Source organism: Pseudomonas sp. VS40 (assembly GCF_018587885.1).
Lineage (GTDB): Bacteria > Pseudomonadota > Gammaproteobacteria > Pseudomonadales > Pseudomonadaceae > Aquipseudomonas > Aquipseudomonas pergaminensis.
Genome location: NZ_JAGYWD010000006.1, coordinates 399,442 through 512,505 on the forward strand (window position 1 = coordinate 399,442; position 113,064 = coordinate 512,505).

Sequence of the window (113,064 nt, forward strand, 5' to 3'; positions counted from 1 at the left end):
TACCTGTTCCTATTCTGTCTCCAACCTATCCAGAAAGCTGTGCTGCGTCGATTGAGCCAGCGAGCGGCACGCTGATGCCACGCGTTTCGCTATCAGATAACCGGTATTTACAGCGCCACAGCAGGACCTATGCTTGGACATGCATGACCAGTCAAAGGCGCCGATACAGATGGATACCCTGAGTAAATCCCAAATCGAATCTGCTCTGGCAGCCCGCCTGCCAAGCTATAAGGTGACCTGCACCCTGCACGCCGACGGGACCCTTTCAGCCGTACTCAGCGGCCCGGAAACCGACCACTTCGCAATTACGGGAATCGTGCGCGCGCATTATCGCGGGCCGGAAGCCATTGCTCGGCTGGCCAATGAGATCCTCAGGGAAATGGTGATGTCACGCCAGGGCATGCGCAATGATCGAATGCAGCCCACCACCCCAGCCAACGCCGAACAAGGCCGAGACCGATAAGGAACTCGGCCTTCTTGTATCAGCCCGCTCGGTTCTGCACGCACAACAAGCCTTGCGCGTCGCGCTGTACGTTGAGGTGTGCGTACCCGGCAATCGTAGGATGCTCGGTCTCCATCGGCGTGTGATGCGTCGACGTCACCACCATTACGTCCGCCCCGGCTGCCTCCCCCGCACGAATACCCACCGCCGCATCTTCAAACACCAGGCACTCCTGCACCGGCACGCCCAGGCGTTGCGCGCCCAGCACGTAACACGCGGGGTTCGGCTTGCCGATGGCAACGTCTTCTGCCGTCACCAGCACCCCCGGCGGCGCAATGCCCGCCGCTTGCAGTCGACGCAACGCCAGTTCCCTGGGTGCCGACGTGACCAGCGCCCATTGGTCGCCCGGCAGGCTGTTCAGAAAATCGACGGCACCGGGAATCGCGACAACACCCTCGACATCATTGAGCTCAGCCTCGGTAATCCATTGCGCCTCCACCTCGGGATCGACGCCGGGCAATGCCTGGCGCGTGATGGTATCGATCGCGCGGGCACCGTGAATGGTCTTCAAGAACGCCGCCACATTCAGGCCGTGGCGTTCGGCCCAAATGCTCCATACCCGCTCGGCGGCGGCGATGGAGTTGAGCAACGTCCCATCCATATCAAACAGAAAGGCACGGTAATGGCGCTTGAATACGGCTGAACCTCGGATGGACACTGCGTGGCTTCCTCGTGGGCTGTAATAAATAATCGGCCCGATGCAATCTACGGATCACCTCGCTGCTTGTAAACGCTACCGACAGCGATTGCATTACAGGTTTGTAATCAAGCTGTAAGTCTTGCCGGCACCCTCACTTCATACAGTGGAGTCGTCAGTCACCCACATCGGATGACGCTACTTCCTACTGATGAAAAGGGTCCCCCATGAAAGCTGCAAGTAAACTCTGCCTGATCGCCGCCAGCCTGTTGATGCTGGGTACCGGCACCGCCATGGCGAGCACCGTCACGCCGGTCAAAGCCAATAACGTGGTGCTGGTGCACGGTTCCTGGGCTGACGGTTCAAGCTGGTCCGAGGTGATCACCCGTCTCCAGGCCGCTGGCCTGCACGTCACGGCCGTGCAGAACCCCCTGACCTCGGTGGCCGACGATGTCGCCGCCACCAACCGTGTGCTTGACCAACAAGATGGCCCCACGGTGCTGGTCGGCCATTCCTATGCCGGCACCGTGGTCAGCGACGCCGGGGTCAACCCCAAGGTCAGCGCCCTGGTGTACGTCGCCGCGCGTGCACCGGATGCCAACGAAGACTTCGTCGCGCTCTCGGCCAAGTACCCGACCATGCCGGTGCGCGCCGGTGTCGAAGACCACGGCGGCTACCTCACCCTGAGCCAGGACGCCTTCCTCAAGTACTTTGCCGCCGATGTGCCACGCGCCAAGGCCCTCGAGCTCTACGCCGTGCAGCAACCCATCACCAAGACCCTGTTCAGCGGCCGCACCGTCAATGCCGCGTGGCACACCAAGCCGTCCTGGTACGCGGTGTCGGCAAATGACCAGACCATCAACCCGGACCTGGAGCGCTTCCTCGCCAAGCGCATGAACGCCACCACCATCGAGCTGCCTTCGAGCCACTTGTCGCTGGTGTCCCACGCCAAGGAAATCACCGACCTGATCCTCGAAGCCTCTGGCCGTCAGCCCTGAGTCCTGCATTACACATTTGTCATCATCCTGTTGGTTGGCTGTTCGGGGAGCCTGGTTACTGTGAACTCACTGCCACGACCTGGCAGCCAACCCTTTAAGAGAGATACCACCATGAAACTGTTTATCCTCGGCTTTGCCGCTTTGCTCGCGACCGGTTCCGTGCTTGCTGCTGAACCTGTGATCCACGACAAGACCGGCTTTTTCGTACACCTGGATGTGGCCAAAGTGCTGTCGAGCACCGACACCTACGGTCAATGCGGCATCGTCCCGGCACGACTCGACTACCTGGACAGCCAGGGCCGCGAACACGTGCTGGACTACCAGGTCCAGGGCATTGGTTGCGCCAGTGACAATTGATCGGGCTACACTTGCGCCACGCATTGAAACAGGGCACTTCCCATGAACATTCTCGTAGTCGAAGACGAACCCAAGGCAGGCAATTACCTGCTCAATGGCCTGCAGGAATTGGGCTACTCCGTCAGCCTCGCCCGCGACGGCGTGGACGGCTTGCACCAAGCCCTGGAAACGCCGTTCGACGTGATCGTGCTGGACGTGATGATGCCCAAAATGGACGGCTGGGAAGTGCTGCGCCGCCTGCGCAAGGAAGCCGATACGCCGGTGCTTTTCCTGACGGCCCGCGACGACATTGCCGACCGCATCAAGGGCCTGGAACTGGGGGCCGATGATTACCTGATCAAGCCGTTTTCCTTCGCCGAACTGGTGGCACGCTTGCGTACCCTGACCCGTCGCGGCCCGAGCCGGGACGAGGAACAACTGCAAATCGCCGACCTGCAAATCGATGTACTGAAGCGCCGTGTCACCCGCGCCGGCACCCGCATCACCCTGACCAACAAAGAGTTCGCCCTGTTGCATCTGTTCGCGACTCATCAGGACCAGGTGCTCTCCCGCTCGCTGATCGCGTCGCGAGTGTGGGACATGAACTTCGACAGCGACACTAACGTGGTAGACGTAGCCGTGCGGCGACTGCGCTTGAAAATCGACGATCCTTTCCAGCTCAAACTGATCCACAGCGTGCGCGGCATCGGCTACCGCTTCGATACCCAGCCATGAGCAAACCTCGCCATTACTCCCTGACCCTGCGCCTGGCGTTGATCTTCGCCCTGCTCGCCTTCGCCTTGCTGGCGACCCTCGGTGTGGCACTGTATCGCGAGCTGGAGCGGGAATTGATCATGCGTGACGACGCGGCGTTGATCTACCGCATCGATCAGTTGCGCAACTTGCTCAATGACAGCAACACCCTGGACCTGATCAAGACCAAACCGGAACTGTTCCAGAACATGCTGGGCAACCGCGAATCGGTGCTGAGCATCGCCGCGCCAGGGCAGAAGCCATTGCTGACGGTCAACCCCGGCAATATCGAGCTGCCTGCCGTGCCGCCGGTCCCCAAACACCATGAACTGACGTTCGCCGACGTGCACCATTTTCCCGGCATCAATGGCGTACCTCTCGCCACCGTGGCCGCGTCCATCGACTCCGGTGACCTGGGCAGCCTGCAAGTGACTACGGGGCGCCTGATGACCGAGCGCACCGCCGTGCTCGCCAGCTATCGCTTGAGCGTTTATATCCTGGCGAGCATTGCCGCCATCATCCTGGCCGTGGTGGGTTACTTGTTCGTCCATCGTGGGCTGTTACCGCTTCGCCGCCTGGCACGGCATGCCCAGGGCATTGGTGTCGGCAACCTTGCCGAACGCCTCGACAGCCACGGCGCGCCGAAAGAGCTGCTGCCGATGATTGATTCGTTCAACACCATGCTTGAGCGGCTGGCCAAGGGCTTTGTGCAACTGGGCCAGGTGTCCACCGACATGGCCCATGAGCTGCGTACGCCCATCAATAACCTGCTGGGGGAAACCCAGGTCGCCCTGCAACAGAACCGCAGCATCGAGAGCTATCAGCAACTGCTGGCGTCCAACGTTGAAGAACTTGAGCGCCTGGCGCGGATGCTCGACAACATGCTGTTCCTGGCCCGAACCGACCCGGCCAGCGCCCTGCGCCAGCGCCAGGAACTCTGCGCAGCGGACGAGGTGGAACGCATCGCCGAGTACTTCGAGGGTTTGGCGGGTGATGTGGACATCAGCATTCAGGCCGAAGGTGACGGCATGATCTGGGCGGAACCGATGCTGCTGCGCAGGGCGCTGGCGAACCTGTGCGCCAACGCCGTCAAATATGGTGCGCCGGGGACAACACTGGAGATCCGGGCGATTCCAAGTGCCGAAGGCATTCACCTGAGAGTCAGCAATCGAGGCGAAACCATCGCCGCCGAGCACCTGCCGCGACTGTTCGAACGGTTTTACCGGGTGGATGAGTCACGGGAACGTTCGGCGCAGTCCAATGGGTTGGGCTTGTCGATCGTGGCGACCATCATGCAACTGCATAACGGCCGTTACAGCGTGAGCAGTGATGCGGGGGTGACGTGTTTTGAGCTGTACTTTCCGAAACGCGAAAACTGAACGGCGAACGCCCAGTGTTATTTTGCAAAGGTTTGTCGCTTACGGTTGGACTGAAGCCACACTATTCTCATTTCCAAGGGGCTCAAGGCAGAGCCGGCAACCGTCGACAAATGGAGATTCGGAAATGGAAATACGTTTAGGTTTACTGGAAAAGGGGCTGGCTGAAATGAATGAGAAGCTGATCACCGTTTCGAGCAAGGCAGACGCCATGGATAAGCACTTCGCGTCCAAGGCAGACCTCGCAACCACTGAACTGAACCTTATCAAGTGGTACGTGGCCACTGCCTTCGCAATGACAGGCCTGGCCTGCGCCATCACCTTCGGGCTCACTCGACTGTTTGCAATTTGAGAAGCGTCGGGCCGGTCAGCTGACTTGCCCGCCCGCTTCTTTCGTGTCCACCGGTGTATGCCACGCCGTCAGTACAGCCGTCTGCAATCCCGCGACCATCGTATCCAGCGCCATCGAGGGCCGCTGTGCTCCCGCCACCTGTTCCGGCAAAAGCGGTACGTGGATAAACCCACTGCGTATCCCAGACCCTACGAGCGCATGCTGCAACAGATAAAAAATCTGATTACACACGAACGTCCCTGCCGTCTGCGATACCGAGGCCGCGATTCCCGCTTCGCGCACGGCCTTGACCATCGCCTTGATCGGAAGCGTCGTGAAATACGCCGCCGGGCCGTCAGCCACCACTGCCGTATCGATTGGCTGCTCGCCGAGGTTATCGGGGATGCGTGCATCGTTGATATTGATCGCCACCCGTTCGACTGAGATATCGCTACGCCCTGGCCCCAGGCCAGTGGCGATCACCATCGCTGGGCGCAGCTCGTCGATCAACTGACTCAGGCGCTCGCCAGCGGTGGCAAATGCACAAGGCAGGCGGCGCGCAACAATCTGCGCATCGACGCCCAGTGGCACGCCGTCCAGTTGGCGCACCGCTTCCCAGGACGGGTTCACCGGGTCTTGATCAAAGGGTTCAAACCCCGTCAGCAGTATGATTTGCATCCTGGCCTCACATCAGCAGGTAAAGCAGCACAATATTGACCACCAGCATCATCAACGCAGTTGGCAGCTGAGCCTTGATCACTGCGTTCTTGTCCGGCAGCTCGAGCAACGCCGCCGGCACGATATTGAAGTTGGCGGCCATCGGGGTCATCAGGGTACCGCAGTAGCCGGAGAACATGCCGATCGCCGCCATCACCGCCGGATTACCGCCGTAGATACCGACCAGCACCGGCACCCCGACGCCGCCGGTCATCACCGGGAACGCCGCGAAGCCATTCCCCATGATCACCGTAAACAACGCCATGCCCAGCACGTAGACCATCACTGCCACCAACTTGTAATCCAGGTTGATATAAGTGGTGGTGACATGCGCGACAGCCGTGCCGACCCCGGCTTCGTTAAACAGCAAACCCAGCATTGCCAGCATCTGCGGAAGCACCATGGCCCAGCCAAGCGCTTCAGTCAGGCGACGGGACTCGCGCAAGGCCTGTACCGGCGTATCACGGGTCAGCCAGCAAGCCAGGCCCAGGGCGATCAGGCAGCCGATGCCCAGGGACACAAAGGTGGTGTTTTTCGGGTCCAGCAGCGGGACGCCGCCGATCTCGGTGTGCTTGAGCAATACCGAGCCGATCACGGTGGTCAGGGGAATGGCCAGCGCCGGGATAAACAGCTTATGACCCAGGCGGCCGGCACTGGCACGGGATGCCTTGTCATGCAGTTCGGCATGTTTGCCACGGCCAACACCGCCCATGCCGGCGATCAACGCCATCACCACGACACCAGCGCCGATGGCCACTGAGGGCAGACGCTCGCCGATCAGGAATGGAATGGCGAACAACAGCCAGAACAGTGCCGTGGACCAGCGCTTGGGATGGGTCCGGTCCATCACGATCATGCCTGCCGTGATCAGCAGCAGAACCCCGGCCAGCCAGTAAAGGTATTGAATGGAAATAATCATTGCGCGGCCTCCACGGGGGTGGCGGCAGTCGTCATCTCACGGGTGAGCCTTCGGTCGAACCGATGCAGGCGGATGGCGTGGATGATGAAGGCGCAGATCGCTGTCGGAATCCCCCACACCGCAATGTGCAGTGGCTCCACATCAATGCCCGAACCGAGCAGGAAGGTGTGCATCAGCGCGATCGCGCCAAAGGCGACAAAAATGTCTTCACCAAAAAACAGCCCGACGTTGTCCGTCGCGGCGCACATGGCCAACACCTTGTGACGCAACTTGTCTGGCAGCTTGCCGTAGCGTTTCTCCGCCGCGCCTTCGGCCATAGGTGCCAGCAGTGGACGCACCATCTGCGGGTGCCCACCCAGGCTGGTCAAGCCCATGGCGGCCGTGGATTCGCGCACAAACAGATAGATGATCAACAAACGCCCCACCGTGGCGCGCTCGAACCGCGCAATCCAGTTCTGCGCATGCAGGCGCAGCCCGTGACGCTCCAGCAGGCCGATGACCGCCAGGGGCAATAGTAGAATCAATTGCAGGGCACGGGTTTGAAGGAAGCCATCGCCCATGGTGGCGAGGATTTTTTCCAGCGGGAAATGAGCGGCAAACCCGGTGGCTATAGCGGCGGCGGTCACCACCAGCAAAGGGTTGAAGCGCAAGACAAAGCCAACCACGATCACAAGTACGCCGATCAACGGCCATAAGTTCACAACAGTTTGCATGGCGGTGAGGTCCTTAAGTGCGCGCTGCGGCGCCATTACAGCAGGATGTGAACAAAGGGTTCACAGCAAGAAGTGGCGTGCAGTCGGCTCGGTTTTTTATTGTTGACCCGAAAGGTCGAGCGTCAGTGGCGGCAACTTTGCTGCCTGGAAGCGGGAGGTGTCCAACAAGAAAAATTGTTGCTGCGAACCAATAAATTTTGTCGGTGATGCCACACCGCGCATGTAACGAGATGTGGACAGACCGGCAGGGATTCGCGCATCTTAGCGCCGCCTGTTTATCAGGCACGCGCCTCAAATCATTACACCCCTCCCGATTACTGTTGCGGATATGGAAATTCAATGAAAACCCAAAAGGTCCTGATCGCCCTCTCCTGCGCTGCTGCGTTGTCCATGCTGGGCGGTTGCGCCGCCAAGGTAAAAAGTGGCGGCAGCGCCGCACTGGCGATCCCGGAATCCGCGAAACATAACCTCGTGGTCAGCATCAAGGGCGAAGGACAGGTCGAGCAAAACCCGGACTGGAACCTGCTCAAGCGTGACTGGAACAACGCGCTGCAGGTCGAAGCTCGGCAGGCCGGCTTCAGTGTCACCGAAAGCCCCGCAGTGGCGCCGAGTGGTGAAGACGGCGTCGGCATTAACATTAATGTGAGCAAGTTCCGCTACATCGAGCCGGGTTCACGCTATGTCGCCGGTGCATTGGTCGGCAACGCCTGGGTGTTCTCCCGCGCCGACTATTCCGACCTGAAATCCGGCGCACCGATTGGCTCGCGCACCTACGACACGTCATCCTCCGCCTGGGAAGGCATTGCCTCGGCCATGACTCAGAAGCAGGTGCAGGCGATTGCCAAGCAGATGATCAGCGATATCAAGAGTGCAAAGGCCAAGTAAACCGCCGCTGTGAGCGAACTCCTCGAATGTATCTGGAAGCTCATCGGCGTCGTGCTCAAGCTGCTTGAGTTCGCGGGCGACTACACACCACCGCGGCGAAAACGCGTGTTCTCATTGGGGTTCGTGATGTTTTTGCTGCTGGTGGCGGTCGTTGAACTGGCGCTGCTGCAGTTTTTTCTTGGCGGTAGCGGCTAAGGCTGCCGCCCGGTATCTTCAGGCCGAAGCGACCTTCATTGAACAAGGGCCTGCACCGGTGACTTCTTCCACAACACCCGACACCGACCTCAGCGTAAAAACCCGCTTGATTGCCCTGGTGGTCGCCGTGACCTTCTTCATGGAAAACCTCGATGCGACGGTGATCGCCACCGCCCTGCCGACCATGGCATCGGCCTTCGGGGTGACGCCGGTCGACATGAACATCGGCATCACCGCCTACATTCTCGCCGTGGCGATCTTCATCCCACTGTCCAGTTGGGTCGCTGACCGATTTGGAGCGCGCCGGGTATTTGCCGGCGCGATCATCGTCTTTACCCTCGCCTCATTACTGTGTGGCCTGAGCCAGAGCCTTGAGATGTTCGTGTTCGCCCGCGTCCTGCAGGGCATCGGCGGCGCCCTGATGGTGCCGGTGGGGCGCTTGGCAGTGCTGCGCAATACCGACAAAAAAGACTTGGTGAAAATGATCGCGATCATCACCTGGCCAGGGTTGGTGGCGCCGATCCTGGGGCCATTGGCCGGTGGGTTGATCGTGACCCATGCTTCGTGGCCATGGATCTTCTACGTGAACCTGCCGCTGGGCGCCTTGGCACTGGCCGCCGCACTGTGGCTGGTACCGGAAGGCTGCGAGGCCAGCGTGCGCAAGTTCGATGCGAAGGGCTTTGTGTTGCTCGCGGGCGCCTGCGTGGCATTGCTGGGTGGGCTGGAATGGCTGGGTAGCCAGTCCGGCGAAATGCTCATCCCCGGCGCCGGATTGGTGGCGGCGGGCCTACTGCTGTCGGTCTGGGCCGTGCACCATTGCCGGCATTACTCCGACTCGTTGCTGCCGCTGGAAACGCTGTCCATCAACACCTTCCGCGTCAGCATCTATGGCGGCTCACTGTTCCGCCTGGCCATCAGCGCACTACCCTTCCTGTTGCCGCTGCTGTTCCAGGTTGCCTTCGGCTTGTCCCCGGTGGATGCCGGCTTGTTGGTGCTGGCGGTCTTCGCCGGCAACCTGGCGATGAAGCCATTCACCACAGCCATCATGCAGCGCTTCGGGTTTTGCAAGGTGCTCATGGTCAATGGCATGATCGGCGTGGCGTCAATCGCGGCCTGCGCCTTGTTTACGGCGCAGACACCGTTTGCAGTGATTGCAGCGGTGTTGTTCGTGGGCGGGCTGTCACGCTCGATGCAGTTCACTTGCTACAACTCGATTGGCTTTGCCGACGTGCCCAAAGCACGCATGAGCGAGGCGTCGGCATTGTTCAGCATGTCGTTCCAGCTGGCCATGGGCATGGGTGTGACGGTGGCCGCGTTGTTGTTGCGCGCATCCATGACGGTGCAAGGGCATGAGGTTCAGGCCCAGGTTGTGGATTTCCGGGTGGCGTTTGTGGGGGTGGCGTTGCTGGGGGCGTTGGCGTTGGTGGATGTGTATCGGTTGCCGGCGCAGGCGGGGGAAAGTGTATTGACGCGAAGCTGAGTGAGCCATTCCGGTTGGAGCGTCGTTCGACGATTACTTATCGTGCTCGACATTGACGAACACCCTGCCGGAGAGCCCGCCCAAGATTGAAGGTGGGCGCCGAACTGGCGTTCTGAGGTGGGGGTTTTGCAAAAATTTTGCAAATCGCAGACAACAAAAAAGGGCCCACCTTTCGGTGAGCCCTTCTAGACCGCCCAGCAGAGCGGATTTTGTTTGGTAGGCGCGATTGGACTCGAACCAACGACCCCCACCATGTCAAGGTGGTGCTCTAACCAACTGAGCTACGTGCCTGCTGTGAGGCGGCATTCTACGGAATTCCGGAGGGGTGTCAACATCTTTTTTGCAGCTAACCCTATGAATATGCGAATTTTTTATTTGCGTGGGGCACACCCGTGGATTTCGGGTGGCTGGCAGGCAATTTTCAACTCAGGTAGGATCGGCGCACTCGTAAAAAATATAAAACAGAGGTTCCAGGATGGCGAACACCCCCTACCCCCAGTCGTATTACGCCGCTTCCGCGAATGCCGTTCCTCCCCGTCCCGTGCTGCAAGGCGAGGTCGAAACCGATGTGTGCGTGATCGGCGCTGGCTACACCGGCCTCTCCAGCGCGCTGTTCCTGCTGGAGAACGGTTTTCGCGTGACGGTGCTGGAAGCCGCCAAGGTGGGGTTTGGCGCCTCGGGTCGCAACGGCGGGCAGATCGTCAACAGTTACAGCCGTGATATCGATGTGATCGAGCGCAGTGTCGGGCCCAAGCAGGCGCAATTGCTGGGAGAGATGGCGTTTGAAGGCGGCAGGATCATTCGCGAGCGGGTGGCCAAGTATCAGATCCAGTGCGACTTGAAGGATGGCGGCGTGTTCGCCGCGCTCAACAGCAAGCACATGGGCCACCTGGAATCGCAGAAGCGCCTGTGGGAGCGCTACGGCCATACTCAGCTGGAGCTGCTGGACGAGCGCCGCATTCGTGACGTGGTGGCCTGTGACAACTATGTGGGTGGCCTGCTGGACATGAGCGGCGGGCACATCCATCCGCTTAACCTCGCACTCGGCGAAGCGGCTGCCGTGGAATCCCTGGGCGGTACGATCTACGAACAATCGGCTGCGGTGCGTATCGAGCGCGGTGCCAACCCGGTGGTGCACACCGCCGAGGGCAAGGTCAGGGCCAAGTTCATCATCGTCGCTGGCAATGCCTACTTGGGCAACCTCGTGCCAGAGCTGGCGGCCAAGTCGATGCCGTGCGGCACACAAGTGATCACCACGGCCCCCCTGGGCGACGAACTGGCGAAGACGCTACTGCCGCAGGATTACTGCGTAGAAGACTGCAATTACCTGCTCGACTACTACCGCCTCACCAGCGATAAGCGCCTGATCTTCGGCGGCGGCGTGGTGTACGGCGCGCGCGATCCGGCGAATATCGAGGCGATCATTCGTCCGAAGATGCTCAAGGCATTCCCGCAGCTCAAGGATGTGAAGATCGACTACGCCTGGACCGGCAATTTCCTACTCACCCTGTCGCGCTTGCCGCAGGTGGGGCGCCTGGGCGACAACATCTATTACTCGCAGGGCTGCAGCGGCCACGGCGTGACGTACACGCATTTGGCCGGCAAGGTACTGGCGGAAGCCCTCAGAGGCCAGGCAGAGCGCTTTGATGCATTTGCCGACCTGCCGCACTACCCGTTCCCAGGCGGGCAATTGTTGCGTACACCGTTCGCGGCAATGGGCGCCTGGTATTACGGCCTACGCGACAAACTGGGGTTCTGATCCGAAACTCGTAGGAGCCCGCACGCGGGCTCATACGGGTCGCACTTATCAAATCGCAGACACAAAAAACCCCAGTCTTTCGACCAGGGTCTTTGCTATCGGATCAAAGTAGCCAGAGGCTTTCTTTGCGCTTCAAGGCGTTCAGTGGGCCTTGATGCAGATATGGCGCAGCGGACGGGACTCGAACCCGCGACCCCCGGCGTGACAGGCCGGTATTCTAACCGACTGAACTACCGCTGCGTATCGCTTGACCGGCTGAGCGTAAGGCCTCAACCGTCCTTGAACATCTGATCGATCAGCCTTGGCTGTTCAATCTCAAGCCCGACAAATCAGACTTGGAAAATATGGCGCAGCGGACGGGACTCGAACCCGCGACCCCCGGCGTGACAGGCCGGTATTCTAACCGACTGAACTACCGCTGCGCGTCGGTGCAACCTTTAGCGTTGCGTCTTGCCCTGGGGCAAAACTCTCAAGAAGTGGTGGGTGATGACGGGATCGAACCGCCGACCCTCTGCTTGTAAGGCAGATGCTCTCCCAGCTGAGCTAATCACCCTTTGCTTCGTTGAGGCCGCGAAATTTACGCAGGTAGCGGACCTAAGTCAATAGCCCGCTTGAAGTTTTTCTGAAAAAGACAAAATGACTTCAAGACGGCAACCCGCCCTACTCGCTGTAAATCATCTTCTTGCTCATGCCACCGTCCACGACAAACTCTTGCCCGGTGACAAACCCCGCCTGGCGCGACAGCAGCCATGCCACCATCGCCGCTACGTCTTCTACAGTGCCCACCCTGCCCGCCGGATGCTGGGCGTGATCGGTGTCGCTCAACGGTTCGGCACGACGTGCTGCAGGATCACGCGCATCGATCCAGCCAGGACTGACCGCATTGACCCTTACTTCCGGGCCCAGGCTCATCGCCAGGGCATGCGTGAGGGCCAGCAGGCCGCCTTTGCTTGCGGCATAAGCCTCGGTGTCCGGCTCCGACTGGCGAGCCCGTGTCGACGCCAGATTGACGATGGCGCCACCGTGGGCGCGCAGGTAAGGCGCGCAGTGCTTGGCCAATAACATCGGCCCACCGAGGTTCACGGCCAGCACCCGATTCCAGTAAGCCAGGTCCAGGCTTTCCAGGGTGATATTGCGCGGGTCGGCCACTGCCGCGTTGCAGACCAACGCGTCCAGGCGCCCAAACTGCCCCAGCACTTCGGCGACACCCTGGGCCACTTGCTTCTCGTCGGCCACGTCCATGCTGATAAACCAGGCGTTCTCGCCCAGCACCTTGGACACCTTGGAACCGCGCTCGCGGTCCAGGTCGGTCAACACCACCTGCCAGCCTTCGCTGATCAGCCACGCGGCAATCCCGAGACCAATGCCCCGCGCCGCACCGGTGACCAGTGCGACACGCCCGTTACTGGCGGCTGCGGCTTCCATGGACCACTCGATCACAAGGCTGCCAGCCCGCGAGCCAGGTCAGCCTGCAAGTCAGCCACGTCTTCCAGGCCAACCGCGATGCGGATCAGGCTGTCACGGATACCCGCTGCCTCACGCTCCTGCGGCGCCAGGCGCCCGTGGGAAGTGGTACTCGGGTGGGTAATGGTGGTCTTGCTGTCACCCAGGTTGGCGGTGATGGAGATCAGGCGCGTCGCATCGATAAAACGCCAGGCGCCCTCTTTGCCGCCCTTGACTTCGAAGCTCACCACGGCACCAAAACCGCGCTGCTGGCGCTGGGCCAACGCGTGCTGCGGGTGGCTCTTGAGGCCGGCGTAATGCACCTTCTCGATACCGTCTTGCTGCTCCAGCCACTCGGCCAGCGCCTGGGCGTTGGCGCAATGGGCCTTCATGCGCAGGTTGAGGGTTTCCAAGCCCTTGAGGAAGATCCAGGCGTTGAATGGGCTCAAGCTTGGGCCAGCGGTGCGCAGGAAGCCCACGACCTCTTTCATCTGCTCACTGCGACCCGCAACCACACCGCCCATGCAACGACCCTGGCCGTCGATGAACTTGGTCGCCGAGTGCACGACGATGTCCGCGCCCAGCTTCAACGGCTGCTGCAGCGCCGGGGTGCAGAAGCAGTTGTCGACCACCAGCAGGGTGCCCTTGGCATGCGCCACTTCGGACAATGCAGCGATATCCACCAGTTCGGCCAATGGGTTGGACGGCGACTCGACGAACAGCAACTTGGTGTTGGCCTTGATCGCTGCCTCCCAGCCAGACAAGTCCGCCAAGGGCACGTAGTCCACTTCGATACCGAAACGCTTGAAGTACTTTTCGAACAGGCTGATGGTCGAACCGAACACACTGCGCGACACCAGCACATGGTCGCCGGCACTGCACAGGCTCATGACCACCGCCAGGATCGCCGCCATGCCGGTGGCCGTGGCCACAGCTTGCTCAGCGCCTTCCAACGCCGCGATACGCTCTTCGAACGCGCGCACGGTCGGGTTGGTATAGCGCGAATACACGTTGCCCGGCACTTCGCCAGCAAAGCGCGCAGCGGCATCGGCGGCGGTGCGGAACACATAGCTGGAAGTGAAGAACATCGGGTCGCCGTGCTCACCTTCCGGGGTGCGGTGCTGGCCGGCGCGCACAGCCAGGGTATCGAAAGCTACGCCATCGAGGTCGCTGTCCAACCGACCGGCATCCCATTCCTGACTCATGCTGCGACTCCTTACTCAATTCTTTATTTAAGATACAAAACCGGCCCCTCAGGGCCGGTTGTCACTCAGTTGTTGTACAGGTCGATGATCGCGCTGACCGCCTGGGTCTTGATCTTCGACGAGTCGTTACGCGCCTGCTCGATCTTGTCCAGGTACGCCTCGTCGACGTCACCGGTCACGTACTTGCCGTCAAACACGGCGCAATCGAACTGGTCGATCTTGATTTTGCCACCACCGACCGCTTCGATCAGGTCCGGCAAGTCCTGGTAGATCAGCCAATCGGCACCGATCAGGTCGGCCACGTCCTGGGTCGAACGGTTGTGAGCGATCAGTTCGTGGGCGCTCGGCATGTCGATACCGTATACGTTCGGGTAACGCACGGCAGGTGCTGCGGAACAGAAATACACGTTCTTCGCACCGGCTTCGCGGGCCATCTGGATGATCTGCTTGCAGGTGGTGCCACGCACGATGGAATCATCCACCAGCATCACGTTCTTGCCGCGGAATTCCAGCTCGATGGCGTTGAGCTTCTGGCGTACCGACTTCTTGCGCGCTGCCTGGCCCGGCATGATGAAGGTCCGGCCAATGTAGCGGTTCTTCACGAAGCCTTCGCGGAACTTGACGCCCAGGTGGTTGGCCAGCTCCAGCGCAGCGGTACGGCTGGTGTCCGGGATCGGGATCACCACGTCGATGTCATGCTCAGGACGCTCGCGCAGGATTTTCTCGGCCAGCTTCTCGCCCATGCGCAGACGCGCCTTGTACACCGAAACGCCGTCGATGATCGAATCCGGACGCGCCAGGTAGACGTGCTCGAAGATGCACGGGGTGAGTTTCGGTGCCACGGCGCACTGGCGGGTATGCAGCTTGCCGTCTTCGGTGATGTACACCGCTTCGCCTGGCGCAAGGTCGCGGATCAGGGTGAAACCCAACACGTCCAGGGACACGCTTTCGGAGGCGATCATGTACTCGACGCCTTCGTCGGTGTGACGCTGGCCGAACACGATCGGGCGAATGCCGTGCGGGTCACGGAAGCCGACGATGCCATAACCGGTGACCATGGCCACTACGGCATAACCGCCGACGCAACGGTTGTGCACGTCGGTGACGGCAGCGAACACGTCTTCTTCGGTCGGCTGCAGCTTGCCGCGCTGGGCCAGCTCGTGGGCGAACACGTTGAGCAGCACTTCCGAGTCGGAACTGGTGTTGACGTGGCGCAGGTCAGATTCGTAAATCTCCTTGGCCAACTGTTCAACGTTGGTCAGGTTACCGTTGTGCGCCAGGGTGATGCCGTAAGGCGAGTTGACGTAAAACGGTTGAGCTTCGGCCGACGTCGAGCTACCGGCAGTTGGGTAACGCACATGGCCAATGCCCATATGCCCGACCAGGCGCTGCATGTGACGCTGGTGAAACACGTCACGTACCAGGCCATTGTCCTTGCGCAGGAATAACCGGCCGTCGTGGCTGGTCACAATACCGGCAGCGTCCTGGCCGCGGTGCTGGAGGACGGTTAGCGCGTCATACAGCGCCTGATTGACGTTCGACTTACCGACGATACCGACGATGCCACACATGCGACGCAACCCCTACTTAATGAATCTTGACTGAACACAGCTTACTGAGGCGTTTTGGCCGGTAAGAGGTGTTCCTTGAACGGAAGATCAGCGGGTACGCTGATTCCGCTGGCCAGCCACTGACTGCTCCACCCCAGAATGAGGTTTTTGGACCAATCTGCAACCAATAGAAATTTTGGCACGAGTACCGACTCCTGCCACCACGAATCCTGCTGTACCGGCCCCAGGCTCAACAGCCCGACCGCCACGACCACCAGCAACGCGCCACGCGCGGCGCCGAAGGCCATGCCGAGAAATCGATCGGTCCCGGAGAGGCCGGTGACACGTATCAACTCGCCAATAAGATAATTGACCATTGCCCCCACCAGCAGCGTGGCGATGAACATGATGGCGCAGCCCGCGATGACGCGAGCCGAAGGTGTCTCGATGTATCCGGCCAGGTAGACCGACAATGAACCGCCGAACATCCAGGCTACGACTCCTGCGATGATCCAGGTCAGCAACGACAGTGCTTCTTTTACGAAGCCGCGGCTTAGACTGATCAAAGCGGAGATGGCGACGATTGCAACGATCGCCCAATCAACCCAGGTAAATGGCACGTTTGAGCCTACGGACAGATAAGGCGGCGCATTTTAGCAGAGCGTCGGGCTATCGGTAAGCTGTGATTACGGCAGCTTTGCAAATCAATGGGTTGTACCCCTGAATGTAGGAGCCCGACTTGCCGGCGATAGCGATCTTATCGACGCCATCGCCGGCAAGCCGGGCTCCTAAAGGTATGCCGCATCTCAAGCAGGGATCAAATCAGCCGCGTTCAGGCTGGAAACGAGTGACGAATCCTTTAAGGTTCTGCTGGCGATCCAGCAGGTCCCGCAGGCGATCCGCCTCGGCACGCTCGATCAGCGGGCCGATAAACACCCGATTCTTGCCGTCGGCGCTTCGAATATAGGCGTTGTAGCCCTGGCTACGCAGCTTCTTCTGCAAGGCGTCGGCGCCTTCGCGATTGCCCAGGCTGGCGACCTGGATCGACCAACTGATCGGCAAGCCATTCGGGTCGATACGGCTCTGCCCCACATCCGGCTTGCCCGGGGCGGCAGGTTGCGGCGCTACCGGCTTGGGTGCAGGTGCGGGCGCAGCGGGCTTGGTGGCGACAACCGGCGCCGCGGGTGCTGGCTTGACCACTGGCACGCTGGGTTGCACCGGCATCGACGGTGCCTGCTGCGCAGCCACTTCATCGTCAGTCGGTACAGGCTCTTCTTCAGGCAATGCCTGGGGCTCAGGTACCACCACCGGTTCAACCTGCACCTGGGGCACTGCGGGCGCCTGGGGCGCAGCCGGGGCTTCGACGACAACCTGACGCTCTTCGTCCTGGCGGGAAAACAGCATCGGCAGGAAAATCACCGCCAATGCCACCAGCACCAAGGCTCCGACCATTCGCTGCTTGTATGCGCTATCCAGTAATGCCATGTGCAGCTTCCTCCGTGGAGCGCCGGGCCAACCACTCAAGCGCCTCGGCAACACAATAAAATGACCCGAACAACAGAATCTCATCGTCGGGCGTGGCAATGGCGCACTGTGCTTCAAGGGCATCGGTCACGCTTGCATACGACGTCACCGGCGCACCAAGGTTCTGCAAGGCCACTTCCAGTTCGGTCGCCGGACGGCTGCGCGAGGTATCCAGCGGCGCCACGGCCCAAGCCTGGACATTGCCCAGCAAGGGCGCGACCACGCCCTCCAGGTCCTTATCGGCGAGCAAACCGAATACTGCAAGGCGACGGCCGACCGGTGGCCTGCGCGACAGGCGTTGCGCCAGGTACTCGGCCGCATGGGGGTTGTGGCCCACATCCAGCAGCAGGTTCAGGCGCCTGCCCTGCCATTGGAACTCACGTCGATCCAGACGCCCGACCACGCGCGTCGCCAACAAGGTGGCGGCGATCTGCTCGGCATTCCACGGCAGATCCAACAGCAGATAAGCCTGCAGCGCGAGCGCGGCGTTTTCCATCGGCAGGTTCAGCAGCGGCAGATCGCGCAGCTCCACAGCCTGGCCTTGTGCATCGCGCCCACGCCATTGCCAGTGCTGCTCACCGATCTCAAGGTTGAATTCGCGACCGCGCAGGAAAAGCGGGCAATCCAGCTCGCGCACCTTGTCCAGCAAGGTGTGTGGCGGATCCAGGTCACCACACAGCGCTGGCTTGCCCTGCCGGAAGATCCCGGCCTTTTCGTAGGCCACGGATTCGCGGGTATTGCCCAGGTAGTCGGCGTGGTCCACACCAATACTGGTGACCAGCGCCAGATCGGCATCCACCACATTGACCGTGTCCAGGCGTCCGCCCAGGCCGACTTCCAGCACCACCACATCCAGTTGCGCACGCTCGAACAGCCAGAACGCCGCCAGGGTGCCCATCTCGAAGTAAGTCAGGGATGTCTCACCCCGGCCGGCATCGAGTGCGGCGAAGGCTTCGCAGAGTTGCTCATCGGTGGCTTCGACGCCATTGAGCTGCACCCGCTCGTTGTAACGCAGCAGGTGCGGGGAATTGTAGACGCCGACTTTCAGCCCTTGGGCCTGCAGCAGCGCCGCGACAAAGGCACAGGTAGAGCCTTTGCCGTTGGTGCCGGTCACCGTGATCACTCGCGGCGCCGGCCGGCCCAACCCAAGGCGGGCCGCTACCTGTTGCGAGCGCTCCAGGCCCATGTCGATGGCGGACGGATGCAACTGCTCAAGGTAGGCGAGCCATTCGCCCAGGGTACGTTGGGTCATAGGTTTGCAGGCACCGGCGGCACAACAATCGGCTCGACCTTAGGCGCGATGTAGACAGGCGTCGGCAGGCCCATCATTTGTGCCAGCAGGTTGCCCAGGCGCGGACGCAACTCGCCGCGCGGGATGATCAGGTCGATCGCGCCGTGCTCCAGCAGGAACTCGCTGCGCTGGAAGCCTTCCGGCAGTTTTTCACGCACGGTCTGCTCGATCACGCGCGGGCCGGCAAAGCCGATCAGGGCCTTTGGCTCGCCAACGATCACGTCACCCAGCATAGCCAGGCTGGCGGATACGCCGCCGTAGACAGGGTCAGTCAGCACGGAGATGAACGGGATGCCTTCTTCGCGCAGACGCGCCAGTACCGCGGAGGTCTTGGCCATTTGCATCAGGGAAATCAGGGCTTCCTGCATACGCGCACCACCGGAGGCGGCGAAGCAGATCATCGGGCAACGGTTTTCCAGGGCGTAGTTGGCCGCGCGGACAAAGCGCTCGCCGACGATGGCACCCATGGAGCCGCCCATGAAGGAGAACTCGAACGCCGACACCACGACAGGCATGCCCAGCAGCTTGCCGCTGACGGAAATCAGCGCGTCTTTCTCGCCGGTCTGCTTTTGGGCAGCGGTCAGGCGGTCCTTGTACTTCTTGCCGTCACGGAACTTGAGACGGTCAACTGGTTCCAGGTCGGCGCCCAGCTCGTTACGGCCTTCGGCGTCGAGGAAGATGTCGATGCGGGCGCGGGCGCCGATACGCATGTGGTGGTTGCACTTGGGGCAAACGTCCAGGGTCTTTTCCAGCTCCGGGCGGTACAGCACCGCGTCGCAGGATGGGCACTTGTGCCACAGACCTTCAGGAACCGAGCTTTTCTTCACCTCGGAACGCATGATCGAAGGGATCAGTTTGTCTACTAACCAGTTGCTCATGCTTTCTTTCTCCAGTACCGGTGGCTTGAACACAGCCCCGCGTATGCCCTTGAGCTAAATTCATATGTGGCGATGACACATGCTGGACGGGGTCAGACGTTCGACCGGCCTTTTCCCGCATGTATCCTCAGCCTTCCAGACAACCTGCCAGCGCAGGGTTGCCACTTCATTTCCGAGCCACCCACAGGCGGCGCCGGGCTGTTTTACACAGTGGTAGTTATGGACGGCGGCAGACTGCCAGCCGTCACATCCCACCGCTGCTGTTGCGCACGGCCTGCATGAATGCGCGAATCTTGCTGTGATCCTTGATGCCCTTGCCCTGCTCTACCCCACCGCTGACATCCACGGCATACGGGCGAACCTGCTCGATCGCCGCCCCGACATTCGCAGGGTTGAGCCCGCCGGCCAGGATAATCGGCTTGCTCAGCCCTGCGGGAATCAGCGACCAATCGAACGCTTCACCGGTTCCACCGGGCACGCCTTCGACGTAGGTGTCGAGCAGAATCCCGCGAGCGCCACCATAGGCGGCACAGGCGGCCGCAATGTCATCCCCGGCCTTGACGCGCAATGCCTTGATGTAGGGGCGCTGGTAGCTTTCACATTCGTCGGGCGTCTCGTCGCCGTGAAACTGCAGCATATCCAGCGGTACGGCATCCAGGGTTTCGTTGAGTTCGCAACGGCTCGCGTTGACGAACAACCCCACGGTAGTCACGAACGGCGGCAAGGCGGCGATGATCGCCCGCGCCTGCAACACATTCACCGCCCGTGGGCTCTTGGCGTAAAACACGAAACCAATGGCATCCGCCCCCGCCTCGACTGCCGCCAGCGCGTCTTCTATGCGGGTAATCCCGCAAATCTTGCTGCGAACGGCTGACATGTCGTGGAAACCTCAGGGGTTGGACCGAGAAAGTCCCGGATGGTAACAAAAGCTTTTCCGGGCGTCAGCCGCCAAGTTCGCTGAAACCTGTGAGGAAGTGTGGCCCGATGAAACGATCCGGCAGTTCGAACTCGTCGCGGTACTCCACATCCACCAGGTATAGGCCGAACGGATGCGCCGTGACCCCGCCGGTACGGCGGACGCGGCTTTCCAGCACTTCCTTGGCCCACTCCACCGGGCGCTCGCCGGTGCCGATGGTCATCAGCACCCCGGCAATGTTTCGAACCATGTGATGCAGGAAGGCCCCGGCGCGGATATCCAGCACGATCATTTTGCCGTGGCGGGTCACGCGCAGGTGATGGACCTCCTTGATCGGCGACTTGGCCTGGCACTGGCCGGCACGGAAGGCGCTGAAATCATGCACGCCCACCAGGTGCTGCGCGGCTTCGGCCATGCGCTCGGCGTCGAGCGGGCGATGGTTCCAGGTGATTTCTTCGTTGAGGTGCGCCGGGCGGATCTGGTCGTTGTAGATCACATAGCGATAACGCCGGGCGATCGCCTTGAAGCGCGCATGGAAATGCGCGGGCATGACCTTGGCCCAGCTGACACTGACGTCATGGGGCAGATTGATATTAGCGCCCATCACCCAGGCCTTCATGGAGCGTTCTGCCTGGGTGTCGAAATGCACCACCTGGCCGCAAGCATGCACGCCCGCATCGGTGCGCCCGGCGCACATCAGCGACACTGGCGAATCAGCAACTTTGGACAGGGCATTTTCCAGGGTTTCCTGCACCGTCAGCACGCCAGACGCCTGACGCTGCCAGCCGCGATAGCGCGAACCTTTGTATTCCACGCCCAGGGCGATGCGGTAAAAGCCTGCGGCTGCCATTTCGGCAGCCGGATTATCTATATTTGCCAAGAACTGAGAGCCTGATGAGTTGCGCAAAGGCGGCCATTATAAAGACCGTAAAGCGTGATGGGCACTTTTGTAACGGATTGGCCCCTAGCAAAATGTGGGAGCGGGCTTGCTCGCGAAGGGGGTGGATCAGTCACAACATCATTGACTGACGCGCCGTCTTCGCGAGCAAGCCCGCTCCCACACTGGATAGGCGTCGCCCGTTAAATGCGACCGAGCATTTCCTTGGCCTCGCCGCGCTGAGTCTCGTCGCCCTCAGTGAGCACTTCGGTGAGGATGTCTCGCGCACCGTCCGCATCGCCCATGTCGATATACGCCTGGGCCAGGTCGAGCTTGGTGGCAACTTCGTCGGTGCCGGAGAGGAAGTCGAATTCCGGCTCATCATCGCCCAACGCCGCATCTTGCGCAGTGAAGGACGGTTCGATGGACGGATGCTCCAGGCTCTGGGACAGGCGGTCCAGCTCGGCGTTGACATCATCCAGCTCCGACGCAAATGCATCAGGCTTGGCCGGCGCTTCCGGCTCATCGGCCAGGGACAGGTCGAAATCTTCCGGCAGGTCGAAGTCGTCCAGTGCCGCAGGTGTGAGGGTCGGTGGCTCGACGGCCGGCACGTCCTTCATCTGGTCTTCGAGGCCCGATAGAAAGTCGTCATCGGATTGCGCCGAAGCCGGGGCGTCCAACTGCAGGTCCAGATCGAAGTCCGACAGGTCGTCCGGGCTGGCCTTGGCTTCAGTCTGCTGCTTTAGAAGCGACTCAAAGGCTTGCTGATCGTCCTTGACCTCGGCCGGGGAAGCTTCTTCGAGATCGTCCAGGCTCAGGTCAAAATCGGTATCAAAGGCCTCCGGCTGCGCAGGCGCTGGTTTGTCTTCGAGCAAATCCTTGACGTATTGAGCGTCCAGGGCAGCAGCGGCCACCGCCGCGCTGACGCCTGCCGCCAGCACGGCCATGGCCGGGAAGCGACTCTTGAGCTGCTCGACCTGGGCATGGTTTTCACCATTGGCCACCAGCTGACGCTCCTGTGTCACAAAGCCGTCCTTGTCGTTTTGCAGGCCGTAGACTTCCATCAGCTTCAAACGCAGGTCGCTGCGCTTGGGCTCATGCCTGATCGCCTGTTGCAGCACGTCGGCGGCCTGGTTGAGGTGGCCACGGTCGATATGGGATTGAGCCTGGGCCAACGCATCGCTTGAGTTCACCGGAGCCACGGCAACGGCCAGCGGCGCGAGCACGGAAGCAACGGTCGGCACCGCAACAGCCGGCGCGACCACCGGGGCCGGTGCTGGCGCCGCGGCCAGCTTGACGTTTGGCGGCGGCACTTCCAGGCCTTCGAAGCTGTCCGGCGGCAGGTCGTGATCGATGTTCGAGGTGAACTCTGGCTCTTCCGCCAGGGCCCGCGCCATGCGCAGGTGCTTTTCTTCTTCGCGGCGCGCATTGCGATGGCGCGCCCACAACAGCAGGAGCAACAGCACCAGCAAGATAGCGGCGCCGCCAAGTACGCCGAGCACGACCGGGTTGGTCAGCAGGTCGTTGAATTTGCCCTCGGTGGTGGCCGGCGCTGCATCCGCCTTGACCGGCTCAGGTGCTGGCGCTGGTGCGGTGGGTGCAGGGGCAGCAGTGGACGTGGCGGTATCGGGCGCTACCGGGGCAGCCGCCGGTTCGCCTGCCAACTGCGCGGGCATCGCCGCCGTGGCCGCGGTAGCCGGGACACCCTTTTCCGCCTGCAAACGCGCCAGTTGATCGTTCTTCAGTTGAATCAGCTTTTGCAGCTTGTCCAATTGGCTTTGCAAGTCGGCCGCGCGGCTTTTCAGTTCTTCGTTGTCACGGCGGGTGGTGTCCAGTTGCTCCTGGGTCATCGCCAGCTTGTCGCTGAGTGCCGCGCTATCGCCGACCTTGCCTTTGGCCCCCTTCTTGGCCGCCTCGGCCGACACCAGGCTCAAGTTGTCCTTGGCGTTGGTGCTGGCTGGGGCGTTGCCGGCCTGGGTGCGCTTGGTGGCGTCCAGTTGCTGCTTGCCCGCTGCGGGATTGGTCGCGGCACGCCGACCCTGGCGCCAGGCGGCGTTCTGCGCGCTCACCTCGGCAATCGCCTGGGGTTGCGGTAATGCGGTGCTTTGTACGGTGTCCGGCAGGCGCAGGACCTGGCCGGTTTTCAGGCGGTTGATATTGCCGTCCACAAAGGCATCGGGGTTCAGCGCCTGGATCGCCAGCATGGTCTGCTGCACCGAGCCGCCATTGCGGTTCTTCGCGGCAATTTCCCACAGGGTGTCACGGGAGGTGGTGGTGTGCTGCGCCGTTTTGCTCGCGGCCGGCGCGGTGCTGGCCGGTGCAGCCGAGCGCGGTGCCGGCGCGGCGGTCGTCGGTGCCGGCTGGTCGAACTTGGCCGGGTCGAGCAACACGCTGTAGTCACGCATCAGACGGCCATTAGGCCATTGCACCTGCAACAGGAAACGGACGTAGGAATCAGGCAGCGGCTTGCTGGAGGTGACGCGCACCACACTGCGGCCGTTTGGATTGACCACCGGGGTAAACGTCAGGTCATCGAGAAATGCCTGGCGATCAACGCCCGCGTCCACAAACGCCTGGGACGAAGCCAGGCTCGGCGTGATCTCGGACGCCGTGAGGCCGCCGACATCGAGCAATTCGATTTCCACCGCCAACGGCTGGTTCAACTTCGACTTGAGGGTCATCTCCCCCAGCTGCAGCGCCTGCGCCATACCGGAGGACAGCGCCGAGGCGGCCGCTATTGCTAACACCAGTTTGCGAACTTGAACCATAGCCTCATCCTTTGTTTGAACACTCCCCGGCCTGCGAGAAGGTTGGTAACCGCTGCCATAAGGCATGGCGAGCCGATAGGTCACCGACGCGCAACTTTTCCTGCCTGGGGCCAAGCATAGCGCTTGGCTAGAATCAATCTACAAATTGCCGCCAAGTATCTTTTACGCAAGGCCTTTTATCAACAACTGCGCCAGCTGCACGGCATTCAACGCGGCGCCTTTGCGTACGTTATCTGACGTCAGCCACAGATTTAGTTCCGCCAGGTCATCCACGCCCGCCCTGACACGACCGACATAGACCACATCCTGGCCCACTGCGTCACCTACGGCTGTAGGAAAATCCCCTTCATCCACGAGCTCGATCCCCGGCGCAGCGTCAAGTGCCCGGTTCACCGCAGCGAGGTCGACCGCCGCGCCCAGTTGCAGGGACACAGTCAGGCTATCGCCAAAAAACACCGGGGCTTGAACGCAGGTTGCGGAAATCTTCAGCAAAGGTGATTCCAGCACCGCACGCAGCTCATGGACGAGGCGCTTCTCCAGAGCGGTATGACCTTGGGCGTCCGGCGTGCCGACTTGTGCAAGCAGGTTGAAGGCTACCTGGCGATCGAAGAATTTCGGCTCCAGTGGGCGCATGTTCAACAGCTCGGCGGTTTGCCGGGCCAGCTCGCTGACGGCCTCACGCCCCTGGGCTGACATCGCCAGGCTGGCGGTGACACTCACTCGCTGGATATCCAGCAGGCCACGCAAGGGCGCAAGGACGACCGCCAGGTTGGTCGCCGATGGGCTTGGGCTGCCGAGCTGGAACGGTTTTTCCAGGCCATCCAGCACATGGGCATTGGCTTCCGGCACGACTTGAGGCGCCTGCTCGGCCGGCAAGGCGCCGGACAAGTCGATCACCGAGCAACCCGCTGCCGTGGCACGCGGCGCAAAACTCAGGGTGGCCGCCGGCCCCGCCGCAAAGAACGCCAGCTGTACTTTGCTGAAGTCGAACTCATCGACCTCCCTCACCCGCAGGTTCTTGCCGCGAAACGGCACCGAGGCACCGGCAGAGTTGTTGCCGGCCAGCAGGTGCAGGGTGCCCACCGGGAAGTCCAGCTCTTCGAGGATCTGCACCAGGGTTTCGCCGACGGTACCGGTGGCGCCGATCACGGCGATATCAAAGGTCTGGGTCATGGGGGCTGCCTCGGGCATTGCGGGGGGAGCGGCACTTTACCGGGTGGTGCTGGGTGAGGCAATTAACCCGGCTTTTGTGGTGTGGCTGATGGCCTCTTCGCGAGCAAGCCCGCTCCCACATTCAACCGAGTTTATTCAGTTGAAATGCAATCAAATGTGGGAGCGGGCTTACTCGCGAAGAGGCACCAAAGGCCAATAAAAAAACCCGCACCTGTCACCAGAGCGCGGGTTTCCAATATTGCCTCAAGCGATCAACGCTCCAGCAGAATCCGCAGCATGCGACGCAGCGGTTCGGCGGCGCCCCACAGCAGCTGGTCGCCAACGGTGAACGCGCCGAGGAACTGGCTGCCCATGTTCAGCTTGCGCAAACGGCCCACCGGTACATTCAGGGTGCCGGTGACCTTGGTCGGGCTCAGCTCCTGCATGCTGATGTCGCGGTTGTTCGGCACCAGCTTGACCCATGGGTTGTGCTGGCTGATCAACGCTTCGATATCGGCGATCGGCACATCTTTGTTCAACTTGATGGTCAGCGCCTGGCTGTGGCAGCGCATGGCGCCGATGCGCACGCAGATGCCGTCCACCGGGATCGGGTTCTTGAAGCGGCCGAGGATCTTGTTGGTTTCGGCCTGGGCCTTCCACTCTTCGCGGCTCTGGCCGTTCGGCAGCTCTTTGTCGATCCACGGGATCAGGCTGCCGGCCAGTGGCACGCCGAAGTTCTCGGTCGGGTAGGCGTCACTGCGCATGGCTTCGGCCACACGACGGTCGATGTCGAGGATCGCGCTGGCCGGGTCGGCCAGTTGATCGGCAACGGCGGCGTGAGTCGCGCCCATCTGCTTGATCAGTTCACGCATGTTCTGCGCGCCGGCACCGGAGGCCGCCTGATAGGTCATGGCGCTCATCCACTCGACTAGGCCAGCCTCGAACAGGCCACCCAGGCCCATCAGCATCAAGCTGACGGTGCAGTTGCCACCGACGTAGTTCTTGGTGCCGGCGTCCAGTTGCTGGTCAATGACCTTGCGGTTCACCGGGTCAAGGATGATCACCGCATCATCCTGCATGCGCAGGCTCGAGGCAGCGTCGATCCAGTAACCCTGCCAGCCGGCTTCGCGCAGCTTGGGGAAGACTTCGCTGGTGTAGTCGCCACCCTGACAGGTCAGAATCACGTCGAGGGTTTTCAGCTCTTCAATGCTGTAGGCGTCCTTGAGTGGAGCAATATCCTTGCCCACAGACGGCCCTTGGCCACCCACATTCGAAGTGGTGAAAAACACCGGCTCAATAAGATCGAAATCCTGCTCTTCCAGCATCCGCTGCATGAGCACGGAACCGACCATACCGCGCCAACCGATCAGACCTACACGTTTCATCGCAACTACACCTTGTTAAAAAGTGGGCCGCCTTGCAGCAACAACTGCAAGCGGGCCCGAGAGATTACAGATTCCGCAGCGCGGCGACTACTGCGTCGCCCATTTCTTGCGTACCGACCTTGGTGCAACCCTGCGACCAGATGTCGCCAGTGCGCAGGCCTTGGTCCAACACCAGGCTCACGGCCTTCTCGATGGCATCCGCCGCTTCGCTCAGGTTGAAGCTGTAACGCAGCATCATCGACACCGACAAAATGGTCGCCAGCGGGTTGGCAATGCCTTGGCCCGCGATGTCCGGCGCCGAACCGTGGCAAGGCTCGTACATGCCCTTGTTGTTGGTATCCAGGGACGCCGACGGCAGCATGCCGATGGAACCGGTGAGCATCGAGGCCTGGTCGGACAGGATGTCGCCGAACAGGTTATCGGTGACGATCACGTCGAACTGCTTGGGTGCACGCACCAGTTGCATGGCGGCGTTATCGACGTACATGTGGCTCAGTTCGACGTCCGGGTAGTCCTTGGCCACTTCTTCAACGATTTCGCGCCACAGTTGGCTGGAAGCCAACACGTTGGCTTTATCCACCGAGCAGACCTTCTTGCCACGCACACGGGCCATGTCGAAACCCACGCGGGCGATACGGCGGATTTCGCTCTCGCTGTACGGCAGGGTGTCGTAGGCCTGGCGCTCGCCATTTTCCAGCTCACGCACACCGCGCGGCGAGCCGAAGTAGATACCGCCGGTCAGCTCGCGCACGATGAGGATATCCAGGCCCGCGACCACTTCCGGCTTGAGGCTCGACGCGTCGGCCAGTTGCGGGTAGAGGATCGCCGGGCGCAGGTTGCCGAACAGGCCCAGTTGCGCGCGGATCTTCAGCAGGCCGCGCTCAGGGCGGATATCGCGTTCGATCTTGTCCCATTTCGGGCCGCCGACGGCGCCGAGCAGTACAGCGTCGGCCGCACGCGCACGGTCCAGGGTCTCGTCGGCCAGCGGTACGCCGTGCTTATCGATGGCAGCGCCGCCGATCACGTCGTGGCTCAGTTCGAAGCCCAGGCTGTACTTGCTGTTGGCGAGTTCCAGGACCTTGACCGCTTCGGCCATGATTTCCGGACCAATACCGTCGCCAGGGAGAATCAGAATCTGCTTGCTCATGCGTTCCTCATTTCATCAAGCGACCCGCCCGTGGGCAGGTCGGGAAAAATCAATCAGCGTTCGGCAAAGACCACCAGCACGTCGGTGCTGAAGGTGCCGTCGGCCTGAATTTCGTAATAATCGCGCACTTCCTGGCCCATCGCCTGTTGCAGCTCAAGTATCGCTGCGCGCAATACCTCTGGCGTGCGCATGCGCTCGACCCATGAGGTGTATTCCAGGCGCAAGCGTTGGCGGCTGCTGTTGCGCACATGCAGGCCGGACTCGCTGAGCTGCTGCATCCACTCGGCGGCAGCGTAATCGCGCACGTGGCTGGTGTCGCGCAGCACTTCGACGGTTTGCAGGTAAGTGTCCAACAGCGGGCTGCCCGGTGACAAGACGTCGACGAACGCCGCTACGCCGCCCGGTTTGAGCACGCGGCGCACTTCGCGCAGGGCCAGGCCGAGGTCGCTCCAGTGATGGGCCGAATAACGGCTGAACACGAAGTCGAACTCCCCATCGGCGAACGGCAGGCGCTCGGCAGCGCCGTGCACAGTACGGATATTGCCCAGGCCACCGTCCACCGCAGCGGCGGCGACCACGTCAAGCATCTGCTGGGACAGGTCGTAGGCCACCACTTCTTTAACCAATGGCGCCACGTGGAAGCTGACATGACCGGCACCGCACCCCAGGTCCAGCAAGCGCGCGCTGCCCTGCCCGGCCAGTTCGGCCTGCAGCAGCGCGAATTCGGTGCCTTGGGCGTGCACGGCACTGCTCAGGTAGGCTGAGGCTTGCTCGCCGAATTGTTTTTGCACGATTTGGGTGTGGGCGGTGCTGGTCATGGTGCTTTCCTTGGGTTTTGGGGTGGCTGTACGGGCGCTATCGCAGGCAAGCCAGCTCCCACAGTTGGAATGCATTCCAATGTGGGAGTCGGGCTTGCCCGCGATAGCGCCCGCACGGTTACCGCAAATCAGGCATCGCGAAACAACCAGGGCTGGCTTGCCCGGTGCTTGGCTTCAAACGCCGCTATCGCATCGCCGTCCTGCAAGGTCAGGCCGATATCGTCCAAGCCGTTGATCAGGCAGTGCTTACGGAACGCATCCACTTCAAAGTGATACACCTTGCCATCCGGACGGGTCACGGTTTGCGCGGCCAGGTCGACGGTCAGTTGGTAGCCTTCTTCAGCTTCCACCTGCTTGAACAGCTCGTCGACTTCCGCGTCGGTCAAGATGATCGGCAGCAGGCCATTCTTGAAGCTGTTGTTGAAGAAGATGTCGGCGTAGCTCGGCGCGATGATGCTGCGAAAGCCATATTCTTCCAGGGCCCACGGCGCGTGTTCACGGCTGGAACCGCAACCGAAGTTCTCACGGGCCAGCAGTACGCTGGCGCCTTGGTAACGCTCGGCGTTGAGCACGAAGTCCTTGTTCAGCGGGCGCTTGGAGTTGTCCTGGTAGGCGTAGCCCACGTCCAGGTAGCGCCACTCGTCGAACAGGTTCGGGCCAAAACCGGTGCGCTTGATCGACTTCAAGAACTGCTTGGGGATGATCTGGTCGGTGTCGACGTTGGCGCGATCCAAAGGGGCGACAAGGCCGGTGTGTTGAGTAAAAGCACGCATCAGGTATTCCTCAGATCAATTCGCGAACGTCGATGAAACGACCGTTGACGGCCGCCGCAGCGGCCATGGCCGGGCTGACCAGGTGGGTACGCCCGCCGGCACCCTGACGCCCTTCGAAGTTTCGGTTGGAGGTGGACGCGCAATGCTCGCCCGATTCCAAACGGTCCGGGTTCATCGCCAGGCACATCGAGCAGCCCGGCTCACGCCATTCAAAACCGGCTTCAAGGAAGATCTTGTCCAGGCCTTCGGCTTCGGCTTGCGCTTTGACCAGGCCCGAACCCGGCACCACGATGGCTTGCTTGATGGTCGACGCCACTTTGCGGCCCTTGGCGATCACCGCCGCTGCGCGCAGGTCTTCAATCCGCGAGTTGGTGCAGGAACCGATGAACACGCGATCCAACTGGATATCGGTGATCGCCTGGTTGGCCTGCAAACCCATGTACTTCAAGGCGCGCTCGATGGAACCACGCTTGACCAGGTCGGCCTCTTTGGCCGGGTCCGGCACGTTCTGGTCGACGGCCAGGACCATTTCCGGCGAAGTGCCCCAGCTGACTTGTGGCTTGATCTGGGCAGCGTCGAGTTCGACCACGGTGTCGAACACCGCGTCGGCGTCGGAGACCAGGTCTTTCCAGGCTTCGACGGCGGCGTCCCAATCCGCGCCTTGCGGGGCGAATGGACGGCCTTTTACGTATTCGACGGTCTTTTCGTCCGCCGCCACCATGCCCACGCGGGCACCGGCTTCGATGGACATGTTGCAAATGGTCATGCGGCCTTCGATGGACAGGTCGCGAATCGCGCTGCCGGCGAACTCGATGGCATGGCCGTTACCGCCGGCGGTGCCGATCTTGCCGATCACGGCGAGTACGATGTCTTTGGCGGTCACGCCAAATGGCAACTGGCCTTCGACCTTAACCAACATATTCTTCATTTTCTTGGCGACCAGGCACTGGGTGGCGAACACATGTTCCACCTCGGAGGTGCCGATGCCGTGGGCCAGGGCGCCAAAGGCACCGTGAGTCGACGTATGGGAGTCACCGCAGACCACGGTCATGCCCGGCAAAGTGGCGCCCTGCTCCGGGCCGATCACGTGAACGATGCCTTGACGCACGTCATTCATCTTGAATTCGGTAATGCCATATTCGTCGCAGTAGTCGTCGAGGGTCTGCACCTGCAAACGCGACACCTGGTCGGCAATGGCTTCGATGCCGCCTTTGCGCTCTGGCGTGGTGGGCACGTTATGGTCTGGCGTGGCAATGATGGAGTCGACGCGCCAAGGCTTGCGCCCGGCCAGTCGCAGGCCTTCGAACGCTTGGGGCGAGGTCACTTCATGGATGATGTGACGGTCGATATAGATCAGCGACGAGCCATCGTCGCGCCGTTTCACTTCATGGGAATCCCAAAGCTTGTCGTAAAGCGTTTTGCCGGCCATCAGTCGGTCCTCATCAGCGGTGTTTCTTTATGCCGGGCTTTTCAATAACCCTTTGGCTTGTGAGGCTGATGGTATGGCGCTACATTAAATAACTCAAATTCATATTTTTTATGCTTTGGATTACCAACTGGAATACCACCATGGACCTGGCCAACCTCAATGCCTTTATAGCCATCGCCGAGACCGGCAGCTTCTCCGGCGCCGGCGAGCGTCTGCACCTGACCCAACCGGCCATCAGCAAACGCATCGCCGGCCTGGAGCAACAATTAAAGGTGCGTTTGTTCGACCGCCTGGGCCGTGAAGTCGGCTTGACCGAAGCCGGCCGGGCCTTGCTGCCGCGCGCTTATCAGATCCTCAACGTGCTGGACGATACGCGCCGCGCCCTTACCAACCTGACCGGCGAGGTCAGCGGGCGCCTCACTTTAGCCACCAGTCACCATATCGGCCTGCACCGCCTGCCGCCGATCCTGCGTACCTTTACACGGGAATACCCGAATGTGGCGCTGGATATTCAGTTCCTCGATTCAGAAGTGGCCTACGAAGAAATCCTCCATGGCCGCGCCGAAGTGGCGGTGATCACCCTGGCGCCCGATCCCCACCACCTGGTGCGGGCCACCCCGGTGTGGGACGACCCGCTGGATTTCGTGGTGGCGCCGGAGCATAGCCTGACCAGCAACGGCAAGGTCAGCTTGGCGGACATTGCCGGCCACCCGGCGGTTTTCCCCGGCGGCAACACCTTTACCCACCATATTGTCAGCCGGCTGTTCGAGGCCCAGGGCCTTACGCCAAACATCGCGATGAGCACTAACTATTTGGAAACTATCAAGATGATGGTGTCTATCGGCCTGGCCTGGAGCGTGTTGCCGCGCACGATGCTGGATGAACAGGTGGCAAGTATCGCTTTGCCGGGCATACAGCTCAGTCGCCAGCTAGGCTATATCGTGCACACCGAAAGGACGCTGTCGAATGCTGCGCGGGCTTTCATGAGCCTATTGGATGCACAAGTCGATCTGCCAGGGATTCCGGCATGAACCTGTGCGGCCTCAAGGTCTGAACTGAACCGCGCCTTACGCCCATCGAGCCAAGGCCCTGTGATAATGCGCAACCCCGTCGACTCCTTGCCACCCCTGCCCCGTATTTACGCCCTTGACCCTCAAGAGGCGGAACAAAGCTGGGACAGCGCCCCGCAATTGCTGGCAGCGCTCAATGCTGCCCGGCTGGGCGCGTGGTGCTGGGAAATCGACACCGGCAGAATCAGTTGGTCACGCGGCACCCAGGCGCTGTTTGGCTTTGATCCGCGCCAGCCACTGCCCAAGGACCTGGACTACCTCGACCTGCTCGCGCCACAGGATCGCGCCCGCGTGGTGCGGGCCTTTCACGCGGTTCTGGCCGGCGAGCCGTTCGAGCAGGCCATGCATCACCATATCCAGTGGCCGGACGGCACCCACCACTGGCTGGAAATCAATGGCAGCCTGGCACCTGACAAAGCCGGACGACGGCGCATGATCGGGGTGATCCGCGAGACCACCCGCCAACGCGAGCGGGAGCGCGCCCTCAGCCACTCGGAAAAACGCTTCGCCACGCTGTTTCACCTGTGCCCCAATATGGTCTTGCTGACGCGCCAGTCCGACGGCCTGATCAGTGAAGCCAACCAGTACTTCGAGATGCTCTTCGGCTGGCCGGTGGCCGACGCCATCGGCCGCACCACCCTGGACCTGGGCCTGTGGCGCCACCCCGAGCAACGCGCGCAGCTGGTCAAGGCCACCCAGCGCAAGGGCGAGCCCATCACCATGGAGGTGCAATTTTGCGCCAGTAACGGCCAGATCCACGACGGCACGCTCAGCGCACAAAAAGTCGAGCTGGAGGGTGAGGCCTACCTGATCAGTACGTTTCTCGACACCACTGAGCGCAAAAACGCCGAGCAGGCCCTCAAGGACAGCCAGGAGCGCCTCGACCTGGCCCTGGACTCGGCGCAACTAGGCACCTGGGACTGGCACATTCCCACCGGCATACTCTACGGCTCGGCGCGCGCCGCCCAACTGCACGGCCTGCCACCGGAGCCATTCCATGAGTCCTTCGACGCCTTCTTCGAGGGCATGCCCGATGAAGAGCGCGATAGCATGCGCAACGCCTACCGCACCCTGCGCGAAGGCCCGGCCGGCAACTATCAACTGACCTACCGCGTGCCGATGGAAGACGGCAGCTCGCGCTACCTCGAAAGCCGCGCGCGCCTGTACCGCGATGAACACGGTGCGCCGCTGCGCATGGCCGGCACGTTGCTGGATATCACCGACCAGGTGGAGCGTGAACAACGCCTGACGGCCTCCGAAGAAAAATTCGCCAGCCTGTTCCAGGCCAGCCCTGACCCGATCTGCGTCACTTGCCTGGACAGCGGCGCGTTTATCGAAATCAACCCGGCCTTCACCCAGACCTTTGGCTGGACGGCGGCCGAGGTCATCGACAAAAGCGCCGAAGAGATCGGGCTGTGGGACGAGTCGAGCAAGCGCCTGCAGCGTATCGAGCGGGTGATCCGCGAGCAGGCGCTGAGCAATGTGGCCATCGTGGTGCATCACAAGGGTGGCCAGAGCCTGACCTGCATGATTTCCAGCCGCTTGATCAAGGTCGGCGACCAGCCCTGCATCGTCACCACGCTGCGCGATATCACCCAGCAGCAACGCTCGGAGGCGGCACTGAAGGCCAGCGAAGAGAAATTCGCCAAGGCTTTCCATTCCAGCCCCGACGCGATTTCCATCACCGAGCGCGATACCGGCCGCTACGTGGAGGTCAACGACGGCTTTTGCCGCCTGACCGGCTACCGTGCCGATGAAGCCATCGGTCTGACCCTCTACCAGATCGGCATTTGGGCCGATGAAAACCAGCGCGCGGCGCTGCTGGCGGAATTGCAGATCAAAGGCCGTATCCACCATCTGGAGATGCTCTGGCACAACAAACGCGGCGAAGTGCTGGCAGTGGAAGTTTCGGTGGAGCCCATCACCCTGAATGAAACGCCCTGCCTGCTGCTGACCGCCCGGGACGTGAGCCTGCTGAAAAACGCCCAGGCGCAGATCCGCCACCTGGCCTACCACGACCCGCTGACCAACCTGCCCAACCGCGCCCTGCTGATGGACCGCCTGAGCCAGCAGATCGCCTTGCTCAAGCGGCATAGCCTGCGCGGCGCATTGCTGTTCCTCGACCTTGACCATTTCAAGCACATCAACGATTCACTCGGCCACCCGGTGGGCGACACGGTGCTGAAGATCGTCACCGCCCGCCTGGAAGCCAGCGTGCGCATGGAGGACACCGTGGCGCGCCTGGGTGGCGATGAGTTCGTGGTACTGCTCAGCGGCCTTGACGGCACGCGCACGGAAGTCAGCGGCCAGGTGCAGGAGCTGGCCGATACTCTGCGCGAATTGCTCTCGGAGCCGATGTTCCTGGACGGGCATCGCTTGCAGGTCACGCCGAGCATTGGCGTGGCGCTGATTCCCGATCACGGTTCAACGCCTGCGGACTTGCTCAAACGGGCCGACATTGCCCTGTACCGCGCCAAGGACTCAGGGCGCAACACCACGCAGATGTTCCACAACAGCATGCAGAAAACCGCCAGCGAACGCCTGCGCATGGAGACCGACCTGCGCCTGGCCCTGTCGCGCGGCGAGTTCAGCGTGCATTACCAGCCCCAGGTCGATGCGCGTGGCAATCGGATAGTCGGTGCCGAGGCCCTGGTGCGCTGGCAGCATCCACAGCTTGGGGCGCAGTCACCGTCTGAATTTATCAAAGTGCTCGAAGACAGTGGCCTGATCCTGGAAGTCGGCACCTGGATCCTGGACGAAGCCTGCGCGGCCTTTCAACAGTTGATCGCGGAAGGCTTGGTGGACCCGCTGAATTTCAGCCTGTGCGTGAACATCAGCCCCCGGCAGTTTCGCCAGAACGACTTCGTTGAGCGGGTGGAACGCAGCCTCAAGCAGCACCAACTGCCGTTCAGCCTGCTGAAACTGGAAATCACCGAAGGCATCGTGATCCAGAACCTGGACGACACCATCAGCAAAATGCGCCGCCTGAAAAAGCTCGGCGTGAGCTTTGCGATGGATGACTTCGGCACCGGTTACTCGTCGCTCACCTACCTCAAGCGCTTGCCCGTGGATGCGTTGAAAATCGACCAGTCCTTCGTGCGTGACGCCACCCATGACCCCAACGACGCCGAAATCATACGCGCCATCGTGGCCATGGCCCGCAGCTTGAACCTGGAAGTGATTGCCGAAGGCGTGGAAACCCAGGAGCAACTGGCCTTCCTGCAGGGCCTGGGTTGCCATCTGTACCAAGGGTATCTGCACAGCCGGCCACTGCCCATGATCGGTTTCAGGGAACGCTTGATCGCGGGGGATGGCCGGGGTTAAACCAATTTCAGTGCGACGCCGTCGGCTTGATTCCAGTGCGAGCTATTCAAGTCGCGCTTGGCGCCATACTCATCGAATTTACCCTCTATCACGACAACCGAATGCCCAAAGTTCGCCAGGGTGCCAGGTACGCCTGATGCCAATTCATCCACGCTACTGGTGCGCGTAAAGGCGTACAAGCCGAGGCGGCGTAATGCATCGCCAGGAACCTCGCCGTCGTTCAGCGTTTGCAGGGCGACGTCAAAACTGACGCCGGCGCGAAACTCGTGATTCTCCAACTGTGCCCGCTTGGCGCTCGCTGCATAAAGGAACACGGCATTGCCAATAAGGCCAGCATTCGGACCACGAAAGTGGGCGGCTGCCCGGGCCCTTTCCAGCTCGGCGAAGGTGAGCCGCACCGTGCAGTTATCGCGCATGGTGATGGAGTAGCCTCCCGGCGTTTCGGTGACACGCTTGAAAATACCCAAAGGGTTTTGCCCGTACTTCATCATCGCCGCTTTGATGGCGGACACCGTGACACAGTTACCCTCCATGCCCTGATAGAAACCACTCCAGATATCGTCGGGCTCGACGCCAATGGGCGCAGCCGGGAATCGCGCAGGTTGACCATCTTGCTCGTGGGGTAGGTCTGCGGCGAGCTGGTAGCCGTAGTCTTTACCGACCGCATCTTTCTTGCCGTGGCTATGTTTAACACCCTCCACCACCAACGCCCCCGAAAAACTGGAGGTCTCGGTGACGCCAATACTGTGGGGTTCTTGAAGCTTGGCGGGAGGCACAATCCGCAAAAAGCCGATCAAGCCCATCCCCGTCAAGACCCTGTAGATGCTCTCACCCCGCAGCGTAACGGACAGCGCTGCATCAAACTGCACGTTGCGGATGAGCTGCTTGCGCTTTGCGTAGGCGGCCAGGATCAGGTTGGCGTCGTTGCGCATTTGCGTGTCAGGGCCTGTAAACCGCGTCGCCTCGGCGGTGCGCTGCAGCTCCTGCGTCGACAACGTCAGCTCAAAACCATCTTTCAGGGTGATGCTGTACCCATTGCCCGTGGCGTTGATCCTTTCGAAGACATCGGACGGCGACCGGCCAAACCTGAGCATCATCATCTTGATGACGGCTGCGTGGCTGCTGAGGTCGAACACCTCACCGAAATGACCCGAGGGGGCAATGAACCCTTGCAACACCTCTGCGACCTGGGGACGGATACCCTTGGCCTGGTCAACCTGGGGCGTGATCCTCACCACAGGCATGGGTACGACAGGGACAGGGGCGGTAGGAGGCTTCGGCGCGCTATGGCTCTGCAGCGTATACATGTAGCTTTGATCGGGTGAACGCCCCCTGCCCGCGCGGTGCGCCTTGCCGGCGTATATCAACGATGAACCCAGGTTATGACTGTGGGCCACCCCCCACCGCCCTTCGCCGACAACCGTGGCAGTAGGCTCGTACTTGAGATGGCCGGATAAGCCCATGCCTTTGAACATGTTTAAGGTTGTCTCACCCTGCAAAGAAGCGGTCAGGACTGACGTAAAACTTGGCAAATCAGCGGCATTGCCACTTCCCAGCTGTTTGCGCTTGATGAATACCGCCAGTGCGAAATGGGCGCTGCCCAGTACTTCGTTGTCGCTGCCGGTAAAACGTGATGCCGCCCCTGCTTGTTGCAGCTCCTGCCGGGAAAGGTGCAGCCTGTAGCCATCTTTCATCGTGACGTCATACCCCCCGCGATTACTGCGCACACTGCTGAACATAGCCTCAGGCTGCTTGCCAAAGGTGTGCATCATCAGTTTGATGACTGCGCTGTGTGAGCTGGCATCGTAATGCTCGCCGAAAGCGCGTTCAGGGGACTCAAAAGCGTGGAAGAGAGACGTTTCTTTCTCCGAGATAGTGGAAAACTGCGACGCCGTGGAAGTCGAGCGCGCAGAGGATCCAATCGCAAACGTATTCATAGCAATCACTCTTAAAAGCAGTAGTCAGGCGCGCCGTCGATTGAACATACTTAAACCCGTGCAAACAGGCGCCTCTACGTTGCAAAAAAGGCTCCCCCACTGCGCTAGCAATCAGAGAGCCTTAGTTATCACTCAGCGAGTGAAGATAACGGACCGTCGGCCGTTATAGCGCGCGCTGGGAGGCGCCGGGACCACGAGGGGCAGGACCTTCAGCACCGGATGCCAGAGGTGTCAGAGGTGTCATACCGTTGGAAAGCTTGGGCTTGTCAGCGGCTTTGGTCTCAATCTTCGGCTCAACAACAGCCACAACGCTTTCATCCGTCTTGCCACCAGCCTTCAGCTCAACGAGGGGTGCAGCAGCAGTCTTCACTTCTGCATTTGCCTCATTACTGGGTGTCGCGTCAGCGCTTAGTTTGGTATCGGTTTTGTTTGCGATAGTGGCCGCCGTATTGGGTCGAACCTCCACTTTTGCTACATCAGTATTCAACTGCGGATTGCGCAACGGACGAGGGCCAGACAAGTCCTCCGAACTCACCCTGACTTGGATACCGGCAGCCAGATTGATATTGAACTGCCTGCCGTTATCAGGCGTCAGGCTCACCTGCGTGCTGCCATCTGGCAGGACCGTGACCTTGGCATCACCCTCGGACCCGATGCTGACTTGGGAAGCGGTTCCGGCACTCGGCTGCGCCGAAACAGTGACGTTGTCTTTCCCGCCAGCCTGCACGCTGACGTTGGCGTCGAGGCTAGTCTGGTTATCTTTCCCAGTATTTGGCTGCGCCGAATCAGTGGCTGTGCCTTTCCCAGCAGCTTGCGCGCTAGCACTGGCACCGAGGTTAGTCTGCGTACCTTTCCCAGTATTTGGCTGCGCCGAATCAGTGACGTTGTCTTTACCGCCAGCCTGCACGCTCGCACTGGCACCGAGGTTAGTCTGCGTATCTTTCTCAGTCTTTGGCTGCGCCGAATCAGCGATTTTGTCTTTCCCGCCAGCCTGCACGCTGACGTTGGCGTCGAGGCTAGTCTGCGTATTTTTCCCAGTATTTGGCTGCGCCGAATCAGTGATTTTGTCTTTCCCGCCAGCCTGCACGCTGACGTTGGCGTCGAGGCTAGTCTGCGTATTTTTCCCAGTATTTGGCTGCGCCGAATCAGTGACTTTGTCTTTCCCGCCAGCCTGCACGCTAGCACTGGCACCGAGGTTAGTCTGCGTATCTTTCTCAGTCTTTGGTTGCGCCGAATCAGTGATTTTGTCTTTCCCGCCAGCCTGCACGCTGACATTGGCGTCGATATTAGTCTGCGTATCTTTCCCAGCGCTTGTTTGCGCCGAATCAGCGCGCTTGTCTGTCCTGAAGCCCTGCACTCTCAGGCCTGCGCCGAGGTCAGCCTGCGTACCTTTGCCTGCCGTCGGTAGCGTCGCCTCAGTGCCTTTGCCATTCACACTTACCTGAATGCTACCGTCGGTGCCAAGTTTCACCTGCGTACCTTTATCAGCACTCGGCGCCGACTCAGTGCCTTTGCCATTCACACCTAGCTGAATGCTACCGTCGGTGCCAAGTTTTACATGTGTACCTTTATCAGCATTTGGCGCCGACTCAGTGCCTTTGCCATTCACACCCAGCTGAATGCTACCGTCAGTGCCAAGTTTTACATGTGTACCATTATCAGCATTCGGCGCCGACTCTGTGCCTTTTGCTTTCGCGGCTATATGCACGCTACCGCCAGTGCTAGCCCTCACCTGCGTATCGCTAGCTGGGAGCACCGTGGTCGTATCGGCTGGTAACTTTGCGTTAAACCCCCTGCCTGATAACAAACTGCGCATTGCCTTGAAGACGAGCTCAAACATCTCAAATAACTTTTCCAACGCATCGGAGTTAACCGTCACTTCCTTCCCAATCACTTGGGTGGTGTCGTTGCGCGGTAACGTGCTGTTTTTCGAACCCGGCTCTGCGCGAGAGGTATTGTTTTTTTCTATATCCTTCAACGTTTCAGTCGCGGATTGGTCTGCCGCGTGAAGTTCTGGCTTAAAACCTTGGAAATTGTTCGCCGATATATTGGACATGTACTTTTCTCACTCTTTGTGTGGTGCCACCCGTCAACAACCCATTAAACCTGGCAGCGATAAATTAGAACTGGAAATAATCATCATCACTTCGCAGTCCCACGATTGGTGGGGCGCGGCGCTATCGAGTTCCAAAAATCCTTATTCATATAAGGAAACCAAAATGAAAAATCAGACTTTACCCCATGACTACTTACGAAACTCTACAGCCCGCACCCATTAACCAACCCCACCACAGAGACATAAGGTAATAAGGCGCCCGACCGTATAAATAATGCAATCATTAAATCAAACCAGTCACGCCAACTTATGCTAGTCCGCCCCCCCACGCACACACAGATAACAAAACAACCTGCAAAACAAACAAACCCAATGTGGCAATAAAATAAAAACATACACCTCACACTGTTACCCGCCCTAAAAACAACAATAAACACCCACCTTCTAGCACCCCACGCTCAAGAAGATCACGCTTAAACGCGCCCAAAAAAAAGGGCGCCAATGGCGCCCCTTTCAAGCTGCTTGTAACGTTTATAAATGCGAACTTAATCTTTCAGAACAGGCGCCATCCCGAGCAGCAACGCCACCTTGTCCAGTTCGGTCTCGCGGCGCATCGCATTGAACAACTCCACCGCCTCCGGGTAGTTACGCGTCAACATAGCCAGCCATTGCTTCAAACGCCCCGGCGCTTGACGCTCGGTCAACTGCGCCACCGACTGGGTCCAGAAGTCCTGGAGCATGGGCTGCATCTGCGCCCAGGTCATCTCGACCACTTCTTCACCGGCCCGCGCCGCTGCGATCTGCCGCGCCAGGTCCGGGCGGGCAACCAGGCCACGGCCGAGCATGATGTCTTCGGCACCACTGACTTCGCGGCAACGCTTCCAGTCTTCAACACTCCAGATATCACCGTTGGCGAACACGGGCACCTTGACCACGTCTTGTACCCGCGGGATCCACTCCCAATGGGCTGGCGGCTTGTAACCATCGGTTTTGGTACGCGCATGCACCACGATATGGGCTGCGCCGCCTTCAGCCAGCGCCGTGGCGCAGACCAGTGCGCCGTCCGGGCTGTCGAAACCCAAGCGCATCTTGGCAGTGACCGGGATGTGGGCCGGTACGGCGCGGCGAACGTGCTCGACAATTTGATTGAGCAGCTCCGGCTCCTTGAGCAACACCGCGCCGCCACGGGACTTGTTGACGGTCTTGGCCGGGCAGCCGAAGTTGAGGTCGATGACTTGCGAACCCAGCTCACACGCCAGGGCGGCGTTTTCCGCCAGGCACACTGGGTCGGAGCCGAGCAATTGCACGCGCAGCGGCACGCCGGCAGCAGTGTGGGCACCGTGCAGCAGTTCCGGGGCGAGCTTGTGGAAATACGCCGGGGTGAGCAGGCGGTCGTTGACGCGGATGAACTCGGTCACGCACCAGTCAATACCGCCAACACGGGTCAGCACGTCCCGCAGGATGTTGTCGACCAACCCCTCCATGGGCGCCAAAGCAATTTGCATGGAAAACACTCAACAAAAATCGTGGCGCAGTTTACTGGGTTTCCCACAGCAACCGTTAACCCCCTGTCAGGGCGGGGCCATAACCGTCGAGGAATTCGGCAGGCATGCGCTTGGGCTTGCCGGTGGACAGTTCAATGCAGACAAACGTGGTTTGGGCACGCAGCAAGGTGACACCGTCGCGGGGCCGGACCAGTTGAAAGCGCCGGGTCATCTTCAGGCGTTGGTCCCAGTCGACGATCCAGGTGGCCAGTTGCAGCTCGTCGCCCTCATAGCCTGCGGCCAGGTAGTCGATCTCATGGCGCACCACGGCCATGGCGCGGTCCAGGCGGCGATATTCGGTCAGGTCCAGCCCGAGGCGCTGGGAGTGGCGCCAGGCGCAGCGCTCCAGCCAGGACACGTATACCGCGTTGTTGGCGTGCCCCAGGCCGTCGATGTCTTCAGGGGCGACCTGCAGATCGATGATAAACGGCGTTGCCAAATCCCAGCCCATGCCTTGCTCCCAGTCGATTAATGTCGGCGGGGAGAGTGTATCAGGCGGTTTGCCGCACCTGTAAACGAGCGCCAGCCAGCAACGCCAGCACACCGTCGATCAGGCGCGGATCGGCCAGTACTTTCTGGTGCCCGCCCTGCTCCAGCCGCAACAGGCGGCTGTCGAACCAGGCTTCGTGAATGGCTTGAGACGCCTTGACCGGGACGAAGGTATCGTCTTCGGCGTGCACGATCAGGCCGGGGATATTCATCTGGTAGTGGGCCACATCCAAGTGCTTGAGCGGCATGCCGAAGGTCAGCTCGACCTCCTGGATAAACGCCGAACGCGCCCGCGCTGGCAAACCCACCATCCGGGTGAAGCCGCGCAGCACATCCAGGAATCGCGACGGAGCGGCGATACTCACCAACGCCTCGGTACGCAGCCCCAACTGCACCGCCAGCATCGCACTGGCGCCACCCATGGAGTGGCCGATTACGGCGTGCAGCGGCGGCAACTCGGCGGCGGCTTCAAGCATGGCGCGGGCAAACAGCAGCACGTGGGCCTCACGCCCCGGCGAGCGGCCGTGGGCAGGACCGTCCAGGGCAATCACCGAGTAACCGTTGTCGACCAACGCCGTGATCAGGCTGGCAAACTGTGTGGGCCGACCTTCCCAACCGTGCATCAACAACACCGCCGGCCCCTGGCCCCAACGCAGCGCAGACAAACCGAAGCGCAAGGTGATGCGCTCCGATTGCGCCAGCAGCGGCAGCTCCCAATCACGTGGCGGCAGGTCGCGTGGCGTCATGAAGGCGCGACGCATGCGGTTGGCGACCGTTTGCGGTGCCAGGTGCCCCAGCGTGCCGTTGAACCGACGAATCCAGGTTAGCGTGCCCATCATGCAGCCCTCTTCTAGCGTACAGCCGACTTGGCGGCGCGCAGCACACGGTCAGACAACTCACCTGGTCCCAAGGCGCGGGCCAGGGCCAGGCCACCGATCATCAGCGCCATGTCAGCCAAGGCTTTATCGGTGTCCTCGGGGCTGGCAGCCAACTGGGCGGCCATCAGCTCACAGTGCTCGTTCAACGCCTGGCGGAACTCATCTGGCAGGCGGCTCATTTCGCCTACGGTCGCCGGGATCGGGCAGGCCTGGGCGGTGGAGTCACGGTGCTTGCGCGACAAGTAGAACGCCGCCACCAGGGCCCTGCGCTCTTCTCCGGTCAAGGTTGAGTCCATGTCGTCAATCGACGCACGACGCTTGGCCAGCAGCTGGGTGAAGGCCTCCAGCATCAGCGCGTCCTTGCTTTCAAAGTGCGCGTAGAAACCACCGACGGTCAGCCCCGCCGCGCCCATGACTTCACCCACACTCGGTTCGGCCGGGCCACGCTGGATCAACGCGGCGCTGGCAGCCTGCAAAATGCGTTCGCGGGTTTGCGCTTTTTTATCGCTCATCATTGCCTCCGATGTTCATGGGTTGAATATTATTACCATAATAATATTTGGCAAGCGACAGGCATGACCGCTGGTCAGAAGAAAAACGAGGGAGGGAAAAGAATTGGCCAAACGCCAGACAAACAAAAGGGCCATTCAATAATTGAATGACCCTTAAAAATCCCGCAGAGCGGGTAATCGTGGCGTCCCCTAGGGGACTCGAACCCCTGTTACCGCCGTGAAAGGGCGGTGTCCTAGGCCACTAGACGAAGGGGACACAAACCTTCTATACACTGATCAGCGCTGAGGACTGATCGATTCAAGGACGGTGTGGCCAGACCTTGAACCTGTAAATTGGTGGAGCTAAACGGGATCGAACCGTTGACCTCTTGCATGCCATGCAAGCGCTCTCCCAGCTGAGCTATAGCCCCGGATTTTTCGTCTCGCGACGCAGCAGACCTTTCGAGCTGCTTGTTGAAACTGGCGTCCCCTAGGGGACTCGAACCCCTGTTACCGCCGTGAAAGGGCGGTGTCCTAGGCCACTAGACGAAGGGGACAAAACCTTCTGTACAACTGATCAGGGCTGAGACCTGATCGATTCAAGGACGGTGTGGCCAGACCTTGAACCTGTAAATTGGTGGAGCTAAACGGGATCGAACCGTTGACCTCTTGCATGCCATGCAAGCGCTCTCCCAGCTGAGCTATAGCCCCTCATCGGTGAGGACGGGGCGAATCTTAATGGCGGTTTGGAAGTGTGTCAAATTTATTTTCAACAATTTCCAAAATTTTTTGCCGGGATAACAATCACTTACCGGCGAAACCCCGGAAAACCGGGGTTTCGTCGTTTCAACCGCGTGCTTAGGCGATGGCGCCCAGCAGCTTTTCCCACTCTTTGTTTTCTTTCTTCGACACACCACCAAGCAAATCAAGGGCTTGGCGCAGACGGAAACGCGTAAGGTCCGGGCCGAGAATTTCCATCGCATCGAGCACCGACACCGAACTGGCCTGCCCGGTGATCGCGGCAAACATCAGTGGCATGGCATCGCGCAGTTTCAATTCCAGAGACTCCACCACTGCCTGGATCGTCGCGGTGATCGCATCCTTCTCCCACTGGCGCAGGCTTTCCAGCTTCCACAGGATCAACTGCATCAACTGGCGAACCTGGTCACCCGAGAGCTTCTTGGATTCGAACAGCTTGGGATCCGGGTTAACGCCCCCGGCAAAGAAGAAACTGGCCAGCGGCGCGACCTGGCTGAACGTCTCCACCCTGCCCTGCACCAGCGGCGCGATCTTCATCATGTACTCAGGGTTCAGCGCCCACTGCTGCACGCGGCTGGCGAACTCTTCCACCGGCAGGTCACGCAGCCACTGGCCGTTGAGCCACGACAGCTTCTCGATGTCAAAGATCGGCCCGCCCAGGGACACGCGGGACAGGTCGAAGTTGTCGACCATTTCCTGCAGCGAGAACTTCTCGCGCTCGTCCGGCATCGACCAGCCCATGCGGCCCAGGTAATTGAGCATCGCCTCAGGCATGAAGCCCATGCGCTCGTAGAACGTCACCGAAGTCGGGTTCTTGCGCTTGGACAGCTTGCTCTTGTCCGGGTTACGCAGCAGCGGCATGTAGCACAGCTGCGGTTGTTCCCAGCCGAAGTACTCGTAGAGCAGGATCAACTTCGGCGCCGACGGCAGCCATTCTTCGCCGCGCAGCACGTGGGTGATGCCCATCAGGTGGTCGTCGACAACGTTGGCCAGGAAGTACGTCGGCAGGCCATCGGTCTTCATCAGCACCTGCATGTCCATGCGGTCCCACGGGATCTCGACGTCACCGCGCAGCATGTCCGGCACCACGCACACGCCTTCGCTTGGCACTTTCATGCGGATCACATGCGGCTCGCCAGCGGCCAGGCGACGGGCGACTTCTTCTTTCGACAGCAGCAACGCGCGGCCATCGTAGCGCGGGGTTTCGCCACGGGCCTGTTGCTCGGCGCGCATCTGGTCCAGCTCTTCTGCGGTGCAGAAACAAGGGAACGCGTGGCCCATGTCGACCAGCTGCTGGGTGTACTGCTTGTAGATGTCGCTGCGCTCGCTCTGGCGATACGGGCCGTGCGGGCCGCCGACGTCCGGGCCTTCCGCCCAGGTAATGCCCAGCCAGCGCAGGGCATCGAAAATCTGCTGTTCCGACTCACGGGTGGAGCGCAGTTGGTCGGTGTCTTCGATCCGCAGGATGAATTCACCGCCGTGCTGCTTGGCAAAGCAGTAGTTGAACAAGGCGATGTAAGCAGTGCCGACGTGGGGATCCCCAGTAGGCGATGGCGCGATGCGCGTGCGGACGGTGGTCATGGCAGGTCTCGAATGGGCGATATAACTGAAAATTGAAACAAGGGGCGAATGGTAACACCAGCTTGGGTGATTCTGGCAGACCGAGGTGCCTGCATTCGCGAGCAAGCCCGCTCCCACCCTTGACCGATTTCCGACATGAGAATGCGGTCAACAGTGGGAGCGGGCTTGCTCGCGAAGAGGCCATCACCGCCCCTGCAAGATCAAACAGCCAGCAACCGCTCACGCAACTTGCCAATCTCATCCCGCGTCTGCGCCGCAGCCTCAAACTCCAGGTCTCGCGCCAACTGGTACATCTTCTCTTCCAGCTGGCGGATACGCTTGGTGATCTCACTCGGCGAGCGCAGTTCGTTTTCGTACTTGGCGCTTTCCTCGGCGGCCTTGGCCATGCCCTTGCGCTTCTTGCTGCGCGAGCCCGGCACGGTGGCGCCTTCCATGATGTCGGCGACATCCTTGAACACACCTTTCGGGGTGATGCCATTTTCCAGGTTGAACGCGATCTGCTTGTCGCGACGGCGCTGGGTCTCGCCAATCGCACGCTCCATGGAGCCGGTGATGCGGTCTGCGTAAAGAATCGCCCGGCCATTGAGGTTCCGCGCAGCACGGCCAATGGTCTGGATCAGCGAACGCTCGGAGCGCAGGAAGCCCTCCTTGTCCGCATCGAGGATCGCCACCAGCGACACTTCCGGCATGTCCAGGCCTTCGCGCAGCAGGTTGATCCCCACCAGCACATCAAAGGTGCCCAGGCGCAGGTCGCGGATGATCTCCACACGCTCCACAGTGTCGATGTCCGAGTGCAGGTAGCGCACGCGCACGCCGTGGTCGGCCAGGTAGTCGGTCAAGTCTTCGGACATGCGCTTGGTCAGCGTGGTCACCAGCACACGCTCTTCCAGGGCCACGCGCTTGGTGATCTCCGAAAGCAGGTCGTCGACCTGGGTCAGCGCCGGGCGGATTTCGATTTCCGGGTCGACCAGGCCAGTCGGGCGCACCAGTTGCTCGATCACGCGACCGGCATGCTCGGCCTCATAGTTGCCCGGCGTGGCGGACACAAAGATGGTCTGCGGGCTGATGGCTTCCCACTCATCAAAGCGCATCGGCCGGTTATCCAGCGCCGACGGCAGGCGGAAGCCGTATTCCACCAGGGTTTCCTTACGCGAACGGTCACCCTTATACATCGCGCCCACTTGCGGCACGCTGACGTGGGATTCGTCGATCACCAGCAACGCGTCGGGCGGCAGGTAATCGTAGAGGGTCGGCGGCGGCGCGCCGGACTCACGGCCCGACAGGTAGCGCGAGTAGTTTTCGATACCGTTGCAGTACCCCAGCTCCAGGATCATCTCCAAGTCAAAGCGGGTGCGCTGCTCCAGACGCTGGGCTTCCACCAGCTTGTTATTGGAACGCAGGTACTCCAGGCGCTCGGCCAACTCGGTCTTGATGCCCTCGATGGCGCCCATCAGGGTTTCACGCGGGGTCACGTAGTGGCTTTTCGGATAGAAGGTGAAGCGCGGCAGTTTGCGGATCACCTCGCCGGTCAGCGGGTCGAAGGCCGACAGGCTCTCGACTTCATCGTCGAACAGCTCGATGCGGATCGCTTCCAGGTCCGATTCCGCCGGGTAAATGTCGATGACATCGCCCCGCACGCGGAAGGTGGCGCGGGCAAAGTCCATGTCGTTGCGGGTGTACTGCAGGCTGGTCAGCCGGCGCAGCAGCTCGCGCTGGTCGAGTTTGTCGCCGCGGTCGACGTGCAGCACCATCTTCAGATAGGTTTCCGGGCTGCCCAGGCCGTAGATGCACGACACCGTGGTGACGATGATCGCGTCCTTGCGCTCCAGCAGCGCCTTGGTCGCCGACAGCCGCATCTGCTCGATATGGTCGTTGATCGACGCATCCTTCTCGATAAAGGTATCGGAGGACGGCACGTAGGCTTCGGGCTGGTAGTAGTCGTAGTAGGAAACGAAGTACTCCACCGCATTGTTCGGGAAGAACGCCTTGAACTCGCCATAGAGCTGCGCGGCCAGGGTCTTGTTCGGCGCCAGCACCAGGGTAGGACGATTGATCTGCGCGATCACGTTGGCGATGCTGAAGGTCTTGCCTGAACCGGTCACCCCAAGCAGCGTCTGGTGGGCCAGGCCGGCTTCGATGCCCTCGACCATCTGGCGAATCGCTTCTGGCTGATCGCCAGCGGGTTCAAAGCGGGTGACGAGTTGGAAATCCGACATAACGTACCTCGTGTAGTCACCCCCAGACTGTAAACCCGTCGAGGACGAAATAGACCACCACCCGCGAAGATTCAAAGCGGGCCGTAGGAAAAAACCATGATAGCCATAGAAGTGGTGGCGAATGTGACGGGTTTCAAGGCAATCGTCCTACCTGCCGTCGCGGACCAATGTTGCAATAAGACTAACGGTCGGCAAATAAACCGAAAAACTTGGCCGAAAAGCCATTTCGGCTGTCGCCCTTGACGGTGATGGCCTCTATACTAGCTCCCCGTTTGTGCACCGCTCTAGTGCATTCGGCTGGAGCGCGACACGTCCCTCCATTCCCCCATAGAGCTGCCGCAAAAATGAGCCTGTTCTCCGCTGTCGAAATGGCACCACGCGATCCTATCCTGGGCCTCAACGAAGCATTCAACGCCGACACACGAACCACCAAGGTCAACCTTGGCGTGGGCGTTTACTGCAACGAGGAGGGGAAGATTCCACTCTTGCGTGCCGTTGCCGAAGCGGAAGCCATTCGCGTGGCGCAACACGCCGCCCGTGGCTACTTGCCGATCGACGGCATCGCAGCCTACGACAAGGCTGTGCAGACGCTGCTGTTCGGTGAGACCTCGCCCCTGCTGGCAGCCGGCCGTGTCGTCACCGTGCAAGCGGTGGGCGGCACCGGCGCCCTGAAGCTGGGCGCAGACTTCCTCAAGCAACTGCTGCCAAATGCCGTCGTTGCCATCAGCGACCCGAGCTGGGAAAACCACCGCGCCCTGTTCGAAACCGCCGGCTTCCCGGTGCAGAACTACCGCTACTACGACGCCGCCACCCACGACGTTAACCGTGCCGGCCTGCTCGAAGACCTCAACGCCCTGCCGCCACAGTCCATCGTGGTGCTGCACGCCTGCTGCCACAACCCGACCGGTGTCGACCTGAGCCCGGCCGACTGGCAGAACGTGCTGGACGTGGTCAAGGCCAAGAACCTGGTGCCGTTCCTCGACATGGCCTACCAGGGCTTTGGCGACGGCATCCACGAAGACGCCGCCGCAGTGCGCCTGTTCGCTGAGTCGGGCCTGACCTTCTTTGTGTCCAGCTCGTTCTCCAAGTCGTTCTCCCTGTACGGCGAGCGTGTGGGCGCACTGTCCATCGTCGGCGAGTCCAAGGAAGAAAGCGCGCGCATCCTGTCCCAGGTCAAGCGCGTGATCCGCACCAACTATTCCAACCCGCCGACCCACGGCGCGGCCATCGTTGCTGCCGTACTGAACAACCCTGAGCTGCGTGCCCAGTGGGAAGCCGAACTGGCTGAAATGCGCCTGCGCATCCGTGGCATGCGCGAGCAGATGGTGGCCGAACTGGCCAAGGCTGCTCCGGGCCACGACTTCAGCTTCGTCGGTCGCCAGCGCGGGATGTTCTCCTACTCCGGCCTGACCGTTGAGCAAGTCACCCGCTTGCGCAGCGAGTTTGGCATCTACGCGCTGGATACCGGGCGTATCTGCGTGGCGGCGTTGAACCAGTCGAACATTGGTGCGGTGACCAAGGCGATTGTTCAGGTGCTGTAAGCCTTGAGCAGGTGACGAGGGGGGAAGCCATTCATGGGCTTCCCCTTTTTTGTTAGGGAACACTGAACCTGTGGTGAGCGAGCTTGCAAAAAATTCACTGGGCGTAACGCGCAACCCCTAGACTGAACCCTGACTGCCCCTTTGCTGTGAGAGCCTTATGAGAAACGACGACCTGGACCTGCGTGCCGACCGCGACGAGCTGGACCACTTCACCCCACGCGCACCGCAAGCCAAGCGCCAGAAGAGCCTGGTGCTGCAAGTCGCCCTGGGCGTGTTTCTGGGCGGCCTGGCCTTGTGGCTGGTGCAACTGGGCGCGACGGCAATCATGGCAAAATTGGCCATGGGTACCCTGCAATTCGGCGGCTGACACCCCCGCTTACTGGCTGACACTCCCTACAGTGGGGGGACGCGCTCCTCCAGCAATGTCACAAAGCTGTTCAAGCTCTGCGACACCGTCCCCCGCCGCCAGATCAGCCAGGTGTTCAATATCCGGAAGTTGTCCGCCAGCGGCCACACACTCACCGCCGCGAACCCAGGCATGTTCTCCAGCATGCTGCGCGGCATCAGCGCCAGCCCCGCCCCGGCGCTGACACAGGCGAGCATGCCGTGGTAGGACTCTATCTCGAAGATCTTGCCCGGTGCCGCGCCGTCCTGTGAGAACCAGCGCTCAAAGTGATGCCGGTACGAACAGTTGGAGCGAAAGGTGTAGATATTTTCGCCATTCACGTCCTGGCCGCGTTTGATCGGCGCGTGGTGCAGCGGCGCAATCACCACCATCTCCTCTTCAAACACCGCCACGCCTTCCAGGGTGGAATGCAGCACCGGCCCGTCGACAAACGCCGCCGTCAGCCGCCCCGACAGCACGCCTTCAATCATGGTGCCCGAGGGGCCGGTGCTCAGGTCCAACTCAACCTTGGTGTGCTTCTGGTTGTACGCCGCCAGCAGCGCCGGGATGCGCACTGCTGCGGTACTTTCCAGCGAGCCAAGGGCAAACGCGCCCTGGGGCTCCTCCCCCGCCACGGTCGCGCGTGCTTCCTGCACTAGGTCGAGGATGCGCCGCGCATAACCGAGGAAATTCCACCCCGCCGGTGACAGGCGCAAGCGGCTTTTCTCGCGGATGAACAATTCCACGCCCAGGTCCTGCTCCAGTTGCTTGATACGCGTGGTCAGGTTCGACGGCACGCGATGAATCAACTGCGCGGCGGCGCTGATGCTGCCTTGCTCGGCAACGGCCTTGAAAATTTCCAGCTGCACCAGATCCAAGTCATTCTCCAATCGTGAATGTATTGCTTAATATTATTCAGTTTCCAGAAAAGAGCCAGCCCCGTACGCTGAACCCAACTTAATCATTCAGCAGGACGGTGCCATGAACGCGACCACCCACGCTCTCTCGATCAACCCCGCCAACGGCGAAACGGTCGGCAGCTATCCCTACGAAACCGAGCAGCAACTGGACGCCGCCCTCGACCGTGCCACTCGCGCCTTCCGCACCTGGCGCCGCCAGCCGGTGAGCCAGCGCGCCGAGTTGCTGCTGAGCCTGGCCAGTGCCCTGCGTGAGCAAGCCGAAGACATGGCGCAGATGATCACCCTGGAAATGGGCAAACCCATCGCCCAGGCCCGTGCCGAAATCGAAAAATGCGCACAGCTCAGCGAATGGTACGCCGCCCACGGCCCGGCCATGCTCGCCCCGGAACCGACGCTGGTGGACAACGGCAGCGCCCAGATCGAGTACCGCCCGCTGGGCCCGATCTTCGCGGTGATGCCGTGGAATTTCCCGGTGTGGCAAGTACTGCGCGGCGCCGTGCCGACCATGCTGGCCGGCAACACCTATGTGCTCAAACACGCACCGAACGTCATGGGCAGCGCGTACCTGATCCAGCAGGCCTTCCACAAAGCCGGGTTCGCCGAAGGCCTGTTTGAAGTGGTCAACGTCACCAACGACGGCGTATCCAAAGCCATCGCCGACCCACGCATCGCCGCCGTCACCCTCACCGGCAGCGTACGTGCCGGTATCGCCATCGGCTCCCAGGCCGGCGCCGCGCTGAAAAAATGCGTGCTGGAACTGGGCGGCTCCGATCCCTTCATCGTGCTCAACGACGCCGACCTCGACGCCGCCGTGCAAGCCGCGCTGATCGGCCGCTTCCAGAACAGCGGCCAGGTCTGCGCCGCCGCCAAACGCCTGATCATCGAAGCGGGTGTGGTCGAAGCCTTCACCGCCAAATTCCTGGAGGCCAGCCGTGCGATGGTGATGGGCGACCCGACGTCAGCCGCCACCTACATCGGCCCGATGGCCCGCTTCGACCTGCGCGACGAGCTGCACGGCCAGGTCCAGGCCACCCTGGAAGAAGGTGCTACCCTGCTGCTCGGCGGCAACAAAGTACCCGGCGCCGGCAACTACTATGCGCCGACCGTGTTGGCCAACGTCACCGACCAGATGACCTCGTTCAAACAGGAACTGTTCGGGCCCGTCGCCTCGATCATCACCGCCCGCGACGCCGACCATGCCGTGGCCCTGGCGAATGACAGCGAGTTCGGCCTCACCGCCAGCATTTTCACCACCGACCCGGCAAAGGCGCGCGATATCGCCAACCAGCTGGAAACCGGCGGCATCTTCGTCAATGCCTTCAGCGTCTCCGACCCTCGGGTGGCGTTTGGCGGGATCAAGAAGAGCGGTTTCGGGCGTGAGTTGTCGCACTTCGGCGTGCGGGAGTTCTGCAACGCACAGACGGTGTGGCTGGATCGCAAGTAAGACGCTTCGGCGGCGCGGGCACGGATCGTGGCTATCAACCACTCAGCCCCGCCGCCAAGGCTTCCAGTACCACACTGACCTTGGGCAACGCCTGGCGATTCTTGACCCAGGCCAGCCTGATCGCAGCCCCTTCAGTGGCCAACTGCGGCAACACCTCAACCAGCTTGCCTTCCTCCAGCGATGGCCGGACCACCCACGACGGCAGTTGCACGATCCCACAACCGGCCAACGCAGCCTGCATCAAGCCATCGCCATTGCCGATCACCAGGTGCGGCGTCATCTGCCAACGCCGCGGAGTGCCCGGTTCACAGGCAAAGTCCCAGGGGCTGATGCGTCCGTCCACCCAGCCGTAGGCGATGCACTGATGCTGCTCAAGTGCCTGTTCGGATGTCGGCACGCCATGATTCGCCAAATAGGCCGGCGAGGCGCACAGGGTGTGCCATTCACGCGCAAGCACACGCTGCTCCACCGTTTCCGGCCAGACATCCGCACCACCGATGCGCACCACCACATCCACGCCCTCTTTAAATGGATCCACTAACCCGTCACTGAAGGAAATGTGCGGCACCAAGGACGGAAATGCCTGCAGCAAAGGCAGCAGCATCGGCAACACGCGGACGCGCCCGAACACACTGGGCAGGTCAATGCGCACACGTCCGCGCGGTTCACTTTGCTCGGCGCGCAGCGACAGCTCGGCGTCCTCCAGGTCAGCCAGCACGCCCGTGCAGGTACGGTAAAACGCCACGCCGGCCTCGGTGAGGGACAAGCGCCGTGTCGTGCGCAGGAACAGCCGAGCGCCCAGGCGTTTTTCCAGCCGCGCGATGCTTTTACTGATGGCCGACGCCGTCAGGTTCATCTTCTCGGCAGCGGCGGTAAAGCTGCCGTAGTCCGCGACACACACAAACACATCGATACCTTTCAAGCGTTCGGAAGAAAACATGGACGTCCTGTATTCGTGAATTCAATTCAGGTAACTCGGTAAAAATCATCCTAAATCAGAATTCAACTCAACAGTAAGCTATGCCTGACAAACGCTGACACTGAGGCCCGGATGCTGACCACGCTGAAAAACTACCCCCTGACCGTCAACCTGCTGCTGGGTGCGTCACTGGTGTTGACGCTCGCCAGGGCGATCACCTTGCCCTACCTGGTGATCTACCTGTCGGGCGAGTTCGGCTTGGGCGTGGCCGACATCGGCCTGGTGATCGGCAGCTCGCTGATCATCGGCTCCGTGATGAGCCTGTATGGCGGTTACCTGGTGGACAGCCTGCCCGGTTATCGTTTGCTCCTGGGCTGTTGCGCAGTTTTCACCCTGGGCTTTCTGGGCGCGTTCATCGCGCGAGAACTGTGGGTGTTCTTCACCTGCCTGGTCGCGATCAACCTGGCGTATGCCGTGATCGACATTGCGGTCAAATCCGGATTTGGCCGGCTACTGCCCGTTGATGCGCGCAGCGAAGCGTTTTCGATCAAATACACCCTGACCAATGTCGGCTATGCCGTCGGCCCCTTTCTCGGTGCAGGGCTGGCTACGCTCGCTATCAGCCTGCCCTTCCTGGCGTCGGCGGTACTTGGGGCCGGGTTCTTTACGGTGTATTGCGTGTGGGGCGACAGGCACTGGGTGCCGACCCCTGCCAACCAGCATGGCGCGCCGTTCCTGGCGGTCGGCAAACGACTGCTGCGGGACTACCGCTTGGTGTGCTTTACCGTGGGAGGGATGCTCAGCGCAGTGGTGTTTGGCCAGTTCACCGCCTACCTCTCGCAATACCTGGTCGTCACCACCACGGCCGAGGCGGCGTACCGGATCATCAGCAGCGTGGTGGCCACCAACGCGCTGATGGTGATCAGCCTGCAATACATGATCGGCAAGCGCATCACCCATCAACACCTGCACCTGTGGCTTGCTGGTGGGCTGGGCATGTTTATCGCCGGGCTGGCGGGGTTCGGCTTGTCCACCTCACTGATGTGCTGGGTGCTGTCCATGGCGATCTTCACCTTGGGAGAGATCATCGTGTTCCCTGCCGAGTACATGTTCATCGACATCATCGCGCCCGAGCCTCTGCGGGGCATGTACTACGGCGCGCAAAACCTCGGCAACGTCGGCGCAGCCCTAGGGCCGGTGCTGTGCGGGATGGTGCTGGCGACACAGCCCGCCCACGCCATGTTCTACATGCTGGCGCTGTTTGTGGTCGCGGGCGGGTTGCTCTACAGCCTGGGCGCGTGCCTGGCAGGCAGGGTTAAAGCTGCCACCTGAACATCAGCAGCGCACATGCCGACGCACACACTGCACCAGCCCGTCCAGCGCCTGCGACTTCACCGGCGCCAGCACGCAGACCGTGTGCTCGCGCTGATCCTCCTTCACCGTCAGGGTGTAATGCACCTGGCCCGGATTACCGGTGGCAGGTGCATTGCTTTGCGGCAATTGAAAGAAGTCGCAGGCCTCGACAAGCCGCCGCAACTCCTGCTGGTCCTGCTCCGGCAGCGCGTCCAGTTCCACCGTCTGTGGCTTGGCCAGGCCCGGAAAGAACCCAGGCCCGCCATTTTCCTTGATTGAAATTTGCATGGTTGTTCCTCGCGTCAGACAGCAATGCCGACCGCCTTCCAACCGTCCTTGACCGCTTTCTGTTCATCCTTGTTTGCGCCGTAGAGTCGGCCCGCAACATCGTAAGTGATACGCGCAAAGCGCAGGAAGCCGGAGTTGGGCCGCAGCCGCGCATCGCGCAGCGCGTCATACCAGATGCGCCCGGCGCGCTCCCAGGCAAACCCGCCCAGCGCTGTCGCCACCTGGTAGAACGCATGGTTGGGAATGCCGGAATTGATATGCACCCCGCCGTTATCCTCGTAGGTTTGCACAAAATCATCCATGTGCCCGGGCTGCGGGTCCTTGCCCAGCAGTTTGTCGTCAAACGCGGTGCCGGGGGCTTTCATCGAACGTAGGGCGGTGCCTTTGATCTTCTTGGTGAACAGCCCTTTGCCGATCAGCCAATCGGCGTCTTCCGCGCTTTGCTTCAACGCGTATTGCTTGATCAGCGAACCGAACACGTCCGACAGCGACTCGTTCAACGCCCCGGACTGGTTGAAATACATCAGCTTGGCCTCGTCTTCGGTGACGCCATGGGCCAACTCATGGCCAATCACGTCGAGGGCCACCGTGAAGCGGTTGAACAACTGCGCGTCTCCATCCCCGAACACCATCTGGGTCGAGTTCCAGAACGCGTTGTTGTAGTTCTGGCCAAAATGCACGGTGGCGTCCAATGCCATGCCGGCATCGTCGATGGAGTTGCGGTCAAAGACCTCGTCGAAAAAATCGAAGGTGGCGCCCAAGCCATCATAGGCCTCGTCCACCGCCGCATCACCGCTGGCAGGCTGCCCTTCGCCACGGATCAGCGTGCCGGGCAGGCTATCGGTACCTGCGGCGCTGTAGATCGAGCGACGCTTGCCGGCGCCCATGGCCAGGGCCATGCGCGCCGGGCCTTGGGCCGGTACGGCGACCATGCGCAACGAGCGGAACGTGCTGTCCTTGGCGCGGGTGCGCAGCGCGACCTCCCGTTGCGCCTTGTCGCCGTTGCGCGCGATCTGGTCGAGCATATAGGGCGGGATGAGGCAGAAAATCGGATTGCGATGCTGCTGACGAACACACATTGGCTGGCTCCATTTGGCATGTGACAACGTCCGAGTAATCGATTCAGGATAGACCCAGGGGGCTAACGCGCATCATCAATTGTCATTAACGTATGTTGCAGTCGTGTTTATCCAAGGAGGACTTACCGATGCCCGCACGTAAAACCAAAATCGACCTTTCGTACCGTCCCCGGCTCGCCGACCTGCGCCCATTGATCGCACCGAGCCCCACGTTACTGGCGGCGCGAGCGGCGACACCCCGCGTCACACCGGCCAAAGACTTGAAGGACCGGCGCGGTTACGCTGACGACTTTCTCGGCAGCTTCGCGGTGCCCTGGCCCACGGTCGAGGAGGCCTTGGCGGCTGATACACAGAAGCGCCTGGACTACACGCACTTCTCAATCACGATGTCACGCGCGAAGCGCCTCGCACTGTACGTGGGCGTCAACATCGACGGCGGCCAGCACGTAGACATCATCCGCAGCAACGACACCTGGGCCTATGACGGCCGCTTGCCCACGGACGCACAGGTGGGCGAAGCGCTCTATGCCAGCAATGGCCTGGACCGCGGCCACCTGGTCCGCCGCCAAGACCCCAACTGGGGCGACACGGCGCAAACCGCCAACCTCGACACCTTCCATTTCACCAACTGTTCGCCGCAGATGAGCGGGTTCAACCAGAAGACCTGGCTGGAGCTCGAAGACTACATCCTCGACAACACCCAACGCTGGAAAGCCCGGGCCACCGTGTTCAGCGGCCCGGTGTTCGCCGACGACGACCGTGTGTACCGAGGCGTGCAGATCCCCAAGGCATTCTGGAAAGTCGTCGCCTACCTCAGCGATGACGGCAAGCCTTCGGCCAGTGCCTACATGATCGATCAGAGCCGCGAACTGGGCCAACTCGACCTGGTGTTCGGCCAACTCAGGACCTACCAGCGCAGCGTCATCCAGATAGAACGCCTGACCGGCATCCGCTTCGCCAACCTGGCCGACTACGACGGTTTCAGCAACGAAGAACGCGCCACCGGCACGCGCATTGAAGCGCTGATACAAGGTCCAGAGGACATACGTCTCTGACCGAGGCTTCACATGTTGAACGGCGTCACACCCAACACCAACCACGATGCGAAGCAAGCCGCTCGTGGTCTTGATCTTGATCTTGATCTTGATCTTGATCTTGATCTTGATCTTGATCTTGATCTTGATCTTGATCTTGATCTTGATCTTGATACTGCTTTTGATCTCAGGCGCCCCGTCAAACACGCTGGCCGGAATTCGACAGGGATTTGGGGGGTAAACCGGCAGGGATGCCGGTTTAGCCGCCCCGCGCCATGGATGGCGCGTGGCGGCGCCCCCCCAAATACCTGTCGGATTACGGGCACACCGAGCCTAGGCGAGGTGCCGAGTGTTGGGGCAAGAGCCCTTTGGTTACTTTGGGGCTCTTTTCCAAAGTGACCCGCCGTAAGGGCGGAACCAATAGAAGCCTTTACCTAAATAACGGATATGTACCCGATCAGATCCAACACCCAGGTCGGCTGTCAGGCCGCCTTCGCAGGCAAGCCAGCTCCCACATTTGGATCGTGGGGTGGCAGTTAGAGCGTGGTCGGCTGTTAGGCCGTCTTCGCAGGCAAGCCAGCTCCCACATTTGGGGCGTGGGGTGGCAGTTAGAGAGTGGTCGGCTGTCAGGCCGCTTTCGCAGGCAAGCCAGCTCCCACATTTTTGGATCGCGGGGCGACAGTTAGTTTGTGGTCGGCTGTCAGGCCGCTTTCGCAGGCAAGCCAGCTCCCACATTTGGATCGTGGGGTGGCAGTTAGAGTGTGGTCGGCTGTCAGGCCGCTTTCGCAGGCAAGCCAGCTCTCACATTTAGATCGCGGGGCAACAGTAAAAGAGTGGTCGGCAGTTAGGCCGCCTTCGCGAGCAAGTCAGCGCCCACACTCTGGATCGCGGCGGTTAACAGTAAGGTTGCGCCCGGCCGTCAAGCCGCCAGCGCCGTACCCAGCGTGGTGTAGATACCTGCGCCCGTTGGCCGACCCTCATTGCGCATTGATGTAATGAAACTGCGCCTGGGTCTTCTCAACCGCCGTACGCACTTTGTCCTTCTGCGCATCGGTGCCCGAGTAATAAATCTGCATGCCCTTCAAATCCTGCCCTTCAACCGCCTTGCCAATCACGGCAACATCAACCGGCGTACTGGCACCGATAATCAAAAAGAACCCATCGCCCAAGCGCTTGGCATTGAGCAGCTCTCCCCGCAGTTGCGCAGCGTTCTGCTCACCGGCCATGGAAATCGCCAGGGTATCGCCGAACATACCGCTCTTGGGGATGCTCGTCGTGTGCAAACGGAGCTGTTCCGACCCGGCTGGCATCGATTTGACATAAGCGGTGGTGGCCTCGTCAAAAATCTGCTTTTCAGATTTACCCTGGGTGGCACAACCGGCGAGCGTGGCGACGAGTACGAGCGCGATGAAAGATTTCACTGTGTATTCCTTGTGATAAAGCGATCCATTGGCTGCGCATCATAGGTGCCCCACCTTCAAAGAGCTACCACTGGCTTTTCGGCCTCCCGTTCAACCTCGCGATCGACTACCATACCGCGCCGGTTCCCAAACGGGACTAATAGGGAATCCGAAGCGCGGTACCTGCGCGCCAATCGGAACTGCCCCCGCAACTGTAGGTGCTGAGCCTGCTCCTCGATGCCACTGGACCTTGTCCGGGAAGGCCGGAGCGTGGCGACGACGCATCAGTCAGGAGACCTGCCGGCTCATGCTCAATCACTAACCGGCGGGGTGTCCGGGAAGGACATTCTTGCCTGTCTCTACCACAGCGCTCGAGGGTGTGTTTCCGAACCGTACCTCCCCAGTTCCACGTACGGTTCATTCGGAGATAGCCCCATGCTGCCACGCGTTACCGCCCTGCTCACCGGCATTGGCTGCTGTGCCCTGGCCCACGCCGCGCCCACCCACTACCCGCTGACCGTGGAAAACTGCGGCAGCAGCCTCAGCTTCCAACAAGCCCCCGCCCGTAGTGTGACCATCGGCCAGGCCGCCACCGAGATGCTGTATGCCTTGGGCGTGGGCGACAAAGTGGTCGGCACCTCGCTGTGGTTCAACAGTGTGTTGCCGCAATACAAAACACAGAACGACCGCATCGAGCGCCTGGCCAACAACGAGCCGAGCTTCGAAGCCGTGATCGCCAAGCGCCCGCAACTGGTGGCCGCCGAGCTGGAATGGGTAGTCGGGCCGCAAGGCGTGGTCGGCACCCGCGAGCAATTCCATGAACTGAAGATCCCCACCTACCTGCTGCCCTCCGACTGTGAAGGCAAGGACAACCTGGTGGGCGCCGACGGCACGCGGCTGGAGCCGTTCCGTATCGAGACTATCTATAAGAGCATTAGCCAACTGGCGCAGATTTTCGACGTTCAGGATCGCGGCCAGCAGTTGAACGATGAGCTCAAGGCACGCCTGGCCAAGTCCGTCGCCACCGTGCAAGGCAAAGGCCTCAAGCAGGCCAGCGCGCTGGTGTGGTTCTCCAGTTCGGAGATGGCCAGCGACCCGTATGTGGCCGGGCATAAAGGCATTCCCGAATTCATGCTGCAAACCCTCGGCCTGTCCAACGTGGTGCAGTCCGATGAAGAGTGGCCCGCCGTCGGCTGGGAAACCATTGCCAAGGCCAACCCGACCTTCCTGGTGATCGCGCGCATGGACCGCCGCCGCTACCCCGCCGACGACCATGAAAAGAAACTGGCGTTTTTGCGCAGCGACCCGGTGACCCGCAACATGGATGCGGTGAAAAACAACCGTATCATCATCCTCGACGCCCTGGCATTGCAGGCCAGCATCCGCATGTTCGACGGTCTTGAACAACTGGCCACGGCCATCGACGGCTACGACCTGCCGAAATGATGCGCACCCTACTCGCCCTGGCCCTGCTCCTGGCCGCCGTACTGGCCGGCGTGGCCATCGGTGAAACCGCCATTTCGCCGCACGTGGTGCTCCAGGTACTCGCCAACAAACTGTGGGCGGCCGGCTACGTGCTCGACCCCATCGACGAAGGCGTGGTGTGGAATTACCGCCTCACCCGTGCCCTGGTCGCAGCCGCGTGCGGTGCGGGGCTGGCCACCTGCGGGGTGATCCTGCAATCGCTGTTGCGCAACCCGCTGGCCGATCCGTACCTGCTGGGCATCAGCGCTGGCGCTTCGACTGGCGCGGTGTTGGTGGCGTTGATGGGCGTGGGCGGTGGCTTGATTTCGTTATCGGCCGGCGCATTCGTCGGCGCGATGGCGGCATTTGCGCTGGTGATCCTATTGGCGCGTGCCAGTGGTTCGGCCAGTGGCACCGGCCAGATCATCCTCGCCGGCATTGCCGGCTCGCAGCTGTTCAATGCACTCACCGCGTTTCTGATCACCAAGTCGGCCAGTTCCGAACAGGCGCGCGGCATCATGTTCTGGCTGCTGGGCAACCTCAGCGGCGTGCGCTGGCCCTCGGTGTGGCTGGCGGTGCCGGTAGCGGTCGCTGGGTTGGCCGTGTGCCTGTGGCACCGGCGGGCGCTGGATGCGTTCACCTTCGGCAGCGACTCGGCGGCGTCCCTTGGTATCCCGGTGCGCCGCGTGCAATTTGTGCTGGTGGGCTGCGCGGCCCTGGTGACGGCGGTGATGGTGTCGATTGTCGGCTCCATCGGCTTTGTCGGGCTGGTGATTCCCCACGCCGTGCGCTTGCTGCTCGGCACCGGGCATTCACGCCTGCTGCCGGCGAGTGCGTTGGGCGGTGCGCTGTTTTTGATTGCGGCGGACGTGCTTTCACGCACTTTGATCAAGGGCCAGGTGATTCCGGTCGGGGTGGTCACGGCGCTGGTCGGCGCGCCGGTGTTCGCGCTGATCCTGATCGGCCGGAGGAATGCGCGATGAGCGTACTGAGCTGCACCGGCCTGGGCTTCAAGGTGCGTGAGGTCGAGCTGCTGCGCGATATCCACCTGGACGTTCAGCTGGGTGAAACCTTGGGGATTGTCGGGCCGAATGGCTCCGGCAAGTCCACTTTGCTCAAGCTGCTCGCCGGCCTGCGCACGCCGGCGTCTGGCGACGTGTTGCTGGGCGGCCAGCGCCTGGGCACGCTATCGCGCCGCGCCATCGCACAACAACTGGCCGTGGTGGAACAGCAGGCCGATACCGACGACGCCATCCGCGTGTTCGACGCCGTGGCGCTGGGCCGTACGCCGTGGCTGTCGGCGCTGAGCCCGTGGTCGAGCGAAGACGACGCCATCGTGAACCAGGCCTTGCATGACGTCGACGCCATCCACCTGAGCCAACGCGCCTGGCGCAGCCTCTCGGGCGGTGAACGCCAACGGGTGCACATCGCCCGTGCGTTGGCGCAACGGCCGCAGATCCTGTTGTTGGATGAGCCGACCAATCATTTGGATATCCAGCATCAGCTTGGCATTTTGAAGGGCGTGCAAGGGTTGCCCGTCACCACCTTGATTGCCTTGCATGATCTGAATCAGGCGTTGACCTGTGATCGACTGGCGGTGTTGGATCACGGGCGGTTGGTGGCACTGGGCAAACCACTGGAGGTCCTCACACCGCAGCGGTTACAGGAAACCTTTGGGGTGCAGGCGCATTACCTCACCGACCCGTTCGACGGGGCGCAGATATTGCGGTTGCGCCCGATCTAATTGTGGCGAGCGGGCTTGCCACGAAGATCTACAGGAAACGCTGCATATGCGTGGTCTGCCACACCGGGTCAGCCTCCACATCCACCACCGCAAACCCCTGCCGAAGCCAAAAATCAATCGCCCCCGGCAAAAACGGATGGGTGTGCAGGTACATCACCTCCACCCCCTCCGTCCGCGCCATCGCCTCCAGCGCACGGTACAAATAGCGCGCCAAACCACAGCGGCGAAACGCCGGCAGCACAAACAGACGCACCACCTCGACGGTCTTGTGGCCTTGGTAATCCAACTGCGGAAAACGTCGGTCATAGGGTAGGTAGCCAATCGCAGCGACTGTCTGGCCCTCATCGCGGGCAAGCAGAAATTGCCCATCGCCCTGCAAATAGATCGCCTCGAACCGCGCCAAGTCTGCCGGCATCCCCGTCGCACTGAGCGTGGGGAAAAGCTCGGCACGGGCTTGCAGCACGAATCTCAATGCCTCAGGGATATCCGCCGCCGTGACCGCCTGAATGATCGGGCTTGAACTCATGCAACGGCGATCTGCGTAATCCCCACCACCTGCGCCTGCTCCAGTATTTCATCCGGGCTCGCATCCGCGGGGGGCAGGATCAAGCCATTCTCGGCATCGCCAAAATGCAGCTGCAGCAAATGCAACGCTGCTTCATGCACGGGTAGCTGGGGTTGCTTGAGTTCGAACACATGGGTACGGGGTTCGTCGTTGAACAGGTAGTTGAGGGTGTATTCGTGCATGGAGGAAGTCCTTGTTTGGAGAGGAGCAACTGATTTACCTGACCGAATGATCAAGTTTTAAGTTCCCTTTCCATTTGCGCGCTCATAGCGAAGGTAGCCATGGGAGCCTGTCCCCACGCTGATAAACCCTGCACGTTCATACATCAGTCGGGCTGGGTTGTCGGGGCGCACGCTCAAACTCAGGTGGGTGCAGCCGCTGCCCAACGCCGCAACCCCATAAGCGTCCAGCAACGCCCGACCTATCCCCTTGCGCCGATGAGCTTCGCTGACATTGATCGTGTACAGCTCGGCGAAACCGTCCTCGGGCTTCCATAGCGAATACCCGACAAACTGACCGTCCAGCACCGCGACCGTGAGCAGCTCGAAGTTATCGACCCACAGCGCGAGGTTGCGCTCCACCTGCGAGCGCCAACCGGCTTCGTGAGTAGGCTCCCACTGTTGGATGTAGGCCAACTCCCCTCGGTAGATTGACGGTAGGTCAGTGACAATCGCTGGGCGTAGGCTCAGTGCATTCACAGGCACGTATTTTCCTTGGCGCTTTATTGGAAGGCGCAAGATTACTTGGACGATGTAAGGTTGAGTACTTCCCCGCTCACTCGCTGGCTTATCCACTCACGGCAACAGGCAAGCACTTCCTTCCCCATCACCACCGGAAAATGAATAAACCCATGCGCCGCCTCCGGCAACAGGTACGCTTCAGCCCCTGGCCAGCGCTCAGCAATCAACAGTGTGTCATCCTTCAAAGGGTCCAGCTCACCCACAAACATCAACGCCGGCGGCAAGCCTTCGAAATCGCCATACAAGGGTGAAAGCGGCGGCTGCCGTCGCGCGTCATCACTCAACCCCGGCGTGAGCATGCGCAGCGCCTCGACCATGCCCGGCCCGTCCAGCAACAGCGTGTCCGGCCCCGCCGCGCGCACGCTGGGTGTGCCGGTCAAGTCGTAGACGCCGTAATACAACACCGCCCCGCTCACCCGCTGGAGCAGCGCTGGCCATTGCTTCAGCGCGAGCAAGGTGGCCGCTGCCAGGTGCCCACCGGCCGATTCACCGACGACGAACACCGGCAGGCCAGCGAATTCCTCGGCGGTGAGCAACCAACGCGCGGCCGCCAGGCAGTCGTCCATCAGCCCTTCGACCGGCGTGTCGACCGCCAGCCGATAATCCACCGACACCACCGTCACGTCGCAGGCATTGACCATCCCCAGGTTCAGGTCGTCATCCATCTGCGCATTGCCGATCACCCAGCCGCCGCCGTGGATATCCAGCACCACACCTTTAGGCTTGCCGCTGGGGCGCAGGATGCGCACGGGGACTGAATCGACGTAATGGGTTTCAGCCAAAGGGGCTTGCTTGATCTTCTGACTGACCCGCAACAGCGCCTGGATCAAACGCGGCGTGACGCGATTGCGGATCTTGAAGCGCGGCAACCAGGCGAGTTTCTGGTTGAATCGGCGCATCTCGGCCAGTTCGGGCTCACTGGCGGGCCAGGGTTTAACGGCCATCAGCGGTTATTGCGCAGGATCGAAAAGTTCAGCGCCGCCGCCACGCACAGCCACGCCAGGTAAGGGAACAGAATCAAGCCAGTGATCAGATCCAGACGCACCGCCAACACCACCATCGCCGCCACCGTGACCCACAGCACCGTGATAATCACCATCGCGGCGAGGATGCGATGGGCACCGAAGAACACCGGCGTCCACAGGGTGTTCAACGCAATCTGCGCCGCCCACAAGGCCAGCACCATTTGGCTACCTGGAATCAGGCTGAGGCGGTATCCGGCCCAAGCCAGCAGCAAGTAGATAATCGTCCACGCCACCGGGAACAACCAATTGGGCGGGGTGAAGCTGGGTTTAACCAGGGATTCGTACCAGGCACCCGGCTTGAAAATAATGCCGGTGCTGGCGGCAGCGGCGCAGGCGAGCAGGAAGATGAAGAAGGTCATAGTCGGTCCTTGGCTGGGCATTTCAACCTTGGACGTGCAGGACGCGGGTAAAAGTTCACTGCGGTTTCAATGTAAAGCTGACTGCGAGGCGGTGGCACTGCCAGTACTTTTGTTGACTGATACACCGCTTTCGCAGCCTCGCTAAAGCTCGACAGCTCCCACAAGGGTCCGCGTACCTGGCGGAATTTCAGTTATCTGTGCAAATGTCAGCCACACCCCAGATCTAATGTGGGAGCTGTCGAGCCCCGGCGAGGCTGCGATGGCGGCGGCACTGCCAGCATTTTCGTTGACTGATACACCGCGTTCGCAGCCTCGCTAAAGCTCGACAGCTCCCACAGGGGTCCGCGTACCTGGCGGAGTTTCAGCCATCTGTGCAAATGTCAGCCACACCCCAGATCTAATGTGGGAGCTGTCGAGCCCCAGCGAGGCTGCGAAGGCGGTGGCACTGCCAGCATTTTCGTTGACTGATACACCGCTTTCGCAGCCTCGCTAAAGCTCGACAGCTCCCACAAGGGTCCGCGTACCTGGCGGAGTTTCAGCCATCTGTGCAAATGTCAGCCACACCCCAGATCTAATGTGGGAGCGGTCGAGCCCCAGCGAGGCTGCGATGGCGGCGGCACTGCCAGTACTTTTGTTGACTGATACACCGCTTCGCAGCCTCGCTAAAGCTCGACAGCTCCCACAATTCTCAACCAAGGCCAGCGCGCTTGATAACTGCGGGCCTTTTGCGCGAACAACTCAGGTTCTCGATGCACCGGGTTGATGCGCAGCACGCCCTGCGCCACATCTTTCAGCCCATACGGCGCGTACAGTTCGCCCGTGGCAATCTCCAACCCAATGCACGTACCCGCCACCAAGTAACGATCAATCCCTTGTTTGGCCGAGTGCAACGGCGGATAAGGCCGACCAAACCGCTCGGCGTACCAGAGATGAACCCGCGCTTGGTTCTTCACTTCCACATTCACGCCCAGGTCCTGAAACAACCCCTCGGCCCTGCGGATCACCCTGTCCTCGGCCTCGTAGGACAGGTCGGTATCAAAGTAGAAGACGTCGTAGTCCTTAACGCCCTGGGCTGCAGGCAGATTCGACTGATGATTCCACACCGCCTGGAACAGGCAGCCCGCCGTGAGAAAACACTGGTCCACCTCCAAGTCAGGCAGGCGCGCGGTGATTTCGGCGTTGATGGGGTTGGCCATGGCCAGGTTGATCAGGGTTTCGACGGTCAATGTCATGGGCACTCCTTGAGGTGTCACCAGCCTACACGACCGAGAAGAGGATTTCGTGACCGACACGCCTAAATCAAACCCAGCGTCAGTGCCTTCAGCGTGGCGGCCGCACGCGTTGTGCACTCCAATTTGCGAAACACGCTTTCCACATGGGTGCGCACGGTGCTCGGGCTAATGCCTAGTTGGCGCGCCACTTCCTTGTTGCTGCCACCTTTACTGATGCGCTGCAAAATCTCGGTTTCGCGCTCGGTCAGCGGGCCATTGCTGGCCTTGCAGCCTTTGACCGACAGCTCGCCCCGCGCCGCAGCGATCACCGCCTGGCACGCGCGGGGGTCGAAGCGCCCCTGCTGCGCCTCATCCAACAGCACGCGTTCAGCCCCCTCCTCGCTGAACGCCGGCCGCCACGGACGCTCGCTGCGCAAGGCCTCCCAGGCCAGTGTGGCGGTGAGCAAGCGGTGCTCGTCCGTCAGTGCATCGCCGCTGAGGCTGCGGAAGTACCCACTGCCGTCCAGCCGCTCATAGGCGTGGGCTGCCAATTGCCCCGGCACCGCGAGCGCGGGAATCTGGCCGCACACGCGGGACGTCCAGTAGGGCACCAAACGGGCCTGCTCGAGGTCGTCGTCCAGCAGCGCACTGGGGCTGTTCCAGATGCGATTGGGCACCGCCGCCCGGCCGATACCGTGAATCAATGCCGCCTGGCTCAGGTGATTGGTAGTGGTGTGCGACAGGCCACACAGGCCCGCCGCCACACGCACCAATTCGGCCGAACGCCGCGAATACCCGGCGAGCCAGGGCAACTTGAGGTCGATCACGTCGCCCACCAGGGTCAACGGCACCTCACGTAGCTCGGTGCGCGCGCAAGCCAGCCCCTCCGGTACTGAACGCAGTTGCTCCAGCCAGTCCTCGGCGTGCCGCGACAGCTCGGCGATCAGTGCACCCGGATAGCGTTGATCACGCTGGCCTGCGATCCATTGCAACGCCATCTCAAGGCCGTGCACCCGCGACAGAATCTCCAGGTCGCCCGCCAGCACCACCCAATAGACCACTTCCGGCACCTGTGGATGGCGCAGGCCAAAGGGTCTGCCGCCGCCGTCGAACTGCTCGAACACATTGCGCAGGCCGCGCTCAACGCCGGCATTAAGCCCCAAGGTGCGCGCGATGTCGCCGGACACCTCGCAATGCACCTGCGCCAACCCCGTCGCCTGGCCCACAGCGCGCACGCCCGCCGCGTCGAGGGTCTGGCTGAGCATCGCGTTGCGGCCCTGCACGTCGTCGCCGAGCAACGCGGTAAAACCGTCCGCATTGGCCGTGCACCCCGACCAGCGCAGCAGCGCCACCTGGCGGCCGATGTCGATGTGCTCGCCGTCGCCGTGGCAGGCCTGGCCCAGCAGCTGCACCAGGCGTGCCGTGCGGCGCGACTGGCCGAACGGCTGGCCCATGCTCAAGTCGCCGACCATGGACAACGCCAGGATCGCGCCGTCCATCTCAATGCAGTCAGTGTCGTCCATACGCCTCTCCGCTCAGATTATTTGGCCGGCCTCGGATAAACGACCGATACCCGCGCGCCCCCGCAATGCCGACACTGGCGTCACCCCCAACCGGAGACACCGCCATGTTCAAGCCCAAAGCAATCGCCCTCGCACTCGCCATGACCACTTCGCTTTTCGCCAGCGCCAGCTTCGCCGCCCAACCCTCGGTGGTGATCGTGCACGGTGCCTTTGCCGACGGTTCCGACTGGGCCAAGGTGGTGCCGCTGCTGCAAACCCAAGGTATCAAGGTGACCGTGGTGCAAAACCCGCTGACCTCCCTGGCCGACGACGTCGCCGCTACCCAACGCGTGCTCAACAACCAGGACGGCAACGTCGTACTGGTCGGGCATTCCTGGGGCGGCACCGTGATCAGCGAGGCCGGCACTGACAAGAAAGTGCGCAGCCTGGTCTACGTCGCCGCCTTCGCACCGGATGCAGGCCAAGCCAGCAAAGACCTGGGCAAAGACTACCCCGCCCCGACCGGCGTCAAAGACATTACAGCTGATAAAAACGGCTTTCTCTACATGACCGCGCAAGGCATGGCCACCGGCTTCGCCCAGGACCTGTCACCTGAGCAGACCGCCGTGATGGCCGCGACCCAAGGCCCGATCCGCGCCTCGGCCTTTGACGACAAAACCAGCGTCGCCGCCTGGAAAGGCAAGCCGTCGTGGTACGTGGTGGCCCGTGACGACCGCATGATCCAGCCCGACCTGCAGCGCGCCTTCGCCAAGAAAATCGGCGCACAGGTCACTGAGATCCCGGCCAGCCATGTGCCTCAACAATCGCGCCCGGCCGACGTGGCCAAGGTGATCATCCAGGCCGTGCAGCAAAGCCAGTAACGACCGGCATTCTCACAACGGGCCAGGCACTTATCAAGAACGCACGAAAAAGTAAGTGCCTGACTTTACTTGCATCAAGCGGATGGAAACGGATTCATGTCCAGCGATAATTTTGACTTCATTGTATGTGGCGCCGGCGCATCCGGCTCTGTGGTCGCCGGCCGACTGGCGGAAAACCCCGACGTTCGTGTGCTGCTGATCGAAGCCGGTGGCACTGACGACCACCCCGACATCGAACAGCCCGGCCACTGGCCGCTGAACCTGGGCACTGACCGCGACTGGAACTTCACCGCGGCCGCCAACCCGCACATCAACCACCGACAGCTCCCGCTGAGCATGGGCCGGGGCCTGGGTGGCGGGTCGAGCATCAATGTGATGCTGTGGGCGCGAGGGCACAAAAACGACTGGGAAGACTTCGCCACAGAAAGCGGCGACCCGGCCTGGAATTACGCCTCCGTGCTCAAGCTGTACCAGCGCATCGAACACTACCAAGGCACCAGCGACCCAACCCGACGCGGCACTGACGGCCCGGTTCACATTCAACCGGCGTCGGGGGCCCAGCCCATCGCCCACGCCCTGCTCGACGCCGCCCGCGCGATGGACATCCCGACCTTTGAAAGCCCCAACGGCCTGATGATGGAAGGTCGTGGCGGCGCGGCCATCAACGACTTGATCATCAAGGACGGCAAACGCCACTCCATTTATCGCGCCTATGTGCGACCACGGCCCAACCTCACCGTGCTGACCGACACGCTGGTGAGCCGGCTGCTGTTCGACGGCCAGCGGGTGGTGGGCGTTGAAGCGTTACGCGACGGGCAGACCCAGCGCTACCAGGCCGGCCACGAAGTGATCCTGTCCCTTGGCGCAATCAACACGCCCAAAGTGCTGATGCAGTCTGGCATCGGGCCTGAGCAGGAATTGCGGCGCCACGGCATCGCGCTTCGCCAGCACCTGCCCGGTGTCGGGGCGAACCATCAGGACCACGTGTCCTTCGCCGCCATCTTCGAATACGCCACGCCCCAACCCGTGGGCTACGGCGGCTCCGAAGCCACGCTGTACTGGAGCAGCGACAGCGCCCTGCGCCTGCCGGACATGTTCCACTGCCAGCTTGAATTCCCGGTGCCCAGTGCCGAAAACGCCCACCTCGGCGTCCCCGCCCACGGCTGGACCATGTTTGCCGGCCTGGCCCACCCGCAGAGCCGTGGCCTCGTGACGTTGTCCGGCCCACGCGTGGACGACGCGCCGATCATCCAACCCAACACCCTCGCGCACCCAGACGACCTGCGTTGCGCCCTGGACAACCTGCGCTTCGTCCAGGAATTGGGTGCACAGCCCGCGTTCAAGGGCCTGGTCAAAGGTGAATGCCTGCCGGGCAAGCTCGACTCGCAGGCATTGGCACACTACGCCCGCAATGCCGCCGTGACTTATTGGCACCAATGCGGTACCGCCAAAATGGGCCGGGATTCGATGTCAGTGGTTAACAGCCGCCTGCAAGTCTACGGCGTGCAGGGCCTGCGAATTGCCGACGCCTCGATCATGCCGCACGTGACCAGCGGCAACACCATGGCGCCGTGCGTGGTGATCGGCGAGCGCGCGGTGGAGGAGATTCGGGCGCTGTATCAGCTGTGAGCCGCTGAGCCATGAGCCTGCGGCCGGATCATCCTCCCCAAAAAGACTGCCTAGCCCTTCAGCTCGCCCGCCCGATGACTCGCTGCGTCGTCGTAGGCCACATACAGCGACTCGGCGATCTGGCTCTTGATGGCTTTGCTGGCTTCCAGCCCGAGGACAAAACCCTCTGCCTTCCCGCCCGCACGGTTGAGTTCTTCGTGGGTGGACGCGCCGGTGATGGCGTCGAGAAGCTTGGTGGCGTGAGGGCCGACGCCTTTCGGCAGGCTTATTTGGTCGATGGACATGGGCGATACCTTGCAAGAGAGAAATCGGTAGCGCGTGGAACCACTGCCGGGGAGGCATGGTAGACCGGTTTGCACACAAAGGGGCTGGTTTTGGCGCTCGCCGCGCAACGGGCCTACACCCCATCATGAGGAGCGCTAACGCTGCGGTGAAATCAATTCAGTTTTGCTCATGTTGTTGCCTGCCTAGAATGCACCCTACTTCAAGACAAGTTATAGACCGCTGAACACGCACCTGAATACGTTCAGGTGCTATCGCGGCAATCAGGGTGTGGCATCACAATGAACAAAGAATTTGCATTTACGGTCAAGAGCGTTCGTTTCGACGAGCACTACCACCCCGCCGAAAATACGCGCATCACGACCAACTTTGCCAACTTGGCGAGGGGCGCGAGCCGTCAAGAAAACTTGCGCAACACGTTAAGGATGATTGACAACCGCTTCAACGCCTTGGCCCATTGGGACAACCCCAAGGGCGATCGTTATACGGTGGAGCTTGAAATCATTTCCGTCGAAATGGACATGTCTGCTCAACGCAGTGGCCATGCCATTCCTTTGATTGAGATATTGAAAACCAACATTGTTGATCGAAAAACCAACGAGCGCCTGGCAGGCATTGTCGGCAATAACTTTTCCTCTTACGTACGTGACTACGACTTCAGCGTGCGCTTGCTGGAGCACAACAAGGACCAACCCCACTTCAGCACACCCGCTGACTTCGGCGAGTTGCACGGGAAGTTGTTCAAGAGCTTCGTTAATTCAAGCACTTACAAAGAGCACTTCACCAAGCCGCCTGTCATCTGCCTGAGTGTGTCGAGTGCCAAGACCTACCATCGCACCGAAAACCTGCACCCTGTACTGGGCGTTGAATATCAGCAAGATGAATATTCCCTGACGGATGAATACTTCAACAAGATGGGGCTGAAGGTCCGCTATTTCATGCCTGCCAATAGCGTTGCGCCCCTGGCTTTTTATTTTTCCGGCGATTTGCTCAGCGACTACACCCCGCTTGAGCTGATCAGCACCATCAGCACCATGGACACCTTCCAGAAGATTTACCGCCCGGAGATCTACAACGCCAACTCTGCAGCCGGCAAATCCTTTCAACCCAGCCTGCAACACCAGGACTATTCACTGACGCGGATTGTTTATGACCGCGAAGAGCGCAGCCGACTGGCCATTGAACAGGGCAAGTTTGTTGAAGAAAACTTCATCAAGCCCTACCAGTCGGTGCTGGAGCAATGGTCTGCCAACCACGCGCGTTGATTCATTTAAAAGACAAGGTCACCCGTAATGAAAAAGTTATTGCCTACTTCAACCGCCGGCAGCTTGCCTAAACCGTCCTGGCTGGCGCAACCCGAGACGCTCTGGTCACCCTGGAAACTGCAAGAACTCGAATTGGTCGAGGGCAAACAAGACGCCCTGCGTTTGTCACTGCAAGAACAGCAAAACGCCGGCATCGATATCGTCAGCGATGGTGAACAAACGCGCCAACACTTCGTCACCACCTTTATCGAGCACCTCGGCGGCGTTGATTTCGAGAAGCGCGAAACCGTCAGAATCCGTGACCGTTATGACGCGAGCGTGCCAACGGTGGTGGGTGCGGTCACGCGTCAAAAGCCAGTGTTTGTCGAAGACGCCAAGTTCCTGCGCCAGCAAACCACGCAACCCATCAAATGGGCGCTGCCAGGCCCCATGACCATGATCGATACGCTGTACGACAACCACTACAAAAGTCGCGAAAAACTGGCCTGGGAATTCGCCAAGATCCTCAATGAAGAGGCCAGGGAACTGGAAGCGGCGGGCGTCGATATCATCCAGTTCGACGAGCCGGCCTTTAACGTGTTCTTTGATGAGGTGAATGACTGGGGCGTTGCCACCCTGGAACGCGCAATTGAAGGCCTTAAATGTGAAACCGCGGTACATATCTGCTACGGCTATGGCATCAAGGCCAACACCGATTGGAAAAAGACACTCGGATCAGAGTGGCGCCAATACGAAGAGGCGTTTCCCAAGCTGCAAAAATCCAGCATCGATATCGTCTCGCTGGAGTGCCACAACTCCCATGTGCCCATGGAGCTCATCGAACTCATTCGCGGTAAAAAAGTGATGGTCGGTGCCATCGACGTGGCCAACCATGCCATCGAGACACCCGAGGAAGTCGCCAATACCCTGCGCAAAGCCCTGCAGTTCGTGGATGCCGAAAAGCTATACCCGTGCACCAATTGCGGCATGGCGCCCCTGCCCCGTCAGGTTGCGAGAGGCAAGCTGAAGGCGTTGAGTGCCGGCGCAGACATCATCCGCCGAGAACTGTCGAACTAGTGCCCACCATGCCACGTCCCGGCCTGGCCATCGAGCCATTGAGCTTTCGCGAAGCGCTCGGGCACTACGCCTCCGGCATCACGGTGATCACGTCGCACATCGAGGGTGAGCCGATTGGTTTCACATGCCAGTCGTTCTACAGCGTGTCGATGAACCCACCGCTGGTGTCCTTCAGCGTTATGTCCAATTCCGCCAGTTATCCCAAAATCCGCCAGGCCGGTCGATTCGCCGTCAATATCCTCTCGGATGAGCAGGTCAGGATCTCCAACCAGTTCGCGCGGCGTGGCACCGACAAGTGGCATGACGTCGACTGGCAGGCATCGCCGCTGGGCAACCCGATCATCGCCGGCAGCCTGCATTGGCTGGATTGCGACATTCACGCCGAACACGTCGCCGGTGATCACCTGATCGTGATTGGCGAAGTGAAAGCACTGAACCTGCAAGAGGCAACGGCGACGCAGCCGTTGCTGTATTTCAAAGGGCAATATTGCAAGATCGCCGCGCCTGACGCGGTTTGAGCCTTTACCCGCGCCGCCCTCGCAAAGGGCGGCCGCTGTCCCAATCCCACGCATAAATCGGCCCGATCCCGCGCGCCAAAAAAAATCCCCCGACGCATGCTGGCTTTCGACACGTCAGCCGCGCTGGCGTGCAGCAGTCCTTTAAGACCGATCAAAAACAATCAAAGAGGTTCTTATGCCCGTGCTCCCTCGCCCGTCGTCGCGCCTGGCGCGCCACCCTTTTCGGGCCATGATGTGTGCTTCAACGCTCGCACTGTCGCTGTCCGCCTGCGCCACTCCACCCTACCCGCATGCCCAGGAACCGATTGGAGACGTGCAGGCCATCTACGACGGCAAACTCAGCCCCGAACTGGCAGTGACCACCTTCCGCAATACCGACCGCTTGTTTCCGGTGCGCACCATCAAGGCGGGAGGCCGCCCGTTCCCCCTACCGCGCAGCAGCCAGCCGCTGGGCCCGGTGGCCTTCGACTTCAAAGGCAAGCACTACAGCCTCGACGACTACGTGACGACCAACCGCGTCACCGGCCTGCTGGTGCTCAAGGACGGCAAGATCGTCGATGAGCGCTACGCCCACGGCAACACCGCCGAGACCCGCTGGATGTCGATTTCGGTGGCCAAATCCGTCACCTCCACACTGGTCGGCGCAGCCCTGCAGGACGGCTCCATCAAAAGCCTGGATGACAAAGTCACCCGCTACCTGCCGGCACTGGCCGGCAGCGCCTACGACCAGGTCACCGTGCGGCAGATCCTGGCCATGCGTTCCGGGGTCAAATGGAACCAGAAATACACCGACCCCACCTCCGACGAACGCCACCTGATCCAACTGCGCAGCGAGCAAGTGACCGGCTCCCTGCTCAAGTTCATGGCCACTCTCTCCACCGCCGCGCCACCGGGCACCCGTACCAACTACAGCACCGGCGAAACCCAAGTGCTGGGCCAACTGGTCAGCGCCGCCGTGGGCAAGCCCCTCACCCAATACCTCAGCGAAAAAATCTGGGCGCCCTACGGCATGCAGACCGACGCCAAATGGTGGCTCGACGGCGCCAATGGCAACGAAGTCGGCGGCAGCGGCATCAGCGCGACGCTTGAGGATTACGGCCGCTTCGGCCAATTCGTACTCAGCGGCGGCAAGGCAGGTGGCAAACAGGTATTGCCGGAAGGCTGGTTGAGCTTCGCCAGCGCGATCACCGGTTCAGATGGCGCCTACGGCGAGTTCGCCTCCATGTGGTGGCCCGGTTGGACCGATGCGTCCAAGGCCGATAAAGCCTTCACCGCCGCCGGCACCTTCGGTCAGTACCTTTACATCAATCCAACCAAAAACGTAGTGATCGTGGTGTGGCAGACACAAACCCAACCCACCGGTGGCGAGGTGATCGACGACATGGCCGCGTTTGACGCAATCGCCAACGTGCTGCCGTAACTGAAAAAGGGGGGCGAGCCATTCTGACGCTGGCCCGCCCCCCATTACCGCACATTGCCCCACAGTCCCCCCACGCCTACAGTGAATGCCTCAGCGATCAACCCCGAGGTCATCCCCCATGGCACGCATTGTCCGACTCCACACCTACGGCGACGCCAGCGTCTTGAAACTCGAAGACATCGACGTACCCGCCCCCGCCGCCGGTGAAGTGCAAATCGACGTCAAAGCCTTCGGCCTCAACCGCGCCGAAGTGATGTTCCGCAACCACGCCTACCTGCAAGAAGCCGAATTCCCCAGCCGCCTGGGCTACGAAGCGGCCGGCGTTATCACCGCCGTCGGCGCCAACGTCAGCGACCTCCAAGTGGGCGACGCCGTCAGCGTCATCCCACCCCTCGACATCGCCCGCTGGGGCACCTACGGCGAAGTCGCCAACGTGCCCGCCCACCTCACCGTCAAACACCCACAAAACCTCAGCTTCATCCAAGCCGCCGCCTCGTGGATGCAATACGTCACCGCCTGGGGCGCCCTGGTCGAACAAGCCAAACTCACCACAGGCGACTTCGTACTGGTGACCGCCGCCTCCAGCAGCGTCGGCCTCGCCGCCTTCCAGATCGCCCGCAGCGTCGGCGCCACCGCCATCGCCGTCACCCGCACCCGCGCCAAACAACAAGCCCTGCTCGACGCCGGCGCCCACCACGTCATCGTCAGCGATGAAGAAGACCTAGTGCGACGCGTGATGCAACTCACCAACGACCAAGGCGCCCGCGTCGTGTTCGACCCCATCGGCGGGCCGGGTTTTGAAGCACTCACCCAAAGCATGGCCCAGGGCGGGATCTTGTTGGAGTACGGCGCGTTGAGCTCCGAGCCGACGCCGTTTCCGTTGTTCACCGTGTTGGGGAAATGTTTGACGCTCAAGGGGTATTTGTACGCCGAGATCGTCGCTGACCCGGCTGCGTTGGAACGGGCTAAAGCGTTCATCCAGGAAGGGCTCGCGTCGGGCGCGTTGGCGCCGGTGATTGCGAAGACGTTTGGGTTGGATGAGGTGCAGGACGCGCACAGGTATTTGGAGGCGAATCAGCAAGTGGGGAAGGTGGTGGTGACGGTTTAAGGGAATCGTCCTAGGACATTTCCCAAAGCTGGTGATTGGGTTGCCCGATTGCCTACGCCTGCGTCAGAATCCGCCGGCTTGTGCGCTGGGGTGGTGGAATCTATGGTTGCGCGGTCGCTGAATTTTTCGGTGATCGGGTTTAGTAGCCTGGTTCGGTTATCTAGATGTGCATGAGCTTCATCAGGCAGACATTGCGTCTGCACTCGATGGCGGCTGTGCGCAGGGCGTCCTCGGACGCGCCGGCTTTAGATATCCACCGGTCTACTAACCTGCGTATAGCTGCCACCCACTCGTTTAGTAGCGGAGAGGTGGTGGCATAAGCCAGGGTATCTTTTATGTCTAACGTCGCACCGGATTCACCCGCTGTCTTCTGCGTTGCTCCAGACGCAAGCAATGAAGCTCTCATAATTAATAGCTACGAGACCTTTAGCTCGGTTAGTACGCTTCTGCTCGACCTTTCGGAAAACCTCAGAGGTAAACACCGTGACATCGCACTGGCTATTCACCAACTGAGTGAGCTAGGAATCCTTCTCACATCCAGGCTGTTGGATCGCGAAGCTCCCTGCTCCCGCTGAATACGATTAATCTAAGCCACACCAACCCGACTGGTCACCGAGCACTCAAATACCAAATACAAGGGCTTGGTGACTTTAATCTTCAGTCTCGGCCATAGGAAGCTCATGTACGAACGCGAAAAGTGGCCTTTTGAAATCACATTTTTGTTGCTTACACGGAAAAATTGTGTAATTTTTACCTGGCGTGGGCGTATCGCCTACTTGCTGCAGTCGAAATTTGACGTCCGCTGGTTAGCTCAGTAATGAGCGTTCGATGCTTCGGTATTGAACTGATGAGGAGAGGGCCCCGGCACTCTCCGACCCCCGCGTCCCGCTGGAGTGCTTCACGGTGGGCCAGCCATGAGAAAGATGGTGGTTTTCAGCGGACGGTTTCGATGTACGCAACATCTTTCTCTATACCCTTTGTTATGGGTTGGCATGGCTCACATTTATATCCAATGGATTGGTTATTGTGCTCACAAACCCTTTAAAGTTCACAAAAAACTCAATCAGCAGTCGCGAAAACCTATGCAAAGCCTTACGAATTCCTGATGATTTTCTAGCGACAGTATTAGCTCTCCCTCCCGACGACCGATATACAAAAAAAGATCACGTAAAGAAAGCTGGTGGTATCAGCCGTCCAATTTACAACCCTCACCGCTTCCTAAGAAGAATTCAGAAAAAAATCAACATTGCAATTTTTTCAAACAACTACGTCATCCGATGGCCTCATTTCATCTACGGTTCAGTTCCAAACCAAACCAACAACGACGGCTATGATCGGAAAGATTATGTTTCATGCGCGGGAAGACATTGCGGAGCAAAAAGCCTGCTAAAAGTAGACGTCTCGAGTTTTTTTGACAACATCCATCAAGATATTGTTTTTTCAATATTCAAAGACTTCCTCAACTACGAAAAAGAAGTCTCAGAAATACTAACCAATCTATGCTGCCATAACTCCCACTTAGTGCAAGGCGGGCTAACCTCAAGCTACATTGCCTCGCTATGCCTGTGGGACATAGAGGGTAAAGTAGTCGAGCGACTCAATAGAAAAGGCCTAACATATACAAGACTGGTTGATGACATCACTGTCTCTTCCAAATCCCTAGAGACAGACTTCACATATGCATTAAAAATAATAAGCGATATGCTGACAACAAAAGACCTACCTATAAATGAGAGTAAAACGCGAATTTATAGAACGTCTACCGAACCATTAACAGTACATGGCCTTCGGGTAAGTTTCAGCACTCCAAGACTACCATCCGATGAAGTAGGGCGAATTCGCGCCTCAGTTCGAAACTTAGAGTCACTTGCAGCCGAACCGAGCTATCGCACATCTCATGGGTATAGGCACGACTACAATCGCTGTATGGGGAGGGTTAATAAATTACACAGAGTCGAACACAACCAACACAAGCCACTTCTCATGCGTTTGCGCGCCATCAGACCACTACCTTCTAGGCGCGATGTAAATAGGGCTAAAGATATGGTCGCCCGCTTGGAAAAAGACTACGACACCCAAAGTCACACGCATTGGTATAAATCAAGGTTTCATCGAGTAACCGAAAGGCTAATAGTGCTAGACCGAATTTACACTAAGACATCCACATTACTGCGCTCCAAATTAAAAAAACTAAGACCTGTGGGTGAGTGACCAATTGACCAACTTTATAGATATTTCAAAAACGACCAAATTCAAAATTCGCGCTTTTATATCAGGCCTTCACCCATACTTTAAAAATTTAATTTTTTTACTAACTACCATTGCAGTGTTAGGATTTGGGCTTTCTACACTTTCCCTATTATCTATTTTCCTTGCCGATCGCATTTACTCTTTACCACTTTGCCTTTCGAATAAATGTTTCATTCGATTTTATGAGAATTTCAGCTCAGCCTTCAGCATTGCAAAATCAACCTTGGACCTCATGGTACTTGTAGCGACTGTTGGCGCAATTTTTGTAGCTTTACTAAGCTATTTATCAACGCTAAAATCATCATATTTTACCAACCACGTCTCTCACCTTACCCTCTTTCAAAGCTTTTTTTCAGAAGAAGTCAGAAAGCGCGACCTGCTATCAATTTCCTCTTTTGATCCCCACAGAATATATGGCTTAATATATAAAGGCTCAAGAAACGGAAACATGTCAATCTCCGAAGACTACTTTGAGTTTATCAACTTAGTCAATCACGTCATTTCAAACTCAAACTTCAAATCTTTCAAAGCAACCAAAGGACCATTCATATACAAAGACCATCAAGCAGAAATGATTCGAGCCCTTGAAAAAATTGGCTTCAACCTTCAGTTTATGCCTAAGAAAGACTTTTATGAAATTGAAACACAAATTATCTCACTGCTAAACTCTATATCAAACTCTTTTTGCGGAGGCTCAACCCGAACAACACTTGAAAAACGCTTATACAGATAACGTTAGAGCCCAATGTCCGTGATCGGCCAGCTTTCTTTCTCTGCGGATTGGAATCGGTCCTACGCCCTCAAGCGAAAAATCTTCGAAAATTCAGTGACTCTAAAACAAGGAGCATATCTATGCATTATTCAGGAAGCCAGTTGACTGGCGACATAGGCGAATTGATTGTAAAAAAAGAATTTGCAAAGCTTTTTAAATGGCCGTACAGACGCCAAGAAGTTGACCTAGGTATTGACGCAGAGTTTGAAATTTTGCTTGAAGGGAATTTGGCCTCTGGAAAAATTGTCAAGGTTCAAGTAAAAGCCACAGAGGAACCTTTCAAAGACGGGATAAATACAGTTTATCCCACCCATGAGCACATCGAGTACTGGAAGAATTTTTCAGTTCCGGTGATTTTATGCGCAGTAAGCACACCCACAGAAGAAATACTCTGGAAAGTTATAGACCCGGACGGCGACTATAAGACACCCAAGGGTGCGAAAGTCGAATTTGATCGTGCCGCAGACAAACTAGATATAAACGCAAAGCCAAAATTTGAAAAAATTGCCACCCATGGAAATAGCATTGTTATGCATTTAGCGAATATAACAATGCAATCTCTTCGAAGCTACTGCGATGAATCCGGAAACGCTTGGATGTCAATTGATAGCGAAGCTTCTCTTGCACAACACTCTGCTAACGAACAAGCAATCAATATGATTTACCGATTAATTGAGTTAAGCAAGGGAAGAACCCCTGAAGTTGCATCCAAGATGGTAAGCACAATGAACCGTCTTTGGAACCAAATAGACATGGAGCTTGATAGACAAAGGAAAGAGGATTTGTATTAGTGGGCTCGAGCGAAGGCCAGCGGAATTTGGAGTTTGTTCACAATAGCCTCTCCGTAGAGTGGTCCCCATTGTGCAGGCGTCCCCGACGCCTAGATTCGCCATCAAAAAGTCAAGCTCTCGCCTTTCCAAACCCTGCTTTCTGAACGACACTCGCCCTGCACAGGCAAACAGAACCCACCGGATAGGAACGGACTCCAATGCATCTTGAATTTCACGTCTCAGACGAATTGAAGCAAGAGTTTGTGAAGCTTCTGAATGAAGCTCACACCGAGCAGGTCTACCAAAGCTTCCTGGAAAAACACACGCAGTTCATACCCCGCGAATTCGTCCAGAACCATGGCATCCACTTTGACCTAGTTTTCAGAAAGCTACACCTAGCCAGTGACTATGCGCCTGATTTCTTCTACATGTCGAAGAGCTCAGCTGACTGGAATCTGGTACTGATTGAAATCGAGAAGCCTCAATCTAAATACTTCAAAGACGGCACCAACGACCTCCACCCTGATTTCGTATTAGCTTTTAACCAAATTCTGCAGTGGCGCGCCTGGTTTGAAAACCATAGTAACTATATAGGTTTCATAAATGGCACGTTGGGGTCAATACGCGAGCCCATGGGTTATAATAGTTGCCACGTAAAGTACGTCCTCGTGCATGGCCGTCGCGATGAGTTCGCCGAAAACGCGGTTAAGCGCAACAAAATAAAAGCCATGGAGCAACATGACGTTAAGATTCTGTCCTATGACAGTCTGCTTGAAGCTCTTAATAGGAAACACCCGCTTTACGTGTGCGCCCGCAAGAACGAGTGGGTAGATTTCCTCTCCACAAAATATGTTTCAGATGAGGTCTTCTCTTATTTCGGCCCGAGCATGATTCGGATCAATGATGACCTCAGAAAGGACATAATCGAAAATAAACCTAACTGGCGTATCAACAGCCTAAGAGGCGGAATGGAATTAGATCATGTGCTGGATAAGCTAGGTCGCTGCTGACGAACATCACTGCAGAAACACTAAAGGCTCCTTCGGAAAATGTCGCCTTCCCAATTGCGCGCATAAACAGGCCATTGGCAAGCGGAGCGCGCAGTCTGGCACGGCCGAAAGGCGTGAGGAGGTAAGCCTATAGGGCCGAATTTCCTGTGACTGCTACAAGCTAAACAGCAACATCAACCTCGATTACTCATTCGATTCTTGGCTAAGCTGAGCAAAAATTTAGCGCATAAATAAGTAGCTTGGTGCAACGAAAGCGAGTTTAGACTTACCGCACAACAAACAATGCAAATTTTTTATGAAAAGCAAAAATCTAACGACAATTGAACGAGACAACCATCCGAATATTCCTATTTTCACCAATCCTGCTAACTGGGCCCATCCCTAAAAGAAGACTCTGATTCAGGCGCCTAGCTTCGGACCTGAGTCAAGCTCGTGCTTGACCAATGTCAACTCCCCAACAACTCCCTAACCCTCCCCCCCAACACCTCCACCGCAAACGGCTTCGTCAACACCCCCATCCCCGCCCCCAACTGCCCATACCCCATCACCGCATTCTCCGCATACCCCGTAATAAACAACGTCTTCAACCCCGGCCTCAGCTCCATCCCCGCCTCGGCCATCTGCCTTCCATTCATCCCACCCGGCAACCCCACGTCCGTCACCAGCAAATCAATATGCACATCCGACCTCAGCAGCTTCAGCCCCGCCGCACTGTCCGCGGCTTCGATCACGGTGTAGCCCAGCTCCCCCAGTACATCGGCGAGTAGCATGCGCACGGTGGACTCGTCGTCCACCAACAGCACGGTTTCGCCGTGCTGGGCGACTTCGATATCCACTTGTCCTGGGGCCAGTTCATCACCCGGCGCGGCGCCGTGGTGGCGTGGGAGGTAGAGGGACACGCAGGTGCCTTCGCCTTCGGTGGAGTGCAGGTGCACTTGGCCGCCGGATTGTTGGGCGAAGCCGTAGATCATGGATAGGCCCAGGCCGGTGCCTTGGCCGATGGGTTTGGTGGTGAAGAAGGGTTCGAATACGTGGGCCATGACTTCGGGGGGCATGCCGGTGCCGGTGTCGGTGACGCTCAGGCGCAGGTACGGGCCTTCGGAGAGGTCGTAGGCGCGGGCGGCGGTGGCGTCGAGCCAGTGGTTGCTGGTTTGAAGTTGGATGCGGCCGCCTTCGGGCATGGCGTCGCGGGCGTTGATGCAGAGGTTGAGCAGTGCGTTTTCCAGTTGGCTGACGTCGACGAAGGCGGTCCAGGCGTCCGGGGCGCCGATGGTTTCGATCTGGATGCCGGGGCCGGCGGTCCGTTGGATGAGTTCGGCCATGCCGTACATCAGGGTGTTGACGTTGGTGGCGCGCGGTTCCAGGGTTTGCCGACGGGAGAAGGCCAGCAGGCGCTGGGTGGGGACGGCGGCGCGCAGCGCTTCGTCGGCGATGGTGCGTCGGCGGCTTGGCGGGCGAGGATGTCGAGCAGGCGCAGGTCGCGTTCGGACGGCTGGTGCGGAGTGCTCCAGTGGGTGCAGATCATGCCGAGCAGGCGGCCATCGCGGGAGCGTAACGGCGTGGTCTGGGCCGAACGGATGCCCGCGCGGCGGAAGGCGATCAGGTCTTCGGTGCCGGCAATGTCTACTCACTCTTCGAAGTCGGGGATGATGGCGCGCTGGCCCATTTGCAGGGCCATGGTGCAACTGCTGTAGGCCATGGGGCTCACCCATTGCCAGAACCCGACCGCTTCCGGTGGCACGCCGCGCGAACACAAGAGCTGCAACTGGCCGCCATGCCCGGACGGGTGCCCTTCGGGGCACAACAGCTGCATGGTGCCAAATTGCGAGCCGGTACCCCTGCTGTTTCTTACAACCCACGCCCGTACTCAAACAACGCCATATCCATAACCCGAGCAGTGGAATATGGCAGTTTCAACCGCCCCGTTTTCAACATTAACGGGCGAACCTTCAATGCTCGGACCACACCTGCAAGCGCAGTGAGGCCCTTTCCGCTGGCCGCAGTGATGTGTGGAAGGCGCGGAAAAAGATCTCGGCAAGCTGCAATATAAAAACGGTCCAGCGCCGGGCACTCCCCCCAGACGCCCATCAGGATTTTAGTCTTGAGCGTATCCGTCCAAGAGACGTTACTGGCCAGCTTCTCCATCGCCCCCAATACATCGTCCAAGAGCTTCTGGTTGTAGACCAGGTTTGGCGAGCCCGCTGCAAAATCATCCAAAGAGAGCTCAAGCAATTCCGGACCTTTGCCCGTAAAGAGAGACTTGGCCAGCGCTTTCATCAGATCAAGGTTGCTGTTTTGCAACAACCCCGAGGAGCCGCGGAACATCCCCCAGTTCGCCAGGTAGAACCCGATGTGCAGCGCTGTCGTGTCGATCTGATCATTACTGATGAGATCCGCCCAATGAGGCCGGCATTCGTCCCAGATGTACTCGTAGAGGAACTCCCATGCTTTGAGTCGCGGGTAGTCGTTACCCGGTGATGGCTGGATATTCTGGTAATACATTCGAGCATAATGGTTAACGTCAAACATCATCATCCGGCTTCCTGCGCGAGGCATCCCTATTGATTACCGCAGCGCAGGTTATCGGCAGGGTGGACGAGATAATGAGGGCACAGCTCAGTAGGGTGAAGCCCAGGCTCAGCCACCTGCATCGCGCACCCTTTCAGCACCGCGCTGGCGATGGAAACAGAATGTGGTTATCCGGACATCGTTGCCGAACACTGCTGGAACGAATGGCACCGTGTGCGCCTCTAGATTCAACCCGCGCCCTTTAACGCGTCGCCGCGAGCGAAACGGGGGCGTTTCGCGCGCCCTATGAATGGAATCGACACCATGAAAAAAGCCAGCTTATTGATGCTGCTATCAATCCCACTCTTTTCGGGATGCTCTACGGTCACGGGCCTCAAATCCTATACCACGGCGTATAACGAACCACAGCCCGCCACCTCCAGCAGGCTTAGGGTTATCACTGATCAAACGGTTCGGCTGGTTCCCGACAGCCAGTGCATAGACTGGCACTTACCCGGCGCAGGGATTGTCAATTCAAGGTCTTTGGCGCCGTTGAATGATCACACGTTCAACGACAGGAGCCTTGGGATTCCAGGAGGAGACGGTGTTCAAAACAGCTCAGAAATTTATATCCGTCCGGACACACCGATCACGCTGGTGTATGCAGGTGCCACACGAAAATATCAATGTGTCACCGGTGTCCATTTTGTGCCCGAGGCCGGCGCAGACTATGAAGCCAAATCAGAGCCGTGCGGGATCTGGATCAGTAAAATCGTCAAGAACAGCACAACGGGAGCGGTCAGCCGCGAACCTGTCAGCAGTCAAACCGCGAAGGCATGCCATTAGTGGGTGGGGTGAACGTACAGGAGAGCATTTTTTATCTCGCCGAGTCGTTCACAGAGTCTGGGTCGGAAACAGTTTTAAGATGCCTACAGCATGCCTACCGGTAAAGGAAATATCGAATGAAGTACGAACCTCTCTCAGGCCCCTCTGAAACTCACATGGACACCTATTCCTGGCGACGGCGTCTCTTAACAGCCTGCCTCGCGATGGGGTTATTTATCGCGACTCAACTGGTGCTGGTGTCAGTGCTGGGCGCCGGTAACCTGAACGCAATGCGGCTGCTGGCTGGCAGTGGTTTTTCTGCGGCGGTGCTGTTTTTGTTTGCGGTGTTCGAGCGTAGACACTCGGGGGGCGCGCGTGCCCTTATCGGTCATGACGTGGGCAGGACATTCAAGTTATGCGTTGCATGGACAGTGGGCGCTTACTTGGTCTGCAGCGGGCTCGATATCTGGCTGGGGTACGGGCGCACGGAATCGATGTTCAATTCTGGCGGTGCGTCAGTGTCTCAAAAAGTGCTTTTCTGGGTGATGGCGCTGACCTTTTTGCCTATTTTCGAGGAACTGCTGTACCGGCATTTCCTGATTCGCCTGTTCCCTCTTGAGAGCCGCGTTTGGCAGTGGGTTGCGATTCTGTCCACCAGCGCCTTGTACATGTTCATTCACATGCCATTCACTCACTGGACCTCGTTCCTGCTCATCGGCACGCTCGCCGTTATCCTGGCCTATGCGCGGGTACGAAGTGCGGGCCTGTTGGTGCCGGTGCTACTGCATATTTCTGCGCAAGTCATGGCCATTTCGAAGGATCTCGTGGCTCACCACTGGTTTTAGGCATCTTTCCACCTGTGATGCCCCCTGCCTCTGAACGAAGCGCCCTCTGCCGCAGTCCGAACACCATCACTCCGGCAAAGACCTGCCCCCATGCCCCTACGCCCCGCTGCTCTCGCTACCCTTTTCACCTTGGTCGCCAGCACCAGCGTCGCGGCGCAGGAGCCGCTGCGTCTGGAAAATCTGAAACGCTGCGGTGACCTGCTGGAAAGTCGCCAACAGGACTGGTGCCTGACCGTGCGCGGGCTGGGTGATGCAGCGCCGCAATTGAAACTAGCGGGCAAAGCGCTGCCATTGAGTGCGTTGCAACTCGACGGCCAAACCCTGCGTCTGCGCCTGGACGCCAGCCATTACCAAAGCGGCCCGCTCTGGCTTGAAGACGGTTCCCGCGTCAGCAACGCCGCGTGGCTGACGGTGCGCAACAGCCATGTGGTCGCCGCCACGCCGGGCGAGGTGACGAAGAACATGGACGGCCTGACCACCTACGTCGACCTGGTCAGCGTACTGATCGAAGAGGACCACGAAGGTCGCCAGGAGGCCGAGCGGCTGGCCCACAAATATGGGGCGACGGTGGTCGGCAGCATCGCGCCGCTGAATCTGTTCCAACTGCGCCTGCCGGCCAAGGACCTGATTCAGCGCGATGCCTTGGTGCTGCGCTTGGGCAGTGAAACCAGTGTGGATGCGGTGGTGATTGAAGAGTCCGCCGCGGAAGAATCCGAGCAGGCCGCCGCTCGTCCCAAGGAGCCGAGCAAACCTGCACCGGACTCTGATGAATGGGCGGCAAACCGCTTTCTGGATGCAGTCACCTACTATCAGCGCCGGATTCCGGGGCGTTACACGCCGATTGTGCCGGAGCCGGTGCGTGTTGGGGTGATCGAGCGGGGCGTGGATTTTGACACCGCGGATTTTGCCGATTACCGGGGCGGCTGTTCGCCCAAGCGCACCTGTGTTTACGCGCGGGACACGGGCGCTGCGGACGGGCATGGCACAACCGTCGCCGGGATCCTTGCGGCGAAGTGGGACGATGGCGGCAACAGTGGTTTCCTGCGCGGGCTGGACAAGGCGAGCGGCGGGTTCGATGTAATTGTCGACCGCAATTCCGATGCGGGCATCACCGCCAATATCGCCGCGTCGGTCAACCTGGTGGAGGACGGTGTGCGGGTGCTCAATTGGAGTTGGGGCATTCACCGTGTCGGCGCCAAGGACGTCAACGGTGATGAGGTGGATTCACTGCTGCGCTCGGGTATCGCCATGAGTGGCTATGAAGAATTGCTGGAAGAGTTTTTCCTGTGGCTGCGCAAGGCGCATCCGGAGGTGATCGTGCTGAATTCGGCGGGCAATGGGTCGGCGTTTTCGGGCACGGATGACTACCGCTTGCCCTCCTCGTTTATCACCGAGCAATTGCTGGTGGTTGGCGGCCATCAGCGCGGTGAGCGCGGTGGTGTCGCCGTGGATGACCCGGCCTACGCGGTGACGCGCAGTTCGTCGAATGTGGACATGCGTGTGGATATCACTGCGGCGGCCTGCGCCCATGCGTCTACGGTAAAGGCCGGTGAGGAAGGCGCGGTGCATTGTGGTACGTCGTACGCCACGCCGATGGTCGCGGGGCTGGTGGCGGCGATGCTGTCGATCAACCCGCAGTTGCAACCCGAGCAGTTGCGCATGCTGTTGCGCCGCAGCGCCATGGCGATTGGTGACAACCATGACTTTGAACGCAGCGATGCCCAGGACCTCACCGCGCCAATTCTGCCTTCCGAGCGTAATTATCAACTCAATGATAAAGACGAAGGGCGCTCGGCGCGGCTGGATATGCAGAAGGCGTTGGATCTGGCGGTGCAGAGCAGGACGCGGGTGCGTTGACAGTTGCTGGACATCATCCATCAGACAGCCGCGAAAGCCCGGCCCCCGAACCGTTGTGCTGTGGGGGGAAGGTCTGGCCCTCAGCTGTGAATGGGCAACGCCAACCCAAACACCACAAAGAACCCACCGCAGACCTTATTGAACCGCCGCCCGGTGCGCGCCAACCACGGCCTGACCCGGTTGGCAGCACTTGCGACTAGGTATTCAACGACAAATTCCACAACGGCATAGGTCAGCGCGATGGCGGCCGTCTGCGCGATGAGGTTTCTGTGCGGGTCCAGGAACGGTGGAATAAACGCGGTGAACAGCAGCAACGCCTTGGGGTTTGAGATGGCCGAGACCAGCCCCTGACGGAACAGCGACCAGTGTCGCAGGCTTGTCGTAGCGGGGGCTTCAAGGGTAACGGGCGCCGAGCGCCACAGGCCGAACCCCAGCCAGATCAGGTAGAGCCCGCCGGCAATTTTCAACGCCGTGAACCCGGTGGCCGAGGCTTGGATCAGTGCACCCAGGCCCAACGCGCACAGCGTTAGCACCAGGGCGAAACCGAGCACGCCGCCGCTGATGGTGAACAGCGTTTTGCGGCTGCCGTGGAGGGCGCCATGGGTCAGCACCAGTAATGCATTCGGGCCTGGCACTACGGCGATACCGCAGCAGGTGAGCAGGTAGAGCAACCAGGTTTCGAAAGGCATGTTCAGTTCCGCCAGGGTTGGGTTCAGGCCACTATCTTGCGAATGAACAAGCGCCGTGAGAAGCGCATAATTCACGTCATAGCCATTCGATTAACGAATAAAGGTAAACGCCATGTCCTCCAGCGATTTGCAGATCGATTGGCTCAAGTGCTTTGTGGCAGTGGTGGACGCCGGTTCGCTGTCGGGCGCGGCCCATGAGGTGAACCGCTCGCAGTCTGCCGTCAGCATGCAGATGAAAAAACTGGAGGCGGCGTTGGGGCGGCCTTTGTTGAACCGTGGCCCGAGGCACCTGCAACTGACCGATGACGGGCAGACGTTGCTGGGCTACGCCCGTCGCATGCTGGCGCTGCACGCCGAGACCCAGGCGGCGTTTCATGGCGAAACCTTGACTGGGCGCATCCGCCTTGGGGTCGCGGAAGACTATGCGGCAAAGTACCTCACGCCGGTGCTGAAACGGTTTGCGCCGCGATATGCGGGTGTGGACATCGAGCTGACCTGTGAACAGTCGACCGCCCTGATCCCGCGTGTGCGCAGTGGCGACCTCGATCTTGCACTGGTGTCCAGGGACTCGCCGCACACGGGGACTTTTTTGTTCAAGGAGCCGATGGTCTGGGTAGGTTCCCCACAGTTCGAACTGTGGCGCCGAGACCCGGTGCCTATCGCCGTCTACGAAAGCGAAAGCCTGGCGCGCCGGTATGCGGTGAATTCACTGGCCCAACAGGGCCGTCAGTTCAAGGTGGTGTACAACAGTTCCAGCCTGGCCGGCCAGGTCGCCGCCGTGGAGGGTGGGCTCGCGATTGCTGCGATCACCCAATGCACCGTGCAACCCTCACTGCAGGTCTTGAGCGGCGAACAGGGTTTGGGGGTTATCGAACCTATGGAGGTGTCGATTCTACGTAGCCGGGCCTCTCGCGGGTCCAAGGCGGTCAATAGCCTGCACGGGTTTATCATCAGTGCGCTGAGGGTTCAGGCATAGCTCTCTTGCGCACCGCTATCAAAAGGAAGGTTCACACACCCATGGATATTCAGGACATCAAACAACGCCTGGCCCGCCCGGCGCTCAAACTCATCGCTGGCGGCTTTCGCCCTGCGGGCACCGATGACGAAAGCTGGCTGGGTCACGTCTTTCTGTTCCGCGCCGATGAAGGCATCCCCACCAACAAGGCCGGTGAACAGTTGCTGCCCTACGCGCAGTTCTACTTGCCCGCCCTGCCCTTCAACAGCCCGGCGCTGGAGGGGGTTCGGCTATTGACGTTGTTTGTGTCGAACCCGTTTCCCGAGCATTTTGAACCCATGGGGGATAACTGGCTGATACGCGAATACGGGCCGGACGAGGTGCTGGTGCGTAAAACACTGCCGGTGGCAGGCGCCTTTCTCAAGCCATTCCCCTTGAAGACGGAAAACGTGCCGGAGGATTACCCGTTGTGGGATGGCGGTGGCGTTCCTTCCGCGCTTGAGGACGAAATACTCAAGCTGGAACGCGCGGGCGAGATACAGAGTTACTATGACCTGGTGACACACACCTATGAGCACAAAATCGGCGGTTACCCGTCGTTTTGCCAGTCGGGTGTCGATCCGGGCGAAGGCTTTGAGTTTGTGTTCCAGATTTCGTCGGACGCGAAAATCCAGCTGAATGTGGTGCACAGCGGAAGCCTGATGTTCTGGAAGCACAGCGTCACGGGGGAGTGGGCGCTTTATTATGATTTTTACTGAGGCGTCAGGCTGGAGGCGATACAGGCGCTGCGTGTTTACACGGACACCGAGGTGATCCCTTCGCAGCCTCGCCAGGGCTCGACAGCTCCCACATTAGATCTTCGTCGTGGCACAAATCCCACCCACACAGCCGCTCCCCTGTGGGAGCTGTCGAGCTTTAGCGAGGCTGCGAAAGCGGTGGGTCAGGCGATAAAAATGCCAGCAGTGCCGCCGCCTTCGCAGCCTCGCCAGGGCTCGACAGCTCCCACACTAGATCTCCGTCGTGGCACAAATCCCACCCACACAACCGATCCCCTGTGGGAGCTGTCGAGCTTTAGCGAGGCTGCGAAAGCGGTGGGTCAGGCGATAAAAATGCCAGCAGTGCCGCCGCCTTCGCAGCCTCGCAGGGGCTCGACAGCTCCCACACTTTATTGTTGTCGTTGCTTAAATTGCATGTGCAGGCACGACTGCAATCCACTGAGCGAAACAGTTCCCACCCTGAGAATCCAGCATTTTCATCACCCCTCCCACAGGTGCCTACACCCTGTTAATCTGCGGCGCTTGTCTGCATTCGGAGCGTTAGCATGGCCCTATCCAAACGCGAAACCGCCGGTATTGAACGCCGACTGGTCGCCACACTGACGCAGGCGTGCGAAACGGCCAAGGCTGAACTACCGGGGTTTGAATGGCTGACGCATACCGTCGATTACGCCGCGTTCCCCCAAAGCCTGCGTGTCACCTGGGTATTCGACACGCGCGCCAGCAAGGACCACGCCCTGGCCAGCGGCGTCGACCAGCGCATGCGCGAGTTGACCGGGGCTGCGTTGCAAGCGGCAGGCGTCCCCGCCATGCCGTTGGACCGCTGCGTGCACTTTGATTCTGAAGAGGCCTGCCACTCGCAGCACGGCGGCGACTGGCGTGCGCGCCTGGCTCGCGCCACAAGTGCTGTCAGGCCTGTGCGCTAAACCGCTGCGCAGCACGCCGCGCGAACATCGCCTCTTCGGTTTCGCGCGTGGCCACTTGTCCTTTGTAGGCCAACTGGTTGATGAATAACCCTGCGGAATACTCTTTGGGCGGCAAGGAGCCGGGGCGGTTGAACAAGGCCGCCAAGTCAAAGGTAGCGGCAAAGTTCTCCTGGGTCAGGCTGTAGTAGCCCATCAAGTTTCCCGACCAAGGCGAGTCGGCGTCCAGCAGGTCGATGCTGGCGTCGCGGAATTTGATCGCGGCGGGCTTCAGGTCAGAGGCCTGGTTGAGCAGGTTGGTCAGCCGCTGAATATCCGCACGGCTGAGCTGGCCGGCCGTATCGAGGACCTTCCAGCGGTCATCGGCCTCGACGGTGAAGCCGAACTTTTTGCCGGCCAAGTCCGCTGGCAGTGCTGCCTTGAAGCGCTCAACTGCGGCCTTCAGCACGCTTTGTGCCCCCTCAAACAGTTTTTCGAATCGAGGCAGTTCCGGCGATGCCGACCGGCCGACCCAGGTGTCGATAGCCTCCAGGGGTTGCGCCAGGGTCTGGGCAGCTTCACTTGGGTGATAGACAGCCGCCGGGGCGGCGTTTGCCAAGGCTGCCTCGGCGGTATCCGTTAGTGGCGCGGGTGCGATTGCCTGGCCGGAAGCCGTAAGGACGGGGTTGGCCGGTGGGACGTAGGCTGAGCTGACGGTGAGTGCCATTTAATCGGTCCATGATTGGCGGGTTCATCCGGGTTATCGGCGACGATGGATCAGGCTTTAAGTCAGTAGTCCCGATAAGCGCTAGAGCCTACTCGTCAATCCCTGGATAATGCCCCCCTCCCGCCTCGATACGGAAATCCCGCTCAATGAAGTTGCCCGCGTCCGCCGTCGTCCTCGCCTCAGCCTTGCTGCTTCCTTCCCTCACCCACGCCGACGACGCCGCATTGGTCGACACGCTCAAGGCCTTCACCCGCTGCGACGCCAGTTTCTTCAGCAGCCTGAACAGCCACCGCGACGCCTGGCAGGCCTATGCGCCGCTCAAGCAGGAAAAGGACTTCACCTGGATCGCGGTGAGGGATCGCACTGACCGCAAGGCCAACGCAGTGCCGGTGAGCGCGCCGGCCATCGCCGGGTTGAAGCTGCTGTCTTACAACGATGAAGTCGCCGACCTCGGCCCGCTGGGCCTTTACTATTACTGGGGCTTTATTGTCGATGGCGGTGTCGATGAGGTGGCCAAGCACTTCGCAGCACTGCTCGACCAGCCTGGGGCACTGCAAAAAGGCGATGGCGAATACACGCGCAGTGAACTCAAGGTTGGCAACACTTGGCAGGGGATCAAGCCCATGCCGGGCAAGGCGCCGGGCCTGCGTAACGTGGAGCGGGTGCTGATCGTGGAGCCGGAAGGCAAGCTCGGCACGCAATCGCGCGTGAGTTGCTCGGTGCAGGGTGGCGTCAACGCCGGGCTGCTGGCGCTGTTGCGGCCCGACATTGCGCCGGTTGACTACCCGCGCACGGTGGTCGAAACCACTCTCGGTGACGTTGCCGTACCGCCCAACGTGCTCCAGCGCCTTGATGCGCCGCTGTTGCAGCCCAGGTTCAAGACATTGACCTACACGTACCTGTCCAGGAATGGCGATGGCAAGGACGCGCCGGTAACGGTCACGTTGAGGGCAGAGGGCGGTTTGCTGGTGAAGAACGAAGCCTATGGCCGCGCCTTCAATGTGGACCGCCTGATGTTGGCGGACCTGATCCAGTTGAAATCCAAAATGAACGGTGTGGGCGCAGGCCAGGTCCTGCAGACCCGCGACGCTGAACTGAAGGTCCCCACCCACTGGACGCCCGGCCAGACCCTGAGTGCCCACCTGCAAATGGCCTATGTGCCCACCAAGCCCACTGACCCACCCACCGAAACGACGCTCACCTGCACAGTGGGCGAGCGCTTCCCGGCACGCCAGGTGTTTGCTTCGTTGACGGGGGATGCCATTCGGCTGGCTTGCGAACAGGACGACTATAAGTCCAATCGCGCCTTTATCGAGGACCTGGGCGTCGCGTTGACGCTGGAGTCGACATCGAGCCAGACGCACTATGTGAATGAGTTCACGGCCCTGGATGTGGTGCGCTGACGTGTGGTTTCCCAACTCAGCCTCTCAGGCGAGTATCAACCTTGGAACGATATGAATCGCTGGTCATCGGCCTGGGCGCCATGGGTGCCGCCACGGTGTACCCGCTGGCGAAAACCGGCGTAAAGGTCGCCGGTCGACGGGGTTAGCGGTTGAAAGCGAATTTTTTGTGGTGAGCGAGCCTTTAGAAGTTGCGGATTAACGCGCCGAACAGATCACCCTGCGGCATTTTGCTCAACGGGATGTCGGCATTCTCGAACCACTCGCGCCCGGCCTCGGGGTGTGGGCCGCTCAGTACCACCACGCCCTTCTGATAGGTATACCGCGCCGCCGCGACGTCGCCGTTGCGGTAGGTCGCGATGGTCTTGTAGGGCGCGGCCGGGTCGGCTTTGGGGAAGTACGGGCCGTCCTGGAAGAAGACGTGATCAGGCTTGCCCTCCCACGTGACCTGCACGGCCGCGTCGGCGATGCCGGGCACTTCAAAGCCGGGGCGGCCGGCTTCGGCGTCGAGGTCCTGGGGGATCAGGCCGAGGTTGCTGTCATCCGCCAGGTAGGCGCCCATGCACAGGCCCAGGTAGCGCCCGCCGTTGGCGACGTAGCCACGGATGGCCTCGATACGTGCATCCCCCAGGCTATCGAGGGCGCCGGGAATGTCCTGGCCGCCGCCGGGTTGCACGTAGAGGTCATAGCGCGCCAGGGTCTTGGGCGTGATGTCGATGGCCTCATCCGCGCCCACGTAATCGATCTGATAGCTGGGGTTGAGACGGTGCAAAGCCTTCGCCACGTTCTCGGAACAGTCATCGCAGCCTGCCGGGCCCCGGTAGATGGCGACGTGGGTAATGGGCGTCGCAGCCTCGGACTGCGACGGCAACAACAGCGCGAATGCAAACAACGTGGCGGCGACAGCGCGTAGGTTCATGGCCGGGGGCTCCTGTACGGACAACGCACAGCCTATAGCGATTGCGCCAATCAATCCGTTAACAGTTGTAAACACCATTCACATCAGGATAACTGGCGGTCGGGCCCTACTTAGAAAGCGTCCGCCATGTTTGAACTCGCCTCCCTCCTCACCTATGTCGCCGTTGTGATCGGTCTGTTCTAGATCCCCGGCCCGTCCGTGTTACTGGTGATCACCCGCACCGTAGAGGGCGGCCGCAGAGTCGGGGCTGACGCTACCAACCGTCACCCCACGCCAGGCGTTTTTCCAGGCGGTCGGTGCCGAGGTGCTCAACCCGAAAACCGCGATTTTCTTCCTGGCCTTCCTGCCGCAATTCGTGCACCCGGAATCCGCGTCGTCGCTGGTGCAATTCGCGGTGCTGGGCCTGATCTTTTCCGGGCTCAGTGCGGTGTACACCAGCTTGCTGGCGCTCGCCATCCGCCCCTTGAGTCGTGGGGTCAAAGGGCTTTCCCGGCTGCGCCGCTGGGAAGGCAAAATCATTGGCACGCTGTTTATGGGCCTGGGGCTGAAGGTGGCGTTGCAGCAGCGCTGAGACTACTTTTTCACCGCCATCAGCAGGTCAAACAGCAACTGCGCCACGGGCGACAGCGCTCGCCCTCGTCGGGATATGAGCCCCAGCGTGCGGCTGATCGCTGGGTCGCTCAGCGGCCGCGTAACCAGCGTCGCATGCCCGTTGGCCGGCATGGCCAACTTGGGCACCACGCCAACGCCCAATCCCGCTTCCACCAGGCTGACCAGCGCTGGCACATGCTTCACTTCGCAGAATGAGCGTGGCCGCACATCACGATGGGCCAGCGCCTGGTCGATCAAAAAGCGGTTGCCGCTGCCTTGCGCCAGGCTGATGTAGTCGACCCCGGCCAGGTCATCCCAGGTCAGGGAAGGGCGCTGGGTCAGCGGGTGACCGACCTGCAGCGCAACCACGAAGTCTTCCTCCAGCAACGGCTGGAAGACCACGTCGGCGTCCTGGGTGCCGATGTAGGTCAGGCCAAAGTCCGCCTCGCCCCTGGCTACGACCGTCAAGATCGCCGATGAAGACTCATCGATCACCCGCACCCGGATACCCGGGTATTTGGCGTGGTAGTGCCGAATAACGTCCGGCAGGAAATACGCCACGGCAGAGGGCACACAGGCAATCGTGACTTCACCGGATAGCCGGAAGGCCAGGTCGTGAAAGCCTATCAGCGCGCTCTCCAGCTCATTCAGCACGTTGCGCGCACGCGGCAGGAAACCTCGCCCGATCGTAGAGAGTTCCACACGCCGCGTGGTGCGTTCGAACAACTGCACACCCAGCGCCTGCTCCAGTTTGTCGACGCGCCGCGAGAGTGCGGATTGCGACAAGTGCAACGCTTGGGCAGCCGCGCTGAAACTTCCCAAGTCGGCCACCGCGAGAAAACCGCGAAGGTCCGCGAGATCAAAATTCATGCATTTACCTCATAGATCGCACTTTTATTTGCATTTCTCTTTTTAATCGCCCCCCTGCACGCTGTCAACTCAGTCGAATCAACGAGCCTTAACCATGAACAACAACAACGAATTGCCTGCCATTGCGTTTGAAGACCTGCGCCAACAAGGCCGCCTTGCCTTTCAGGGGTTGGGTCTCACACAACACGCCGCCGAACAGGTCTGCCAGGTATTGGTGTTGGCCGATCTGTTCGGTTTGACCACCCATGGCTTGAGCCGCCTTGAGTCCTATGGCGAGCGGCTAGAATGCGGCGGTATCAGTGCCTCGGCCGAGCCAGTGGTCGAAACCGTCGCACCGGCGATCGCACGGGTGGATGGGCGCAACGCCGTCGGCCCGCTGGTCGGCATGGCGGCGCTGGACGCCGGCCTGCAGATGGCCAAACAGTTCGGGATTGGCTTGGTCCTGGCGCGCGGCAGCAATCACTTCGGTCCGGTGTCGCCGTACGCCTACCTCGCGGCCGAGCAAGGTTTCGCCAGCATCATTGGCAGTAACGCCACCACGACCATTGCCCCCTCGGGCGGCAGCGATGCGCGCCTGGGCAATAGCCCGCTGGGTTTTGGCGTGCCGAACCCGGATGGCAATCACTTCATGCTCGACATGGCCATGAGCGTGGTTGCCCGCGCCAAGATCCGCAACGCACTCACCCGCCAGCAAAGCATTCCGGATAACTGGGCCACGGACGCCAACGGTAAACCCACCACCGATCCTCGCGCGGCCTTGGATGGCTTCCTGTTGCCCATCGGCGCTCACAAAGGTTACGGCCTGGCGCTGGTGGTGGACCTGTTGGCGGGCCTGCTCTCGGACGCGGCCTACCTGACCCACGTGAAGTCCTGGGTCGATGCGCCGGATGAGCCGCAGAACCTGGGGCACTTCTTCATTCTGATCGACACCTCCCGCCTGGGCTCCTCGGCCTGGCTCAAGGAACGCATGACCGACTTCGCCGCCATCCTGCACCAGAGCCCGGCCATCGACCCGGCCGCGCCGGTGATTGTCCCGGGTGAAATCGAGCTGAAGAAGATGCAGCGCTATCTGCGCGACGGCGTGCCGGTGGACCCCACCACCCAGCGCCTGCTTGACCTGTATGCCAGCCGGGTGGCCTGAGATGAGCCGATCCCCTCGCCTACTGGCGCCCACCGGCGTGCTCCGCGCCTCGATCAATGTGGGCAACCCCATCCTCGCGCGTCTGGATGACGTCGGCCAGGCGGCTGGCGTATCGGTGGACCTGGCCCACGCCTTCGCCGCCGAGCTCGGGCTGACACTGCAGCTGTGCGTGTTCAAGAGTGCCGGCGAATCGGTTGCGGCGGTTTGCGCAGGCCGTGCCGATTTCGGCTTCTTCGCCATTGACCCGGCGCGGGACGAGCAACTGGCCTTTACCAAGCCCTACGTGTTGATCGAAGGCTGCTACCTGGTCCGGGAGGACTCACCCCTGGACGACAATGCCCAAGTCGACATGCCGGGGATTGAACTGGTGGTGGGCAAAGGCAGCGCCTATGACTTGTACCTGACCCGCGAGCTCAAGCACGCCACGATTGTTCGCTCACCCACCTCGCCTACCGTCGTCGAGACTTTCCTGGCCAGTGGCGCCAATGTGGCGGCGGGCGTGAAGCAGCAGTTGGAGTTCGATGCCGCGCGGTTCCCCGGGCTGCGCTTGCTGCCGGGGCGCTTCATGCAGATCCGCCAGGCCATGGGCGTTCCCCGTGCGTATGGCAAGGAAGCCGCTGACGTGCTGTACCAATTCGTCGAGCGGGCCAAGGCTAGCGGCTTCGTCGCCGAAGCCCTCGAGCGCCACGGCATCGTGGGTGCCACCGTCGCCCACTGACAGCGCCTGCGACGTCCCCAATAAAAACAAGAGTACCTGACATGTTGGCATTTCTCGGCTTATTGATGGTCGTGGTGTTTACCTACCTGATCATGGCGAAGCGGCTTTCGCCGATTGTGGCGTTGGTCGTGGTGCCAGTGATCTTTTCGATCCTGGCAGGCTTCGCGCTCACCACTGACAAAATGATGCTCGATGGCATCAAGATGGTCGCGCCATCGGCTGCCTTGTTGCTGTTCGCGATTCTGTTTTTTGGCGTGCTGTTTGACGCCGGCTTGTTCGACCCCATGATCAAGCTGATCCTCAGGGTGGTAAACGGTGACCCGGTCAAGATCGCCATGGGCACCGCGATCCTGTCGCTGACCACCGCCCTGGATGGCGACGGCACCACCACCTACATGATCACCTGCGCGGCGATGCTGCCGCTGTACAAGCGGATCGGCATGAACCCGATGATCCTGGCGAGCCTGTGCGTGTTGTCGCTCAGCGTCATGGGCGGTATGACCCCCTGGGGTGGCCCGGCCACACGCGTGATCGCCGTACTCGGGCTGGATGCCGCCGAGTACTTCATCCCCTTGCTACCGACCATGGCAGTGGGTGCGCTCGGTGTGCTCTATACCGCATTCCTGCTGGGGCGGCGAGAGCGCAGGCGCCTGGGCGTGGTGAACCTGGCCAGTGGCGGCGATGATTGCTACATCGAATCGATCATCGGCCAGGGAGAACATAAAAAACCACGGATGGTGGTGCCCAACCTGATCCTCGTATTGATCGTGATGGTGTGCCTGGTCACCGGTCTGCTGAATTCGGTGATCAGTTTTCTGCTGGGCTTCATGGTGGCGCTGGTGATGAACTACCCGCGCCTGAACCTGCAGAAAGAACGGATGCTCGCCCATGCAGGGAATGCCATGGTCGTGGTGCTGTTGGTGTTTGCAGCCGGGGTATTTGCGGGGATCTTTTCCGGCACCAAGATGGTCGACGCGATTGCCCAATTGCTGGTCCATGCCATCCCGCCGTCCTGGGGGCACCTGTTCCCCCTGGTGGTGGCGATCACCAGCATGCCGCTGACGTTTTTGCTATCCAACGACGCTTATTACTTTGGCGTGGTGCCGATCCTGGCCAACGCCGCGGCGGCGTATGGCATCAGCCCGATGGACATCGCCCGCGCATCGGTGCTCGGCCAGCCCGTGCATCAGATCAGCCCGCTGGTGGCGTCGACCTTGTTGCTGGTCGGCATGATCGACCGGGACCTGGGGGACTTTCAGAAGAGCACGATCAAGTGGGCGGTTTTGCTCTCGCTGTTGATGATCGGGGTGTCGTTGCTGACCGGGGCGGTCACGCTGCTCACCTGAATGAAATCAGAGGCGGGCCACGTGGATGATCAACCGGGCCCGCCTCGCTTAGTTCACATCACTTGGCAAACGCATACTCCCCACCCTGCTCCACCGCCTTGCGATACGCAGGCCGCGCCTGGAAGTTTGCCACCCAGGCCGCCAGGTTCGGGTAGGCCTGCAGCTTGCCCTGGGCCTTGGCGATTTCGCCGATAAAGCTCATCTGGATATCCGCGCCACTCAGCTCATCGCCCACCAGGTACGGCGCCTGCCCCAGCACGTCGTTCAGGTAACCGAGGTAGTTGGCCACTTCCGATTCGATGCGCGGGTGCAACGGCGCACCGGCATCACCGAGGCGGCCGACGTAGAGGTTGAGCATCAACGGCAACATGGCCGAGCCTTCGGCGAAGTGCAGCCATTGCACGTACTTGTCATAGATGGCGCTGGCAGGGTCCGGTTGCAGGCGCCCGTGGCCGTGGCGGCGGATCAGGTAGTCGATGATGGCGGCGGATTCGATCAGCACTTGGCCGTCGTCTTCGATTACCGGGGATTTGCCCAGTGGGTGAATGGCCTTGAGCTCGGGCGGTGCGAGATTGGTCTTGGGGTCGCGCTGGTAGCGCTTGATTTCGTAGGGCAGGCCGAGTTCTTCGAGCAGCCACAGGATGCGTTGCGAGCGTGAGTTGTTGAGGTGGTGGACGATGATCATGCTGTACTCCGAAGGGCCTGGGGGGTGTCTTGGAAAGAGACTACGCCAGTGCCGGGGAGTGCCAACAATTAAATATCTGCCGCGTTGATCGACGCCCACGCCGCCTGTGCCAGCAACTGCGCATAGTCCTTCGGGCTTTTCTTGACCCGCCCGGACAGCCACGCCCGGGCGTAGCTTTCGGCCGAACCGATGATGAGCGACAGTAAAAGCTCGGCAGGGATATGGCTGAACGCCTCGCGACGGCCTTCGTCGCTCATCCACTCGGTCAATTGCCGGTTGCGCTGTTTGTTACGGGTGAGCAGTTCATCCTTGTGCGGGCCGTTGGCGACGGCGAAGCGGCTTTGGAACATGAAGCGCGCCCATTCAGGTTGCGCGTCAACCCATTCCACGTAACTGCGCACCAGCGCCTCCACGCCTGCCTGCGGCGTTTGCGCCTGCTGCAGGTAGCGATCTCGCAAGGCCGCCTGGTCCTCCAGCGCGGCAAAAAACAGCGCGGCGACAATGCCTTCCTTATTGCCGAAATGATGGTAGATGGCGCCCACGCTGGTCTCGCACCGCGCGCGGATGGTTTCGATATTGGTGGCTTCGATACCGACCTCGTTAAAGCTGGCCAGGGCCTCGCGCAGGATGCTGCGTTTGAGGTCGCTGCGCTTGCCCGCAAAGGTGCGCTCGATCAGATCAGGTGCGTGCATGGAGTGGCTCGCCAAATGTGCGGAGTTTAAAGGTACAGCAGTCGCTAGAGAAGGCATGGCTTGACACCCTTGGAATTAACAGAATATTGTTCTGTTACAGAATTTTATTCCGTAAGCCCATCAGGAGGATAATCCATGAGTCAGTTTCTCAGCATGTTCAACAGCGTAGGCCCTGCAGCGTTCAGCCAAATGGCCTGCCAGGTGGCGCCCTACTTCAGTACCATCAACCCTGAAATCACCGAACTGCGCCCAGGGCATGCCGTGGTGAACGTGCCGTTTCGCAAGGAAATCACCAACCACCTCGCCTCCGTGCATGCCATCGCCTTGTGCAACGCGGCCGAGCTGGCAGGTGGGACGATGACCGACGTGTCGATCCCGCCCGGTGCCAGATGGATTCCCAAAGGCATGACCGTGGAGTACCTGGCAAAGGCCAAGTCGAATATCCGCGCGGTGGCGGACGGCAGTGGCATTGATTGGTCAACCGCGGGGGACAAGCTCGTACCGGTGGATATCTTCGATGAAGGCGAAGTGAAGGTGTTCACGGCGAAGATCACCATGAACGTAAAAATCGCCTAGCCGTCATCGACAGGCTCGGCCATTGCCGAGCCACGCTTCACCCACTCCCCACCATCGACCACAACGATGCCCCCACGCCCGTGATGCTTTCTCCTGCGATCAACCCGGCGGCGGCAGTTATCGCGAAGCGTTCGGTCAGGCTCGGCCAGCGGCAGCTCACCAGCCAGGTGAGGATCGCGCCCAGGGCCATCATCAGCGACACCGAGGCCGGCAGTACAAAGGCCAGGCCCAAGGCCGCGGCACTCGGCAAGTAACGGGCGCGATGGGCGGGCAAGGTGCTGTCGAGGATGCCCAGCAGCACGCCGACCAGGCCGCCAATGGCGATTGCCCAGCGAATGCTGGTCGACAGCGAATCGAGCCCATGGGTCAGGGTTTGCGCCACGGCTTTCCAGGTGGCGACTGCCGGTGCCGGCCACTCTTCGGTGAGCAGCATGGATTGCGGGTCGGGGATCAGTGCCAGGTAGGCAAATACGCCAACGATGCTGCCGATGAAAATCCCCAGGATCTGCGCGATCACTTGCTTGTGGGGTGTGGCGCCAATGGCCTTGCCCACTTTGAAGTCATTCATCAGGTCGGTGCACTGCCCGGCCGAGCCGCCGGCGGTGTTGGCGCTCATCAGGTTGATCGGCACCTGCCCTGGCGCGACGATGCCAAAGCTCAATTGGGACAGCTGCCCGATGGCGCCGATGGGCGGAATGCCGGTGGCCCCCACCACGCGCGCGGCGACGGCGGCCAGGCAGATCGCCAATGGGATGGTGAGCAACGCCATCCACAGGTTGATGCCGAACAGCAATGCCTGCAGGCTCACCACCAGGATGATCGACAACGCAAATCCCGCGGCGGGGCCGGGCTTGGGCACCGTCCAGGTCGATTCGCCGTCGGAGTGCGTTGATCGGTACAACGCCCACAAACGAATCGCCAGCGAGGCCAAGGTGGAACACACCATCAAGCTCACGCCCGGCCACAGCAACCACTCCACCAACGCGGCGAACTGCGGGCCGCTGCTGCCCGCAGGCAAGGTCACCAGGTGTTGCGCCAACAACCAGGGGCCCAGGCCACCCCACGCGAGCAAGGCGCCGAGCAGCAGGGTCAGGCCCACACGAATGCCGATGATACCGCCGAAGCCCACCAGCAACAGCGAAGGGTCGGCGGTGAAGGTCAGGCGCTCCAACTGAGCGCTGGGCGACCAGCGCGGGAAGGCCCACATAAAAGTATCGACCCACTTGACCAGCCCGGAGAGCAACGCGGCGCTGAGCAGCACCTTCAAGCGCGTCGCGGCTTCGCGCCCATGGTTGTAGATGTGCAGCAAGGTTTCCAGGGTGGCCATGCCCTCGGGGAATTTCAGCGCCTTGTCATTCAGCAACGAGGGCCGTAGATACCAGGCGATCCAGATGCCCAGGAAACTCACCGAGAACACCCAGGCAATCATGGGGATAGCGTCCAACTGGTTGCCCGTCAGCAAGGTATAGGCCGGGATCGGCGCTACCAGTCCGCCGGAAATGATTGAAGCAGCGGCCGAGGCGACGGTCTGGTTGATGTTGCTTTCATGCAAGGTCCACGGCAGGTGGTCGGTGGAACGCTTGGCCACTCCTTGAAAGATGGCGTAGCCGATCAACAGCGCGATGATCGACATGTTGAACGACCAACCGATTTTCAACCCGGCGTAGACATTGGACGGCGTGAGCAGGATGCCGAGGACACTGCCAGTGATGACGGCGCGCAGGCTGAGTTCGCGGGTGACGGGGCCGTGCGGGAGGGTCGTTGGCGGGGCTGAAGTCATGCGGAGTCCTTTCGGCGACGAAACAGGGCGACCTAGTAAGTGAGCCCTGTAGAAGCCGAAGGTTCCTGTGGTGAGCGGGCTTGCCCCGCGCTGGGCTGCGAAGCTGCCCCATTAATAACACCGCGCATCGTCAGTTGAACCGAGTCGCCAGAATTTAGGGCTGCTGCGCAGCCCAGCGCGGGGCAAGCCCGCTCACCACACCAAGCCCGCTCACCACATCGAGCCCGCTCACCACTGGAAGCCTGGTCACCACAAAAACCTGCTCAGCCCAGGCGAAACCGCGCGGTGTTGTCGCTCAATGCCTGGCTGCCTTTGCTCAAGGTGTCGGCCGCCCGGTTCACTGCCCGCGCGCCGTCGAGCAAACGCCCGGCCGCCTGGTCCACTTGCTGGATATTGCCGCTCACTTCATCTGCCGTCGCCGCTTGTTCCTCTACGGCGGTGGCGATTTGCGCCAGGGTGTCGGTGACGTGTTGCACCGCACCGGCAATCTCGCCCAAACGTGTGCCCAGCCCGGTGACGGATTCAGCATCCGTCAGTGCCTGTTCACACGCGGCGCCCATCAACGTGACCGCCTGGCTGACCGTGGCGCGCAGGCTGTCGACCGTGCCGGCGATCTGCGCCGTAGACGCCTGGGTGCGTTGCGACAAGCTGCGCACTTCATCGGCCACCACGGCAAACCCCCGGCCCTGCTCACCGGCGCGGGCGGCTTCGATCGCGGCGTTGAGCGCCAGCAGGTTGGTCTGCTCGGCAATGCCACGGATGGTGTCGACCACCGACTGAATCTGCTGGCCCTGCTGGCTGACCTGCTCCAGCGCATCGGCGGTGTCGGTCAGGCGCAGGTTGAGTTGCTGGATGCTGGCCGTGGTGCGCTGGCTGTCACGGCTGCTGTCTTCGGCAATACGCCGGGTTTGCTGGGCACTGCCCGAGGCCTGTTCGCAGCTTTTGGCGACGCCCAGGGAGGTGGCCGCCAACTGGGTCGCGGCGGCGGCGATCTGGCTGATTTGCAGTTGCTGGTCTTCGACTTCGGTGAGGGTGCTGCCCGATTGCGAATTGAGGGTGAGCACCGCCGAGCCGAGTTGCTGCGTCTCGTGGTTGACCCCCAGCAGGCTGGTGCGCAGTTGCACCACCGCGACGTTGAGCGCGGTGCTGATGGCCGCGAGTTCGTCACGCCCTTCCACCGCCACCTCGACGCACAGGTTGCCGTCGCGCAGGGACTCGGCCAGCGTGGTGATGCCACTGGCACTGCGGCGAATCGAGGCTTGCAGGCATATGAACAGGTAAAGCGCGGCCAAGGCCAGCAGGCTGAACGTCGCGGCGACGGGAATGAATTTCTGCAGCGAACGATCACGGTAGTAAGCCAGGCGCGCGTCCAGCGAATGGAGCGACTGGTTACGCAGCGCGCCGAGGCTGTCGAGCATCGCGTCGACACTGCGTTCGAAGCCTGCGGTGTCGAGCTTGATGGTGCCGCCGAAAACGCCGTCATCGAGCACCTTGAGTTCGTTGTCCAGCCGTTGCAGGCTGTCGTCGTACTGCGCGGTCCAGGGTTCAAGACCGGCGTATTGCTTGGCCTTGAGCGAGGCTGCCGCCTTGACCAACTGGTCCCGCGCGTCGCCGATCCGACCGCGCAGGTCCCGCATCTGCAAGCGGCTTTGCAACGTGAACTGCCCCGACGCGATAGACGACTGGCCGACACTGGCCATGCGCCCGATACGCTCGATCAGGTCAGGGGTGTGTTGGGTCGAAATCTGCATCAGCAGGTAGGTTTCCAGCCACGGGTCGAGGATCAGGCCAGCATCCAGGGTGATCTGCTCGCGCAGGGTTTGCATGGCGGTGAGCGCCGAGGTGAAACGGTCATAACCGTCCGGCCACCAGCCCACCGTGCGCAGGGATTGAGAGTCCATGCCCTTGACCGTGGCCTGCAAGGCTTCAAAGCGGGTCAGGATGTCGGCGCTGGCGTGCTGGGCGTTGAGCGCGTCGCCCAAGGCTTGCAGGCTTTGCTGGATCAGCGGGAAATTGGCATCGACCTTGTCCATCGCCGCCTTCGCCGCCGGCGTCGGGGCGTGCAGGATATCCGCCGCTTTCCAGCGTGCGGCCAGATTACGCTGGGCCGTCAACTGGCCATCCAGCGCGTCCAGGGCCAACAATTGCCGGACGCCGGACTGCTCGCTGGAAATCACGGTTAATTTGTCACGATAGTCCGAGCCGATCATCCACAGGCTACCCGCCAGGGGCAGCATGAACAGGAAAAACAGAATCTGGAATTTACGCGCAAAGCCGAATCGCCCCAACAGGCGGATACCCGGTGATAAAAGGCTGTGCATGTCCAACCACTCCCCAAAAACGACCCACGCGGTGCACCGCGGGGTGAAGCCTTGAAATGACTAACGGCAAAATGCCATGTCATTGATTGGGAAGGCTCTAGCAAGATATGGGCCGCTGGATGAAGCCAGAGAATAGACGGGTTCGCACCCAACAATTAACGTAAATCGCCCAAAAATGGGGCAAAAACACTCATCGCAGCGCCCCCCCCTGTAACTAATGGCGCACATCTCAAAAACCACGCACATCCAGTGTGGGAGCTGGCTTGCCTGCAAAAGCGGTGCAGCAGACACTTAAGTGCAACTGGCCCACCGCCATCGCAGGCCAGCCAGCGCCCACATCTCGATGCTCACTCCGGCTGTTTCACGCCCATGTACCGGTCGAAATGATTGATGTGATCATCCAGATTATCCTCAAGCATCATCCGGTACTGGTCACAGAAGTACTTCAACAGCGCCTCCCGCGCCTCGGCCATTTCCGCGCCGGACTTGAAGTTGCGCGCGCTGGCCCAGGCATTGAAGCGCGTGGTGCCGAACATCATCGAGGCGCTGACCTGGCCGAGGTTTTCGTGAGCCTGAAGTTGCTCGTTCGACAATTCGATGTGCGCGTCGGCGCGGTCGTAGAAGGTGGAGTCAGTAGCATCTGCCATTGCGTGTTACCTGGGTGATCAGTCGTAAGTCGGCCATTGGAGCATGCACGACTGACCGCTGTCAGCAATCACCCTGTCACTCCGGGATACGCCGCAACACATCGTCATAAGGGGTCAAGTCCAGAAAGGCGGTCACCTCGAAGGCTTTGCCATCGCGCATATGAAAGATCCAGACATAACTGTTGCGGTAGGCCTGACCGTCACGCGCAACACCTGCGCCCTCCCACTGAATAATCACGTGATCACCGTCAGCCCAGACCTGCTGGCTCACAGGCCTGACCGGGCGGGATAGGCGCGACACGAACGGCTTTACTGCGCCGTCGACAAACGCATCGACGCCTCGATAAACCCCCGCACTAGGGCCTGAACCCTTGATCGTCCAGATGACATTCGGCGTCAGCATGTCGCTGAAAAAAGTGGTGCCACCGCCGCGCCAACGCTCGAAGGCTTCAGTCACGCGCTGCTTGTTGCGGTCCTCGACTTGCGTATTGGCATGAGCCGAACACGACCCCATGCCGAGCAGGATGACCAAGACCACGTGTTGAAAGATTGATCGTTTCATTTCAGGTACGCCTTCTGGGGCTGAAGCCGAGCACCGCCGAAAATCAATTGCTGCACCATCGGCCGGGCAACGAAACGCTCCGGAAAGATCGGCTCGGGCGCACTGACCCGATCGAGTCTGGCGATATGTTCAGCGTCCAGCTCAATGCTCAGCGCCCCCAGGTTATCCTGGGCCTGGGCCAAGGTTCTGGCGCCCATCACAGGTGCAACAACGGCCGGGTTGCACAGCGTCCAGGCGAGCGCGACCTGGGACGGTGTGGCGCCGGTTTCGGCCGCGATGGCGGTGACCGCACTGGCAATCTCCAGTGAGCGAGCATTCATATGCCCCGATGAACTGATCACGCCCTTGCGCGTTGCCGACACGTTCGCCTCACTGGCCTGGCTCAAATCGTCGCGGCTGTATTTGCCGGTCAGGATTCCGCCGCCGAGCGGTGACCAGGGCAACACGCCAAGGCCCATTTCGGCGGCCATCGGGATCAGTTCATGTTCGACGCTACGTTCGACCAGGCTGTATTCGATTTGCAGTGCCACCAACGGCGACCAGCCGCGCAGCTCGGCAAGGGTTTGTAGCTGGGCCACTTTCCACGCCGGGGTATTGCAGATGCCCAAGTACAGCACTTTGCCGCTGCGCACCAAGTCATCCAACCCGCGCATGACCTCTTCGACGCCCGTGGTGAAATCCCAGGCATGCAGGTACAGCAACTCAATGCGGTCGGTGTCGAGCTGGCGCAAACTGGTCTCCACCGAGCGCATCAGGTTCATGCGATGGTTACCGCCGGAATTGGGGTCGCCCGGCTCGCGGGCCATGGTGTATTTGGTCGAGACGACCAGGCGATCACGCTTGGCCTTGAGGAATTGGCCAAGGATGCGCTCCGAAGCCCCGTTGGTGTAGTTGACGGCGGTGTCGATCAGGTTGCCGCCTTGGTCGACGTAGGTATCAAAGATCTGGCGTGCTTCGCTTTCATCCGCGCCCCACCCCCAATCGGCGCCGAACGTCATGGTGCCGAGGGCGAGCGGCGAAACACGCATACCGGATCGTCCGAGCAGGCGGTAGTGGTCGAGTGCGTTGAGAGTGGGCATGATGAACTCCTGTCAGCGATGGCGTTAAGCCGGTGAAGACAAGTCTGCCCCCCACCGGCTCGCCGCCTGTAACAGGATCGTCCCGTGTTCTTGCACGATTGTCCGGGGCGCTATGCTCATCCGCCTGTCTCCGGAGCCCTCATGGATGCGTTGCAACAGTTAATCGAGCTGATCAGCCGTCACGCACCGAGCGACGGCACCCACGCCACACCGATTGACGGCGTAAGCCTGGTACGTTCGGGCACGCCCACGTTGCCTATGCCGGTTGTCTACGTGCCGACGCTGTGCCTGATTGTTCAGGGCCGCAAACAGGTGGTCGCGGGCGCAACCTCCTACGTGTATGACGCGGCCACTTACCTGGTGGCCTCTGTGGATATTCCCGTAATGGGTTCGGTGATCGAGGCCAGCGAGGCCGCGCCTTATCTGTGCCTGGTACTCGACCTCGACATGGCGGCGTTGACGGATCTGGCGCTGCGGCACCCGGCGCCGGAGCATGAACCCGCGCTGCCCACCGCAGGCATCGAGCTCAACGCCACCACGCCTGAACTGCTGGACGCGGCTGTGCGCCTGGCCAAACTGCTGGATGCACCCAGAGACATTCAAGAACTTGCACCGCTGACGATTCGCGAGGTGCTTTATCGATTGCTCACCGGCAGCGGCCATGGCGCGGTGCGGCAGGTGGCCAAGGCCGACAGCCGGCTCAACCAGATCGCCAAAGCCATCGCGTGGCTACGGCAGCATTACGACGAACCCTGCCGGATCGATGCCATCGCAGATATCGCGGGCATGAGCCGCTCCACCTTCCACGCTCACTTCAAGGCGGTCACCTCCATGAGCCCGCTGGAATTTCGCAGCCAATTGCGCTTGCAGGAAGCCCGACGATTAATGGTCGCCGAGGCGGTGGACGCCGCCGGTGCTGGTTTTCGCGTGGGCTATGAAAGCCCTTCGCAGTTCAGCCGTGACTATGTACGCATGTTTGGTTTGCCGCCGGCCAAGGATGCCGGTCGATTGCGCCGTGACGCGCCTACGGTTGAGGTTCAGCCAACAACTGAGTAATCCACCCGAGCTGCCGAGCAATGTCCTGCACCTTCTCCTCCGGCACTGTCTGTCGTGCATGCTCCAGGCTGGCCAGGGTCTTTCGCTTTTGGTGCAACATACGTTGCCATTTGGCAATGAACACCGGGCTGTGTGCCTGCAGTTGCAGCGGCCCGAAGTACAGCTGCTCAGCGGTGTAAGCCACTGGCCCGGCGCGCTCTGCGACGATGATCTCGTAGTAAAAGCGGTTTTCGCACAGCAGCTCTTCTCGAAGGATCGAGTAACCGTTGTCCATCAGCCATTGGCGCAACGGTTGCTCACCGCCGTTGGGTTGCAGGATCAATCGCTCTTGGCCGCTCAGGTGCCGCTTACCGCTTTCGAGAATGTCGCGAATCGTCTCGCCGCCCATGCCGCACACACTGATCGCGGTGATGCCGTCATCGGGCTTCATGGCCGCCAAACCATCGGCCAGACGTACGGTGATCTGCCGCTCCAGGCCGTTGTCGCTCACGGTACGTTGCGCCGCATGGAAGGGCGTGGTCGCGACCTCCCCCGCCACTGCCATCGTGATCAGGCCACGGCGCATCAATGCCACCGGCAAATAACCGTGATCGGAGCCAATATCGGCCAGGCGCGCGCCCTCCGGTACATTGGCGGCGACGCGCTCCAGACGCAGGGATAAAGTGTGTTCGTTCAACGCCCCTGCTCCCCCGAAAAACGGTCTCGGCTGTTAGTCAGATGCAACACCATGGCCGCGCGGGCAGCGTCCGGGTCCTGGCGTTTGATCGCGTTGAAGATCGCTTCATGTTCCAGGTTGGCCAACTGGCCGAGCTTTGCAAAGTCGGCGCCGCCACGTTCGTCGCCCTTCACCTGGGTGCGCGGGATCATCGCATTGCCCAGGTGCAGCATGATTTCAGTGAAAAAGGTATTGCCGGTGGCCTCGGCGATCAGTTGGTGAAAGCGTTTGTCTTCCTCCACGCAACTGTCGTTGTTGGCCAGGGAGGCCTGGTAATCGTCCAGCGCCTGGCGCATGTGCGCCAGCTGTTCGTTGGTTCGGCGCAAGGCCGCCAGTGCGACGGCTTGGACCTCCAGGCCCAGGCGCAGCTCGAGCATGTTGCGCACGCTGGCTACCGTATCCACATGCAGGCGCAGGCCCTTCTGGGCGTGCTGTTCCAGCACAAAGGTGCCGATGCCGTGACGTGTCTCCACCAGACCGGACGCCTGCAACTTGGAAATCGCTTCGCGCACCACGGTTCGGCTCACGCCATGCTCAGCCACGATGGTGGATTCCGAGGGCAGCTTTTCGCCGGGTTTCAACTGGCCGAGCAGGATGCGCTGGGTCAGCGCATCGACCACGCCCTGGGCCAGGTTGGTGGAGCGTTTACGCAGGGGGATTCCACTTTCAATGGGCATTGCAACAGATCCACGGGGTTGAGCTGTGCGGAGCTTAACACCCAGTCCGGCGTCAAACCTGGGTTGATTGAAAAAACCCTTAACTTGTATGACAACCAAACTTAACGCTCATTGTCACAAGTACGCCCCTCACGGCATCCACCGGGAAGAATCTCGTTAAAAAATCAGCACAACACCTAGCAAACGCTGCACAAATAACCAAAACCTCTGTCCGACACACCGCATTATAAGAAGAAAAACACTCGCCCCTGGATTGCGGTCTCAAGAAACCTACTTGTATGATGTCTATCAACAAGACACGCAAACCCGCATAAAAATAATCAGGGGGAGTTTTGAATTGTGACCAATTCAATCCATGTATCTGCCGTACCCGAAAGTGATCCCGTACGCGCGCGCGCCGTTAGCAAAGTGAAGCGCCATGTGCTGCCACTGTTCGTGATCATGTTCATCCTCAACTACATCGACCGGGTCAATATCGGCTTCGTGCGCACGCACATGGAGCATGACCTCGGCATTGGCGCCGCCGCCTATGGCTTCGGCGCCGGACTGTTCTTCATCGGCTATGCCCTCTTCGAAGTGCCCTCCAACATGCTGCTGCAAAAGGTCGGTGCGCGTATCTGGCTGACCCGCATCATGTTCACCTGGGGCATCGTCGCCACGCTGATGGCGTTCATCCAGAACGAAACCCACTTTTACATCCTGCGCTTCCTGCTGGGTGTGGCCGAGGCCGGCTTCTTTCCTGGGGTGATCTACTACTTCACGCGCTGGCTGCCTGGCGTGGAACGCGGTAAAGCCATCGCCATCTTTTTGAGCGGCTCGGCGGTTGCGTCGCTGATTTCCGGCCCGCTGTCAGGCGTGCTGTTGCAGATAGAGGGCTTTGGCTTCCACGGCTGGCAATGGATGTTCGCCATTGAAGGCTTGGCTTCGGTGGTGATTGGCTTCTTTGTGTGGTTCTGGCTGGACTCCAAACCCCACGACGCCAAATGGATGACCCGCGAAGAACAGGATGCGCTGGTCAATGCCATCGACCAGGAACAGCGCGACCGTGAAGCCCTCACCAGCGTCAAGCCGACCCTCGGCAAACTGCTCAAGGACCGCCAGATCCTGCTGTTCTGCGCGTTGTATTTCTGCATCCAGCTGACGATCTACGCGGCGACGTTCTGGCTGCCGAGCATCATCAAGAAGATGGGCGACCTGAGTGATGTACAGGTTGGTTTCTTCAACTCCATCCCCTGGTTGATCTCGATCATCGCCATGTACGCCTTCGCCTCGCTGTCGGGCAAGTTCAAGTTCCAGCAGGCCTGGGTCGCGGCGGCGCTGTTGATTGCGGCAGCGGGCATGTTCATGTCCACCACCGGCGGGCCGATCTTCGCCTTTGTGGCGATCTGCTTCGCGGCCATCGGTTTCAAGTCGGCGTCGTCGCTGTTCTGGCCGATTCCCCAGGGCTACCTGGATGTGCGTATCGCCGCCGCCGTGATCGCGTTGATCAACTCTATCGGCAACCTGGGCGGCTTCGTTGCGCCCACCACTTTCGGCTTCCTGGAACAGACCACCGGTTCGATCCAGGGCGGGCTCTATGGCCTGGCCGGCACGTCGGTGCTCGCCGCGATCCTGGTGTTTTTCGCCAAGACCGCGCCCTCTGCCGCGCTGACTTCACCGAGCGCCGTGCCTACCCGCGTCGCCCTCAGCAAACCTCTTTAAGACTATTCAGGAACTTGCCATGACTACGCCCGTCGTTACTCACTTCCAGGTTATCCCCGTCGCCGGCCACGACAGCATGCTGCTCAACCTCAGTGGCGCCCACGGCCCGTACTTCACACGCAATATCGTCATCCTCAAGGACAGCTCCGGCAACACCGGCGTGGGTGAAGTACCCGGCGGCGAACGCATCCGCGAAACCCTGGAAGACGCCCGCAGCCTGGTGGTCGGCCAACCCATCGGCCAGTACCAGCGCATCCTCAACCAGATGCGCAGCACTTTTGCTTCCCGCGACGCGGCGGGTCGTGGTTTGCAGACCTTTGACCTGCGCATCACCATCCATGCCGTCACCGCCATGGAAGCCGCGCTGCTTGACCTGCTGGGTCAATTTCTCGAAGTCCCGGTGGCCGCCTTGCTCGGTGAAGGCCAGCAACGCGACGCGGTAAAAATGCTCGGCTATCTGTTTTATGTCGGCGACCGCGGTGCCACCGACCTGGCCTACCGCAACGAAGCCGACAGCGACGATGAGTGGTTCCGCCTGCGCCACGAAACCGCGCTGACGGCCGACGCCGTGGTGCGCCTGGCCGAAGCCGCCAAAGCCAAATATGGTTTCAATGACTTCAAGCTCAAAGGCGGCGTGCTGAGCGGCGACGAAGAAATCGAAGCCGTCACCGCCCTGGCCGAACGCTTCCCGGATGCGCGTATCACCCTCGACCCGAACGGCGCCTGGTCATTGAAAGAAGCCATCCGCCTGTGCCGCGACCAGCACCACGTACTGGCCTACGCCGAAGACCCCTGCGGTGCCGAAAACGGCTACTCGGGCCGCGAAGTCATGGCTGAATTCCGCCGTGCCACCGGCCTGAAAACCGCCACCAACATGATCGCCACCGACTGGCGCGAAATGGGCCACGCGATCCAGCTGCAATCGGTGGACATCCCCCTCGCCGACCCACACTTCTGGACGATGCAGGGCTCGGTACGCGTGGCGCAGATGTGCCATGAATGGGGCCTGACCTGGGGCTCGCACTCCAACAACCACTTCGACATTTCCCTGGCGATGTTCACCCAGGTCGCCGCCGCAGCACCGGGCGACATCACCGCCATCGACACCCACTGGATCTGGCAGGACGGCCAGCACCTGACCAAGGCGCCGCTGAAAATCGAAGGGGGTTATGTAAAAGTGCCGAGCAAGCCTGGCCTGGGGGTGGAGATCGACATGGACGCCGTGGCCAAGGCCCATGAGGTGTACAAAGGCATGGGCCTCGGCGCGCGGGATGACAGCGTGGCGATGCAGTTTTTGATTCCGGGGTGGCGCTTCAACAACAAGCAGCCGTGCCTGGTGCGCTGATTCAGATTTTTGTAGGGGCGGGCTTGCTCGCTCCTGCAATCGGCCGCACAGTCAGCTCAACCCCTAGCGCCAGCATCAGCTTCTGGATCGTTTCATAGCGCGTCTTCGAGCCACCCTTCAGGGTTTTGTAAAGACTCTCCCGATTCACCCCAGCCGCTTCCGCCACTTTGTTCACGCCTTGGGCCTTGGCAACCTCGGCAAGCGCCTTCATCAGTACCTGCGGGTCTTGAGACGTCATGCTCTGCGCCAGATACGCACTGATGGTTTCCGGGCTGTCGAGGAAGCGCGACGCTTCATAGCCGCGGGTGCCGGACGTATCCAGATCGAGGATCGGCATATCCTCGGGTTTGAATTTCGATTCGCTCATTTCATCTACCTCTCAGGGCATCAAGAATCTCTTTTGCCCGCTTGATTCCTCTTTTCTGGTCGGTTTTATCGCTCCCCCACAGCATCAGGTAAGCAGTGATTCCCGTACGCACGAAATACATCCTGTAGCCGGGCCCGACAAACACAAGCATCTCACTCAGGCCGTCACCTACGAATTCACAATCCCCAAAATTGTTTTCCTCTGCCCGATCCAAGCGAGTAAGAATCGCCGTTTTTCCCCAAATATCCCGCATACCGTCGAGCCATGTATCAAACTCCGGCGTCCTGCCGATTGAATTAGTCACAGTATCACTTGTAGCCTACTGGCTACTCCTTGTCGATGCCAGTGGAATTTTGTTTCCGGTGAGCGCCGGAGTAAAAAATCCTAGTTCAGCACCTATACAAACAGCCGGTGGATACTGTGAGCGCTTATTTCCCCCGCGTTTAAAGCACCCGATCAAACAACGGCGCCACGTCATACCGCTGCTTCAGCATCTGTGCATCCACCAAAAAATCCGCCGTGGCCTGGGCCTCGCTGATGATCGTCGGTGAGATCGGCAGCACCTTGATCGCGTCGCGCTTGAACCACACTTTGGCGATTTCCGGCGCCGACTGGTTGGCCTTCGACCAGGCTTCGGCGTACTCATCCACGTGGGTGTTGCTCCACACCCGGGCGCGGGTCAAGCGGGCAATGAAGTCCTTGATGATCGCGCTTTTCTGCGCCAGCGCCGGCTCGTAGGCGACGATGTAGGTGGGCGCGCTCATCAGGCCCTTGGCGTTGCGGATCAGGGTGCTGCCTTCTTTTTCCTGCAACGACACGTAGGGTTCCCAGGTGCCGAAGGCGTCGATGTCGCCCTGGGTCAGCGCCAGGCTGGCCTCGGCCGGCAGCAGGTATTTGAAGTGGACGCTGCTGCGCGGCACCCCGGCTTCATCCAGCGCTTTATACGCCAGTTGCTGGCTCCATGAGCCGTTCCAGATGGCGACGGTCTTGCCCTTGAGGTCGGCCACCGACTGAATGCCCTTGCGCGCCACGATGCCCACGCCATCGAGGCTGGTCTGGGTGCTGGCGACGACTTTGACCGGCGCGCCATTGGCGGCCAGGCTGATCACCGGGGTGTCGCCGACGATGCCTACGTCCAGCGCGCCGCTGGCCACGGCCGAGGCCACCGGCGAGCCGGTGTTGAAGCGCTTGAAGTCGATTTTATAGGGCAAGTCTTTCAGCTCGCCCGACAGCTCCAGCACGATGCGGTTGGAGAAGAACTGGTCACCCACGGTAAGGGTCAGCGGTTCGGCGGCGCCGGCCGATGGGCCATACAGCGCAAGAGAGGCCAGGCCCAGCAAAGACAGCAGTGTTCGACGGTTGATCATGGAAAATCCCACAGGGTTGGAGGGTTGGTTCAACCATCCGTGGGCGTGCAGTCTGGTCGTTTGTCGTAGAAGCTAACGCAATAAAAGCGCGGGGTTTAATACTGTTGGGCACTATCGATAGAACCGTCGTACAGGTCGCTAGCTGCTTTTCGTATTAAAAACTTCGCCGCGCCTGAGTTAGGGTGAGCTCACCAGACCACTGGACCCCAGCACCTGAACCATTTTCTGCAAGGTCCATTGCATGTCGATTCCCGCTTTGAACATCTGGGGCGTACCGCCCACTGCCCGTTACGAACAACTGGCCGCACCGTTTCGCCCGCTCTTTGCGCAGATTCTCGCGCAAGCGGCGGTGGCGGATCAGACACGTGGCAGCCTCGCCACCGTGATCCAGCAACTGAACGCCTTGGGCCTACCGCGCTGGCGCCTGCCAGCCAGTTATGGCGGCCAGGATGCAACGTTGGTCGAGTTGCTGGCGCTGCTCACAGAGCTGTCCGCCGCCGACTCCAACATCACCCAAGCCCTGCGCGGGCACTTCGGTTTTTGCGAAGACGTGCTCAGCGCCAAGGACTTGGATTGGCGCGCCAAGTGGCTGGACCGGCTCGGCCAGGGTGCCCTGCTCTCTCCCGGCAGCACTGAAGTCGGCACCGGGGCTCGTGGCGATTTCGACACCCGCCTGCACCGTGACAAAGCCGGCGCCTTGCGCATCAGCGGCAAAAAGTTCTACACCACCGGCGCGCTCTACAGCGACTTGATCAACACCATCGCGACGGGCGAAGACGGCACGATCTACAGCGTAGTCGTCGACCTCAAGGCTCCCGGTGTGCAGATCGTCGACGACTGGAATGGCTTCGGCCAACGCCTCACCGCCAGCGGCACCTGCCTCTTCGACAATGCGCCCGTGGTGGATGACGATGTACGCCCCACCCAACAGCGCTTTGGCCACGGCCAGTCGTTCTTCCAGCTCTACCACCTCAGCACCCTCGCCGGCATCGCCCGCCGCGCCGCCCTCAGCGGTGCCGAGGAACTCAGCCAACGCGCGCGCACCTTCACCACCGGCAATGCCGACACCGCCGGCCAGGACGTACAACTGCTGCAAGTGATCGGTGAAGTCGCCAGCCAGGCCTACGCCGCGCAAGCCATCGCCCAGCAAGCGGCGCAACGACTGGAGCACACCGCGCGGTATGTGATCGCCCATGACCAGCCGTTGCACGATGACGATCCGCAGGTTGCGCTGGCTGAATTGGAAGTGTGCCTGGCAGTGAACCCGGTGGTGGATGCGACACTGGCGGCCACCACGGCGCTGTTCGATGCACTGGGCGCCAGTGCCACGGCCAGCAACAAGGCGCTGGACCGGCTGTGGCGAAACGCGCGAACCCTGGCGAACCACAA

General features: G+C 60.5%; 108 protein-coding genes, 8 tRNA genes, 1 pseudogene and 1 riboswitch (2 of these 118 cut by a window edge). Of the genes and pseudogenes, 50 read left to right on the forward strand and 67 right to left on the reverse strand.

The genetic code is table 11. The annotated features are described in order from the left end of the window. Positions 1-75: the end of a hypothetical protein gene (locus KHP07_RS29590; RefSeq protein ID WP_099492562.1), read on the forward strand. Its footprint begins 162 nt before the window's first position; 75 of the gene's 237 nt are visible here — the last part of the coding sequence; its start codon lies off the left edge, out of view; it ends in the stop codon at positions 73-75. 94 nt (positions 76-169) lie between these two features. Beyond that, a complete protein-coding gene (locus tag KHP07_RS20165; protein WP_078049402.1) occupies positions 170-463 on the forward strand; it encodes a DUF1652 domain-containing protein in 294 nt (97 codons plus the stop codon). A 19-nt stretch (positions 464-482) separates the two neighbouring features. On the opposite strand, the gene KHP07_RS20170 is transcribed toward KHP07_RS20165, so the two are convergent. Next, complete coding sequence (locus tag KHP07_RS20170) at positions 483-1,160, reverse strand: HAD family hydrolase (RefSeq protein WP_214497876.1); 678 nt, start codon at positions 1,158-1,160, stop codon at positions 483-485. A 206-nt stretch (positions 1,161-1,366) separates the two neighbouring features. Here KHP07_RS20170 and KHP07_RS20175 point away from each other — a divergent pair, with 206 nt between their 5' ends. The 5 genes from KHP07_RS20175 (at position 1,367) to KHP07_RS20195 (ending at position 4,954) form a co-directional block, all read left to right on the forward strand. After that, a complete protein-coding gene (locus KHP07_RS20175) occupies positions 1,367-2,137 on the forward strand; it encodes an alpha/beta fold hydrolase (RefSeq protein WP_214497877.1) in 771 nt (256 codons plus the stop codon). A 111-nt stretch (positions 2,138-2,248) separates the two neighbouring features. After that, positions 2,249-2,494 (forward strand): DUF2790 domain-containing protein, encoded by a 246-nt coding sequence (locus tag KHP07_RS20180; protein ID WP_046035329.1) that lies wholly within the window; start codon positions 2,249-2,251, stop codon positions 2,492-2,494. A gap of 42 nt (positions 2,495-2,536) precedes the next feature. Further along, entirely contained in the window at positions 2,537-3,208 is a 672-nt protein-coding gene (locus KHP07_RS20185; RefSeq protein ID WP_010209090.1) for a heavy metal response regulator transcription factor, read from the forward strand. Next, complete coding sequence (locus tag KHP07_RS20190) at positions 3,205-4,605, forward strand: heavy metal sensor histidine kinase (RefSeq protein ID WP_214497878.1); 1,401 nt, start codon at positions 3,205-3,207, stop codon at positions 4,603-4,605. Before KHP07_RS20185 ends, KHP07_RS20190 begins: the two co-directional genes overlap by 4 nt. Before the next feature lie 124 nt (positions 4,606-4,729). Then, on the forward strand, positions 4,730-4,954 hold the full coding sequence (locus tag KHP07_RS20195) for a hypothetical protein (protein WP_025857852.1): 225 nt from the start codon (positions 4,730-4,732) through the stop codon (positions 4,952-4,954). A 15-nt stretch (positions 4,955-4,969) separates the two neighbouring features. Here the strand turns inward: KHP07_RS20195 and pcp are convergent, their stop codons facing one another. From pcp to KHP07_RS20210, 3 genes are read right to left on the reverse strand one after another with little or no spacing between them, the layout of a single operon-like run. After that, entirely contained in the window at positions 4,970-5,611 is a 642-nt protein-coding gene (gene pcp, locus KHP07_RS20200; RefSeq protein ID WP_214497879.1) for a pyroglutamyl-peptidase I, read from the reverse strand. Positions 5,612-5,618: 7 nt separating this feature from the next. After that, complete coding sequence (locus tag KHP07_RS20205; protein WP_078049409.1) at positions 5,619-6,569, reverse strand: DUF979 domain-containing protein; 951 nt, start codon at positions 6,567-6,569, stop codon at positions 5,619-5,621. Then, positions 6,566-7,282: a DUF969 domain-containing protein gene (locus KHP07_RS20210; protein WP_078049410.1), complete on the reverse strand. Its 717-nt coding sequence runs from the start codon at positions 7,280-7,282 to the stop codon at positions 6,566-6,568. The genes KHP07_RS20205 and KHP07_RS20210 overlap by 4 nt, the downstream gene beginning before the upstream one ends. Positions 7,283-7,621: 339 nt before the next feature. Between KHP07_RS20210 and KHP07_RS20215 the strand changes: the two genes are divergently transcribed. The 3 genes from KHP07_RS20215 to KHP07_RS20225 are packed head-to-tail and all read left to right on the forward strand — an operon-like array spanning position 7,622 to position 9,842. Further along, positions 7,622-8,167, forward strand: a complete 546-nt coding sequence (locus KHP07_RS20215; RefSeq protein WP_214497880.1) for a DUF4410 domain-containing protein — start codon at positions 7,622-7,624, stop codon at positions 8,165-8,167. A 9-nt stretch (positions 8,168-8,176) separates the two neighbouring features. After that, the gene (locus KHP07_RS20220) at positions 8,177-8,362 is read left to right on the forward strand and encodes a hypothetical protein (RefSeq protein WP_078049412.1); all 186 of its coding nucleotides are present in this window, start codon (positions 8,177-8,179) and stop codon (positions 8,360-8,362) included. A gap of 58 nt (positions 8,363-8,420) precedes the next feature. After that, positions 8,421-9,842 carry an MFS transporter gene (locus KHP07_RS20225; protein ID WP_214497881.1) on the forward strand — a complete coding sequence of 474 codons (1,422 nt, stop codon included), beginning with the start codon at positions 8,421-8,423 and terminating at the stop codon, positions 9,840-9,842. A gap of 214 nt (positions 9,843-10,056) precedes the next feature. On the opposite strand, the gene KHP07_RS20230 is transcribed toward KHP07_RS20225, so the two are convergent. Then, positions 10,057-10,133: transfer RNA gene (locus KHP07_RS20230), tRNA-Val, on the reverse strand. Positions 10,134-10,317: 184 nt separating this feature from the next. On the opposite strand from KHP07_RS20230, the gene KHP07_RS20235 reads away from it, so the two are divergent. After that, positions 10,318-11,601, forward strand: coding sequence for an NAD(P)/FAD-dependent oxidoreductase (locus tag KHP07_RS20235; RefSeq protein ID WP_099492556.1), 1,284 nt, complete (start codon positions 10,318-10,320; stop codon positions 11,599-11,601). 163 nt (positions 11,602-11,764) lie between these two features. Here KHP07_RS20235 and KHP07_RS20240 read toward each other — a convergent pair. The 19 genes from KHP07_RS20240 to leuC all read right to left on the reverse strand — a co-directional run bounded on the left by KHP07_RS20240 (position 11,765) and on the right by leuC (position 30,757). Further along, positions 11,765-11,841 (reverse strand) — tRNA-Asp (locus KHP07_RS20240). Positions 11,842-11,946: 105 nt separating this feature from the next. Further along, positions 11,947-12,023, reverse strand: a tRNA-Asp gene (locus tag KHP07_RS20245). A gap of 55 nt (positions 12,024-12,078) precedes the next feature. Beyond that, positions 12,079-12,154, reverse strand: a tRNA-Val gene (locus KHP07_RS20250). Positions 12,155-12,261: 107 nt separating this feature from the next. Further along, positions 12,262-13,026 carry an SDR family oxidoreductase gene (locus tag KHP07_RS20255; protein WP_078049415.1) on the reverse strand — a complete coding sequence of 255 codons (765 nt, stop codon included), beginning with the start codon at positions 13,024-13,026 and terminating at the stop codon, positions 12,262-12,264. A gap of 11 nt (positions 13,027-13,037) precedes the next feature. Beyond that, on the reverse strand, positions 13,038-14,249 hold the full coding sequence (locus KHP07_RS20260) for an O-succinylhomoserine sulfhydrylase (protein ID WP_078049416.1): 1,212 nt from the start codon (positions 14,247-14,249) through the stop codon (positions 13,038-13,040). 65 nt (positions 14,250-14,314) lie between these two features. Beyond that, entirely contained in the window at positions 14,315-15,820 is a 1,506-nt protein-coding gene (gene purF, locus KHP07_RS20265; RefSeq protein WP_078049417.1) for an amidophosphoribosyltransferase, read from the reverse strand. Between the two features lie 41 nt (positions 15,821-15,861). Then, positions 15,862-16,419, reverse strand: a complete 558-nt coding sequence (locus KHP07_RS20270) for a CvpA family protein (RefSeq protein WP_003192538.1) — start codon at positions 16,417-16,419, stop codon at positions 15,862-15,864. Between the two features lie 202 nt (positions 16,420-16,621). Further along, positions 16,622-17,284, reverse strand: coding sequence for an SPOR domain-containing protein (locus KHP07_RS20275; RefSeq protein ID WP_078049418.1), 663 nt, complete (start codon positions 17,282-17,284; stop codon positions 16,622-16,624). Then, a complete protein-coding gene (folC, locus tag KHP07_RS20280; RefSeq protein WP_214497882.1) occupies positions 17,268-18,575 on the reverse strand; it encodes a bifunctional tetrahydrofolate synthase/dihydrofolate synthase in 1,308 nt (435 codons plus the stop codon). Before folC ends, KHP07_RS20275 begins: the two co-directional genes overlap by 17 nt. Beyond that, positions 18,572-19,492, reverse strand: a complete 921-nt coding sequence (gene accD, locus KHP07_RS20285; protein ID WP_078049420.1) for an acetyl-CoA carboxylase, carboxyltransferase subunit beta — start codon at positions 19,490-19,492, stop codon at positions 18,572-18,574. Before accD ends, folC begins: the two co-directional genes overlap by 4 nt. 244 nt (positions 19,493-19,736) lie before the next feature. Further along, positions 19,737-20,369, reverse strand: a complete 633-nt coding sequence (locus tag KHP07_RS20290; protein ID WP_099492916.1) for a phosphoribosylanthranilate isomerase — start codon at positions 20,367-20,369, stop codon at positions 19,737-19,739. Between the two features lie 64 nt (positions 20,370-20,433). Then, entirely contained in the window at positions 20,434-21,258 is an 825-nt protein-coding gene (truA, locus tag KHP07_RS20295) for a tRNA pseudouridine(38-40) synthase TruA (RefSeq protein WP_078049422.1), read from the reverse strand. A 230-nt stretch (positions 21,259-21,488) separates the two neighbouring features. After that, on the reverse strand, positions 21,489-24,053 hold the full coding sequence (locus tag KHP07_RS20300; protein ID WP_214497883.1) for a FimV/HubP family polar landmark protein: 2,565 nt from the start codon (positions 24,051-24,053) through the stop codon (positions 21,489-21,491). 162 nt (positions 24,054-24,215) lie between these two features. Further along, on the reverse strand, positions 24,216-25,226 hold the full coding sequence (locus KHP07_RS20305) for an aspartate-semialdehyde dehydrogenase (protein WP_214497884.1): 1,011 nt from the start codon (positions 25,224-25,226) through the stop codon (positions 24,216-24,218). A 251-nt stretch (positions 25,227-25,477) separates the two neighbouring features. Further along, a complete protein-coding gene (asd, locus tag KHP07_RS20310) occupies positions 25,478-26,590 on the reverse strand; it encodes an aspartate-semialdehyde dehydrogenase (RefSeq protein ID WP_034107599.1) in 1,113 nt (370 codons plus the stop codon). 64 nt (positions 26,591-26,654) lie between these two features. Beyond that, positions 26,655-27,737, reverse strand: coding sequence for a 3-isopropylmalate dehydrogenase (gene leuB / locus KHP07_RS20315; RefSeq protein WP_021491199.1), 1,083 nt, complete (start codon positions 27,735-27,737; stop codon positions 26,655-26,657). Between the two features lie 53 nt (positions 27,738-27,790). Further along, a complete protein-coding gene (locus tag KHP07_RS20320) occupies positions 27,791-28,555 on the reverse strand; it encodes a class I SAM-dependent methyltransferase (protein WP_214497885.1) in 765 nt (254 codons plus the stop codon). A gap of 128 nt (positions 28,556-28,683) precedes the next feature. Continuing rightward, positions 28,684-29,328 carry a 3-isopropylmalate dehydratase small subunit gene (gene leuD, locus KHP07_RS20325; RefSeq protein ID WP_033901804.1) on the reverse strand — a complete coding sequence of 215 codons (645 nt, stop codon included), beginning with the start codon at positions 29,326-29,328 and terminating at the stop codon, positions 28,684-28,686. Between the two features lie 10 nt (positions 29,329-29,338). Then, complete coding sequence (gene leuC / locus KHP07_RS20330; protein WP_078049426.1) at positions 29,339-30,757, reverse strand: 3-isopropylmalate dehydratase large subunit; 1,419 nt, start codon at positions 30,755-30,757, stop codon at positions 29,339-29,341. A gap of 140 nt (positions 30,758-30,897) precedes the next feature. On the opposite strand from leuC, the gene KHP07_RS20335 reads away from it, so the two are divergent. Further along, entirely contained in the window at positions 30,898-31,788 is an 891-nt protein-coding gene (locus KHP07_RS20335) for a LysR family transcriptional regulator (protein WP_099494213.1), read from the forward strand. A gap of 66 nt (positions 31,789-31,854) precedes the next feature. Continuing rightward, the gene (locus KHP07_RS20340) at positions 31,855-35,151 is read left to right on the forward strand and encodes an EAL domain-containing protein (protein ID WP_214497886.1); all 3,297 of its coding nucleotides are present in this window, start codon (positions 31,855-31,857) and stop codon (positions 35,149-35,151) included. Here the strand turns inward: KHP07_RS20340 and KHP07_RS20345 are convergent. The 12 genes from KHP07_RS20345 to uvrB form a co-directional block, all read right to left on the reverse strand. Beyond that, positions 35,148-37,088: a hypothetical protein gene (locus KHP07_RS20345; protein WP_214497887.1), complete on the reverse strand. Its 1,941-nt coding sequence runs from the start codon at positions 37,086-37,088 to the stop codon at positions 35,148-35,150. The two genes, KHP07_RS20340 and KHP07_RS20345, sit on opposite strands and share 4 nt — an antisense overlap. A gap of 163 nt (positions 37,089-37,251) precedes the next feature. Continuing rightward, positions 37,252-39,144 carry a hypothetical protein gene (locus KHP07_RS20350; protein ID WP_214497888.1) on the reverse strand — a complete coding sequence of 631 codons (1,893 nt, stop codon included), beginning with the start codon at positions 39,142-39,144 and terminating at the stop codon, positions 37,252-37,254. A gap of 545 nt (positions 39,145-39,689) precedes the next feature. Beyond that, positions 39,690-40,649: a tRNA dihydrouridine synthase gene (locus tag KHP07_RS20355; protein WP_078049431.1), complete on the reverse strand. Its 960-nt coding sequence runs from the start codon at positions 40,647-40,649 to the stop codon at positions 39,690-39,692. Positions 40,650-40,704: 55 nt separating this feature from the next. Beyond that, positions 40,705-41,139 carry an acyl-CoA thioesterase gene (locus KHP07_RS20360; protein WP_100490178.1) on the reverse strand — a complete coding sequence of 145 codons (435 nt, stop codon included), beginning with the start codon at positions 41,137-41,139 and terminating at the stop codon, positions 40,705-40,707. 40 nt (positions 41,140-41,179) lie between these two features. Next, complete coding sequence (locus tag KHP07_RS20365; protein ID WP_099494215.1) at positions 41,180-42,013, reverse strand: alpha/beta hydrolase; 834 nt, start codon at positions 42,011-42,013, stop codon at positions 41,180-41,182. Between the two features lie 14 nt (positions 42,014-42,027). Further along, on the reverse strand, positions 42,028-42,567 hold the full coding sequence (locus tag KHP07_RS20370; protein ID WP_078050968.1) for a TetR/AcrR family transcriptional regulator: 540 nt from the start codon (positions 42,565-42,567) through the stop codon (positions 42,028-42,030). Between the two features lie 180 nt (positions 42,568-42,747). Continuing rightward, a tRNA-Glu gene (locus tag KHP07_RS20375) sits at positions 42,748-42,823 on the reverse strand. A 78-nt stretch (positions 42,824-42,901) separates the two neighbouring features. Next, positions 42,902-42,977: transfer RNA gene (locus KHP07_RS20380), tRNA-Ala, on the reverse strand. A gap of 50 nt (positions 42,978-43,027) precedes the next feature. Further along, positions 43,028-43,103 (reverse strand) — tRNA-Glu (locus tag KHP07_RS20385). A 78-nt stretch (positions 43,104-43,181) separates the two neighbouring features. Then, positions 43,182-43,257 (reverse strand) — tRNA-Ala (locus KHP07_RS20390). Positions 43,258-43,404: 147 nt separating this feature from the next. Further along, complete coding sequence (gltX, locus tag KHP07_RS20395) at positions 43,405-44,886, reverse strand: glutamate--tRNA ligase (protein ID WP_025856465.1); 1,482 nt, start codon at positions 44,884-44,886, stop codon at positions 43,405-43,407. Between the two features lie 200 nt (positions 44,887-45,086). Next, complete coding sequence (gene uvrB, locus KHP07_RS20400) at positions 45,087-47,102, reverse strand: excinuclease ABC subunit UvrB (RefSeq protein WP_078049432.1); 2,016 nt, start codon at positions 47,100-47,102, stop codon at positions 45,087-45,089. Between the two features lie 344 nt (positions 47,103-47,446). Here uvrB and KHP07_RS20405 point away from each other — a divergent pair, with 344 nt between their 5' ends. Together KHP07_RS20405 and KHP07_RS20410 are read left to right on the forward strand one after the other, a co-directional pair. Beyond that, entirely contained in the window at positions 47,447-48,643 is a 1,197-nt protein-coding gene (locus KHP07_RS20405) for an amino acid aminotransferase (protein ID WP_078049433.1), read from the forward strand. A 157-nt stretch (positions 48,644-48,800) separates the two neighbouring features. Further along, positions 48,801-49,010, forward strand: a complete 210-nt coding sequence (locus KHP07_RS20410) for a hypothetical protein (protein ID WP_017847720.1) — start codon at positions 48,801-48,803, stop codon at positions 49,008-49,010. A gap of 26 nt (positions 49,011-49,036) precedes the next feature. Here KHP07_RS20410 and ptrR read toward each other — a convergent pair whose 3' ends face one another. Then, positions 49,037-49,906 carry a putrescine utilization regulator PtrR gene (gene ptrR, locus KHP07_RS20415; protein WP_078049434.1) on the reverse strand — a complete coding sequence of 290 codons (870 nt, stop codon included), beginning with the start codon at positions 49,904-49,906 and terminating at the stop codon, positions 49,037-49,039. Positions 49,907-50,009: 103 nt separating this feature from the next. On the opposite strand from ptrR, the gene KHP07_RS20420 reads away from it, so the two are divergent. After that, entirely contained in the window at positions 50,010-51,392 is a 1,383-nt protein-coding gene (locus KHP07_RS20420) for an aldehyde dehydrogenase family protein (RefSeq protein WP_214497889.1), read from the forward strand. 34 nt (positions 51,393-51,426) lie between these two features. Here the strand turns inward: KHP07_RS20420 and KHP07_RS20425 are convergent, their stop codons facing one another. Next, on the reverse strand, positions 51,427-52,332 hold the full coding sequence (locus tag KHP07_RS20425; RefSeq protein ID WP_214497890.1) for a LysR family transcriptional regulator: 906 nt from the start codon (positions 52,330-52,332) through the stop codon (positions 51,427-51,429). Positions 52,333-52,443: 111 nt separating this feature from the next. Between KHP07_RS20425 and KHP07_RS20430 the strand changes: the two genes are divergently transcribed. Then, complete coding sequence (locus KHP07_RS20430) at positions 52,444-53,643, forward strand: MFS transporter (protein ID WP_214497891.1); 1,200 nt, start codon at positions 52,444-52,446, stop codon at positions 53,641-53,643. Between the two features lie 3 nt (positions 53,644-53,646). On the opposite strand, the gene KHP07_RS20435 is transcribed toward KHP07_RS20430, so the two are convergent. After that, positions 53,647-53,952, reverse strand: a complete 306-nt coding sequence (locus tag KHP07_RS20435) for a protealysin inhibitor emfourin (RefSeq protein ID WP_028617138.1) — start codon at positions 53,950-53,952, stop codon at positions 53,647-53,649. A 14-nt stretch (positions 53,953-53,966) separates the two neighbouring features. Next, positions 53,967-55,031, reverse strand: a complete 1,065-nt coding sequence (locus tag KHP07_RS20440) for a M4 family metallopeptidase (protein ID WP_078049439.1) — start codon at positions 55,029-55,031, stop codon at positions 53,967-53,969. A 128-nt stretch (positions 55,032-55,159) separates the two neighbouring features. On the opposite strand from KHP07_RS20440, the gene KHP07_RS20445 reads away from it, so the two are divergent. Next, the gene (locus tag KHP07_RS20445; protein WP_078049440.1) at positions 55,160-56,086 is read left to right on the forward strand and encodes a DNA/RNA non-specific endonuclease; all 927 of its coding nucleotides are present in this window, start codon (positions 55,160-55,162) and stop codon (positions 56,084-56,086) included. Positions 56,087-56,098: 12 nt separating this feature from the next. Then, the gene (locus KHP07_RS20450; RefSeq protein WP_214497892.1) at positions 56,099-56,464 is read left to right on the forward strand and encodes a hypothetical protein; all 366 of its coding nucleotides are present in this window, start codon (positions 56,099-56,101) and stop codon (positions 56,462-56,464) included. Between the two features lie 578 nt (positions 56,465-57,042). Here the strand turns inward: KHP07_RS20450 and KHP07_RS20455 are convergent. Next, positions 57,043-57,486 carry a hypothetical protein gene (locus tag KHP07_RS20455; protein WP_078049441.1) on the reverse strand — a complete coding sequence of 148 codons (444 nt, stop codon included), beginning with the start codon at positions 57,484-57,486 and terminating at the stop codon, positions 57,043-57,045. A 103-nt stretch (positions 57,487-57,589) separates the two neighbouring features. Further along, positions 57,590-57,784, forward strand: a riboswitch (cobalamin riboswitch). A 116-nt stretch (positions 57,785-57,900) separates the two neighbouring features. Between KHP07_RS20455 and KHP07_RS20460 the strand changes: the two genes are divergently transcribed. Genes KHP07_RS20460 through KHP07_RS20470 form a run of 3 tightly spaced genes read left to right on the forward strand, consistent with a single transcriptional unit; the run spans position 57,901 to position 60,673 of the window. Beyond that, complete coding sequence (locus KHP07_RS20460) at positions 57,901-58,911, forward strand: ABC transporter substrate-binding protein (protein WP_078049442.1); 1,011 nt, start codon at positions 57,901-57,903, stop codon at positions 58,909-58,911. Beyond that, positions 58,908-59,912 (forward strand): FecCD family ABC transporter permease, encoded by a 1,005-nt coding sequence (locus KHP07_RS20465; protein ID WP_100490166.1) that lies wholly within the window; start codon positions 58,908-58,910, stop codon positions 59,910-59,912. The genes KHP07_RS20460 and KHP07_RS20465 overlap by 4 nt, the downstream gene beginning before the upstream one ends. Next, positions 59,909-60,673: an ABC transporter ATP-binding protein gene (locus KHP07_RS20470; protein ID WP_214497893.1), complete on the forward strand. Its 765-nt coding sequence runs from the start codon at positions 59,909-59,911 to the stop codon at positions 60,671-60,673. Before KHP07_RS20465 ends, KHP07_RS20470 begins: the two co-directional genes overlap by 4 nt. Before the next feature lie 28 nt (positions 60,674-60,701). Here KHP07_RS20470 and KHP07_RS20475 read toward each other — a convergent pair whose 3' ends face one another. The 7 genes from KHP07_RS20475 to KHP07_RS20505 form a co-directional block, all read right to left on the reverse strand. Then, positions 60,702-61,199, reverse strand: coding sequence for a GNAT family N-acetyltransferase (locus KHP07_RS20475; protein WP_214497894.1), 498 nt, complete (start codon positions 61,197-61,199; stop codon positions 60,702-60,704). Next, a complete protein-coding gene (locus tag KHP07_RS20480; protein WP_078049445.1) occupies positions 61,196-61,420 on the reverse strand; it encodes a hypothetical protein in 225 nt (74 codons plus the stop codon). Before KHP07_RS20480 ends, KHP07_RS20475 begins: the two co-directional genes overlap by 4 nt. Positions 61,421-61,477: 57 nt before the next feature. Further along, complete coding sequence (locus tag KHP07_RS20485; protein ID WP_352152445.1) at positions 61,478-61,942, reverse strand: GNAT family N-acetyltransferase; 465 nt, start codon at positions 61,940-61,942, stop codon at positions 61,478-61,480. A 35-nt stretch (positions 61,943-61,977) separates the two neighbouring features. Further along, on the reverse strand, positions 61,978-62,922 hold the full coding sequence (locus tag KHP07_RS20490; protein WP_214497895.1) for an alpha/beta hydrolase: 945 nt from the start codon (positions 62,920-62,922) through the stop codon (positions 61,978-61,980). Then, entirely contained in the window at positions 62,922-63,362 is a 441-nt protein-coding gene (gene tspO, locus KHP07_RS20495) for a tryptophan-rich sensory protein TspO (protein WP_078049447.1), read from the reverse strand. The genes KHP07_RS20490 and tspO overlap by 1 nt, the downstream gene beginning before the upstream one ends. A 662-nt stretch (positions 63,363-64,024) precedes the next feature. Continuing rightward, a complete protein-coding gene (locus KHP07_RS20500) occupies positions 64,025-64,594 on the reverse strand; it encodes a nucleotidyltransferase family protein (RefSeq protein WP_099493018.1) in 570 nt (189 codons plus the stop codon). A gap of 62 nt (positions 64,595-64,656) precedes the next feature. Continuing rightward, positions 64,657-66,096 (reverse strand): HD domain-containing phosphohydrolase, encoded by a 1,440-nt coding sequence (locus KHP07_RS20505; RefSeq protein WP_078049449.1) that lies wholly within the window; start codon positions 66,094-66,096, stop codon positions 64,657-64,659. Positions 66,097-66,200: 104 nt separating this feature from the next. Between KHP07_RS20505 and KHP07_RS20510 the strand changes: the two genes are divergently transcribed. Together KHP07_RS20510 and KHP07_RS20515 are read left to right on the forward strand one after the other, a co-directional pair. Beyond that, positions 66,201-66,956 carry an alpha/beta hydrolase gene (locus tag KHP07_RS20510; RefSeq protein ID WP_078049450.1) on the forward strand — a complete coding sequence of 252 codons (756 nt, stop codon included), beginning with the start codon at positions 66,201-66,203 and terminating at the stop codon, positions 66,954-66,956. Between the two features lie 96 nt (positions 66,957-67,052). Continuing rightward, on the forward strand, positions 67,053-68,585 hold the full coding sequence (locus KHP07_RS20515) for a GMC family oxidoreductase (protein WP_099493017.1): 1,533 nt from the start codon (positions 67,053-67,055) through the stop codon (positions 68,583-68,585). A gap of 50 nt (positions 68,586-68,635) precedes the next feature. Here KHP07_RS20515 and KHP07_RS20520 read toward each other — a convergent pair whose 3' ends face one another. Continuing rightward, the gene (locus tag KHP07_RS20520; protein WP_100490160.1) at positions 68,636-68,869 is read right to left on the reverse strand and encodes a hypothetical protein; all 234 of its coding nucleotides are present in this window, start codon (positions 68,867-68,869) and stop codon (positions 68,636-68,638) included. A gap of 279 nt (positions 68,870-69,148) precedes the next feature. Here KHP07_RS20520 and KHP07_RS20525 point away from each other — a divergent pair, with 279 nt between their 5' ends. The 10 genes from KHP07_RS20525 (at position 69,149) to KHP07_RS20565 (ending at position 79,036) form a co-directional block, all read left to right on the forward strand. Then, the gene (locus tag KHP07_RS20525; RefSeq protein ID WP_099493015.1) at positions 69,149-70,132 is read left to right on the forward strand and encodes a DUF1852 domain-containing protein; all 984 of its coding nucleotides are present in this window, start codon (positions 69,149-69,151) and stop codon (positions 70,130-70,132) included. Between the two features lie 27 nt (positions 70,133-70,159). Continuing rightward, a complete protein-coding gene (locus KHP07_RS20530) occupies positions 70,160-71,188 on the forward strand; it encodes a methionine synthase (protein WP_214497896.1) in 1,029 nt (342 codons plus the stop codon). An 8-nt stretch (positions 71,189-71,196) separates the two neighbouring features. Beyond that, entirely contained in the window at positions 71,197-71,706 is a 510-nt protein-coding gene (locus KHP07_RS20535; RefSeq protein ID WP_214497897.1) for a flavin reductase family protein, read from the forward strand. Positions 71,707-71,881: 175 nt separating this feature from the next. Beyond that, the gene (locus KHP07_RS20540; protein ID WP_214497898.1) at positions 71,882-73,126 is read left to right on the forward strand and encodes a serine hydrolase domain-containing protein; all 1,245 of its coding nucleotides are present in this window, start codon (positions 71,882-71,884) and stop codon (positions 73,124-73,126) included. Positions 73,127-73,244: 118 nt separating this feature from the next. Then, positions 73,245-74,234: a zinc-dependent alcohol dehydrogenase family protein gene (locus KHP07_RS20545; RefSeq protein ID WP_214497899.1), complete on the forward strand. Its 990-nt coding sequence runs from the start codon at positions 73,245-73,247 to the stop codon at positions 74,232-74,234. 335 nt (positions 74,235-74,569) lie between these two features. Further along, complete coding sequence (locus tag KHP07_RS29595; RefSeq protein ID WP_250883628.1) at positions 74,570-74,809, forward strand: DUF6124 family protein; 240 nt, start codon at positions 74,570-74,572, stop codon at positions 74,807-74,809. 451 nt (positions 74,810-75,260) lie between these two features. After that, positions 75,261-76,445, forward strand: coding sequence for a reverse transcriptase family protein (locus KHP07_RS20550; protein ID WP_214497900.1), 1,185 nt, complete (start codon positions 75,261-75,263; stop codon positions 76,443-76,445). Then, positions 76,438-77,217 carry a retron Ec48 family effector membrane protein gene (locus KHP07_RS20555; protein ID WP_214497901.1) on the forward strand — a complete coding sequence of 260 codons (780 nt, stop codon included), beginning with the start codon at positions 76,438-76,440 and terminating at the stop codon, positions 77,215-77,217. The genes KHP07_RS20550 and KHP07_RS20555 overlap by 8 nt, the downstream gene beginning before the upstream one ends. 119 nt (positions 77,218-77,336) lie before the next feature. Further along, a complete protein-coding gene (locus KHP07_RS20560) occupies positions 77,337-78,047 on the forward strand; it encodes a DUF4365 domain-containing protein (protein ID WP_214497902.1) in 711 nt (236 codons plus the stop codon). 197 nt (positions 78,048-78,244) lie between these two features. Continuing rightward, positions 78,245-79,036 (forward strand): Shedu immune nuclease family protein, encoded by a 792-nt coding sequence (locus tag KHP07_RS20565; protein ID WP_214497903.1) that lies wholly within the window; start codon positions 78,245-78,247, stop codon positions 79,034-79,036. Positions 79,037-79,482: 446 nt separating this feature from the next. Here the strand turns inward: KHP07_RS20565 and KHP07_RS20570 are convergent. Both KHP07_RS20570 and KHP07_RS20575 read right to left on the reverse strand, forming a co-directional pair. Further along, positions 79,483-80,870: pseudogene (locus KHP07_RS20570) on the reverse strand (GAF domain-containing hybrid sensor histidine kinase/response regulator); the annotation flags it as partial. 14 nt (positions 80,871-80,884) lie between these two features. Further along, the gene (locus KHP07_RS20575) at positions 80,885-81,568 is read right to left on the reverse strand and encodes a hypothetical protein (RefSeq protein WP_214497956.1); all 684 of its coding nucleotides are present in this window, start codon (positions 81,566-81,568) and stop codon (positions 80,885-80,887) included. A gap of 300 nt (positions 81,569-81,868) precedes the next feature. Between KHP07_RS20575 and KHP07_RS20580 the strand changes: the two genes are divergently transcribed. The 3 genes from KHP07_RS20580 (at position 81,869) to KHP07_RS20590 (ending at position 85,071) form a co-directional block, all read left to right on the forward strand. Continuing rightward, complete coding sequence (locus KHP07_RS20580; protein ID WP_214497904.1) at positions 81,869-82,390, forward strand: hypothetical protein; 522 nt, start codon at positions 81,869-81,871, stop codon at positions 82,388-82,390. 116 nt (positions 82,391-82,506) lie between these two features. Next, the gene (locus KHP07_RS20585) at positions 82,507-83,214 is read left to right on the forward strand and encodes a CPBP family intramembrane glutamic endopeptidase (protein ID WP_214497905.1); all 708 of its coding nucleotides are present in this window, start codon (positions 82,507-82,509) and stop codon (positions 83,212-83,214) included. A 90-nt stretch (positions 83,215-83,304) separates the two neighbouring features. Continuing rightward, positions 83,305-85,071, forward strand: coding sequence for a S8/S53 family peptidase (locus KHP07_RS20590; protein WP_214497906.1), 1,767 nt, complete (start codon positions 83,305-83,307; stop codon positions 85,069-85,071). An 80-nt stretch (positions 85,072-85,151) separates the two neighbouring features. Here the strand turns inward: KHP07_RS20590 and KHP07_RS20595 are convergent, their stop codons facing one another. Further along, complete coding sequence (locus KHP07_RS20595) at positions 85,152-85,760, reverse strand: LysE family translocator (protein ID WP_214497907.1); 609 nt, start codon at positions 85,758-85,760, stop codon at positions 85,152-85,154. Between the two features lie 112 nt (positions 85,761-85,872). Between KHP07_RS20595 and KHP07_RS20600 the strand changes: the two genes are divergently transcribed. The 3 genes from KHP07_RS20600 (at position 85,873) to KHP07_RS20610 (ending at position 88,417) form a co-directional block, all read left to right on the forward strand. Next, the gene (locus KHP07_RS20600) at positions 85,873-86,736 is read left to right on the forward strand and encodes a LysR family transcriptional regulator (protein WP_214497908.1); all 864 of its coding nucleotides are present in this window, start codon (positions 85,873-85,875) and stop codon (positions 86,734-86,736) included. 41 nt (positions 86,737-86,777) lie between these two features. Beyond that, positions 86,778-87,473 (forward strand): YwqG family protein, encoded by a 696-nt coding sequence (locus KHP07_RS20605; protein ID WP_214497909.1) that lies wholly within the window; start codon positions 86,778-86,780, stop codon positions 87,471-87,473. Positions 87,474-88,036: 563 nt separating this feature from the next. After that, positions 88,037-88,417 (forward strand): hypothetical protein, encoded by a 381-nt coding sequence (locus tag KHP07_RS20610; protein ID WP_078049459.1) that lies wholly within the window; start codon positions 88,037-88,039, stop codon positions 88,415-88,417. Here KHP07_RS20610 and KHP07_RS20615 read toward each other — a convergent pair. Continuing rightward, the gene (locus KHP07_RS20615; RefSeq protein WP_214497910.1) at positions 88,401-89,120 is read right to left on the reverse strand and encodes a hypothetical protein; all 720 of its coding nucleotides are present in this window, start codon (positions 89,118-89,120) and stop codon (positions 88,401-88,403) included. The genes KHP07_RS20610 and KHP07_RS20615 overlap by 17 nt on opposite strands. Positions 89,121-89,266: 146 nt before the next feature. Between KHP07_RS20615 and KHP07_RS20620 the strand changes: the two genes are divergently transcribed. Then, complete coding sequence (locus KHP07_RS20620; RefSeq protein WP_214497911.1) at positions 89,267-90,523, forward strand: hypothetical protein; 1,257 nt, start codon at positions 89,267-89,269, stop codon at positions 90,521-90,523. Positions 90,524-90,704: 181 nt separating this feature from the next. Here KHP07_RS20620 and KHP07_RS20625 read toward each other — a convergent pair whose 3' ends face one another. Further along, positions 90,705-91,439 (reverse strand): BPL-N domain-containing protein, encoded by a 735-nt coding sequence (locus KHP07_RS20625; RefSeq protein WP_078049462.1) that lies wholly within the window; start codon positions 91,437-91,439, stop codon positions 90,705-90,707. Between the two features lie 304 nt (positions 91,440-91,743). Here KHP07_RS20625 and KHP07_RS20630 point away from each other — a divergent pair, with 304 nt between their 5' ends. Next, positions 91,744-92,010, forward strand: coding sequence for a LysE family translocator (locus tag KHP07_RS20630; protein WP_352152454.1), 267 nt, complete (start codon positions 91,744-91,746; stop codon positions 92,008-92,010). A gap of 2 nt (positions 92,011-92,012) precedes the next feature. Here KHP07_RS20630 and KHP07_RS20635 read toward each other — a convergent pair whose 3' ends face one another. Further along, entirely contained in the window at positions 92,013-92,900 is an 888-nt protein-coding gene (locus KHP07_RS20635) for a LysR family transcriptional regulator (protein WP_214497912.1), read from the reverse strand. 94 nt (positions 92,901-92,994) lie between these two features. Here KHP07_RS20635 and KHP07_RS20640 point away from each other — a divergent pair, with 94 nt between their 5' ends. From KHP07_RS20640 to KHP07_RS20650, 3 genes are read left to right on the forward strand one after another with little or no spacing between them, the layout of a single operon-like run. Continuing rightward, complete coding sequence (locus KHP07_RS20640) at positions 92,995-94,041, forward strand: Ldh family oxidoreductase (RefSeq protein WP_214497913.1); 1,047 nt, start codon at positions 92,995-92,997, stop codon at positions 94,039-94,041. A gap of 1 nt (position 94,042) precedes the next feature. Next, positions 94,043-94,759, forward strand: coding sequence for an ABC transporter substrate-binding protein (locus tag KHP07_RS20645; protein WP_214497914.1), 717 nt, complete (start codon positions 94,043-94,045; stop codon positions 94,757-94,759). A 41-nt stretch (positions 94,760-94,800) separates the two neighbouring features. After that, the gene (locus tag KHP07_RS20650; RefSeq protein WP_214497915.1) at positions 94,801-96,105 is read left to right on the forward strand and encodes a CitMHS family transporter; all 1,305 of its coding nucleotides are present in this window, start codon (positions 94,801-94,803) and stop codon (positions 96,103-96,105) included. A gap of 58 nt (positions 96,106-96,163) precedes the next feature. Here KHP07_RS20650 and KHP07_RS20655 read toward each other — a convergent pair whose 3' ends face one another. Continuing rightward, positions 96,164-96,790: a glutathione S-transferase family protein gene (locus KHP07_RS20655; RefSeq protein WP_214497916.1), complete on the reverse strand. Its 627-nt coding sequence runs from the start codon at positions 96,788-96,790 to the stop codon at positions 96,164-96,166. A 68-nt stretch (positions 96,791-96,858) separates the two neighbouring features. Continuing rightward, positions 96,859-97,482 carry a TetR/AcrR family transcriptional regulator gene (locus tag KHP07_RS20660; RefSeq protein WP_214497917.1) on the reverse strand — a complete coding sequence of 208 codons (624 nt, stop codon included), beginning with the start codon at positions 97,480-97,482 and terminating at the stop codon, positions 96,859-96,861. Between the two features lie 135 nt (positions 97,483-97,617). Here KHP07_RS20660 and KHP07_RS20665 point away from each other — a divergent pair, with 135 nt between their 5' ends. After that, complete coding sequence (locus KHP07_RS20665; RefSeq protein WP_214497918.1) at positions 97,618-98,058, forward strand: hotdog fold domain-containing protein; 441 nt, start codon at positions 97,618-97,620, stop codon at positions 98,056-98,058. A 37-nt stretch (positions 98,059-98,095) separates the two neighbouring features. Here the strand turns inward: KHP07_RS20665 and KHP07_RS20670 are convergent, their stop codons facing one another. The 5 genes from KHP07_RS20670 to KHP07_RS20690 form a co-directional block, all read right to left on the reverse strand. Further along, a complete protein-coding gene (locus KHP07_RS20670; RefSeq protein ID WP_214497919.1) occupies positions 98,096-99,838 on the reverse strand; it encodes an OPT family oligopeptide transporter in 1,743 nt (580 codons plus the stop codon). A gap of 263 nt (positions 99,839-100,101) precedes the next feature. Further along, positions 100,102-102,159 (reverse strand): methyl-accepting chemotaxis protein, encoded by a 2,058-nt coding sequence (locus KHP07_RS20675; RefSeq protein ID WP_214497920.1) that lies wholly within the window; start codon positions 102,157-102,159, stop codon positions 100,102-100,104. Between the two features lie 347 nt (positions 102,160-102,506). Further along, the gene (locus tag KHP07_RS20680; RefSeq protein WP_214497921.1) at positions 102,507-102,806 is read right to left on the reverse strand and encodes a DUF3144 domain-containing protein; all 300 of its coding nucleotides are present in this window, start codon (positions 102,804-102,806) and stop codon (positions 102,507-102,509) included. Positions 102,807-102,882: 76 nt separating this feature from the next. Further along, on the reverse strand, positions 102,883-103,368 hold the full coding sequence (locus tag KHP07_RS20685) for a nuclear transport factor 2 family protein (protein ID WP_214497922.1): 486 nt from the start codon (positions 103,366-103,368) through the stop codon (positions 102,883-102,885). Next, complete coding sequence (locus KHP07_RS20690) at positions 103,365-104,447, reverse strand: aldo/keto reductase (RefSeq protein ID WP_078049470.1); 1,083 nt, start codon at positions 104,445-104,447, stop codon at positions 103,365-103,367. Before KHP07_RS20690 ends, KHP07_RS20685 begins: the two co-directional genes overlap by 4 nt. Before the next feature lie 141 nt (positions 104,448-104,588). On the opposite strand from KHP07_RS20690, the gene KHP07_RS20695 reads away from it, so the two are divergent. Further along, the gene (locus KHP07_RS20695) at positions 104,589-105,503 is read left to right on the forward strand and encodes an AraC family transcriptional regulator (protein ID WP_099492334.1); all 915 of its coding nucleotides are present in this window, start codon (positions 104,589-104,591) and stop codon (positions 105,501-105,503) included. Here the strand turns inward: KHP07_RS20695 and KHP07_RS20700 are convergent. Next, complete coding sequence (locus tag KHP07_RS20700) at positions 105,472-106,179, reverse strand: tRNA (adenine(22)-N(1))-methyltransferase (RefSeq protein WP_214497923.1); 708 nt, start codon at positions 106,177-106,179, stop codon at positions 105,472-105,474. The two genes, KHP07_RS20695 and KHP07_RS20700, sit on opposite strands and share 32 nt — an antisense overlap. Continuing rightward, complete coding sequence (locus KHP07_RS20705; RefSeq protein ID WP_214497924.1) at positions 106,176-106,895, reverse strand: FadR/GntR family transcriptional regulator; 720 nt, start codon at positions 106,893-106,895, stop codon at positions 106,176-106,178. Before KHP07_RS20705 ends, KHP07_RS20700 begins: the two co-directional genes overlap by 4 nt. A gap of 339 nt (positions 106,896-107,234) precedes the next feature. On the opposite strand from KHP07_RS20705, the gene KHP07_RS20710 reads away from it, so the two are divergent. Next, a complete protein-coding gene (locus tag KHP07_RS20710) occupies positions 107,235-108,596 on the forward strand; it encodes an MFS transporter (RefSeq protein ID WP_214497925.1) in 1,362 nt (453 codons plus the stop codon). Positions 108,597-108,615: 19 nt separating this feature from the next. Further along, positions 108,616-109,941 carry a glucarate dehydratase gene (gene gudD, locus KHP07_RS20715; RefSeq protein WP_100490136.1) on the forward strand — a complete coding sequence of 442 codons (1,326 nt, stop codon included), beginning with the start codon at positions 108,616-108,618 and terminating at the stop codon, positions 109,939-109,941. A 1-nt stretch (position 109,942) separates the two neighbouring features. Here the strand turns inward: gudD and KHP07_RS20720 are convergent, their stop codons facing one another. The 3 genes from KHP07_RS20720 to KHP07_RS20730 all read right to left on the reverse strand — a co-directional run bounded on the left by KHP07_RS20720 (position 109,943) and on the right by KHP07_RS20730 (position 111,675). Beyond that, positions 109,943-110,308, reverse strand: coding sequence for an addiction module antidote protein (locus KHP07_RS20720; protein WP_078049476.1), 366 nt, complete (start codon positions 110,306-110,308; stop codon positions 109,943-109,945). Between the two features lies 1 nt (position 110,309). Further along, the gene (locus KHP07_RS20725; RefSeq protein ID WP_214497926.1) at positions 110,310-110,612 is read right to left on the reverse strand and encodes a type II toxin-antitoxin system RelE/ParE family toxin; all 303 of its coding nucleotides are present in this window, start codon (positions 110,610-110,612) and stop codon (positions 110,310-110,312) included. 139 nt (positions 110,613-110,751) lie between these two features. Further along, positions 110,752-111,675 (reverse strand): ABC transporter substrate-binding protein, encoded by a 924-nt coding sequence (locus KHP07_RS20730; protein ID WP_122725889.1) that lies wholly within the window; start codon positions 111,673-111,675, stop codon positions 110,752-110,754. Between the two features lie 241 nt (positions 111,676-111,916). Between KHP07_RS20730 and KHP07_RS20735 the strand changes: the two genes are divergently transcribed. Further along, positions 111,917-113,064, forward strand: the 5' portion of a protein-coding gene (locus KHP07_RS20735) for an acyl-CoA dehydrogenase family protein (RefSeq protein ID WP_214497927.1). It continues 94 nt past the right edge of the window; the window shows 1,148 of its 1,242 coding nt (coding positions 1-1,148); it begins with the start codon at positions 111,917-111,919; its stop codon lies off the right edge, out of view.

Bases quoted from the DNA above. Each gene is read 5' to 3' on its own strand.
- KHP07_RS20165 (WP_078049402.1), top strand. From the start codon at position 170: ATGGATACCCTGAGTAAATCCCAAATCGAATCTGCTCTGGCAGCCCGC.
- KHP07_RS20175 (WP_214497877.1), top strand. From the start codon at position 1,367: ATGAAAGCTGCAAGTAAACTCTGCCTGATCGCCGCCAGCCTGTTGATG.
- KHP07_RS20180 (WP_046035329.1), top strand. From the start codon at position 2,249: ATGAAACTGTTTATCCTCGGCTTTGCCGCTTTGCTCGCGACCGGTTCC.
- KHP07_RS20185 (WP_010209090.1), top strand. From the start codon at position 2,537: ATGAACATTCTCGTAGTCGAAGACGAACCCAAGGCAGGCAATTACCTG.
- KHP07_RS20190 (WP_214497878.1), top strand. From the start codon at position 3,205: ATGAGCAAACCTCGCCATTACTCCCTGACCCTGCGCCTGGCGTTGATC.
- KHP07_RS20195 (WP_025857852.1), top strand. From the start codon at position 4,730: ATGGAAATACGTTTAGGTTTACTGGAAAAGGGGCTGGCTGAAATGAAT.
- pcp (WP_214497879.1), bottom strand. From the start codon at position 5,611: ATGCAAATCATACTGCTGACGGGGTTTGAACCCTTTGATCAAGACCCG.
- KHP07_RS20205 (WP_078049409.1), bottom strand. From the start codon at position 6,569: ATGATTATTTCCATTCAATACCTTTACTGGCTGGCCGGGGTTCTGCTG.
- KHP07_RS20210 (WP_078049410.1), bottom strand. From the start codon at position 7,282: ATGCAAACTGTTGTGAACTTATGGCCGTTGATCGGCGTACTTGTGATC.
- KHP07_RS20215 (WP_214497880.1), top strand. From the start codon at position 7,622: ATGAAAACCCAAAAGGTCCTGATCGCCCTCTCCTGCGCTGCTGCGTTG.
- KHP07_RS20235 (WP_099492556.1), top strand. From the start codon at position 10,318: ATGGCGAACACCCCCTACCCCCAGTCGTATTACGCCGCTTCCGCGAAT.
- KHP07_RS20255 (WP_078049415.1), bottom strand. From the start codon at position 13,026: ATGGAAGCCGCAGCCGCCAGTAACGGGCGTGTCGCACTGGTCACCGGT.
- KHP07_RS20260 (WP_078049416.1), bottom strand. From the start codon at position 14,249: ATGAGTCAGGAATGGGATGCCGGTCGGTTGGACAGCGACCTCGATGGC.
- purF (WP_078049417.1), bottom strand. From the start codon at position 15,820: ATGTGTGGCATCGTCGGTATCGTCGGTAAGTCGAACGTCAATCAGGCG.
- KHP07_RS20275 (WP_078049418.1), bottom strand. From the start codon at position 17,284: ATGGCATTACTGGATAGCGCATACAAGCAGCGAATGGTCGGAGCCTTG.
- folC (WP_214497882.1), bottom strand. From the start codon at position 18,575: ATGACCCAACGTACCCTGGGCGAATGGCTCGCCTACCTTGAGCAGTTG.
- accD (WP_078049420.1), bottom strand. From the start codon at position 19,492: ATGAGCAACTGGTTAGTAGACAAACTGATCCCTTCGATCATGCGTTCC.
- KHP07_RS20290 (WP_099492916.1), bottom strand. From the start codon at position 20,369: ATGTCAGCCGTTCGCAGCAAGATTTGCGGGATTACCCGCATAGAAGAC.
- truA (WP_078049422.1), bottom strand. From the start codon at position 21,258: ATGGCAGCCGCAGGCTTTTACCGCATCGCCCTGGGCGTGGAATACAAA.
- KHP07_RS20300 (WP_214497883.1), bottom strand. From the start codon at position 24,053: ATGGTTCAAGTTCGCAAACTGGTGTTAGCAATAGCGGCCGCCTCGGCG.
- KHP07_RS20305 (WP_214497884.1), bottom strand. From the start codon at position 25,226: ATGACCCAGACCTTTGATATCGCCGTGATCGGCGCCACCGGTACCGTC.
- asd (WP_034107599.1), bottom strand. From the start codon at position 26,590: ATGAAACGTGTAGGTCTGATCGGTTGGCGCGGTATGGTCGGTTCCGTG.
- leuB (WP_021491199.1), bottom strand. From the start codon at position 27,737: ATGAGCAAGCAGATTCTGATTCTCCCTGGCGACGGTATTGGTCCGGAA.
- KHP07_RS20320 (WP_214497885.1), bottom strand. From the start codon at position 28,555: ATGACCAGCACCGCCCACACCCAAATCGTGCAAAAACAATTCGGCGAG.
- leuD (WP_033901804.1), bottom strand. From the start codon at position 29,328: ATGCGTGCTTTTACTCAACACACCGGCCTTGTCGCCCCTTTGGATCGC.
- leuC (WP_078049426.1), bottom strand. From the start codon at position 30,757: ATGGCCGGCAAAACGCTTTACGACAAGCTTTGGGATTCCCATGAAGTG.
- KHP07_RS20335 (WP_099494213.1), top strand. From the start codon at position 30,898: ATGGACCTGGCCAACCTCAATGCCTTTATAGCCATCGCCGAGACCGGC.
- KHP07_RS20340 (WP_214497886.1), top strand. From the start codon at position 31,855: ATGCGCAACCCCGTCGACTCCTTGCCACCCCTGCCCCGTATTTACGCC.
- KHP07_RS20345 (WP_214497887.1), bottom strand. From the start codon at position 37,088: ATGAATACGTTTGCGATTGGATCCTCTGCGCGCTCGACTTCCACGGCG.
- KHP07_RS20350 (WP_214497888.1), bottom strand. From the start codon at position 39,144: ATGTCCAATATATCGGCGAACAATTTCCAAGGTTTTAAGCCAGAACTT.
- KHP07_RS20355 (WP_078049431.1), bottom strand. From the start codon at position 40,649: ATGCAAATTGCTTTGGCGCCCATGGAGGGGTTGGTCGACAACATCCTG.
- KHP07_RS20360 (WP_100490178.1), bottom strand. From the start codon at position 41,139: ATGGGCTGGGATTTGGCAACGCCGTTTATCATCGATCTGCAGGTCGCC.
- KHP07_RS20365 (WP_099494215.1), bottom strand. From the start codon at position 42,013: ATGGGCACGCTAACCTGGATTCGTCGGTTCAACGGCACGCTGGGGCAC.
- KHP07_RS20370 (WP_078050968.1), bottom strand. From the start codon at position 42,567: ATGAGCGATAAAAAAGCGCAAACCCGCGAACGCATTTTGCAGGCTGCC.
- gltX (WP_025856465.1), bottom strand. From the start codon at position 44,886: ATGACCACCGTCCGCACGCGCATCGCGCCATCGCCTACTGGGGATCCC.
- uvrB (WP_078049432.1), bottom strand. From the start codon at position 47,102: ATGTCGGATTTCCAACTCGTCACCCGCTTTGAACCCGCTGGCGATCAG.
- KHP07_RS20405 (WP_078049433.1), top strand. From the start codon at position 47,447: ATGAGCCTGTTCTCCGCTGTCGAAATGGCACCACGCGATCCTATCCTG.
- KHP07_RS20410 (WP_017847720.1), top strand. From the start codon at position 48,801: ATGAGAAACGACGACCTGGACCTGCGTGCCGACCGCGACGAGCTGGAC.
- KHP07_RS20420 (WP_214497889.1), top strand. From the start codon at position 50,010: ATGAACGCGACCACCCACGCTCTCTCGATCAACCCCGCCAACGGCGAA.
- KHP07_RS20425 (WP_214497890.1), bottom strand. From the start codon at position 52,332: ATGTTTTCTTCCGAACGCTTGAAAGGTATCGATGTGTTTGTGTGTGTC.
- KHP07_RS20430 (WP_214497891.1), top strand. From the start codon at position 52,444: ATGCTGACCACGCTGAAAAACTACCCCCTGACCGTCAACCTGCTGCTG.
- KHP07_RS20435 (WP_028617138.1), bottom strand. From the start codon at position 53,952: ATGCAAATTTCAATCAAGGAAAATGGCGGGCCTGGGTTCTTTCCGGGC.
- KHP07_RS20440 (WP_078049439.1), bottom strand. From the start codon at position 55,031: ATGTGTGTTCGTCAGCAGCATCGCAATCCGATTTTCTGCCTCATCCCG.
- KHP07_RS20445 (WP_078049440.1), top strand. From the start codon at position 55,160: ATGCCCGCACGTAAAACCAAAATCGACCTTTCGTACCGTCCCCGGCTC.
- KHP07_RS20450 (WP_214497892.1), top strand. From the start codon at position 56,099: ATGTTGAACGGCGTCACACCCAACACCAACCACGATGCGAAGCAAGCC.
- KHP07_RS20460 (WP_078049442.1), top strand. From the start codon at position 57,901: ATGCTGCCACGCGTTACCGCCCTGCTCACCGGCATTGGCTGCTGTGCC.
- KHP07_RS20465 (WP_100490166.1), top strand. From the start codon at position 58,908: ATGATGCGCACCCTACTCGCCCTGGCCCTGCTCCTGGCCGCCGTACTG.
- KHP07_RS20470 (WP_214497893.1), top strand. From the start codon at position 59,909: ATGAGCGTACTGAGCTGCACCGGCCTGGGCTTCAAGGTGCGTGAGGTC.
- KHP07_RS20475 (WP_214497894.1), bottom strand. From the start codon at position 61,199: ATGAGTTCAAGCCCGATCATTCAGGCGGTCACGGCGGCGGATATCCCT.
- KHP07_RS20480 (WP_078049445.1), bottom strand. From the start codon at position 61,420: ATGCACGAATACACCCTCAACTACCTGTTCAACGACGAACCCCGTACC.
- KHP07_RS20490 (WP_214497895.1), bottom strand. From the start codon at position 62,922: ATGGCCGTTAAACCCTGGCCCGCCAGTGAGCCCGAACTGGCCGAGATG.
- tspO (WP_078049447.1), bottom strand. From the start codon at position 63,362: ATGACCTTCTTCATCTTCCTGCTCGCCTGCGCCGCTGCCGCCAGCACC.
- KHP07_RS20500 (WP_099493018.1), bottom strand. From the start codon at position 64,594: ATGACATTGACCGTCGAAACCCTGATCAACCTGGCCATGGCCAACCCC.
- KHP07_RS20505 (WP_078049449.1), bottom strand. From the start codon at position 66,096: ATGGACGACACTGACTGCATTGAGATGGACGGCGCGATCCTGGCGTTG.
- KHP07_RS20510 (WP_078049450.1), top strand. From the start codon at position 66,201: ATGTTCAAGCCCAAAGCAATCGCCCTCGCACTCGCCATGACCACTTCG.
- KHP07_RS20515 (WP_099493017.1), top strand. From the start codon at position 67,053: ATGTCCAGCGATAATTTTGACTTCATTGTATGTGGCGCCGGCGCATCC.
- KHP07_RS20520 (WP_100490160.1), bottom strand. From the start codon at position 68,869: ATGTCCATCGACCAAATAAGCCTGCCGAAAGGCGTCGGCCCTCACGCC.
- KHP07_RS20525 (WP_099493015.1), top strand. From the start codon at position 69,149: ATGAACAAAGAATTTGCATTTACGGTCAAGAGCGTTCGTTTCGACGAG.
- KHP07_RS20530 (WP_214497896.1), top strand. From the start codon at position 70,160: ATGAAAAAGTTATTGCCTACTTCAACCGCCGGCAGCTTGCCTAAACCG.
- KHP07_RS20535 (WP_214497897.1), top strand. From the start codon at position 71,197: ATGCCACGTCCCGGCCTGGCCATCGAGCCATTGAGCTTTCGCGAAGCG.
- KHP07_RS20540 (WP_214497898.1), top strand. From the start codon at position 71,882: ATGCCCGTGCTCCCTCGCCCGTCGTCGCGCCTGGCGCGCCACCCTTTT.
- KHP07_RS20545 (WP_214497899.1), top strand. From the start codon at position 73,245: ATGGCACGCATTGTCCGACTCCACACCTACGGCGACGCCAGCGTCTTG.
- KHP07_RS29595 (WP_250883628.1), top strand. From the start codon at position 74,570: ATGTCTAACGTCGCACCGGATTCACCCGCTGTCTTCTGCGTTGCTCCA.
- KHP07_RS20560 (WP_214497902.1), top strand. From the start codon at position 77,337: ATGCATTATTCAGGAAGCCAGTTGACTGGCGACATAGGCGAATTGATT.
- KHP07_RS20565 (WP_214497903.1), top strand. From the start codon at position 78,245: ATGCATCTTGAATTTCACGTCTCAGACGAATTGAAGCAAGAGTTTGTG.
- KHP07_RS20575 (WP_214497956.1), bottom strand. From the start codon at position 81,568: ATGATGTTTGACGTTAACCATTATGCTCGAATGTATTACCAGAATATC.
- KHP07_RS20580 (WP_214497904.1), top strand. From the start codon at position 81,869: ATGAAAAAAGCCAGCTTATTGATGCTGCTATCAATCCCACTCTTTTCG.
- KHP07_RS20585 (WP_214497905.1), top strand. From the start codon at position 82,507: ATGAAGTACGAACCTCTCTCAGGCCCCTCTGAAACTCACATGGACACC.
- KHP07_RS20590 (WP_214497906.1), top strand. From the start codon at position 83,305: ATGCCCCTACGCCCCGCTGCTCTCGCTACCCTTTTCACCTTGGTCGCC.
- KHP07_RS20595 (WP_214497907.1), bottom strand. From the start codon at position 85,760: ATGCCTTTCGAAACCTGGTTGCTCTACCTGCTCACCTGCTGCGGTATC.
- KHP07_RS20600 (WP_214497908.1), top strand. From the start codon at position 85,873: ATGTCCTCCAGCGATTTGCAGATCGATTGGCTCAAGTGCTTTGTGGCA.
- KHP07_RS20605 (WP_214497909.1), top strand. From the start codon at position 86,778: ATGGATATTCAGGACATCAAACAACGCCTGGCCCGCCCGGCGCTCAAA.
- KHP07_RS20610 (WP_078049459.1), top strand. From the start codon at position 88,037: ATGGCCCTATCCAAACGCGAAACCGCCGGTATTGAACGCCGACTGGTC.
- KHP07_RS20615 (WP_214497910.1), bottom strand. From the start codon at position 89,120: ATGGCACTCACCGTCAGCTCAGCCTACGTCCCACCGGCCAACCCCGTC.
- KHP07_RS20620 (WP_214497911.1), top strand. From the start codon at position 89,267: ATGAAGTTGCCCGCGTCCGCCGTCGTCCTCGCCTCAGCCTTGCTGCTT.
- KHP07_RS20625 (WP_078049462.1), bottom strand. From the start codon at position 91,439: ATGAACCTACGCGCTGTCGCCGCCACGTTGTTTGCATTCGCGCTGTTG.
- KHP07_RS20635 (WP_214497912.1), bottom strand. From the start codon at position 92,900: ATGAATTTTGATCTCGCGGACCTTCGCGGTTTTCTCGCGGTGGCCGAC.
- KHP07_RS20640 (WP_214497913.1), top strand. From the start codon at position 92,995: ATGAACAACAACAACGAATTGCCTGCCATTGCGTTTGAAGACCTGCGC.
- KHP07_RS20645 (WP_214497914.1), top strand. From the start codon at position 94,043: ATGAGCCGATCCCCTCGCCTACTGGCGCCCACCGGCGTGCTCCGCGCC.
- KHP07_RS20650 (WP_214497915.1), top strand. From the start codon at position 94,801: ATGTTGGCATTTCTCGGCTTATTGATGGTCGTGGTGTTTACCTACCTG.
- KHP07_RS20655 (WP_214497916.1), bottom strand. From the start codon at position 96,790: ATGATCATCGTCCACCACCTCAACAACTCACGCTCGCAACGCATCCTG.
- KHP07_RS20660 (WP_214497917.1), bottom strand. From the start codon at position 97,482: ATGCACGCACCTGATCTGATCGAGCGCACCTTTGCGGGCAAGCGCAGC.
- KHP07_RS20665 (WP_214497918.1), top strand. From the start codon at position 97,618: ATGAGTCAGTTTCTCAGCATGTTCAACAGCGTAGGCCCTGCAGCGTTC.
- KHP07_RS20670 (WP_214497919.1), bottom strand. From the start codon at position 99,838: ATGACTTCAGCCCCGCCAACGACCCTCCCGCACGGCCCCGTCACCCGC.
- KHP07_RS20675 (WP_214497920.1), bottom strand. From the start codon at position 102,159: ATGCACAGCCTTTTATCACCGGGTATCCGCCTGTTGGGGCGATTCGGC.
- KHP07_RS20680 (WP_214497921.1), bottom strand. From the start codon at position 102,806: ATGGCAGATGCTACTGACTCCACCTTCTACGACCGCGCCGACGCGCAC.
- KHP07_RS20685 (WP_214497922.1), bottom strand. From the start codon at position 103,368: ATGAAACGATCAATCTTTCAACACGTGGTCTTGGTCATCCTGCTCGGC.
- KHP07_RS20690 (WP_078049470.1), bottom strand. From the start codon at position 104,447: ATGCCCACTCTCAACGCACTCGACCACTACCGCCTGCTCGGACGATCC.
- KHP07_RS20695 (WP_099492334.1), top strand. From the start codon at position 104,589: ATGGATGCGTTGCAACAGTTAATCGAGCTGATCAGCCGTCACGCACCG.
- KHP07_RS20705 (WP_214497924.1), bottom strand. From the start codon at position 106,895: ATGCCCATTGAAAGTGGAATCCCCCTGCGTAAACGCTCCACCAACCTG.
- gudD (WP_100490136.1), top strand. From the start codon at position 108,616: ATGACTACGCCCGTCGTTACTCACTTCCAGGTTATCCCCGTCGCCGGC.
- KHP07_RS20720 (WP_078049476.1), bottom strand. From the start codon at position 110,308: ATGAGCGAATCGAAATTCAAACCCGAGGATATGCCGATCCTCGATCTG.
- KHP07_RS20730 (WP_122725889.1), bottom strand. From the start codon at position 111,675: ATGATCAACCGTCGAACACTGCTGTCTTTGCTGGGCCTGGCCTCTCTT.